We start from the raw sequence: 114,565 nt of genomic DNA, 5'->3' as shown, positions 1-114,565 counted from the left end.
AAAAAGAAAAAGGCGATGCCCACGCCTGACAGCGCCTGCATCGCCCTACGCCCCTCGCCCCCGAAAAGGCCCAGCGGCTTTATCCCGCTTTATGCATCAAACAACGATCGTTTGCGCCTCACCGTCCGCACGGGCTTCGATACGGCCGATCTCGACGGCCTTCTCTCCGGCAGCCTGCAACGAAGCCAGCGCCTTTTCCGCATTCTCGCGCGCCACGATGACGACCATGCCGATGCCACAGTTGAACACGCGGTGCATTTCGCCCTCGGCCACATTGCCTTCACTCTGCAGCCACTGGAACAGTTTCGGCCGCTGCCACTTCGACTGGTCGATAACGGCCTTCACGTTTTCGGGCAGCACGCGCGGCACGTTTTCAGTCAGGCCACCGCCGGTGATGTGGGCCATGCCCTTGACCGGCATCTCCTTCATCAGCGCCAGCATCGGCTTCACGTAGATGCGGGTCGGCGCCATGATGGCATCGGCCAGCGTCCGGTCACCATCGAAAGGCGCATCAAGATCGGGGTTCGCGCGCGCAATGATCTTGCGCACCAGCGAATAGCCATTGGAGTGCGCGCCGGAAGAAGGCAGGCCGAGCACCACGTCGCCCGGCATGATGTCCCGACCGGTAATCATGCCCGACTTCTCGACGACACCGACGGCGAAACCCGCCAGATCGTATTCGCCTTCCGGATACATCCCCGGCATTTCCGCCGTTTCGCCGCCGATCAGCGCGCAACCGGCGTATTCGCAGCCCTTGGCCACGCCCTTGATGACATCGGCGGCCGTGTCAACGTTGAGCTTGCCGCAAGCAAAATAATCAAGGAAAAACAGCGGCTCGGCGCCCTGCACGAGCACGTCGTTGACACTCATGGCCACGAGATCGATGCCGACCGTATCGTGGCGCTTGAGTTCAAAAGCCAGCTTGAGCTTGGTGCCAACGCCATCGGTTCCCGAGACCAGCACCGGCTCACGGTAACGCTTTGGCACCTCGAAAAGCGCGCCAAACCCGCCCAGACCACCCAGCACGCCTTCGCGCAAGGTCTTTTTGGCAAACGGCTTGATGCGCTCGACCAGTTCGTCACCGGCATCGATATCGACACCGGAGTCACGGTAGGAAAGTGATTGCTGCGATTGCTGAGTCATGTTTAATCGTCCAAAACAAGGCTTGAGGAAGCGCGAAGGTGATAAAATCCGCCGCTTCTTTTCGAAAAGCCGGAATTTTATCCGAAATAGACGCCCCGCGCGCTGCCTGCACGACCAAGTGCGGTGCCCTGCAACCACTCCATGCGCCAACTGATCCTCGAACTCCAGCCCGAAACTCCGCCGGGCCTTGATAACTTCGTCGCTGGAAGCAACGGCGAGGTGCTGACCGGCATCGCCGCCTGGCTCGAACCGGGCAACCGCGAACCCTCGCTGTTCCTGTGGGGCGAAAGCGGCGCCGGCAAAACACACCTCCTGCGGGCCAGCGGCGGACTCTACTGTGATGGTGCCGCCGACCCGGACCTATCCTTTCTCGGCGAAAATCCGGAGGAAACCTGTCCCCTGCACGCCATCGACAACGTCGAGGCACTCAGTCCAGCGGGCCAGATTGCCCTGTTCAACCTTTTCAACCGTCAGCGCGCTACGGGCAAACGCCTGCTGACGGCAGCCAGCCGTCCACCACAACAGCTCGTCCTGCGCGAGGATTTGCGGACGCGACTTGGCTCCGGCCTCATTTACCGGCTGCAGCCGCTGACCGACGCCGAGAAGATCGATGCGCTCATGGCGCAGGCGACTGCCCGCGGCCTGCGTCTGCCGCAGGAGGCGCTCGACTACCTGCTGCTGCGCGCACCGCGCGACATGCGCAGTCTGTCGGCGCTGATCGCGGCGCTCGACCGCTACTCGCTGGAACACAAGCGCGCGATCACCCTGCCCTTGCTGCGCGAAGTCCTGCACGGCCCCGACCTCAACCCGACACCTTGATCAATCACTGCAATGACCGCCATGAATCTTGCCCTTTTCGATCTCGACAACACTTTGCTCACAGGCGACAGCGACTTTGAATGGGCGCAGTTCCTGATCGCGAAAGGCGTCCTCGACCCCGAAGTCCACGCGGCGGAAAACGAGCGCTTCTACGCGCAATACAAGGAAGGCACGCTCGACATCCATGAGTTCCTGGATTTCCAGTTGCAGCCACTGGCCCGCCACCCGCGCACGCTCCTCGACACCTGGCACCGCGAGTTCATGGATACGCGCATCCAGCCGATCATCGGCACGGCAGCGCGGGATCTGGTAAACAAGCACCTCGCCAACGGCGACCTGTGCGCCATCGTCACGGCCACGAACAGCTTCGTCACCGGGCCGATTTGCCGCGAGTTCAACATTCCGCATCTGATCGCGACGGTCCCGGCGCAGGAGAGAGGTGAATTCACCGGCAAGCCACGCGGCATGCCGTCGTTCCGCGAAGGGAAAATCACCCGCGTCGAAGACTGGCTCGAAGCAATGGGCTTGTGCTGGGCCAACTTCGAGCGCAGCTGGTTCTACAGCGACTCGTTCAACGATCTGCCGTTACTGTCGATGGTCACCGATCCGGTTGCCGTAGACCCCGACCACCGCCTCGACGCCCATGCCCGCGCTTCCAGCTGGCCGGTGCTCAGCCTGCGCAAATAGCCAGCGCAAATAGCCAGCGCTTCTAAAACTTTAAAAAGAACACGATGATCCGAAAATTCATCAGTCGCGTCCTTGGACGCAAGACAACCAGTCTCGCCGGCACCCCGGCCGTGATCGGCGTCAAGACGCACGGCATCCGGCGCGAAGCCATCAGCGCCGGATGCCGCCGCACCGTCGAAACCCTGCAGCAACATGGCTATCAGGCCTTCATTGTCGGCGGCGCCGTGCGCGATCTGCTGGCTGGCATCCCGCCCAAGGATTTCGATGTCGCCACCAACGCCACTCCGGAGCAAGTACGCCAAAGCTTCCGCCGCTCACGCATCATCGGCCGCCGCTTCCAGATCGTGCATGTCATGGCCGGGCCGGAAACCATCGAAGTCACCACCTTCCGCGGCCACCATGGCGACCAAGACAACCATAAGGCGCAGACCGACGCCCAAGGCCGCGTGCTGCGCGACAACGTCTTCGGTAGCCAGCAGGAAGATGCCGCGCGGCGTGATTTCACGGTCAACGCGCTGTATTTCGACCCGACCAGCGAAACAATCATCGACTACCACCATGGCGTCGCCGACCTCAAGCAGAAAACGCTGCGCATGATCGGTGAGCCGAAAACCCGTTACCGCGAAGACCCGGTGCGCATGCTGCGTGCCGTGCGGCTGGCGGCAAAACTCGATCTGGTCATCGACCCGGCGACCCGCCGCCCGATCCGCGAGCTCGCCGACCTGATCGAAAACGTGCCTCCGTCGCGGCTGTTCGATGAAATGCTCAAACTGCTCACCTCCGGCTACGCCGTCAAATGCGTGCAGCAATTGCGCGAGGAAGGACTGCACCACGGCCTGCTGCCGCTACTGGATGTCATCTTCGAACAACCGCTCGGCGAACGGTTCGTCATGCTGGCGCTGGAAAATACCGACAAGCGGGTGCGCCAAGGCAAACGGATCTCGTCCGGCTTCCTGTTCGCAACATTGCTCTGGCACGAGGTTCTGACCAAGTGGGAAGCAATCAAAGCGGGCGGCGAACGGCCGATCCCGGCACTCTTCCAGGCGATGGACAGCGTCCTCGACGTGCAAGCCGAGAAGCTCGCCATTACGCGCCGCATCGCCACCGACATCAAGGACATCTGGGCGTTGCAACCCCGTTTCGAACAGCGCTCCGGCAAACGCCCCTACAGCGTGCTTGAACACCTGCGCTACCGTGCCGGTTACGATTTCCTCTTGCTGCGCGCCGCTTCCGGCGAAGTGGATGAGACACTCGCGCAGTGGTGGACCGATTTTGCCAACGCCGACGGCGAGGCCCGCGCCGCGATGCTGCTGCCGCAAAAACCGGATGAGAAAAAGAAACGGCGGCGGCGCAAGCGCAAAAGCAACGGGGCGACTAGCGACAGCGCCAGTCACGAGACCGCTTGAACCGCTGTAAAGCCTGAGCTCGCATGCCCATCGCCTTCATTGCCCTTGGCGCCAATCTCGACGACCCGACGGCCCAGGTTCGCACCGCATTCGAAGCGCTCGCGCAACTGCCCGGGACGCGCCTGCTGCGCACCTCTTCGCTCTACCGAACGGCACCGGTCGGCATCGACGGCCAACCCGACTTCATCAATGCCGTCGCTGCCATCGACACGCCGCTTCCCGCAGCGGCGCTGCTGACCGCGCTGCTCGATATCGAGCAGCATTTCGGCCGACGCCGCGACTATCATTTCGCACCGCGCACGCTCGACCTCGACCTGCTGCTCTATGGTGACGAAGTCATCGACCTTCCCGGCCTGCAGGTCCCCCATCCGCGCCTGCATCTGCGCGCCTTTGTCCTGGCGCCGCTGACCGAAATCGCCCCGGACTGCCTTATTCCGGGCCGGGGAACCGTCGCCGCCTGGTTGCCTGCCGTGAGGACGCAACGCATCGAGCGACTCGACAACCCGGCGCCGGATGCCGAAAGGCAAACCGCGTGAACATCCTTGGCCTCCCGGTCATCTGGCAGACCGTTCTGCTGCTGGCCGCCTCCAACGTTTTCATGACCTTTGCCTGGTACTCGCACCTGCGCAACCTGAGCAGCCGCGCCTGGTGGATCGCCGCCCTGTTTTCGTGGGGCATCGCACTCTTCGAATACCTCTTGCAGGTGCCAGCCAACCGCATCGGGCACACCGAACTGTCTCTTGCCCAACTCAAAATACTGCAGGAGGTGATCACGCTCGCCGTGTTCGTCCCGTTCGTCGTCTTCTACATGCAGCAGCCGCTCAAGCTTGACTATCTCTGGGCGGCACTGTGTATTCTTGGCGCCGTTTATTTCGTATTCCGGTCATGAAAAAAAGCCCTCTCGAATCCGCCCGGCACATCGTCATCGAAGGCCCGATCGGCGTCGGCAAGACGAGCCTCGCCCGCCGTCTCGCCGCACACCTGCATGCCGACACGCTGCTCGAACAGCCCGAACTCAACCCGTTCCTGCCGCGCTTCTATCAGGACCAAAAGCGCTACGCACTCCAGACGCAGTTGAGCTTCCTCTTCCAGCGCATCGAACAGTTGCGCGACCTGCCGGCACTTGACGCCTATCCTTGCCCGCTAGTCAGCGATTACCTGCTCGAAAAAGACCCGCTTTTCGCCGGCCTGACACTGGGGGAGGACGAGCACAAGCTCTATCGGCAAATTTACGACCTGATGTCACCCCAAGTGGCGATGGTGCCCGACCTCGTAATTTATCTGCAGGCAAGTCCGGAAACGCTGGTTTCCCGCGTCCGCAAACGCGGCGTCGACATGGAGCGGCGCATCAGCGACGACTATCTGATCCTGCTTGGCGAGGGTTACACCCGCTTCTTCCATGCCTACGACGCCGCGCCTGTCATGGTGGTCAATTCAGAACATCTCAATTTCGTCGACAGCGACGATGATTTCCAGTTACTCGTCCAGCGCATCGAAGCCATGCGCGGGCATCGCGAATATTTCAACAGGGGAGGCTGACCCGTGTCTGCACACGCACCCGCAAGACGTCTGACCAACACCGATATGGCCAAAATGCGCGCCAGCAACGACAAGATCACGATGCTGACCTGCTACGACGCTAGCTTTGCCCGCGCCTGCGAATGCGCCGGCGTGGACACTTTGCTGATCGGTGACTCGCTTGGCATGACCGTCCAAGGGCACGATTCGACGCTGCCGGTCACCCTCGACGACATGGCCTACCACACCGCCTCCGTCGTGCGCGGCAGCCAACGGCCGCTGATCATTACCGATTTGCCTTTCGGCAGCTTCCAAGCGAGTCCGCAACAAGCCTTCCACAGCGCCGTCCGGCTGATGGCTGCCGGCGCGCAGATGGTCAAGCTCGAAGGCGGCATCGACATGGCCGAAACCACGCAATTCCTTGTCCGCCGGGGCATTCCGGTCTGCGCCCACGTCGGCCTGACGCCGCAATCGGTGCACCAACTCGGCGGCTACCGCATCCAGGGAAAGGACGAAACCGGCGCCGCGCAAGTCCTGGCCGACGCCCTCGCCCAGCAGGAAGCCGGCGCCTCGATGATCGTTCTTGAAGCCATCCCGGCCGCGCTCGCCGCGGAAGTGACGCAGCAACTCCATATCCCGACCATCGGCATCGGCGCTGGCAAGGACTGCTCCGGCCAGGTGCTGGTCCTGCACGACATGCTCAATGTCAGCGACAGCAAAAAGCCGCGCTTTGTCCGCAACTTCATGGACGGTCAAACCTCGATCGGCGGCGCGCTCGCTGCCTACGTTGCCGCGGTCAAGGATGGCAGCTTCCCGGCCCCGGAACATTGTTACTGACCTCGAAAAACATTTTCACGAACGCCATGCAAATTTACTCTTCCATCCCCGAATTGCGCGCCGCCCTCAAAAACCGCGGCCGCATCGTTTTCGTTCCGACGATGGGCAATCTGCACGCCGGTCACATCTCCCTGATGAAAGAAGCGCGCGCCCATGGCGACACCGTTGTCGCCAGCATTTTCGTAAATCCGCTGCAATTCGGGCCGAGCGAGGATTTCAACAGCTATCCGCGCACGTTTGATGCCGACTGCCAGAAGCTTGAGGCCGCCGGCGTCGATATCCTGTTTGCCCCGACAGTGAAGGATCTTTACCCGGAGCCGCAGGAATACGTGGTCGATCCGCCGGCCATCCAGAATCTCCTTGAAGGCGAATTCCGCCCCGGCCATTTCCAAGGCGTGGCCACGGTCGTCCTCAAACTGTTCAACATTGTCCAGCCGGCCGTCGCCCTCTTCGGCAAAAAGGATTACCAGCAGTTGATGGTGTTGCGCAACATGACTCGCCAACTCGCCCTGCCAATCGAAATCGTCGGCGGCGAAACCGTGCGCGCGGAGGACGGCCTCGCCTTGTCCTCACGCAACGGCTACCTCAGCCCGGACGAACGCGCCGAGGCTCCGCGCCTGCACCGCGTCCTGACCCGAATCCGCGACGCCGTGCTGCAAGGCGAACGTGATTTTGCCAAACTTGAAAAAGAGGCGGCCGCCGAACTGGACAGCCATGGCTGGCAGACCGATTACGTCGCCATCCGCCAGCAGGCAGACCTGCAGCCGCCGCAATCGGCGGACATTCCACTGGTCATCCTGGCGGCCAGCCGCCTCGGCAAACCACGCCTGATCGACAACCTCGAAATCTAGGAAGACCTGACGCAGAGACAGGGCGCGTACTTAGGCGCCCTGCAAATCAGCCAGCGGCCAGCGTGGACGGACGGCGAAAGATCCAGCCGGTTTGATCGACAAGCCGGCCTGGAAACGCAACGCGCCGGCCAGCGCGATCATGGCGCCGTTGTCCGTGCAAAATTCGAACTCCGGGTAAAAGACCTCGACCCCTGCCTTGGCGGCCTTAGCATCCAATTGTCTGCGCAATTCGCGATTGGCACCGACCCCGCCGGCAACTACAAGCTGCCGAAATCCCGTCGCCTTGACCGCGCGCATCGACTTTTTGACCAGCACCTCGACGATTGCATCCTGAAAGGCACGCGCCACATCGGCGCGCTGTTGGTCGTCCAGCCCCCCCAATTCCTGCACCTTGACCAACACCGCCGTCTTCAGCCCGCTGAAACTGAAATTAAGATCACCGGAATTCAGCATCGGTCGCGGCAGGCTGACCACGCCCGGGCGCCCGCGCTCGGCCAATTCAGACAGCGCCGCCCCACCGGGATACGGCAGCCCAAGCAACTTGGCCGTTTTATCGAACGCCTCACCGGCCGCATCATCGAGAGTCTCACCCAGCAATTCGTAGCGACCGATCCCGGAAACACGCATTAGCTGGCTGTGCCCACCCGAAACAAGGAGCGCCACAAAGGGGATGACGGGCGGCCGAGCGGAAAGCAACGGCGACAGAAGATGCCCCTCAAGGTGATGCAAGGGGACGACCGGTAGGCCCAGCGAGGCAGCCAAGCCCTCGGCAAAGGCAGAACCGACAAGCAACGCACCGGCAAGCCCGGGCCCCTGCGTGTAGGCAATCGCATCAACGTCCGCAAGGCTTTTCCCGCTCTCGGCAAGCACTTTGCGCAGCAGCGGCACCGTTCGCCGGACGTGGTCGCGCGAGGCCAACTCGGGCACAACGCCACCGTAGGCTTGGTGCATCTGCACTTGCGAATACAAGGCGTGCGAGAGCAACCTTCCCGCCGGATTGCCAGCGACAGCTCCGGTTTCGTAAAGGGCGACGCCGGTTTCGTCGCAAGAGGATTCGATTCCAAGGATCAGCATGGGCAGCATTTTACCGCACCCAGACAAGCCTCCGGAGGCCTTTTGCCATGAAGCGAGTAACTGCATCGTCGATCTCTTCCGATTTTTTTCAACAAACTAATTTGGACAAACTCAACGAGGTTTGTTTATAATCCTCGGCTTGGTTGTAATCCGTCGAATTTTGAAATCAGGATCAAATTAATGCCAGCTATCCGTCTGAAGGAAAACGAGCCGTTCGAAGTTGCCATTCGCCGTTTCAAGCGCACCGTTGAAAAAACCGGTCTTCTGACCGAACTGCGTGCCCGCGAGTTCTACGAAAAACCCACCGCAGAGCGCAAGCGCAAGCTTGCCGCCGCCGTCAAGCGCCATCACAAGCGCATGCGCAGCCAAACGCTGCCGCCCAAGCTCTACTAATACGAGGTCGCGGATTACCACGCAGCCGCCTGTCAGCAGATAGGCGGCTTTTTGCACTTGTAACCCCTCGTTACACAACACTTCTCAACAGGATCTGCGCGATGAACCTGAAAGAACGCATCAACGACGACATGAAAGCCGCCATGCGCGCCAGAGAAAGCGCAAAACTGGCTGCCATTCGCTTGCTACTTGCCGCCATCAAGCAAAAGGAAGTTGACGAACAGATCTCGCTCGATGACGCAGCCGTCACCGCCGTCATCGACAAGATGCTCAAACAGCGACGAGACTCCATTACGCAATACCAGAACGCCGGGCGACAGGACTTGGCCGACGCGGAAAAATTTGAAGCCGACCTATTAACCAGCTACATGCCGGCCGGGCTGTCGCCGGAAGAGATCGCGCTTGCCGTTGCTGCCGCCGTCACGGAAACCGGAGCAACAGGCGCTGGCGACATGGGCAAGGTGATGGCCATCGTCAAGCCACGACTGGCTGGACGCGCCGACATGAGCGAGGTCTCGAAACTCGTCAAAGCCGCACTCGCCGGCTGAGGAAGCGCCACGCTCGCGAATTCCGAGAAGCAGACGGCAGGTCAATGATTCCCGAATCCTTCATTCAGGAACTGCTGCACAGAATCGACATCGTCGAACTGATCGACAGCTACGTTCCACTCAAGAAGGCCGGAGCAAACTTCGCCGCCTGCTGCCCTTTTCACAACGAAAAAACCCCCTCATTCACGGTCAGCCCCGCCAAACAGTTCTATCACTGCTTCGGCTGCGGCGCCCACGGCACAGCCATCGGTTTCCTGATGGAATATTCAGGACTCGGCTTTATTGACGCGATAAAAGAACTCTCCAGCCGCGCCGGTTTGCCGATGCCGGAAGAGAATACCAACGCCCCGCAGGGGCAATATCGAACAACAACGCTCACCGACGCCATGGCGCGCGCCGCCAAGTACTACTACGAGCAACTCAAGCGCTCTGAAAAAGCCATCAACTATCTAAAGCAACGTGGCGTCAGCGGAGAAATCGCGCAGAAATTCGGCATCGGCTACGCCCCTGACGGCTGGCAGAACCTTGGCGCGGCCTTCGACGACTACACCGCGAGCGAACTGCAAAGCACCGGACTGGTGATCAAAAACGAAAACAGCCGCCTATACGACCGCTTTCGCGACCGCATCATGTTTCCAATCGCCAGCCAAAAGGGCGAGATCATTGCATTTGGCGGCCGCGTCCTGGGGAACGGCGAACCGAAATACCTCAACTCCCCGGAAACTCCCCTATTCGAAAAAGGGAAGGAGATTTTCGGACTGCCGCAAGCTCGCTTAGCGCTTCGCGAAAAGAACACCGCAATCGTCGTTGAAGGCTACATGGACGTTGTCGCCTTGGCCCAACACGGCATCGGCAACGCCGTCGCAACGCTCGGAACCGCAACAACCGCAACGCACGTGCAAAAACTGCTGCGCCAAGTCGACCAAATCGTCTATTGCTTCGACGGCGACACGGCAGGTCGCAAAGCGGCATGGCGGGCACTGGAAAACAGCCTGGACTCCCTGCCGGAAAAAAAGAGCATCGGTTTCGCCTTCCTTCCCGAAGGCGAAGACCCGGACAGCTATGTAAGAAACCATGGCAGCGAAGCGTTTGAACGCCTGATCAAACAAGCCACGCCTCTCTCCGAATTTTTGCTCCGGGAACTGGCATCACGATGCGACATGACCAGCGCCGAGGGACGCGCCAAACTCGTTTCCGACGCCAAGCCACTGCTTGGCCGCTTGCAAACACCTTTACTGCGACTACAACTCGTCAAACGCCTCGCCGAGGCCAGTGGCTTCGACCAACGCGAAGTCGAGCGGCTGTGCGACCTGCAGCCGATCACCCGCCCCGCATTGGCCAGAGCGCCACGCCAGGCCCCATCGCTGCTACGCCCGCTGCTCCGCCTGCTTCTGCAAAAGCCGGAACTGGCCAGACAACTCCCGCTGGAGGCTTTACCCACCAACTCCGCCGAGGCACAAGCAATCTCCACCCTGTGCCGCGCAATCATTCAAAACCCGCTCCCTTCCGCTGGGTACCCAGCACTCCTCGAAAAACTGCGCGGATCACCGGAAGAAGGCACGCTACGAGAAGCAGCCGCTGAACTAATGCAAAACCCGTTTGCCGAAGACGACGTCGACAGCGAGTTTGCCGGGGCAATCGAGCGCCTGACCGAAGCAGAAAAAAGAAGGGCGTTCGCCGCCCTTCAGCAAAAAGTCTCCAAGCTCGGAGTCTCCGGCTTAAGCAGCGAAGAAAAGCAGGCTTATCTTCAAGCCATCGCAACTCGACCGAGTCAAGACAGAAGCGCGTAAGTTGTGATAATATTTCAGGTTTTTCCAGTATAACCCTAACCGGGAAATGGTCATGGCAAGGGAAAAGGCAACCACCACAAGCAAGTCGGCCAAGGCAAAAGCCTCGGACATTCTGGCCCAAATCGGCAACCAGCCGAATCTCGCCGACGAGGAGATGCGCAAGACGCAACTCAAGACGCTGATCAAACTGGGCAAGGAGCGTGGTTTTTTAACCTACGCTGAAGTTAACGACCATCTGCCGGATGATGTCGTCGACGCTGAACAGATCGAAAGCATCATCAGCACCTTCAACGACATGGGCATTCAGGTCTACGACGAGGCGCCGGACGCCGAGACCTTGCTGATGTCCGACAACGCTCCGGCAGCCGCCGAAGACGATACCGACGTCGAAGAGCAAGCCGAACAGGCGCTCTCGAATGTCGATTCGGAATTCGGCCGCACCACGGATCCGGTGCGCATGTACATGCGCGAAATGGGATCGGTGGAACTGCTTACCCGCGAAGGCGAAATCGAGATTGCCAAGCGCATCGAAGACGGCCTCAAGCACATGATCCAGGCCATCTCCGCCTGTCCGACCACCATTGCCGAAATCGTCGACTGTGCCGACAAGATCGAACGCGATGAAATGCGCATCGACGAGCTGATCGACGGCTTGATCGACCCCAACGCCGAAGAAGTTTTGGAAGAAGTCGCCCTCCCTGAGGACGACGTAAGCGACGAGGAAGGCGATGAAGACGGCGAAGGCGGTGGCGAAGGTGCGGCAGCCGCTGCGTCGCTCCAAAAGCTGAAGGAAGAAGGCCTGGCCCGGCTTGCCATGATCAAGTCGCATTACACCAAGGCACATGCGGTGCTCATCAAGAAAGGCTCGCAGGACAAAACGTACCTGAAGCACCAGGAGAAAATCTCCGAAGAGATGATGGGCATCCGCTTCACCTCGAAGACCATCGAGCGCCTGTGCGATACGGTGCGCCACATGGTCGAGGAAGCACGGGCTTGCGAACGCAAAATCCAGCGCATTTGCGTCGACACCGTCCGCATGCCGCGCCCGCATTTCATCAAGGTTTTCCCGGGCAACGAACTCAACCTCGACTGGGTCGACGGAGAACTCGAAGCTTCAACAAGCAAACCTTACGCCTCTGTTCTTTCCCGCAACGCGCCGAACATCAAGGAAGAACAGAAAAAGCTGCTGGCCCTGCAAGACCGCATCGGAATTCCGCTCAAGGAATTGAAAGATATCAACAAACAGATGTCGACTGGCGAAGCCAAGGCCAGACGCGCCAAGCGCGAAATGACCGAAGCCAACCTCCGGCTCGTCATCTCGATCGCCAAAAAATATACCAATCGCGGCCTGCAGTTCCTTGATCTGATCCAGGAAGGCAATATCGGCCTGATGAAGGCCGTCGACAAGTTCGAGTATCGCCGTGGCTACAAGTTCTCCACCTATGCCACGTGGTGGATTCGGCAGGCGATTACCCGTTCCATCGCCGACCAGGCCCGCACCATCCGTATCCCGGTGCACATGATCGAAACGATCAACAAGATGAACCGCATCTCCCGGCAGATTCTCCAGGAAACCGGTGTGGAAGCCGACCCGGCAACGCTGGCCAAGAAGATGGACATGCCGGAGGAAAAAATCCGCAAGATCCTCAAGATCAGCAAAGAACCGATCTCGATGGAAACCCCCATCGGCGACGACGACGACTCGCATCTTGGCGACTTCATCGAAGATTCGGCAACGCTGGCTCCGACCGACGCGGCCCTCTTCTCCAGCCTGCGCCATATCACCAAAGACGTGCTGGATACACTGACGCCCCGCGAAGCCAAGGTCCTGCGGATGCGATTCGGTATCGAAATGAACACCGACCACACGCTGGAAGAAGTCGGCAAGCAATTTGACGTAACCCGCGAACGCATCCGCCAGATCGAGGCCAAGGCTCTACGCAAGTTGCGCCATCCGTCCCGTTCAGACAAACTACGTAGCTTCCTCGACAGCGGGAACAATTAACTCTATTCAAGGGCCTGTAGCTCAGTTGGTCAGAGCAGAGGACTCATAATCCTTTGGTCCAGGGTTCAAGTCCCTGCGGGCCCACCAAAACCTAACGGGTTAGCCGACACTGTCGCTAGCCCGTTTTTTTTGCTATACGTTTAGCCTTTACAAATACAGCCCCCCCATCCATCATCTAACCGACATACTTCCGCTTGGTCGCTTCGCATCACCTACTACACTTGCCTGTGCCAACAAAATCACAATGCTAGCCAACCCGCAACAATCCCCCCTTAGCGGCCTTGCTCGTGCGCTCGTTCAAGCCGGACGCCTCCGGGAGGCGGAAGCGGAAGCCTTGCTCGCACAAGCCGACGCGGCAAAAACATCATTCATCGAACAGCTTGTCAGCTCCAAAAAATCGACGGCCAGCGAAGTGGCCCGCTTTGCCGCCGACACTTTTGGGCACCCACTGCTTGACTTGGGCGCCTTTGACGAAGCCCACATACAGAAATCGGCGATTGACCGCAAACTCATCTCAGCACACCGCGTCATTCCGCTCCACAAGCGCGGCAACCGGATTTCAGTCGCGATAGCGGACCCGACGAATCTGCGCGCTTTAGATGAAATCCGTTTCCAGACGGGAATGGCTGTCGATCCGGTGATCGTCGACGAAACTCTGCTTTCTCCATTAGTCGCCAAGCTATCGGAATCCGCCGAAGAAACACTCAAGAACCTCGCCAGCGAGGACATCAGCCTCGATTTCACCGATGAAGAGGCGACCGAAAAAACAGACGATGCCTCCGCCCCCAACCTTGACGTCGACGATGCACCGGTCGTCAAGTTCATCCAAAAAATGTTGCTCGACGCGATCAATGACGGCGCGTCAGACATCCATTTCGAGCCGTATGAGAAGAACTACCGGATACGCTTTCGGGTAGACGGGATATTGCGCGAAATCGCCTCGCCGCCTCTCGTCATCAAGGAAAAGATCGCCTCCCGCATCAAGGTCATTTCCCGCCTGAATATCGCCGAGAAACGCGTCCCACAAGATGGGCGAATGCGGTTGGTACTCTCAAAAAGCCGATCGATCGATTTCCGGGTCAGCACCCTGCCAACGATGTATGGCGAGAAAATCGTACTGCGCATTCTCGACCCAAGCAGCGCGACTCTCGGCATTGATGCGCTCGGTTACGAACCCGAACAAAAAGCCGTTCTGCTCGACGCCATCCAGCGCCCTTACGGAATGATTCTGGTAACCGGGCCGACTGGCTCGGGAAAAACCGTCTCGCTCTATACCTGCCTGAACATCCTCAACAAACCGGGCATCAACATCTCCACGGCCGAGGATCCCGCCGAAATTCCACTGCCCGGCATTAATCAAGTCAATGTCGATGACAGACAAGGATTAACGTTCCCGGTGGCTCTGAAAGCCTTCCTGCGCCAAGATCCGGACATCATCATGGTGGGCGAAATTCGCGACCTGGAAACCGCTGAAATCGCCATCAAGGCCGCACAGACAGGGCACATGGTTCTGTCCACACTGCACACCAACGATGCCCCGGCGACGCTGACCCGGCTTATGAACATGGGGGTTCCGACCTTCAACATCGCCTCCAGCATTCTGCTCATCACAGCCCAGCGACTCGTTCGCAGGCTGTGCAACTGCAAACGCCCCGTCGACGTTCCTGTCGAGACGCTGCTGAACGCCGGGTTTAGCGAAGAAGAACTCGATGGCAGCTGGACTCTCTACGGGCCAGGGGAATGCGACCGGTGCAAGGGGTCGGGCTACAAGGGGCGCGTCGGTGTATACCAAGTCATGCCGGTGACAGAATCGATCCAGCGCCTCATCATGGGCGATGCCACATCACTGGACATCGCCGAGCAGGCCCGGAAAGAAGGTGTAAATGACCTGCGCCGCTCCGGGCTATTAAAAGTCAAACAAGGGCTGACATCTCTTGATGAAGTACTCGGCAATACCAACTCTTGAGCACTTGAGCACATAAGGGAGCTGTATGGCTACACCGACCAAACCCAGCAAGGCAGGCCGCGAGGCCAAAGAATTCACATATCTCTGGACGGGCAAAAACAAGGCCGGGAAAATTGTGCGAGGGGAACTGCGCGCCACGAGCGAGGCCGTTGTTAACGCGACGTTGCGGCGCCAAGGAGTCCTCGTCACAAAAGTCACCAAACAGTCGTTCAGACGGGGCGGAAAAGTCAGCGAAAAAGATGTCGCCCTGTTTACCCGCCAATTGGCCACCATGATGAAATCTGGCGTGCCACTTCTTCAAACATTCGATATCGTTGGGCGCGGCCACGACAATCCGGCCGTTGGCAAGTTGTTGCTCGACATCAAATCAGACGTCGAGACAGGTAGTTCATTGTCACAGGCGTTTAGAAAACACCCTCTTTACTTCGACCAGTTGTATTGCAACCTGGTCGCTGCAGGCGAACAGGCCGGCATTCTGGAAACGCTACTCGACCGCTTGGCGACTTATAAAGAAAAGATGCTCGCCATCAAGTCGAAAATCAAATCGGCGATGTTCTACCCCACGGCCGTCATCATCGTTGCCTTCATTATTACCGCAGTCATCATGATTTTCGTGATTCCGGCGTTCAAAGAAGTCTTCAAGAGCTTTGGCGCCGACTTGCCAGCCCCCACACTGATGGTCATTGCGATGTCGGACTTTTTCGTGGCGTACTGGTGGTTGATCTTCGGCACGCTGGGCGGCAGCATTTTTGCCTTTTTCTACACTTGGAAACGTTCGGAAAAAATGCAATTTGCGCTCGACCGAGTATTTCTCCGACTTCCCATTTTTGGCGGCATCATTCGCAAGTCGGTCATCGCGCGCTGGACACGGACACTGGCGACAATGTTCGCGGCCGGCGTCCCATTGGTAGAGTCACTTGAATCAGTAGGGGGCGCTGCGGGCAACTATGTGTACAAAGTTGGCACGCGGCAAATCCAGACTGAAGTCAGCACGGGAACCAGTCTTACCTCGGCCATGCAAAACAGCGAACTGTTCCCGAACATGGTCAACCAAATGGTCGCGATCGGAGAGGAATCCGGAGCGCTCGACTCAATGCTCGGCAAAGTTGCCGACTTTTTCGAAGCGGAAGTCGACGACGCGGTTGAAGCGCTCTCCAGCCTGATGGAGCCCCTCATCATGGTCGTCCTTGGCGTATTGATCGGCGGCATGGTCATTGCCATGTATCTGCCAATTTTCAAACTGGGAGCCGTTGTCTGATGAACATGGATTGGCTTGTCTGGCTTAACGACACAACCTCGCTAACCCTTGCCTGCGGCCTATTGGGACTTGTCGTAGGAAGCTTTCTCAATGTCGTCATTCACCGCTTGCCCAAGATGATGGAGCGCGACTGGCGCCTGCAATGCGCCGAGTTGCAAGGGCAGCCCCCACCGGAACTTCCTCCTCTGACACTGGCCACACCACGTTCACGTTGCCCGAACTGTGACCATATGATTACCGCCCTGGAAAATATCCCGCTACTTAGCTGGCTTTTTCTTCGCGGAAAATGCTCAAGCTGCCATGCCCCTATTTCCGCCCGCTACCCGACGGTTGAAGCATTCACTGCCATTCTTTCCGCCTTCGCCGCGTGGCACCTGGGTTCAGGCTGGCAAATCGCTGGCGCGTTGATCCTGATCTGGGCGCTCATTGCCCTCAGTTGCATCGATTTCGACACGCAGCTGCTACCCGACTCGATCACTCTGCCGCTCTTGTGGTCAGGCTTGCTGTTCAACCTCTTTGGCGTATTCACGGATCTGCATTCAGCGGTGGTCGGAGCCATTGCAGGCTACCTATCGCTCTGGTCGGTTTATTGGGCGTTCAAACTGGCCACCGGCAAAGAAGGAATGGGATACGGCGACTTCAAACTACTCAGCGCAATTGGCGCCTGGCTCGGTTGGCAGATATTGCCGGCCACCATCCTCCTTTCTTCCCTGGTTGGCGCCTGCGTTGGGATTGTGCTGATCTTGCTGGCCAAACGCGGCCGCAACGTCCCCATCCCTTTCGGCCCCTACCTTGCCGCCGCGGGCCTGCTCGCGCTGTTCTGGGGCGAGGAAATCACGCGAGGGTATCTCCAGTTGCTCTAATCACTTGAAAACAAGGACTTTGCCCACACCTTGGCAAAGCGCCGAGCGGCCAATACCAAGGCCTTGTTCGGGTATAATCTTTCCTTTGTTGCTGATTGAAGGTACCAACATGCCAATCTACGCTTATCGCTGCGACTCCTGCGGTTTCGAAAAAGATCATTTGCAGAAACTCAATGCCCCGGTGCTGACCACCTGCCCGGAATGTGGCAAAGACGCTTATCAAAAACAGATCACTGCCGCCGGCTTTCAGCTCAAAGGCAATGGCTGGTACGCCACTGACTTCAAAAACAACGGTTCCTCGACAAAGGCCAGCAATCCGCCACCGTGCCAAGGGTGTGCCGGAGCAGATGCGTGCGCGGCCAGTTGATTAAACGCTATTTCATCACCGGACTACTGATCTGGGTTCCCTTGGCGATCACCGCCTGGGTACTCTCATTGATCGCCGGCGTCGCCGATCAGTCATTGCTTCTGCTACCGACGGCAGTTCACCCGCACACCCTCTTGGGGTATGACGTTCCAGGCATCGGTATTTTGCTTACCGTGCTCATCATTCTGGTCACCGGCATCCTCGCTGCAAATTTCATTGGCCAACGGCTGGTAGTCTGGTGGGAAAAACTGCTGGCTCGCATTCCGGTTGTCAATTCGATCTACAACAGCGTCAAACAGGTCTCCGATACGCTGTTTTCCTCTTCCGGGAACGCCTTCCGCAAGGCCTTACTCGTTCAGTACCCGCACGCCGGCTCGTGGACGATCGCCTTCCTGACCGGGACCCCTGGCGGGGATGTGCGCAATCATCTCGACGACGAACACGTCAGCGTCTACGTTCCGACCACTCCGAATCCAACCTCGGGCTTTTTCCTGATTTTCAAAAAAAGCGACGTCATCGAACTCGACATGAACGTCGACGAGGCACTCAAATACATCATCTCGATGGGCGTCGTCGCTCCGCCTGTGCGAAAGAAGCCGGCATCGCTCTCATCTAAAACCCATTGAACCACGACTTTTCAGAACAACTATGCGAACCCATTATTGCGGCCAACTCAACTCCCAAACCATTGACCAGGAAGTAACGCTTTGCGGCTGGGCACACCGCCGGCGCGACCACGGCGGCGTTATCTTTATCGACCTGCGCGACCGCGAAGGATTGGCCCAGATCGTTTGCGACCCAGACCGTCCGGAAATGTTTTCCATCGCCGAATCGGTGCGCAACGAATTCTGCCTCAGAATTACGGGCAAGGTCCGCGCCCGGCCGGCCGGAACAGTTAACCCGAACATGCCCAGCGGCGAGGTCGAAATCCTCTGCCACGAGATCGAAGTGCTCAACCCATCGGTCACGCCGCCGTTCCAGCTCGACGAGGACAACCTTTCGGAAAACGTCCGCCTTCAGCACCGCGTGATCGATCTGCGGCGGCCACAGATGCAAAAGAACCTCATCCTGCGCTACAAGACAGCGCGGGCATTCCGCCGCTACCTCGACGACGCAGGCTTTATCGACATCGAGACGCCGATGCTCACCAAGAGCACGCCAGAAGGCGCACGCGACTACCTCGTGCCATCGCGCGTTCACGCCGGCCAATTCTTCGCCCTGCCCCAGTCGCCGCAGCTCTTCAAGCAATTGCTGATGGTCGCCGGCTTCGACCGCTACTATCAGATCACTAAATGCTTCCGCGACGAGGATTTGCGCGCCGACCGCCAACCGGAGTTCACCCAGGTTGATATCGAAACCTCCTTCCTGAGCGAAACTGAAATCACCGCAATCATGGAAGACTTGATCCGTTACGTGTTCAAGGAAGCGATCGACACCGACCTGCCCAACCCGTTCCCGCGCATGACCTACGCCGAAGCCATGCACCGCTTTGGCTCGGACAAGCCTGATCTGCGCGTAACGCTCGAACTCACTGAAGTCACCGACGCCGTAAAAGACGTTCCCTTCAAGGTTTTCGCGAATGTCGCCAACTCCGAGAACGGCCGCGTAGCAGCGCTCCGCATCCCGGGAGGGGCAAGCCTCACCCGTGGCGAGATCGACGCATACACGCAGTTCGTCGGCATCTACGGCGCCAAGGGGTTGGCTTACATCAAGGTCAACGACGCCACGCAACTCAACGACACCGGCCTGCAATCGCCGATCGTCAAGAACCTGTCGGAAACGGCGCTCAAAGCCATTGTCGAACGCACAGGCGCTCAATCCGGCGACCTCATTTTCTTCGGCGCCGATAAAGCCAAAGTGGTCAATGACGCCCTTGGGGCGCTACGTATCAAGATCGGCCACGAAAAAGGCTTCCTCAACGGCAAAGCGTGGGAGCCGCTCTGGGTCGTGGACTTCCCGATGTTCGACTATGACGAAGACGAAAAGCGCTGGGTCGCCTGCCACCATCCGTTCACCAGCCCGAAAGACGAACACATCCCATTGCTGTCGACCGATCCGGGCAAGTGCCTGGCCAAGGCCTACGACTTGGCGCTCAATGGCTGGGAACTCGGCGGCGGATCGGTGCGTATCCACCGCGCCGATGTCCAGCAACAGGTATTCCAAGCGCTCGGCATCAGCGACGAGGAAGCCAGTATCAAATTTGGCTTCCTGCTCGACGCCCTCAAGTACGGCGCGCCCCCACACGGCGGCCTGGCCTTTGGCCTCGACCGTATCGTGACCATGATGACCGGTGCCGAATCGATCCGCGACGTGATTGCTTTCCCGAAAACGCAACGGGCGCAATGTCTGCTCACCGACGCGCCAAGCATGGTGGATGAAAAGCAACTTCGCGAACTCCATATCCGCCTGCGTCAGAAAATCGAAACCCAGGTCGAAGTTGGCAAAAGCTAACTCCGATGCGACGCCTCGCCGCCGCATTTAAGACCTTAGCAATAGCATGCCGGCTGGCGCTCTTAGTTGCGCTGGCCGGTGTGTTTGGTGTTTGCGGAACGGGATCGGCCCGCGAGACCGGCCCGGTACAAACCATCGGCACCGTCCGGCTTGAGAATCTCCCCACAGAAGCCAGAGATACCCTTTATCTGATTCGACAAGGTGGTCCGTTTCCGTATCCGCACAAGGACGGCAGCATCTTCGGAAACTTCGAACGGCACTTGCCTCCGCAACCTCGGGGCTACTACCGGGAATACACTGTTCCAACACCCGGCCGCCGAGACCGCGGTCCGCGAAGAATCGTCGCCGGCCTTGGCAAAACCGGCAATGCGTCGACATCAGACGATGTATTACTATTCCGGCAATCACTATCGCAGTTTCCGGCGAATCGTCGAGTCCCATAAAAATCCGCGTACTCCGGAGCCTTGACATGCCCAAGCACATCGTACTTCCGAGCCAGGCCGGCATCTTTCGTTTATCACGCGAGGATCTCGCCGCGCTCAAGGAGGCGGCAAACGAACAGGGCTTCGCCTTCTTCGAAGTCGATCTGCAGCGGGCAACCAATGTCCCCGGCTTTATCCGCGCCCTCAAACGCGACCTCGAGTTCCCCGACTGGTTTGGCGGCAATCTCGATGCACTGAACGACTGCCTGACGGACTTCTCCTGGCACCCGGCCTCCGGCTACGTTATCACGCTCAGCGGAAGCGCCACACTGAGCGCGACACCGACCAGCTTTGCCACCCTTAACGCCGTTCTGGCCTGTGCCGTCGACGAATGGCGGGCGCGCAACGTTCCGTTCCTCGTGTTTTATCTGACCGACCCCACCGGAACCGCCAACGGGCAACGCTATCACTAGCCATGAATCCTCTGCCCAAACAATACAAGCGCCCGATTTCCGTTCTAGTCATCATTCACACCCCGGACCTCCAAGTCTTGCTTCTGCAGCGAGCAAAACACCCCGGATTCTGGCAATCGGTCACCGGCAGCCAGGAGGACGAAGAGACACTGCCACAGACAGCCATCCGGGAGGTGCACGAAGAAACCGGTATTGTAGTCGCGCCGGGCCAACTGACCGACTGGCAGATGACCAACACATTCGAAATTTTCCCCGAATGGCGCGACCGCTACGCTCCCGGCGTTACCTGCAATGTCGAACACGTCTTTTCCCTCTTGGTCCCGCAGGTTCGACCCGTAACCCTGGCCGCCGAGGAACATTCGAATTACCGCTGGCTCCCCTGGCAAGAAGGGGCAACGCAATGCTTCTCATGGAGCAATCGCGACGCGATCCTCAGGCTGGCAGAAAAAACTAATGGCCGGTAGTTTCTCGCGTTTTCCGCGCAAGGCAAGCGGGACAATAACAAGCAACCAGATGGCTCTCATCGTTTTGCCCATCAACGCCCCCAAGCAACACGGTCACAGGTAACCTAACCGCATTTTCCATGCACCAGCAAACCATCTGCCCGGCGGTCACGCCGCAAACAAACTCAGCCCCACACGCGGGACAAACACTTGTTTTCACCAACTCCCTTTCTGCCCCACTTCTATTCACGCTGACTCCTCATCGAAACAAATGACCATTAAAACGTCTCGTTGGCATGGCGGCTCCCTTTTGCTTTGCCCAAGCCACGAGTAAAATTTGCTCGTTTGTTAAGGATACCCACAATGACCTCGCCGCAATTTTCCCCGACTCAGATCGCCGACACTTTAGCCGAAGCCCTGCCTTATATCCGACGTTTCCACGGAAAAACCATTGTCGTCAAATTTGGCGGCAACGCGATGATCAACGAGGACCTTAAGCGTTCGTTCGCGCGGGATGTCGTCCAACTCAAACTGGTTGGGATCAATGTTGTCGTCGTCCATGGTGGCGGACCGCAAATCGAAAACCTGCTCGGGCGCGTTGGCATCACGGGGGAATTCATCCAGGGCATGCGTGTCACCGGCGCCGACACCATGGAAATTGTCGAAATGGTACTCGGCGGGCAGGTCAATAAGGATGTCGTCAGCCTGATCAATCAGGCCGGCGGCCGCGCCGTCGGACTGACTGGCAAGGACAGCAACTTGATCCGCGCCAAGAAGTTATTCCTTCAGGACAATGAGCACCCGGACAAACAGATTGACATCGGACTCGTCGGCGACATCGAATACATCGAGCCGGGCTTGATCCGCTACCTTGAGGCAGGCGGCTTCATACCGGTCATTGCGCCGATTGGCGTCGGCGAAAACGGGGAAACCTACAATATCAACGCCGATGTCGTTGCCGGTCGCGTCGCCGAAGTTTTGCAAGCGGAAAAGCTTGTGCTGCTCACCAACACCCCCGGCGTGCTCGACAAGGCGGGCAAACTGGTTACGAATGTCACGCCGAAAGAAATCGAGGAAATGGTCGCCGATGGCACCCTGTACGGCGGCATGCTCCCGAAGATCGGATCGGCGCTTGATGCCGCACGCAACGGCGTCAAGAGCGTGCACATCATTGACGGCCGCGTAGACCATGCGCTGTTGCTGGAGATTCTGACCAATCGTGGCTGCGGCACGATGATCAAGAGCCACTGATCAGAAAGGCGGGAGGTGAAGTTTTACGGTTCACGCAGCGCACTCGGCCCACCTTCCGCCGCTCAAACCACTTCTACCCGCCCCACTCTCCCGGCGGCGGGCAGGCAACCCGCGAAGCGCACTTGGCTTTTCGACCTCGACAACACCCTGCACGACGCCAACGCGCATATTTTCCCGCACATGCACCGGGCGATGATGGCGTACATTTGCCATCATTTGCAGATCGACGAAGCAGAAGCAACCCACCTCCGCCAGCACTATTGGAAACGCTACGGCGCCACCCTGCTCGGACTGATGCGCCATCACGGCACCAACCCGCACCACTTCCTGCACCATACGCATCAGTTTCCCGAACTCGAACGCATCGTGATTGCCGAGCGCGGCCTCAAAGCCATGTTGCACCGGCTGCCGGGCAGAAAAATCATTTTCTCCAACGCCCCGCAAAAATACGTTCGGGACATCCTTCAAATAGTCGGCATTCAGCATTGCTTTGACGCCATCTATTCCGTCGAGCGCATTCGCTTTCGCCCCAAACCCGACCATTTTGGCTTCCTGCGTATTCTGCGTAACGAAAGGCTCCGCCCTTGCGACTGCATCATGGTCGAAGATACGCAGGCCAACCTGAAAACGGCCAAACGGCTCGGGATGAAAACCGTCTGGGTCAGCGCACTTACTCGGCAACCGCCACACGTCGACGTCAAAATATCTTCCATCCTCGAACTCCCCGCCCGACTCGCACAGCTATAAGAAGAGGCGAACAAAGCCCGGTGCTGTCAGCGCTTTACCCATTGAAACGTTATCAAGCAAACTGCTTTAGCCTTTGGTCCCCTCTTTATGCAAGTTCCTCAACGCCTCGCCTTCATTGACGCGCTGAAAGCCGTCGCTTCCCAACTCATCGTCCTGCATCACCTTGCCTTTTATGGTCCGATGTCGGACGTCGCGAACGATCTCGCGCCACAACTGATCGCCTGGCTAAGTCAGCATGCGCGGATTGCCGTTCAGATGTTCCTGGTTATGGGCGGTTTTCTGGCCGCAAAATCAATCGCCCCGGACGGCATCTTGATCACAAAAGCGCCGTTTTCTCTTTTGAAGAAACGCTACTTCAAACTCGTAATCCCTTACGCCGGCGCTTTACTGCTTGGCACCCTGTGCGCGGCGATCGCCCGCAACCTGATGGATCACGATTCGATTCCAACCTCGCCCACAATATGGCAAGTTCTCGGGCACTTAACGTTGCTGCACAGCCTTCTTGAATTCGATTCGCTGTCAGCCGGCGTTTGGTATGTCGCCATTGATTTCCAGTTATTCGCGCTATTGCTCTTGTTGCTCTGGATTCCCCGACTTTGGGTCCGGCAAAACGCAAGGCCAGAATTTCCTTTCGGGATTGCCATGGTCGCCGGCCTCGCCGCTGCCTCGCTCTTCGTTTTCAACCTCGATGAAAACTGGGACAGTTACGGAATTTACTTCTTTGGAGCCTATGGCCTGGGAGCGCTCACCTATTGGGCAACGAGCAGAAAAACGCACTTGGATTGGCTGGTGATTATCACGGCCGTAGCTGTCGCCGCACTTATTTATGATTTCCGCTCCAGAATCGCCGTCGCGCTGGCGACCGCAATTGCGCTCGGCCTTTCACAACGCTGGGGATTTCTGGAGACTCAGCCGCACGGGCGGCTGTTCGCCTATCTGGGAAAAATTTCGTACTCGGTTTTCCTAGCGCACTTTCCGATTCTGCTCGTAATCAACGGGCTTTTTGCTTTTTTTGCCCCAAGCGATCCGTCAGCCAACGCCTTCGGCATCGTCTTTGGCTGGTTTGCAAGCATCGCCGCAGGCGCCATATTTTACCGTTTTATTGAAAGTCAGTCCTCGACGTGGCTGGCGACTGCAAGCGCCTTGTCGTCAAGATTGATCGGGCGCTGTTTCCCGACGCGCAAAGAGCGCAATCAGGCCAGCCACTCGGCAACATCAAGGGCAAAGTAGGTCAGAATGCCATCGGCGCCGGCACGCTTGAAGGCCAGCAGGCTTTCAAGCACGCACGGTTTTTCTTCAAGCCATCCATTCTGGCACGCCGCCTTGAGCATCGCATACTCACCACTGACCTGATAGGCATAGGTCGGCACACGGAATTCGTCCTTCACGCGCCGGACAATATCGAGATAAGGCATGCCCGGCTTGATCATCACCATGTCGGCCCCTTCGGCCAGATCAAGCGCCACCTCGCGCAAAGCCTCATCCGAATTGGCCGGATCCATCTGGTAAGTGTATTTATTGCCTCCACCCAAGCTGCCGGCCGAGCCAACCGCCTCGCGGAACGGCCCGTAGAAGCTCGAAGCATACTTGGCGGAATAGGCCAGAATTCGCGCGTGAATCTGGCCGGAACCGTCGAGTTCGGCCCGAATACGTGCGACACGGCCATCCATCATGTCTGATGGCGCAACCACATCCGCCCCCGCCTGCGCGTGAGTCAACGCCTGTTTCGCCAGTGCTTCCAGCGTTTCATCGTTCAGTACATAACGACAAGGATCATTCTCCGCAATCAGCCCATCCTGTCCGTGACTGGTGTAGGGATCAAGCGCCACGTCGGTAATAACGCCCAGCTCCGGGAATTCCTTCTTCAGCGTAGCCACGACACGCGGCACCAAACCGTCAGGATTCCAGGCTTCTTCGGCGCCTGGCGTTTTGAGCGAAGCATCAATAACGGGGAACAATGCCAGCGCGGGCACGCCCAAAAGCAGCGCCCGCTCCGCCGTTTTCAACAGCAGATCAAGGCTTTTCCGCTCAACGCCGGGCATTGAACTCACCGCTTCAGCGCGATTACGCCCCTCAAGGACAAAAACCGGATAGATCAGATCGTTAGGCGTAAGAACTGACTCACGCATCAAGCGCCTGGAGAAATCATCACGGCGCATGCGACGCATACGCACCGTCGGGAATTTGCCAGAAAAACTCACGATTTCATTCCTCGCATTGAATTCCATTTGTTTTTCGTCTACACAGAACATATGGGAGAGAAAAAACGCATGGAACTAATTTCGCATTCTTAAATCTTAGTGTTTAGATGGCACGCACCGTCTCCCGCTTCATCTCCCTGAGCGGGTGCCTTACGTCACGTAAGGCATTTTGCCCCCGGCCCCTCCCTTCGCCGGGGGTTTTTTCTTCATGTTTTCTTTCCCACTCTTGCACTCCAGCCGATCGCCTTGCGGTTTTTCGGGCGAGCTGCTTTTTCCGTACGCAGACCGGTTGGCGGCGGCACATCGTCGGGAACCTCCATCCCGAGCCAGCCGCCGAGAATCAATTCCGCCTCCCTGACGCCCAAACGGTTGAAACTCGAAAACAGCTGCACCGAACAGTTGCTTCCGAACTGCAACAGCCCGGCCTTTACCTCCCGCACGACTTCTGCCTGCTCCATCCGCGTCAGCTTGTCAGCCTTCGACAAAAGGACGTGAATCGGTTTTCCGCTCGGGGCAAACAATTCAATTAACTGAGCATCGAGATCGGTCAATGGATGGCGGCTATCCATGATCAAAACCAATCCGGCCAACGTCGTTCTATGGCGCAAATAAGGGCCAAGCAGGCTTTCCCATTGCGAGCGAATTTCCTCAGGAGCCTTGGCAAAGCCATAGCCGGGAAGATCGACGAAATACTTTCCCTCGGCGAGGGTAAAGTAATTCAGATGTTGCGTCCGGCCGGGCGTCTTGGAAACAAATGCGAGCCGTGTGTGATCCGCGAGCGTATTGATAGCCGATGATTTCCCAGCGTTCGAGCGCCCGGCAAAGGCAATCTCGCACACCGAATCCATTGGCAAATCCTGAAGATTAGCGACGGTCGTATGAAAGACCGCCTTCCTGAAAAGTGACATCGTGCCCCAAGAAAAATAAATCGGCAGCTGTTTCGTCGCTGCCGTGGAAATTCAAAGACGTTTTATAGAATAACAGGTTTAGCAATCAGCTTGCCGCCATGCTGAACCGCTCTCGAGAACTTCCCCGATAGCAAACGGTCAAATACCGGGCAGTCATCATGCTCACCGGCGCAGCTGCAATTGCCACGTAGCGAACAAACAACGAAGCGCACGGAGGTTTCATGAAAACACTCAGACAGCTTATCGAGAGCAAGAACAAATTACCCGTTGCCGTTTCCCCTCTCGAATCGGTGCATCGTGCGCTTGAAGTCTTGGCCATGCATGATATTGGCGCCGTTCTTGTCCTTGATGGCGAACGCCTTGTCGGCATTTTCTCTGAACGCGATTACGCGCGAAAGGTCATTCTGCAGGGCAAATCGTCAAAGCAGACGACAGTCGCAGAAGTCATGACCGAGAGGGTCATTTACGTTCCCGCGAACGCCACAATCGAGGAATGCATGGCGATCATGACAGAAAAACGCATCCGCCATTTGCCCGTCATAGACGATAGCGGGAATCTACTTGGGGTTGTTTCGATCGGTGACGTCGTTAAGGAAACGATCAGCCAACAGCAATTCATCATCGGAGAGCTTGAACGCTATATAACCGGCTAAACGTCATCAATCAAAAGAAGGAGGAGCGCATGCCCCTCCATTTTTTCGACCGGACTTGGCGCAATCAGTAGCTCAGCAGACTTTCATCCCATTTGTCGTGCTTCTCAAAGCCCAGGAGATTGGCGGTCGTCGCCGCCAGATTTGACAATCCGGCGTCGGCGACGGCCTTTAGCCCAAGCCTGCCGCCACTGACGTTATCGTAGAGAATCAGAGGAACAGGATTGAGGGTATGCGCCGTTTTTGCCTTGAATGCACCATCCGCACTCAAGGCCGGCTGGCCGGTCTTTTTGTCGAGTTCGAACATTTCGTCGGCGTTGCCGTGGTCAGCCGTAATCAGGGCCACCCCGCCCATTTCGTCGATAACCGGCAACAGGCGGGATAGCGCCAGATCAACCGCCTCGACGGACATTGTCGCCGCCCGGAAATTACCGGTATGGCCAACCATGTCGCCATTCGCAAAATTGCAGCGCAGCGCTCGATAAGCGCCGCTCCTGAGCGCCGCGATCATCGCATCGGCAATTTCCGCGGATTTCATCCAGGGGCGCTGCTCGAACGGAACGACATCGCTCGGCACTTCTACATAGGTTTCGCCCTCGAACTTGCCAGAGCGGTTGCCGTTCCAGAAGTAGGTGACGTGGCCGAATTTCTGGGTCTCGGAGCACGCAAACTGCGTAAGCCCCGACTTTGAGAACCATTCGCCCGACGTATCCTGAATCGCCGGCGGTGCTACGAGAAAACGCTTGGGAAGCTTCAAATCACCATCGTATTGCAGCATCCCGGCGTAGGTGACTTTCGGCACGCGCACACGATCGAACTTGTCGAAATCGGCGTCTTCAAAGGCGCGGGTGATTTCGATTGCGCGATCGCCACGGAAGTTGAAGAAAACGACCGAATCGCCGTCGCCAATGGTGCCGACGGGCTGACCGTCCCTGGCAATAACGAAGGGGGGAAGATCCTGATCGATGGTGCCGGGAAAACGGACACGCAAATCCTTAACCGCCGCTGACGCGCTCGGGTACTGATCCCCCTCACCGAGCACATGAATGTGCCACCCTTTCTCGACCATGCGCCAATTGGCCTCATAGCGATCCATCGTAATCGCCATGCGCCCGCCCCCCGAGGCAATCTGTGCATCGAAGCCGCCCGAACTGATCTCGGCAAGGAAAGCCTCAAATGGTTCCAGATACTCCAACGCGCTTGTTTCAGGAACATCGCGACCGTCGAGCAACGCGTGAATACGCACGCACCGGATCCCGTCTTCCTTGGCGCGCACGACCATCGCTTTCAGGTGGTCAATGTGGCTATGCACGTTACCGTCGGAAAAAAGACCGATGAAATGCACGGTTCCCGACGTTGCCCCCGCAATGATCTGCTGCCATGCGTCGCGCTGCCAGATGGCTCCACTCGCGATCGCCGCAGCGACCAAGGCCGCGCCTTGGCTATAGACTTGGCCGGCACCGATGGCATTGTGACCCACTTCCGAATTGCCCATGTCGTCATTGGAAGGCATCCCCACCGCCGTGCCGTGGGCGCGCAGGGTCATGTTGGGATAATTGGCGAAAAGCCGATCAAGCGTGGGCTTCCGGGCCGCCGCGATGGCACTTCCCACGTCAGATTTGGCAATCCCGTAGCCATCGATGATAACCGTCACCACCGGCCCCTGGATACCGGCAAAGGAACTCATTTTTTTCAACATAACTTTCCCCTTTTCTAACGTCGGAACGTTGCTCGCGCAGACTTCGCCCGTTTTATCTATCGCAACCGCTGTTTCGGATCAAAACGAATGATCGAGCGCCCGTCTGCCGCGACTTTCGATGGAGATTTCCATGCATGACCATACACAACCTCGAACGTTGCAGGATAGCACCCACCAACATCAAATTTCTTGTAAGTCTCGCATGCCGCCGACCACTCATGACGCCCCATCAACCCCCGACGCCGCCCGGCCATCGCACAAGCGGCGCCGTTAGCCCGCAAGTCACGAAACAGATCATCCAGCGACGGATAGGTCATCGTCAGCGTTTCGACATCCATTACCGGGTCGGAAAAACCACATTCAATAAGCATATCTCCATAATCGTGCATATCGACGAACCGCTGGGTGTGCTCATAACCGTCGCCAAAACAGGCGCGCAGTTCCTTGAGGGTATCCGGGCCGAGCGTTGAGAACATGAGCAATCCGCCAACATCGAGCACCCGGTGCATTTCCCGGAAGGCAAGCAGGGGATCGTCAAGCCAATGCAGCATCTGATTCGACCAGACGAGTCCAGCGGCATTCGACCGAATCGGCAACGCATCAACATTGGCCGCCAACAGGGATGCCGACTTGGCCGAGCCAAGAAACGGCAACAACCAGCGTAGCCATGTACGTTGCTTCAAGCCCGCCCGAAGCATGGATTCGCTGATGTCGATTCCGACGAGTTGCGCTTTGGGGTAACGCTCACCGAGGGCCGTCAGACCGCTACCAGTGCCGCAACCGAGATCGACGACACGGCCCGGCTCAAGCTTCACGTAGTCGAGACGTTCGAGCATCCGCCGAGCGATCTCCCGTTGCAGAATGGCGACCTCATCATAGCCAGCCGCCGCTCGTGCAAAATTGCGCCCCACTTGGCGCTGATCAATAAACGGCGCCACCGCGCTCTTCATGAAGCTCTAGTAGAAAACAAAAATGCTCAGATGGCGCGCAAACCAAGTTTCTCGAACAGAAGCTGGTCGGAATTGATGTCCAAATTGCTCGCCGTCAATAACTTGTCGCAATAAAAAATCGAATTCGCCCCGGCAAAGAAGCACATCGCCTGCATTTCCTGCGACATCGCTTCACGCCCGGCCGACAGGCGAACGAAACTCTTCGGCATGGTAATCCGTGCGGCCGCGATAGTACGCACGAATTCAAAGCTGTCGACCTTCTCGCTGGTCGCCAATGGCGTTCCCGGCATCGCCACCAGATTGTTGATCGGTACCGATTCGGGCGGGGGGTTAAGGTTTGCCAACTGGGCAATCATCGCTGCCCGGTTACGTCGCGACTCACCAAGACCAAGGATGCCACCAGAACACACCTTGAGTCCCACCTCACGCACCTGGGCGATCGTATCGATACGATCCGAATGCTTGTGCGAGGTAATCACTTTGTCGTAAAACTCGGCGTCGGTATCGAGGTTGTGGTTGTAGTAATCGAGTCCGGCGTCCTTGAGCCTCTGCGCCTGCCCTTCCTTGAGCATACCCAGCGTCACGCAGGTTTCCATCCCGAGCGCCTTCACTTCGCGGATCATCTGCGTCACCACTTCCAGCTCTTTTTCTTTCGGCCCCCGCCAGGCCGCCCCCATGCAAAAGCGCGTTGCCCCCTTGGCCTTGGCTTCCTTGGCTGCCGCTACAACATCCTCCACCTGCATGAGCGCCTCGCGCTCGGTATCCGTTTTGTAACGCGCGGATTGCGAGCAATAGCTACAATCCTCGGGACAGCCGCCGGTCTTGATGGAAAGCAGCGCCGAACGTTGCACCTCGTTCGGATCAAAATTCTCCCGATGCACTTGCTGGGCTCGATATAACAGATCCATAAGAGGCATCTGGTAAAGTGCTTCAACCTGGGAGACCGTCCATTTCGCGGACTGAGAAGCGGAAGATGCAGCGGTAGCCGCCGAAGATGCGACTGGAGAGACTGTATTCATGGGTGCAACCTACTGGAAACGGGGAAAATGCAAGACACAGAAGGAAAAACCAGAGAGCCGACTCAACGACGGGGGCGTCCGGGGAATGTGCATTCTAACTCAAAACAAAGGCTTGCTATCCGCGCCAGGATTGGCGCGCTTGTTCAACGCCCTCGCTCCTCAAAGCTGCCTTCTTTGCGCATCGACCAGCCGCCACGCCCCCGTTTGCGAAGCATGCACCGCAGATCTGCCCAAACACGAACTCCCGGCATGCCCGCGCTGCGCCCAGCCAACACCTGCAGGTGAATTGTGCGGGCAGTGCCTCGCGCACCCGCCACACTATGACTCAACGCGAGCTGCTTTTCTCTATGATTTCCCGTTAGACAAACTCGTGCAAGCGTTGAAATACGCACATCGCCTGGCGATTGCCGACTACCTTGGGCAGCAAATGGCATGTACGGCCGATGGAATTTGCGCCGATCTCATTATCCCGTTACCGCTGCATCTGATACGCCTGCGTGAGCGTGGATTCAATCAAGCACTGGAACTCGCCCGTCCGATTAGTCGCTCCCATAACCTGCAAATCGATACGACCAGTTGCGTCCGCCTACGTCACACCGCTGCACAAGCCACACTGCCTTGGCGAGACCGGAAAGAAAATATTCGAAACGCGTTTTATTGTTCGACGGATCTAACCGGAAAACGAATATTGCTTGTCGATGACGTCATGACTACGGGCAGCTCACTTAACGAGTGTGCGCGCACCCTAAAACTGCACGGCGCATCTGCCGTAACCGTACTGGTTGCTGCGCGCGCCCTGGCGAAACGCTGATTGAGGCATGCAGACTGGCTTCAGTCAGGATTTTTGGAATCGATGAAGATTGTCACCGGGCCGCTATTGACCAGATGGACATCCATGTCGGCCCCAAATACGTCAGTCTGAACTTGAATATCCAATTCACGATCAAGCTCCCCGACAAAACGAGCAATCCGGCTCTGATCACCTCCACAATCTGGCCAGAGATTTCCACACGGGCCATTGCGACCCGCTGAACCAGTGCTCTCATAGAAAACCGCTTTGGAGCAACCTGAAAGACAACCCCGAGTAAATGCTTTTACAGCAATGAAAACTCATAGGACGCGATCAAACCCCTTCTCCACGCCTTATCTGCGCGTGCGTCGCCGCCTTGCGCGCGGCAAAAGCATGCTCCATCCACCGTCTGATCCGGTTCGCATCCCCTACCCGCGTCTCCTTGCCTGCCGAGTCGAGCAACACGATCACGACTGGCTTTTCAGCGACGCGCGCCTGCATCACTAGGCATTTCCCAGCCTCTTGTATGTACCCCGTTTTTGAGACCCCGACATCCCACGCTGCGCTCTTTACCAAGGGATTGGTATTCCGGTATGCCATTTGACGTCCACTAACCTCGACAAAAGCTTCCGGCGTCGTCGAAAATTCCCTGATCAACGGGTAGCGCTGCGCAGCCGCCACCATTCGAGCCAAATCACGGGCTGTAGATACGTTATTTTTAGTCAGCCCGGTCGGATCTTCAAAATGCGTATCCCTCATCCCCAACTCCCGCGCCTTCGCATTCATCGCACCAAGAAATGCCGGCAACCCTCCGGGGTAGTGGCGGGCCAGCGCATGGGCAGCCCGATTTTCAGAGGACATCAAAGCTAGCAGCAGCGCCGTTTCACGGCCAATCACGGTCCCAACGGGCAACCTGGAACGGCTTCCGCGCAGATAGTCGACATCGTTTTCCGATATGGTGATTGGAGCTTGCAAATTCGGCGCACTATCAAGCACCACCATCGCCGTCATTAGTTTGGTAATTGACGCAATCGGCACCACGGCGCCGGCATTTTTCTGATACAGAGCTTCGCCCGCCCCCTGATCGAACACAAAGGCAAAACCCGACTGCACTGATAATTTTTGCTCGGCGCCGGGACCACTTCTGGCATTGGTCGCCGCGGTCCGTTTCTGTCGTTTTGCTTTCCCCGACGCAGCTACGCTACGCTTACTAACTTGCCCGGCTTTCGCCACCGTCTTTTTTTTTGCCGTAGAGGTCTTCTGCTTGCCTTTTGCCACACCCTTTTTGGGCGCATCTTTAGCAGCAAGAACCTTTTTATTCGACTCTGCGCCAGAGGAGGTATCGACCGGCAAGAAGAAGACGCCTAACGCCAACACAATCGGCACAACAACATTCAGCAAGCTTCTCTTCATTGCCACCTCCTAACGACAGCTTATTGCGCAAAACACAAAAGTCTACCACCCAAAAACACCAAATCAACAAATGCCGCGAGAGCAAAAACCAAGGGCTACGCATTTAACATATCGGTCCGTGCATAAATTCGGTGATTTTATTATGCTAAAATTACACCGTAAGCCTACCGAATACAAAAGAGCCCTGCTCTTTTCATATCGGCAGTTCACAGTCAAATTGCTTTTATCGCCCTCCTGACAAACCAGTTCCAAAACGCCCCAAGAGAGAGTGTATTGCTATGAGAGAAACCTTTTCCATCAATGCCCCTGACTACGTCAAGCATGAAGGTCTAAAGCAGTGGGTAGCACAAATCGCCACCTTGACCTCGCCTGATCGTATCGTTTGGCTTGATGGCTCACAAGAGGAATACGACAGTCTCTGCAACGAACTCGTTGAAGCCGGAACCTTTATCAAGCTAAAAAAACGCAAGAATTCTTTTGCAGCGTTTTCAGACCCTTCAGATGTCGCCCGCGTAGAGGACCGGACTTTTATCTGCTCTGAAAAACAGGAAGATGCCGGCCCGACAAACAACTGGGAAAACCCGCAAGTAATGCGGGCAACCCTGAAGCGTTTGTTCGAGGGATGCATGAAAGGGAGAACGATGTATGTAATCCCTTTCTCAATGGGCCCAATTGGCTCGCCGATTGCGCAAATTGGCGTTGAAATCACTGACAGCGCCTACGTTGCCGTTAACATGCGCATCATGACCCGGATGGGCAGAGATGCGGCCCTTGAACTTGGCACAAACGGCAGCTTCGTCCCCTGCATACACTCGCTTGGCGCGCCAAAGGAGCCTGGCGCAAAAGACACAACCCGCTGGCCATGCAACCCGACGACAAAGTACATCGTTCACTTCCCAGAAACACGTGAAATCTGGTCCTACGGGTCAGGTTACGGTGGCAATGCACTTCTCGGAAAAAAATGTCTGGCATTGCGCATTGCATCCAGCATGGCCCGCGAGCAGGGCTGGCTTGCGGAACACATGCTCATCCTTGGCGTCGAATCTCCAGAAGGAAAAAAACACTACGTCGCCGCCGCATTCCCGTCAGCATGTGGCAAAACAAATTTCGCCATGTTGATCCCCCCGAAAGGGCTCAACGGCTGGAAGATCACCACCGTCGGGGATGACATAGCCTGGATCAAGCCTAGAGTAGACAAAGACGGGAAAACCCGCTTCTTTGCAATCAATCCCGAATCCGGTTTTTTTGGCGTTGCCCCAGGCACCAACGAGAAGACCAACTTCAATGCCATGGCCTCGCTTTCCGAAAACACAATTTTCACAAACGTCGCCCTCACCGACGACGGCGACGTGTGGTGGGAAGGCATGGCCCCCGCCCCGCAACACCTCATTGACTGGCAGGGCAACGACTGGACCCCAGAAATCGGCAAAGCCAAGGGTACAAAAGCAGCTCACCCGAACTCGCGCTTCACCTCGCCAGCTTCTCAATGCCCGAGCATTGACGGCAACTGGGAAAACCCCGAAGGCGTTCCGATTTCGGCGTTCATCTTCGGGGGGCGTCGTGCATCCACCATCCCCCTCGTTTGCCAAACCTTCAACTGGGATTTCGGCGTTTTTTCAGCCGCCACACTCGGCTCTGAAACGACGGCCGCCGCCTTCGGCGCCCAAGGTGTTGTGCGTCGCGACCCGTTCGCCATGCTCCCATTTTGCGGTTACAACATGGCGGACTATTACAGCCATTGGCTTGACATGAAAAATGCCGTTGCTGATATCCCCCCCATTTTCCTGGTCAACTGGTTCAGAACCAATGAACAAGGTGAATTCGCTTGGCCAGGCTTCGGCGACAACGCCCGCATCCTGAAGTGGATCATTGGTCGCTGCGAAGGAACCGCTCAAGCAGCAGAAACCACTCTTGGATGGATGCCCAGCTTCGAGGACATAGACTGGACGGACACAGATTTTTCCGAAAGGGAATTTGAGGACGTAACAAAAATAAATAGAGACGCGTGGATCAGCGAATTGAACGGAAGCAAGGAATGGTTCGAGAAATTCGGCGACAAGACGCCAGAAAAACTTGAACTGATCCGCGAGTACCTGTTTAGAAGTTTTACGTAAGAGTCTGCTCCCGCTGAAATCAAGCATTCAGCGGGATGCTTTGCGAAGGCTGCACGACTGGTGGGAGCTACTAAAACAATGACACCACCTCTTAGTCGTGCAGACTAGCTGAGTTTTCCAGCCCAAGCACTGATGACAATGGTCATCATAAACTACCCGCCCCGAAAATTCCGACAATTACCCTGCTCAACCGCCATCCGCATCAAAATAGTTCTCGCCTCAATAAAACATACCCCGAGGCACTAAAGAATGAAAATGGCATGGCCTGAGAGAATTCAAAAATCGAGCGATAGCGCTATGGCCGACGTCGATCTGCGTACCCTTCAGCGCTGGCAGGCGACCGATAGGCTGCTCGGCGGCGGCCACCGACCACGCATACCGCCGGCCTGGTGCTGAGACATGACGTATCTGCCGGCCAGAATCCAGGGCCGATGGTTTCACCTCCACCTCATCCTCGACCTGTATAGCCGCGAAATTGTCGGCGGGGAGGTGCATGACTGCGATCACGCCGATCGTGCGGCGCATCTGCTGCGCCGCACCGCGTTGGACAAAGGCCATTGTCCGCACTGAACAGCAAGCCCGTCTTGCATGGTGACTACGGCTTGACGCTCCAAGCCACGACAGTGCTGGCGATGCTGAACTGGTTGGGCGTCACCCCCCATATTTTCGACCCCGGGCTAGCGATGACAACGCTTACGCGGAATCGCTGTTTCGCACCGCCCAATACCGTCGCAAGTTTCCGGCCAAAGGCTTTGCCGAACTCGACTACGCTCGCGCCTGGGCGCACAGCTTCGTACATTGGTACAACGTCGAGCATCGTCAACGCGCATTCGGAAGACAAGCTTCTTCAGCAGTTGGCTGCATGAACGAGGCAACAACTACCTTGACGCGCACCGGGTATCAAACCAACGAAGAATAGGGATCTGCGCATCCAAACCACGCAGTCGAAGATAAGTCGCCCGACACTGCAAAACGATTTTGTTGGAAATTCTCGCTCGCGACTTTTATCAGCAAGCTGTCGAACTACACGTACGCACGACCGTGCTTCACCGCTTTCCCCATCTCGACACCAGAGCCCAGTGCCATAGTGCGCGGAAACACACTTGCCCGGAGCCACGAAAACTCAGCCTCGCGCGAGTCATGCAACAGCGCAGATCATCTACAAACGCTGGCCGCTCATTTTCCGGTCACGCCAAACTGCCGCCAGCCTCGATGAGGTAATGACTTACCGCGCCCAACGACCTTCTCCGTCCGGCCTGTCATCACCCGAAGCGCGCATCACCTACCTTACAGCCAAATTGTCCGAAACTATCTTTGGTGTAATAAAAACAAGCAGTTCAGTCTTATTATCAACCCACTCGGTTGATTTAAATAACCAGCCAAGATACGGAAGATCGCCAAGTAACGGAACCCGGTAGGTCGAGGTACTCTTCTCTTGCGTATAGATACCTCCAATAACAACAGTACCACCATTCTCGACAAGAACTTCTGTCTTGACATGCTTGGTATCAATGGCCAATCCAGAACCGGTAGATAGAGACGTATTGGGCGTATCTTTATTAATATCAAGCGACATCGTAACCTTGCCATCAGGAGTAATTTGCGGCTTCACTTTCAGAGAAAGATTGGCTTTTTTATATGCAATGCTCGTCGCACCAGAACTTGTTGCTTGTTGATATGGAATTTCCACGCCCTGCTCAATAATGGCTTCGACCTGATTTGTGGTCATAATACGTGGATTTGATATCACTTTCCCGCGGCCATCAGCCTCCAAAGCAGAAATTTCAATATCCAGATATCTAGACATTTTTCCATCAAAGAGGGTCAGTGCGTAGCTAGCAGCTGAGGTCCCAGAAATTGACGATGCAGGCAAATTGACACTTCCCAACCCCCCTGTTGTCTGGGTAGAGTTAATCCACCCCAACTCTGTTTCCTTCGTGTATGTGCTCGATATCTCTCCGGTATTCGAGTCTTTAGTCGTTGTTTTTGTAAGAGCTCCCGTCCCTAAACGTACCCCGAGGTTTTTGGAGAATGAATCACCGGCTTCAACGATTCGCGCCTCTATCAGAACCTGCCTAACAGGAATATCGATCTTGGCTATCATTGCCCGAACATCATCAAGCCGGCTCGGGGTATCTTGGACAAAAAGCATATTTGACCGTTCGTCCAACAAGGCACTGCCGCGTTTCGACAAAAGTGTCTGCTTCGAGTCCGACAGCAACTTCTTTACATCCGCACCCTTTATGTAATTCATCAGGAAGCTTTCGGTATGCAAAGGCTCCAGATCTCCGATTTGCGCCTTTGACTCGAACTCCAGCTTTTCCTTAGTGGCAATTTCCTCTCGCGGCGCAATCAAAATCACGTTGCCGTTTTTCCTCATATCGAGGCCTTTCTGCTGGAGGATGATATCCAGCGCCTGATCCCACGGCACATCTTTAAGAATAAGAGTAATCGCTCCGCCAACAGAATCGCTGACCACGATATTCATCCCGGTAAATTCGCCAATCACCTGTAGCAAACGCCGAACCTCCACATTTTGGAAGTTCAACGATAATTTCTCCCCCTGATATCCACCACGTGTTCCCTGGACCAATTTATTCGGGTTTTCAATAACCGGTTTAATCTCAATGACAAAAAGGTTATCTGTCTGATAGGCATTGTGCTCCCACAATCCACGCGGCGAGATGGTCATGCGCGCATTGACACCTTGCTGGACAGTACTGACCGAAACCACCGGCGTTGAGAAATCCGTCACGTCGAGTTTTTTTCTCAGCACCTCAGGAACACCGACCTTGAGAAAATCGACCAATAGATTCTGGCCTTGCTGGCGAATATCAATCCCGGCGTTTGGATCACTAAGTTCCACCGTAATTCTCGCCTCCCCATCTTTCCCGCGCCGGAACGAGATATCTCGGACATTCACTGCGTTCGATTGGATTGCGGAAGGCTGCGAGAAATGCTCTAAGCGAGAAGGAAACTCACCCGCGTTACTAGAAGCCGTGAGGGCGAGCAATAGATTCTTTCCATCAATCGTCTGCTCATAAAGCATTCCCCGATTTAAATTAAGCACAACGCGGGTACGATCTTCAGCTTGCACCACATTAACACTCTTCAACTCCGCCTCATTAAAAGACTGGGAATTTTTTCCGAGACCATTAACAGTATCCGCAAAATCCAAAACAATCCTGGCTGGGTTGGCAACACTAAACGAAGGGGGTAACGCGGTTAGCGGCTGCTTAAAAGACAATTTGACGTTGAGCACACCACCTTGTTGCACCACCGCAATTGCTTCAATTGCGTTTTGTCGCTCTTGGGCGTCAATTGGAAAAGCAGCTACGACAAAAAAAGAGCCCACCAGGCCAATCAAATACCGTGCGATTTTGTTCATTTTTTTACCTCCTGCTCCTGAAGCAGCAATTTGCTTTCCCTTTCAACCCAATCCCCCGCCGCATCCTGAACGAGTTCCTTCAAAGCAACCTCAGTCTCCGAAATTCTTGTCACGACACCGAAATTTTGCCCCATGTAATTACCCACCCTCACATGATGAAGTACTCCGTCCGCTTGAATAATTGCATACGACAACTTGTTTCTCGACATCACCCCAACATATCTCAATGATTCGAGCGGATATGACTCAAGCGGCTCTCGCGGTCGATCCAGATCGGGCTGAACACCGCCAGCCGACCCTTTTTTTCTTTCCAAACTTATTTTTGAAGAGCTGAACGGCTCAAGCAGATTTGCGACATCGTAAGGACTCGGCTCATAAACTTTAACCTGCGGCAGAGGCGGGATCTTTCCTTTTATTCCTTTGGATACCTCGTTCATCCATTGCCGCAAATCCTCGTGTTCATTTCCGGCAGAACACGCAACCAAGACAAGAGGCGTCAATAGAAGCGCAATTTTTCTCATTTCTTACCCTTTGACGCCTTGGCGGCCTTTTCGGCCCGCTTTCTAGCCGCGACCTCCTCTTCGTCAAGGTAACGGAATGTCTTTGCTACCGCATCCAAGACGAGAGAGCCATCCTTAGCCTGCTGATTAGGTGCTATAGAAACATTATTCATCGTAACTATTCGCGACAAAGCGCCAATATCCGCAGCAAACGCACCGAAATCATGATAGCCACCCGATAGGCGGACATTTATCGGTAGTTCAGCATAAAACTCCTTAATGGTTTCCTGACCTGGCTTAAATAGCTCAAACTGCAACCCCCTACCCATTCCAGATTGATTTATTTCAACCAGCAAAGACTCGACCTCCGCCTTGTTTGGCAATTGTTTGAGCAAGGCGCCAAAAGAACGGTCTATTTCAGCAAGTTGCTGCGTATACAAATCGAGATTGACCGCTTGCGTTTTTTTAGCAACGAACTCTTCTCTCAATTTGACTTCTTCCTGCTCACGCGCGCCAAGTTCACTCAGCTGATCACTCCAAACGAACCACCAGCCCGCCAACAATACCAGGATCAATACAAATACGAGCGCGGCAAACCGCGGGATGGCAGGCCAAGCCCCGACATCTTTCGCATTTAACCCCTGAAATTCATCAAGAATGGATTTAATGTCAAAGCTGACTTTTTCCGCCCCGCTCACTTTGCCCCTCCTTCTTCCTTGACCTCTCCTTTAAGGAACAAAGTCATGTTGAATTCGTTCGACCGGCGCTTCTCAACGGAAACCGCTTTGATTTCGACCAGCTCAGGCCTTTCCAGCCATTCTGACGCTTCAATATTCCGCATCAACGTCGAAACCCGGGCGTTCGATTGGGCATAGCCGCTCAACGAAACTTTACGGCCATCCTGCTTCATCGAACGAAGATAGACGCCTTCCGGCATTTGCTTAGCCATTTCGCTTAACAACCGAACCGCTTCGGCACGATCCTGCTGAAGAGATTCGATGATCTGTTTGCGAGCCAGCAGAGCCTGTGTTTGCTCCTTGAGGCGTTTGATCTGGTCAATTTCCTTATCGAGTAGCGCTATTTCCTTTTTAAGAAACTGGTTTTTCGACTCTTGAGCCGAGATATAGCCGCCAATCACAGAAAACCCAAGGAATACGACGAGCACACCAAGCACCACAACCATTCCAAGCAGCGAATAAAACTGCTGCCGCCTGGCTTTGCGCTTTTCCTCGCGATGCGGGAGAAGATTGATGCGTATCATTCGTCGAACCTCCGCAACGCAAGACCACACGCCACCATCAACGAAGACGAGTCCATGAGGAGGTTTCTTGCACGAACACGTTCGGAAAGCGCCATCTCGGCAAACGGATTCGCAATAACCGTATCAACTTGGGTACGTAAAGCCACGGCCTCGTCAGCCCCCGGCAGAACCGCACACCCGCCCGCCAACACAATGTGATCAACCTCGCTGAACTGAGTCGATGTAAAGAAAAACTGCAATGCTCGCGAGACCTCGAGCGCCATGTTCTCGACAAAAGGCTTTAGCAACTCGCTCTCATAATTTTCCGGCAAATTATTTCGGCGCTTCTCAAGTTCCGCCTCTTCAAATGACATACCAAACAACCGTGCGACATCCTGGGTTAGTTGATTTCCGCCAAAGGCTTGCTCTCTACTGTAAAGCTGCTGCCCATCCTTCAGGACAGTCAGCCCCATAGCATTTGCACCGACATCGATCAGGGCGACAATTTTCCCCTTCGCCCCACCGGGCAACTGGCGCTCTACCAACGAAAAGGCAGACAGCGCAGCGAAAGATTCGACATCGACAACAACAGCCTTCAAACCGGCAGACTCGACCACGGCAACGCGGTCCTCGACTTTTTCTTTGCGCGATGCCGCGATCAGGACTTCACTTTCATCAGGCGATGAAGGTGCCGGGCCAATTACCTGAAAGTCAAGATTCACCTCATCCAGCGGGAATGGAATGTACTGATTCGCCTCGGATTCGACCAATACTTCAATTTCATCTTCTCGCTGCCCCGTCGCCACGATTATTTTCTTGGTGATCACATGCGAGGCAGGCAACGCGACGGCCACACTCCGAGTGGCCGTCGCCATTTTCTTCCAAGCACGACGCACCGTCTCAGCGGTAGCCTCAAGGCTGGCAATATTCCCGTCCGACACCGAGTCTCGGGGCAACACTTCAATCGCATATCGCTCAACGCGATAGCCATTTCTTGCATCACCCGCCAATTCGACCATTTTCACCGCCGAACTACTGATATCGAGGCCGATCAGTGAACGGGCTTTAGGATTAAGAAACGCAAGATCAAGCTGCAAAACGCCACCCCCGGAAAAACCCTTAATAAATTGATACTTAGCGTATGTTTTAAAATTCTTTTCCCAGATGCTAGCAACAACCATTCATCATGTAAAGCCAGCAACTCTTGCGAACGGGGCTCTCGCCATCACCATCCCATCGACGAGAAACGTGCTCCACAATAACAGATACATCGAACCGCCGACTAGGGGATCAGTCGCAGCAACATCCTTGTTGCCAGCAACACCAAGAAGATTGCAAAGATGCGTTTCAATACGACAACGGGCAACTTGTGGGTGCACTTCGCCCCTGCAGGCGCCATTAACATGCTGCAAGGAACCATCCAAGCCAAGGCCGGCAGGTAAACAAACCCGAGGCACCACTCGGGCAGCCCCGAGCGCGCCCACCCATTTGCCACATATCCCAGAGTGCTGCCCAAGGCGATTGGGAAGCCGACCGCTGCGGACGTTCCGATCGCCTTTTGCATTTTGACATTACAAAACGTCAAGAAAGGAACCGTCAGCACTCCGCCACCAATAGCCACGAGCGCTGAAATGCAACCGATCGCTCCCCCAACGGCAACAACAGCGATCCGCCCCGGCAATTGCCTATTGGGTTTCGGCTTCAAATTGAACACCATTTGCACAGCAGCAAACAATACAAAGCACGCAAAGATAACGGCGAGCGGTTCGGCAGGAACAGCCGACGCAAGAGATGCGCCAAACACAGTCCCCAAGAGAATTCCGGGCGAAATCTGCGCAACAATCTTCCAAATGACCGCGCCATGCTGATGATGACTTCTCAGGCTAGAAAGAGACGTAAACAAAATTGTCGCGGCAGATGTCCCGAGGGCTAGATGCAAAACGTCACCAGAAGGAAAACTGCTCTGGGAAGCAAAAATCATCGCCAACACGGGAACCATGACCAGCCCACCGCCAATGCCCAGCATGCCTGCGGACAGACCGGTAAACAGCCCAAGGGCAACATATGCAAACAACCAATTCATCATCGACCAGAAGCATCAAACACGAACATATCGCCCCCAAAAAATAGGCTTTTCGACGGGCCAAAAAAAGCCCGACGCGCGGGTCGGGCTTCATACAAGGAGCAACTAGGCGCTCGCCATCAGGCCGGCAAAACGGACAGCACCGCGTCAACAACCTTGGTGTCGGTAACACCAAGATATTCGAACACCTGGCTCGCTGGCGCACTCTCGCCAAAGCGATCGATCCCGACGACAGCCCCATCCAGGCCTACGTATTGGCGCCAGAATCCCGTCACACCAGCCTCCACCGCAACTCGCGGAACACCCCGAGGCAATACGGAATCCCGATATTCCTTATCTTGCCGATCAAAGGCAAAACACGATGGCATCGAGACAACACGTACACCAATCCCTTTTTGCGCCAGCATCTCTTGTGCCGAGATGGCCAGAGCAACCTCGGAGCCAGTGGCAACAATCACCGCCTGCAACTCGCCGACAGCCTCCTTCAAAACGTAGCCGCCACGACGAATAGCATCGATCTGCCCGGCACTACGTCCCTGGTGCGGCAGATTCTGCCGGGAGAGAATAAGCGCGGTCGGGGAGCAAGTGTGCTCAATGGCGCATTGCCATGCAACGAAAGTTTCAACGCTATCGCAAGGCCGCCAAACGTCCAGATTGGGAACCATGCGTAGCGTTGCCGTCTGTTCGATCGGTTGGTGAGTCGGCCCATCCTCGCCCACCCCAACAGAATCATGAGTAAACACATAGATCGGATTAATGCGCATCAGCGCGGCCATCCTTATGGCATTTCTTGCATATTCCGAGAACATCAAGAAAGTACCGCCATAAGGTCTGAACCCGCCGTGCAAGGCCAAACCATTCATGATGGCCGCCATGCCAAACTCGCGCACGCCATAATGGATATAGTTACCGCCCTCCCCCATTGCCTCCGGTCGAATGGCGCGACATCCCTTCCACTGAGTCAAGTTGGAAGGCGCCAAATCGGCCGAGCCTCCGACAAATTCCGGCACAAACGGGACCAAGGCCTGGATGGCATTTTGCGACGATTTGCGCGTTGCCACCGCTTCGCCTTTGGCCGCAACTTCCTGCAGAGCAGCTCCAGCGCCCTCCACATAGGCCGGATGCAACTCACCCTTCATCCGTCGCTCGAATTCGCTCGCCAACTCCGGATAGGAGCGCTGATACTCCGCAAACAACTTTTCCCATTCAGCCTGCGCGCGGGCGCCTACTTCACGCCCATCCCAAGCGATACGCACCGCTTCGGGAACTTCAAACGCCGACCCGGCGATACCCAGTGCCGCACGGGTAGCCGCCACCTCATCCTTACCGAGCGGAGCGCCATGCACATCGTGAGTACCGGCCTTGTTTGGCGAACCGTTCCCGATGACTGTCTTGCAGCAAATCAGCGTCGGCTTTTCATTCTGCGACTTCGCCGCCTGAATGGCCCGATCAACGGCATCCGCGTTGTGCCCATCCACCTCCCGAATGACATTCCAGCCATACGCCTCGAAACGCTTGGGCGTATCGTCGGTAAACCAGCCCTCGACATGTCCGTCAATGGAAATGCCATTATCGTCATAGAACGCGATCAGCTTTGACAACTTCCAGGTTCCCGCAAGCGAGCAAGCCTCGTGCGAAATCCCTTCCATCATGCAGCCGTCGCCGAGGAAAACATAACTGTAGTGATCGACGATCGGGAACTGCTCGCGATTAAATTCGGCCGACAGCAATTTTTCCGCCAACGCAAACCCTACTGCGTTGCTGATGCCTTGCCCGAGCGGCCCCGTTGTCGTTTCGACGCCGGGAGTATGGCCATATTCCGGATGTCCCGGTGTCTTGCTGTGCAGTTGACGGAAGCGCTTTAGCTCATCCAGCGGCAAGTCGTAGCCCGTCAGGTGCAGGAGGGCATAAAGCAGCATCGAGCCATGCCCATTCGAAAGGACGAAACGATCCCGATTCACCCACTTGGGATCCGCCGGATTGTGCCGAAGATGCCGCCCCCACAGCGCCACCGCAATTTCCGCCATTCCCATGGGAGCACCGGGGTGCCCTGAATTAGCGGCTTGAACGCCATCCATAGCCAACACGCGAATCGCGTTCGCGAGCGCAACATCTGAAACCATTAACAACTCCTTATCCACCCAAACTGACGCCAAAGCGCAACAACCGGCACGCCAAGCAGAAACACCTTCACGCGCGACAAAAACGCCTATTTTACAAGCACTTCATGCGATTCGTCCGCAAGTTTTTCCATACCACCTCGTGCGGATACGGCGCCCGGAGGACGCGTCCGCAGGAAAGACGGGGGAACCCTTCTTGGAGAAGGCTGCGCAACAAATCCTCATAACTGAAACGCCAACCAGAGAATCAAGCCTTCCGCTATCTCTCGCCACAAACTCGGTACCACCGGGTGATAGGGTTTCGATTCGCGGAGACGGGCACCGACCCACGATGCAAAGCCCCGCACAGCCTCGTTATCGTAAAAAGCGATCATCATCTCGTAATTCAGGAACAGGCTCCGCCCATCCAGATTCGCCGATCCGGCGAGCGCCAACTCATCGTCAATCACAACGGCTTTGGCGTGAATCATGGCCGGATGCAACCAAACGCGCGCGCCCGCCGAAACGAGATCCCGCAGAGAACGATGACGTGCAACGTCCGCAAGTCGATGATTGGAACGCGCCGGCAATACCAAATCAACGACGACGCCGCGTCTGGCGGCAAGCGTCATCGCGGTAAGCAGCGACGGCTCGGGAACAAAATAAGGCGTCACGGCAAGAATGCGCCGTTGCGAGGTAAAACATGCGGAGACCAGCAAAGTGAAAATCGTATCGTCCACACGGTCAGGGCCGCTATCAACCACCTGCGCTCCCCTTTCAGCCAGACAACCGACACCCGCGCCGAGGAGCGGACTTTGCGGCAAAGGCGCTGCTTGCTCGGTGGCGAACGCCCAATCCTTGTCAAATAATGACCGGGCTTGATCAACGATCGCGCCTTCAACGTCAAAGGTGAGGTCGACCCAGGGCGTCCCCGACAGAATCGATCGCAAGGAACTGCCAGCCTCGAAATACTCGGCGGAAAGATTGCGGCCACCACACCACAGGCACGCGCCGTCGGCGATCACCATCTTGCGGTGATTGCGCAAATTGGTTCGCCCGCGCTTCGGCGATCTGAACGGCGGTACGAAGCGCACGACCTCGACGCCAGCGGCCTGCAGCCCTTTGATGTCCGGCAAACGGCTCAAGTAGATGCCGACACCGTCGATGAGGAGCCTGACCTTGACCCCCGCCCTGGCTCGCTGTTTCAGTCTTTCCGCGATATCCCCGCCCACGGCATCGCGCCCCAGAATGAAGGTCGACACCTCAAGCGTCCTTGTTGCCTGGCTGATCATTCGACACAAGGATTCCAGCGCTTGCGCCCCGTCGCCATGAATCGATAGCTTCCCGTAGGCAACGGGTTGCGGCAAGCCCATGGCCATGCCGAGTTGCTGTGAGCGAAGTGCTGTTGCCAGCAGTGGCCGACTTGGCAAGGCAAGCTGCGGCGCGTGCCTCTCGACGGGCAGCGCGGCCAGCTTGCGGCTGCCGAACGCCAGGTAGAGCGGCAAGACGATGTAGGGAAGCAGCAGGATGCCGAGCACCCAGGCGATCGCGGCCGAGGGATGTCGTCGCTGTTGCAGCGTGTGGGACGCAACAACATAGACCGACAGACCGATCACCACCAGAAGGAGGTCAAGGATCTCCCAGTATTCTTTGACAAAACCGACCAGCTGACCGAGCAATTCACCCATCGCCAAGCTCCCGGCTACGCCTTCCCATTGATAATAAAGGCCCCAGCGCCACAAAGAGCCGGCGCTGCCTCCGCCTTATTCCACCGTCACGGATTTCGCCAGATTGCGCGGCTTGTCCACATCCGTTCCGCGCACCAACGCCACGTGATAGGCGAGCAACTGCAGGGGAATGACGTGCAACAGCGCGGAGAGCTGACCATAGTGCTCGGGCAGAAGCAGCACGTGCACGCCCTCCGAATCGGTCATCTCGCTGTCGGCATCGGCGAACACATAGAGTTCGCCACCGCGCGCCCGGACTTCCTGCAGGTTGGACTTCAGCTTCTCCAACAGCGCATCGTTCGGCGCGACGGCAATGACCGGCATGTCCTTGTCGACCAGGGCCAACGGCCCATGCTTCAGCTCGCCAGCCGGATACGCTTCGGCATGGATATAGGAAATTTCCTTCAGCTTGAGGGCGCCTTCCAGTGCGATCGGATAATGCCGGCCGCGCCCGAGGAACAGCGCATCCTGCTTCATCGCAAAGCGCTCCGACCACGCCCGAATCTGCGGTTCGAGTTCCAGCACTTTCGACACGGCCACCGGCAAGTGACGCAGCGCTTGCAGTTCAGCGGCTTCAACCTCGGGCGCAAGTCGCCCGCGCAATTTGGCGAAGATCAGGGTCAGCAGATAAAGCGAGGCCAGTTGCGTGGTGAAGGCCTTGGTTGACGCAACGCCGATTTCGGGGCCGGCCCGGGTAATGAAGCGCAGCGCGTTTTCCCTGACCAGAGAAGACTCCGGAACGTTGCAGATACACAGCGTTTTCGTCATGCCCAGTGCTTTTGCATGCTGCAACGCCGCCAGGGTATCCGCCGTCTCGCCGGATTGCGAGAGCGTCACGACCAACGTATTGCTATCGGGCACGGAGTCGCGGTAGCGGTACTCGCTCGCCACCTCGACGCTGCATGGAATGCCGGCGATCGCTTCAAGCCAGTAGCGAGCCACCAGACCAGCGTGGAAGCTGGTACCGCATGCGACGATCAGGACCTGCCGCACATCTTTCAGGACTTCTTCCGTGTTCGCACCGAACAGACCCGGCTGAATACTCCGCGCCGTGCCGAGCATTTCGAGCGTATTGGCCAGCGCCACCGGCTGCTCGAAGATTTCCTTCTGCATGTAATGCCGGTACGGCCCCAATTCCACGGCATCGGCCGAGAGGTGACTTTCCGTTTCGTCCCGAACGACCGGCGTGCCATCGACTCGGGTGATGCGATAGCTATCCCGCGTCAATTCAGCACAATCGCCGTTTTCAAGGTACACGATGCGCCGCGTCACCTGCAGCAGCGCCGACGCGTCCGACGCAGCGTAGTTGCCCTGATCCGAAAGTCCCAGCAGCAACGGTGAGCCTTCGCGCGCGACGATGACGCGATCCGGGTCGGTCTCGCGCAGTACGGCCAGCGCATAGGCGCCTTGCAATTGGGTGATCGCGGCACGCGTCGCTGCGAAAAGATCGGGGGTCTTTTTGAGCTCCGCGGCCACGAGATGCGCAACGACCTCGGTATCCGTATCCGACGTGAATTCGTAGCCTTCCTGCTTCAGTCGGGCGCGCAGCGCTTCATGATTCTCGATGATGCCGTTATGCACGACGGCCAGCCCGCCCGACACGTGGGGGTGCGCATTGCGCTCACACGGCACGCCATGCGTCGCCCAGCGCGTATGCGCAATGCCGGCCGAACCAGCCGCTCCGGAAGCGGACACCTGCGCCTCCAGCTCGGCCACCCGTCCAACAGCGCGAAGACGCTGCAGACCGTTTGGCGTCACCAAGGCCAGTCCCGCCGAATCGTATCCGCGATATTCCAGCCGGCGCAGACCTTCGAGAAGAACAGAAACGATATTTCGATCAGCGACTGCCGCAACGATTCCACACATGGTCAAAATCCATTGAGTTCAAGAAAAAGAAAGCTGGGGGCGACATAAGCCCCGTCACTTCCACTCTCACTTTTCAGCTTTTTTTACGGGACGCTTCCAGCCCGCAAGAGAAACCTGCTTGGCGCGCGATATCGTCAGCGTGTTCGGAGGCGCATCCTTGGTCAGCGTCGTTCCGGCGCCGAGCGTTGCACCGCGGCCGACTGTGACCGGCGCGACAAGCTGGGTATCGGAGCCGATGAAGGCGTCGTCTTCGATGACCGTCTGGAACTTGTTGACGCCATCGTAGTTGCACGTAATCGTCCCCGCGCCGACATTGACGCGGCTGCCAATAATCGCATCGCCGATATAGGCCAGATGATTGGCTTTGGAATGAGCGGCAATGCGGCTTTTCTTGATTTCGACAAAATTGCCGATGTGCACGCCTTCGGCCAGCTCGGTCCCGGGACGCAGGCGGGCAAACGGTCCGATCACGCCATCCGGCCCGACCACGGCATCCTCGATATGGGTGAATGCCGCCAGTCGCGTACCGGCTCCGATCCGCGCATTCTTGAGAACGCAATTCGGTCCGACCTCGACGGCCTCATCGAGCAGCACGCTGCCTTCGAAGACACAGTTAACATCAATGAACACATCCCGCCCACAGGCCAGCTGGCCGCGAACGTCGATTCGCGCCGGATCGGCAAGGCGCACCCCTTGTTCCATCAAACGTTCCGCCGTGCACCGCTGCGCAATCCGTTCAAGTTCTGCGAGTTGCATCTTGCTATTGACGCCAAGAACTTCCCATTCATGCTGTGGGTGTGAAGTGCGAACCGGCAGTCCTGCAACAACCGCCATGCCGACGATATCGGTCAGATAGTATTCGTTCTGCGCGTTCGTATTCGACAACCGGCCCAGCCATTCGCTAAGACAAGACGTGGGCATCGCCATAATCCCGGTATTGACCTCGCGGATGCGCCGCTCATCCTCGCTCGCATCCTTCTGCTCAACGATGCGGACCACACTCCCGGCGACATCGCGCACGATACGGCCATAACCGGTAGGGTCGGCCAGCTCGACGGTCAGGATCGCCAAGCCATGCTGGGCGACCAGCACAAGACGCCGCAGCGTCTCGGCCTGGATAAGCGGCACATCGCCATACAGGACGAGCGTCGTCCCATCGCCTGTCAAATGGGGCAGCGCCTGTTGCACGGCGTGCCCCGTACCCAGTTGCGGAGATTGCAGCGCCCAGGAGAGGTCCGCCGCATCGAACGCCGATCGCACGGCATCGCCGCCGTGCCCGTAGACGACACAGAGTTTCTGCGGCTGCAGACTGCGCGCCGTGTCGATCACATGCGCCACCAGCGCTTTTCCAGCCAGCGGGTGCAGCACCTTGGGCAAATTCGAGTGCATGCGCTTGCCCTGACCGGCGGCGAGAATAACGATATTCATTCGATCTTCCTGTCGTCTCACTGTGAGGTTCAATTCTAAACAAAAACCCCGTTATGGCTGACCACAACGGGGTTTTTCGTACACGGTGACGCCAAAGATCAGCGCGGCAGCGTACTTTCCCCCATCAGAAAGGCGTCAACTTCCCGGGCACACTGACGGCCTTCGCGAATGGCCCAGACAACCAGCGACTGCCCACGGCGTACGTCGCCCGCCGCAAACACCTTGCTTACGTTCGTGGCATAGCACCCCTCACCATCGGTCGTCGCCTGCGCATTACCGCGCCCGTCCTTCTCGACCCCAAAAGCATCGAGCAAACCGCCCACCGGATTGACGAACCCCATGGCCAGGAAGACGAGATCAGCCGGCACGATTTTCTCGCTCCCCGGAATCTCTGCCATTTTTCCGTCAACCCACTCAAGGTCCACCGTCTTCAACGCCGTGAGCACGCCCTTCTCGCCGATGAACTCCTTGGTCGCCACAGAAAAAATGCGCTTTGTATCGCCCTCAAGGTGCGACGATGAAGTGCGCAACTTGTTCGGCCAGTAGGGCCAGGTTGCCGCTTTATCTTCCTGCTCGGGAGGCTGTGGCAACAACTCGAACTGCGTAACCGACGCCGCACCGTGACGGTAGCTGGTTCCCACACAGTCCGAGCCGGTATCGCCGCCCCCGATCACGATCACGTGCTTGCCCTTGGCGCTGATCGGATTGGCGGGGCCGCCCGCCACCTCCTTGTTCTGGGGAATCAAAAACTCCAGCGCCGCATAAACGCCCTTCAGTTCGCGCCCCGGGACAGACAAATCCCTCGGCACTTCGGAACCGGCCGCCAGAATTACGGCGTCAAATTCACTCTGAATCTGCTCGGACGAAATGAACGTCGTAGCGTCGTTGACGATCCCGGCGGGAACATTTTCGCAGCCGACGATCACCTGCGTGCGGAAGCGAACGCCCTCGGCCTCCATCTGTTTGACGCGCCGCTCGATGACCGACTTCTCCAACTTGAAGTCGGGGATGCCGTACGCCAGCAAGCCGCCGATCCGGTCGTTCTTTTCAAAAACCGTCACGTCGTGACCGGCACGGGCCAACTGCTGTGCCGCGGCCAAGCCAGCCGGGCCGGAACCGACAACGGCAACCTTCTTGCCAGTTTTGGCCTGCGGAGGCTGCGGTGCAATCCACCCCATCTCCCACCCCTTGTCGACGATGGCGTGCTCGATCGACTTGATACCAACAGGCTCGCTGTTGATATTCAGCGTACAGGCGGCCTCGCAAGGGGCCGGGCAGATCCGGCCGGTGAAGTCAGGGAAATTGTTGGTCGAGTGCAACACCTCAAGCGCCTGCTCCCACTTGCCGCGATAAACGAGATCGTTCCAGTCCGGAATGATGTTATTGACGGGGCAACCGTTGTTGCAGAACGGAATCCCGCAATCCATGCAACGCGCCCCTTGAATGCCCGCCTGTGCATCATTCAGGGTAAAAACAAACTCGCGGTAGTGCTTGATGCGTGCCGTTACGGGCTCATAGCCCTCCGCGACACGCTGATACTCCATGAAGCCGGTCGGCTTTCCCATTACGCTGCCTCCAATTTCTTTTGCGCGGCGATTTCATCGAGCGCGCGACGATACTCGTGCGGCATGACCTTCACAAAACGTTCACGGCTAGTCGCCCATGTTTCCAGAATGCGTTTCGCCTGCTGGCTGCCGGTAAATTGGGCATGCCGTTCAACCAGGCCCTTCAGCAACGCCTCGTCGGACATGGTCAGGTGGCGCACATCAACGCGCCCATGGCTTTCAAGGTCGTCGCCCGCTTCGCTTCCCTTCCGCGCAGCGAGCTCCTCCGCAACCGGCTCCAGCGCCACCTGTGCCATGTTGCAACGCGACTCGAAGGTGCCTTCCTCGTCGAACACGTAGGCAATTCCACCCGACATACCGGCCGCGAAATTGCGCCCTGTCATGCCGAGCACGACGACCGTGCCGCCGGTCATGTATTCGCAACCATGATCCCCGACCCCTTCGACAACGGTGGCTGCCCCCGAGTTACGGACGGCGAAACGCTCACCGGCCACACCGGCGAAGAAGGCTTCACCCTCGATCGCACCGTACAGCACCGTGTTGCCAACGATGATGTTGGCAGCCGTACTGCCTTTGAAATCCGGGTGCGGACGGACGATGATGCGCCCACCCGAGAGCCCCTTGCCAACGTAATCGTTGCCCTCACCCTGCAAATCCATCGTCACCCCGCGGGCAAGCAGGGCGCCAAAGCTTTGCCCTGCAGTTCCCTTGAAGGAGATATGGATGGTGTCGTCAGGCAAGCCGGCATGACCGTATTTCTCGGCAACACGCCCCGAAAGCATGGTGCCGACAGTGCGGTTCGCGTTACGGATCGGCAGCTCGATCCTGACCGCCTTGCCGCTCTCCAGAGCCGGTTTGGCCAGTTCAACAAGCTTGTTGTCGAGCGCCTTTTCGAGACCATGATCCTGCGTCTGACAATGCAACACAGGCTCGCCCGCGGGGATCGCCGGCCCGTGGAAAATACGGCTGAAATCGAGGCCGTGCGCCTTCCAGTGCTCAATGCCCTTCTTCATGTCGAGCAAATCGGCACGGCCGATCAGGTCGTCGAACTTGCGGATACCGATCTGTGCCATCAGCTCACGCAATTCTTCGGCGACGAAGAAGAAGTAGTTGATCACGTGTTCCGGCTGACCGGCGAACTTGCGCCGCAGCGAGGGATCCTGCGTCGCCACGCCAACCGGACAGGTATTGAGGTGGCACTTGCGCATCATGATGCAGCCTTCAACGACGAGCGGCGCCGTTGCAAAGCCGAATTCGTCCGCGCCGAGCAGCGCCCCAATCAGAACATCGCGGCCCGTCTTCATCTGACCATCGGCCTGCACGCGCACGCGTCCGCGCAGCTTGTTCAGAACCAGCGTCTGCTGCGTTTCGGCCAATCCCAATTCCCACGGCGAGCCGGCATACTTGATCGAGGAGAGCGGACTCGCCCCCGTCCCGCCGTCATGGCCGGCGATCACCACATGATCCGCCTTGGCCTTGGCAACACCGGCGGCAACGGTACCAACGCCAACTTCGGAAACGAGCTTGACGCTGATCGACGACTTCGGATTCACGTTCTTGAGGTCATGAATCAGCTGCGCCAGATCCTCGATTGAGTAGATATCGTGATGCGGCGGTGGCGAAATCAGGCCGACCCCCGGAACCGAATGACGAAGGAAACCGATGTATTCCGTCACCTTGTGGCCCGGAAGCTGGCCACCTTCGCCCGGTTTCGCCCCCTGGGCCATCTTGATCTGGATCTGATCTGCATTGACCAGATATTCCGCCGTCACGCCGAAACGGGCCGAGGCCACCTGCTTGATGGCCGAACGAAGGCTATCGCCCTCCTTGAGCGCAAAATCGTGCTCGATGCGCCCGGCACCAACGATCTCGGAAACCAGCTGCCCGGCCTTGACCGGCTTGAAGCGGGCCGGATCTTCGCCGCCCTCGCCCGTGTTCGACTTGCCGCCGATGCGATTCATCGCAATCGCCAGGGTACTGTGCGCTTCCGTCGAGATGGAACCGAGCGACATCGCACCGGTGGCGAAGCGCTTGACGATCTCTTTGGCCGACTCGACCTCCTCCAGCGGCACAGCAGGACCGGCCGCCTTGATTTCAAAAAGACCGCGCAACGTCTTGTGGACCTTGGACTGATCGTTAATCAGGCGCGCGTATTCCTTATACGTCTCATACTTGCCCGAACGCGTCGAGTGCTGGAGCTTGGCGATCGCATCGGGTGTCCACATGTGCTCTTCGCCACGTGCGCGATAAGCGTATTCGCCGCCTGCGTCGAGCATCGACGACAACACCGGATCGCTGCCGAATGCCTGCTTGTGCAAGCGGATGGCTTCTTCCATCACTTCGAAGACGCCAATCCCTTCGATCTGGGAGGAGGTTCCGGTGAAATACTTGTCGACTATCTTCTTCTGAAGACCGATCGCCTCGAAGATTTGGGCGCCCGTATAGGACATGTAGGTCGAAATGCCCATTTTTGACATTACCTTGAGCAGTCCCTTGCCGATCGCCTTGACGAAATGCTTGGCGGCCTTTTCGCGCTCGTCGTCGCTATCGCCGGCCATCGCCTGGATCGTTTCCAGCGCCAGATACGGATGCACCGCCTCGGCACCATACCCGGCCAGAACGGCAAAATGATGCGTTTCCCGTACTGCACCGGTTTCCACGACCAGACCGGCACGCGTTCTCAAACCTTGTGTCACCAGATGCTGGTGCACCGCCGACGTCGCAAGCAACGCGGGAATGGCGACATGATCCTTGTCCATCTTGCGGTCGGAGACAATCAGCAGCCCGCAACCGCGCTGCACTGCATCCTCTGCCTCGGCACACAGCGATGCAAGACGGGCCTCGACGCCCTCCTTACCCCAGGCAAGCGGATAGCAGATATCCAGCTCGGCCGAATGGAACTTGTCATCCGTGTAGGACGAAATATTGCGCAACTTGACCATGTCCGCCGCCGAAAGCACAGGCTGCGAGACTTCAAGCCGGTAGGGCGGATTGATTTCGTTGATGCCGAGCAGGTTCGGCTTGGGACCGATAAAGGACACCAGCGACATCACCAATTGCTCGCGGATCGGATCGATCGGCGGATTGGTGACCTGTGCGAACAACTGCCGGAAATAGCTGAACAGCGTTTTGTTCTTGCTCGACAACACTGCCATCGGCGAATCGTTGCCCATCGAGCCGACCGCTTCTTCGCCCGTCCTGGACATCGGTTCGAGAATGAACTTGATGTCTTCTTGCGTGTAGCCAAACGCCTGTTGGCGATCGAGCAGGGAAGCCGCAAACTTCGCTTCTCCGGAAGTCGCGGGAGCCGTCAGGCTGTCCAGCTTGATATTGATGCGCGAGAGCCACTCCTGGTAAGGCTTCTGGCGCGCCAGCGTTTCCTTGAGCTCCAGATCGTCGATGATGCGCCCCTGGTCGAGATCGATCAGGAACATCTTGCCGGGCTGCAAACGCCACTTCTTGACGATTCGCTCGTCAGGAATCGGGAGGACACCGGATTCCGAAGACATGACGACCAGATCGTCATCGGTCACCAGATAGCGGGCCGGCCGCAGACCGTTACGGTCCAGCGTTGCGCCGATCTGGCGGCCATCGGTAAACGCCACTGCCGCCGGGCCGTCCCACGGCTCCATCATGGCCGCGTGATATTCGTAGAAAGCGCGGCGCTTCTCGTCCATCATGGTGTGCGATTCCCACGCTTCCGGAATCAGCATCATCATGGCATGCGCCAGCGAGAAACCGCCCATCACGAGCAATTCGAGCGCGTTGTCAAACGATGCCGAATCGGACTGATTGGGGTAAATCAACGGCCAGATCTTGTCGAGATCGGCCCCGAGAAGCGGTGACCAGGTTCCCTTTTCGCGCGCCCGCATCCAATTGTAGTTACCGCGCAACGTATTGATTTCCCCGTTATGCGCAATCATGCGGAACGGATGGGCCAGCGGCCATGTCGGGAAGGTATTGGTCGAGAAACGCTGGTGAACCAGCGCCAGCGCCGACACGCAACGCGGATCCATGAGATCGCGATAGTACTCGCCAACCTGATCGGCGAGGAGCAACCCCTTGTAGACGACCGTTCGTGCCGATACTGACGGTTGATAAAACTCTTTGCTGTGCTTGAGACCCAAGGCCATTACGGCGTTGGCGGCGCGGCGGCGGATTACGTAGAGCTTGCGCTCCAACTGATCGGTCACCATCACATCGGCACCACGACCGATGAAGATTTGACGGATTACCGGTTCGCGCTGACGCACGGCCGGCGACATGGGCATTTCACGATTCACCGGGACGTCACGCCACCCGAGAACGACTTGCCCCTCCAGGCGAACGGCCCGCTCGATTTCTTCCTGGCAAGCCAGACGCGAAGCGTGTTCCTTCGGCAGAAAGACCATACCGACACCATAATCACCAGCACGCGGCAGAACCACTCCCTGCTTGGCCATTTCCTCACGGAAATAAGCATCCGGGATCTGGATCAGAATCCCGGCGCCGTCCCCCATCAGGGGATCCGCCCCCACCGCGCCGCGGTGATCCAGATTCTTGAGGATCTGCAACCCTTGCTGGACAATGGTGTGGCTTTTTTGGCCTTTTATGTGTGCTACAAAACCGACGCCACAGGCATCGTGCTCGTTGGCAGGGTCGTACAACCCTTGCCGCTCAGGTACAGCCGAATCCATCACACTTAGTCCTCACAAAACAATCATATGGCACAGAGCACAAACCGCCCGAGACAAAAAAAGCACACAATGCTGGTTCTTAAACCAACAGGGCGACCTAAAAGTATATCGTGAAAACCTGTTCGATCAAACACCAAACACACAGAAGCATCGAACACCGGCTCCACCACCCGGGCCTCCTGACGCCACCTGCTTGAACGCCGATTCGGTCACAGCGCTTTGCGGTAGAATCGCGCCTTTAGTCAGCAGGAACCCCGCCGTGGATGGCATCACCATCGCCCTGTCGAAGGGCCGAATTTTCGAAGAAACGCTGCCGCTGCTCGCCGCAGCCGGCATCGAACCTCTGGAAAACCCGGAGACATCGCGCAAGCTGATCATCCCGACCAACAGAGACGATGTACGGGTGGTCATCGTGCGCGCCACCGACGCCCCGACTTACGTTCAGTACGGCGCCGCCGATATCGGCGTTGCGGGCAAGGACGTATTGATCGAACACGGCAGCGAAGGACTCTACCAACCGCTCGACCTGAAAATCGCCAAATGCCGGATGATGGTCGCCACCCCGGCCGGCTTCGATTACACCAACGCCGTGCGTCAGGGCGCGCGCCTGAAAGTGGCAACAAAATACATCAAGATTGCCCGCGAACACTTCGCCAGCAAGGGCGTCCACGTCGACCTGATCAAGCTTTACGGCTCGATGGAACTCGCCCCGCTGGCCGGACTGGCCGATGCCATCGTCGACCTCGTTTCCACCGGCGGCACGCTCAAGGCGAACAACCTCGTCGCCGTCGAACACATTATCGACATTTCCTCGCGCCTGATCGTCAACCAGGCCGCACTCAAGCTCAAGCGCGAAACACTCGTCCCCATCATGGATGCAATTTCAAAGGCAGTAGGATCGTGATTACCATCAAGCGTTTTTCCAGCACCGACACTGACTTCAAGGCAAAACTCGACGCACTTCTGGCTTTCGAAGGCGCGCAGGACGAATCAATCGACCGGACGGTGGCCGACATTCTGGCCGACGTCAAGAAACGGGGCGACGAAGCCGTCATCGAATACACCAACCGCTTCGACCGCCTGACCGCCAAGTCGATGTCCGAACTCGAACTGTCGCACGAAGAGCTGCAGCAAGCGCTCGCCAGCCTGCCCGCCGACCAGCGCGCGGCACTCGAACTCGCCGCCCAGCGCGTACGCGTCTATCACGAGCGCCAGCCGCTGCAGGGGTGGCAATACGAGGAGCAAAGCGACGACCTCAAGGGCACGATGCTCGGCCAGAAAATCACGCCACTCGACCGCGTCGGCCTCTATGTCCCGGGCGGCAAGGCGGCCTATCCGTCATCGGTGCTGATGAACGCCATTCCGGCCAAGGTCGCAGGCGTCAAGGAACTGATCATGGTCGTGCCGACGCCGAACGGCGAACGCAACGCCCTCGTGCTGGCCGCCGCCGCACTGTCGGGCGTCGATCGCGTCTTCTGCATCGGCGGCGCACAAGCCGTTGGGGCACTGGCTTACGGCACGCAGACCGTGCCACAAGTCGACAAGATTGTCGGCCCGGGCAACGCCTACGTCGCCGCCGCCAAGCGTCGCGTCTTCGGCGTCGTCGGCATCGACATGGTGGCGGGCCCGTCGGAAATCCTCGTTGTCTGCGACGGCAAAACCGATCCGGACTGGGTGGCGATGGACCTCTTCTCGCAAGCCGAACACGACGAACTCGCCCAGTCGATCCTCGTCTGCCCGGATGCCGCCTACATCGACCGCGTTTATGCCTCGATCGAAAAACTGCTGCCGACCATGCCGCGCCAGGAAATCATCCGCACCGCCCTGCAGGACCGCGGCGCCCTGATTACCGTACGTGATCTCGACGAAGCCTGCGCCATCGCCAACCGGATCGCCCCGGAACACCTGGAGCTGTCGATCGCGGACGCCGATCAATGGGTCGATAAAATCACCAACGCGGGCGCCATCTTCATCGGCCCGTACACATCGGAATCGCTCGGCGATTACTGCGCCGGCCCGAACCACGTCCTGCCAACCTCCGGCAGTGCACGCTTCTCGTCACCGCTCGGGGTTTACGACTTCCAGAAACGCAGCAGCCTGATTCGCGTGTCGCAAACCGGCGCCAAGACGCTCGGCCGCGTCGCCTCAATACTGGCGCAGGGCGAAGGACTGCCGGCGCACGCCAAATCCGCCGACTATCGCGTCGAGTCCTGATCGGCACAGTCCAAAGCAAACGGGAGGCATCGCCTCCCGTTTTTCGTTGTCCACACGCAACCGGCAATCAGGCCAGGATTTCCTTCAGCGCGTCAATCAACGCCTGACACTCGGCATCCGTGCCAATCGTAATACGCAGGTGTTGTTCAATGCGCGGCAAACGGAAGTGGCGAACGATGACTTTTCGTTCGCGCAACGAGGCGGCAAGCTGCGCCGCGTCGCGCTGCGGATGGCGAACAAAAATGAAATTCGCCCCCGAAGGCAGCACCTCGAAACCCAGCTCTTCGAGCTGCGCAACCAACGCGCCACGGCTTTTGATGACGGCTTGGCGCGTCGTTTCGAAATAAGCCGCGTCCTCGATCGCGGCTGTCGCGCCCGCCAAGGCAATTCGGTCAATCGGATACGAATTAAAACTGTTCTTGACCCGTTCGAGCGCCTCGATCAGCACCTTGTCGCCCAAGGCATAGCCGACGCGCAGGCCGGCCAGCGAATGCGACTTGGACAAGGTGCGAATCACGAGCAGGTTGGGATAACGATTGATCAGGGCAATCGCCGTTTCGCCGCCGAAATCGACATACGCCTCGTCGATAACGACAACCGACGCCGGATGCATCGCCACCAGCCGCTCGATCTCGACCAACGACAGCAGATGCCCGGTCGGCGCATTCGGATTGGCGATGATGATGCCACCATTGTCGCGGGCGTAATCATCGACGCGCACTTCAAAGCGTTCACCGAGCGGAATCGTCGCATGCTCGACTTCATACAGGCCGCAATACACCGGGTAAAAGCTGTAGCTGATATCGGGCAACAGAATCGGCTTCTCATGCTTGAGCAGCGCCATGAACGTGTGAGCCAACACTTCGTCCGAGCCGTTGCCGACAAAAACCTGGGCCGGCGCGATGTTGAAGGCGGAAAAATGACGGGCAATCGCCGCTTTCAGCCCATCAGCATTCGGGTCCGGATAAAGACGCAAGGTCGCGCCGTCCTTGCCGAGTTCAGCCTGCATGGCGGCCACGGCGCGCGGCGACGGCGGATACGGGTTTTCGTTGGTATTGAGTTTGACGAGGTTGGTAATCTTGGGTTGTTCGCCCGGCACGTAAGGGGTCAGGCGATGAACAAGCGGGCTCCAGAATTGGCTCATGAACGGCTCTCAGGGTCGAATGCAGCGGAAGCTCGAAATGGTATCATGCGCGCTTATTGCTTTGACCCGGCGGGCGATTGCCAGCCTCCGGCGCCAACGCGCCGAAGCACATCAATCTTTTCGTGAACGCCACTCTGCGACAGGAACCTCATGCGGCAGGCCGAAATCAACCGAAACACCCTCGAAACGCGGATCACCGTGCGCCTCAATCTCGACGGCAGCGGCAAGAGCCGGTTTGCGACCGGCGTCCCCTTTCTCGACCACATGCTCGACCAGATCGCCCGCCACGGGATGATCGATCTCGAAGTTGAGGCGGCAGGCGACCTGCATATCGACGCGCACCACACAGTCGAGGATATCGGCATCAGCTTTGGCCAGGCGCTGGCGAAAGCTCTCGGCGACAAACAGGGTTTGCGCCGTTACGGCCACGCCTATGTCCCACTCGACGAAGCCTTGTCACGCGTCGTCATCGACCTGTCGGGCCGCCCCGGCCTCGAATTTCACGTCGATTTCAGTCGTGCCACGATCGGCGCCTTCGACGTCGATCTGGTACGCGAATTCTTTCAGGGCCTCGTCAATCACGGCCTGATGACCGTACACATCGACAACCTGCGCGGCATCAACGCGCACCACCAGGCCGAAACAGTCTTCAAGGCCTTCGGCCGCGCCCTGCGCATGGCCGTCGAAGCCGATCCGCGCGCCGCTGGCTCGATTCCATCCACCAAGGGTTCGCTCTGATGTCCTCCACCGCTGGAAAAATCGCCGTCATCGACTACGGCATGGGTAATTTGCGCTCGGTCTGGCAGGCGCTCGTGCACGTCGCCAACGGCAAGGAGATCGTCGTTACCGCCGATCCAGCTGAAGTCGCCGCCGCCGAACGCGTCGTTTTCCCCGGCCAGGGCGCCATGCCCGACTGCATGCGCGAACTCGACGCGCGCGGCCTGCGCGCCGCCGTTCTCGAAGCGGCCAAGAGCAAACCCTTTCTTGGCATCTGCATCGGGCTGCAAATGCTTTTCGAACACAGCGAAGAAGGCGACGTCCCCGGCCTTGGCGTCTTTGCCGGGCGCGTGCGCCGCTTCCCGGCCGACAAGATGCATTCGCCACAGGGCGACAAGCTCAAGGTGCCGCACATGGGCTGGAACGAAGTCCGCCAGATCCGCCCGCACGCTTTATGGCAGGGCATCGAAGACGGCGCCCGTTTCTACTTCGTGCATAGCTACTTTGTCGATCCAGTCGACCGTGACACGATTGCCGGCACCACCGACTACGGCCTCCCCTTTACCAGTGCGGTAGCGCGGGATAATATTTTCGCCATCCAGTGCCACCCCGAGAAAAGCGCTCACGCCGGCCTCGCTTTGCTGGCCAATTTCATTCAGTGGCAGCCGTAAGGCAGTCATGCACCGATCCCGGATAGACCTCTTTCCGATTTCCTTTCTTCACTTTTCCAGTTCTAAAAAATGCTGATCATCCCCGCGATTGACCTGAAGGACGGCCAATGTGTCCGTCTCAAACAGGGCCTCATGGACGAAGCCACGGTCTTTTCCAACTCGCCCGGCGAGCAAGCCGCCCATTGGCTAGCGCAAGGCGCTCGCCGCCTGCACGTGGTCGACCTGAACGGCGCCTTTGCCGGCAAGCCCAAGAACGAAAGCGCCATCAAGGAAATCGTCCGCGCCGTCGGCAAGGACATTCCCGTGCAGTTGGGTGGCGGCATCCGCGACCTCGACACAATCGAACGCTGCCTCGACGACGGCGTCAGCTACGTCATCATCGGCACGGCCGCCGTCAAAAACCCCGGCTTCCTGCACGATGCGTGCAGCGCCTTCCCCGGCCAGATCATCGTCGGGCTCGACGCCAAGGACGGCAAGGTCGCGGTCGACGGCTGGTCGAAGCTGACCGGCCACGACGTCATCGACCTCGCCAAGAAATGCGAGGATTACGGCGTCGAATCGATCATCTACACCGACATCGGCCGCGACGGCATGTTGAGCGGCATCAACATCGAAGCCACCGTCAAGCTGGCACAAGCCTTGCGCATTCCGGTGATTGCCAGCGGCGGACTGTCGAACATCGAGGACATCCGCAAACTGTGTGCGGTGGAAAGCGAAGGCATTTTCGGCACGATCGCCGGCCGGGCCATCTACGACGGCTCGCTCGATTTCGCCGCCGCTCAGGCCGAAGCCGACAAACTCGGTGCCTAAGCCGCCGCCCCGCAACAGCAGAGACAGGAATCCATTTTGGGACTAGCCAAGCGAATCATCCCCTGCCTCGACGTCACCGCCGGACGGGTCGTCAAGGGTACCAACTTCGTTGACCTGCGCGACGCCGGCGATCCGGTCGAAATCGCCCGCCGCTATGACGCACAGGGCGCCGACGAAGTCACCTTCCTCGACATCACCGCCTCGTCAGACCAGCGCGACATCATCCTGCACATCGTCGAAGCCTGCGCCTCGCAGGTCTTCATCCCGCTCACCGTCGGTGGCGGCGTGCGTACCGTCGCTGACGTGCGCCGTCTGCTCAACGCTGGCGCCGACAAGGTCAGCATGAACACGGCCGCCGTCACCAACCCCGACCTTGTCGCCGAAGCCTCGGCCAAAGTCGGCAACCAGTGCATCGTCGTCGCCATCGACGCCAAACAGGTCGCGCCTGGCCAGTGGGAAGTCTTCACCCACGGCGGTCGCAACCGCACCGGCCTCGCCGTCGTCGACTGGGCGCGCCGGGTGCAGCAACTCGGCGCCGGTGAAATCCTGCTGACCAGCATGGACCGCGACGGCACCAAGAATGGTTTTGACCTGGCGTTGACGCGCGCCGTTTCCGACGCCGTCGATATCCCGGTAATCGCCAGCGGCGGCGTCGGCAACCTGCAACATTTGGCCGATGGCGTCTCGATCGGCGGTGCCGATGCGGTACTCGCCGCCAGCATCTTCCATTTCGGCGAATACACGGTGCGGCAAGCCAAGGAATACATGCACGAACGCGGCATCGAGGTACGCCTGTGAGCGACATGGACTACAGCCTGCCGTGGCTGGATGCACTCAAGTGGGACGAGAACGGGCTCATTCCGGCCATCGCCCAGGAAGCGACAAGCGGCCGCGTCATCATGTTCGCCTGGATGAACCGCGAATCGCTGCAGGAAACGGTCGCCACCGGCACCGCGGTGTACTGGTCGCGCTCGCGCCAGCGCCTCTGGCACAAGGGCGAAGAATCCGGCCACGTGCAAAAAGTCCGCTCGCTGCGCGCCGACTGCGACGGCGACGTGCTGCTACTGCTCGTTGACCAAATCGGCGGCATTGCCTGCCACACCGGGCGGGAAAGTTGTTTCTTCCTTGAACTTCAGGGAGATCGCTGGGTTCCAACTGACCCGACGTTGAAAGACCCAAAGGACATTTACGCGAAATGAGCGACCAAGACATTCTGCACCGCCTCGCTGAAACACTGGCAACACGCCGGCACGCCGATCCGGAAACCTCCTACACGGCCAAGCTCTTTGCCAAGGGACCGGATTCGATCCTGAAAAAGATCGGCGAGGAATGTGCCGAACTGATCATGGCCGCCAAGGATGGCAAGCGGCTGAACATCGTTTATGAATCAACCGATGTCCTCTACCACATGATGGTCTTGCTCGCTTTTTACGGCATCGGCATTGACGACGTGCTGCAGGAACTGCGCCGGCGCGAAGGCGTTTCCGGCATCGAAGAAAAGAATTCACGGACAAAGTAAGCAATGGACGCGCTCATGGACAATTGCCTGTTTTGCAAGATCGCGCGTGGCGACATTCCGTCGCGCAAAGCCTACGAAGACGAGCTCGTGCTCGCCTTTCACGACATCAACCCGGCCCGGCCAATGCACCTTCTGGTCATCCCGAAGCGTCACATCACCTCGCTGCAAACGGTCAGCCAGGACGATGAAGCTGTCTTGGGCCGGATGCTGTCGGTCGCCAACCAGCTGGCCGAAGAAAACGGCAGTCCGGACGGATTCCGTGTCATCATCAACAACGGCCGCGTTGGCGGTCAGGAAGTCCCGCACCTGCACGCGCACGTGGTGGGCGGCCCAGACCCGGTCGGACCGATGCTCAAACGCAACTAGGAGGTAAATCATGGGAAGTCTCAGCATCTGGCACTGGCTGGTTGTCCTGCTCATCGTCATGCTCGTCTTCGGCACGAAGAAACTGCGCAACATCGGCGAAGACCTGGGCGGCGCGGTCAAGGGCTTCAAGGAAGGCATGCGGGAAGGATCGAGCGAGGCCACCAAACCGACCGACCCGGCGCAACAGATCTCCGATGGACAGACCATCGAAGGCGAGGTCAAGGAAAAAACCAAGTCTTAAAAAGACACCTCAAAAGCCCCCCAAGGCGCCTGGCGCCGGCACGTGAAAACCCATCCCGGCCGGCCCTGGCCTCCCGCTTCAGGATACCTTCCGCCCCATGTTTGACATCGCATTTTCCGAGCTGATCGTTATCGGCATCGTGGCCATCGTGGTCATCGGTCCGGAGCGTCTGCCGAAAGTGGCTCGCACGGCCGGCCACCTGCTGGGGCGCCTGCAGCGCTACGTGCATGATGTCAAAACCGATATCAGCCGTGAAATGCAGCTCGATGAACTGAAAAAAATGCAGGCGCAGGTTCAGGAATCGGCTCGTCAGCTCGAGCACAGCATCAATGCCGAAGTCACTCAGGCGCAGGCGGGGCTTGAGCAATCCATCGGCGGCACAGCCTCCGCCACTTCAACGGAAACCGCGAAAAGCGACCCCGCTCTTCGCGCCAAGGAATGAATAGCGCATGGATCAAGCGCCCGAAGAATCCTTCCTGACCCATCTCATCGAACTGCGCAACCGCCTGATCCGGGCGCTGCTGGCGATCGGCCTCGTGTTCATCTGCCTGTTCCCCTGGGCACGCGATCTCTACGCGCTGCTTGCCGAACCGCTCCTGCACTCGCTACCGCAAGGCGGGCAAATGATCGCCACCGACGTCATCGGCGTTTTCATGGTGCCGATGAAAGTCGCCTTGATGGTCGCCTTTCTGATCACCCTGCCTTACGTGCTCTATCAAGCCTGGGCCTTTATCGCCCCCGGCCTTTACGCCCACGAGAAGCGCTTGGCGCTGCCGCTCCTGACCGCCAGCGTCCTGCTCTTTTTCATCGGCATGTCGTTCGCCTACTTCGTTGTTTTCCCGACCATTTTCGGCTTCATGGCGAAAGTCGCCCCCGAAGGAGTGGCCTGGATGACCGACATCGAGAAATATCTGTCGTTCGTGCTGAGCACCTTCCTGGCCTTTGGTGCAACCTTCGAAGTCCCCGTCATCGTCATCGTGCTGGTCCGGATGGGTTTTGTCGAACTGGCCACGCTCAAGGAATGGCGCTCCTACGTCATCGTCGGCGCCTTCGTCATCGCCGCCATCTTCACCCCGCCCGATGTCGTGTCGCAATTGTTGCTCGCCATTCCGCTGTGCCTGCTCTATGAACTGGGCCTGCTGCTGGCGCGCTTTGTCGGCCAGCCGAATACCGAGTCGCGGCGGGGCTAACGGGGCTCACTCAATCCCGCGCACGCCCGACCTTCAGCGTGTAGCGTTCAGATCCGGCAACAATTCTTCACCGAGGTCGCGCAAACGCATCCACTCAAAAAACGGGCCAGGGTCGGTCTTGCGGCCGGGCGCGATGGTGGAATGCCCGGCCACCGCCTCGAACGGGTAGCGCGTCCGCAACGCCCGCAACAACTCGCCCAAACGCCCGTACTGGGCGTCCTCGAACGGCAGGTCGTCGCAACCTTCCAGTTCAATCCCGATGGAAAAATCGTTGCAACGCTCACGCCCCCGCCAGGAAGAAACGCCCGCATGCCAGGCGCGCTGGTCAGCCGACACGAACTGGATCAGCTCGCCATCGCGGCGGATCAGGAAATGCGCGGAAACACGCAGCGTATGAATTCCGGCGAAATAAGGATGGGCGGCCGGATCAAGCATGTTGGTGAACAAGCGCGCGATATCGTCGCTGCCGAATTGCGAGGGCGGCAGGCTAATGGCGTGCACGACGACCAGCGACACCTTTTCGCCCGCCGGCCGTGCGTCGGAATTGGGCGACGGCACATGGCGTACGGGGCAACCCGGCGCCAGCGATTGCAGCCAGCCATCCCGCCAATCGTCGGTCGGCACGCGTTGTCCGGACACGGTCTCGATCTGGTTCATTCTGCGCCGTCCTCGATACCAAGACGTTCGATGCGATAGCGCAGCGAGCGGAAGGTGACGCCAAGCAGCCGGGCCGCCGCCGTGCGGTTGAAGCCGGTTTTAGCCAGCGCATCGAGAATCGCCTGCTTTTCGACGCGGTTGACGAGGTCATCGAGCGTTTCGCCAGCACGTCCCTCGACGCTGCCAACACCGTCGACGCCAGTGCCGGCAGCCAGTTGCAGATCGTCCGGCGTCACGATGTCGTTCGAACACAGCGCCGTGGCCCGTTCGAGAATGTTTTCCAGTTCACGGACATTGCCCGGATACGCATAGCGGCTCAGCGCCTGCATCGCCTCCGCGCTCAAGACCGGCGGACATCCGCCGCAAATGCGCTGCAAAACAGCCTCGACCAATAGCGGAATATCCTCCTGCCGTTCGCGCAAAGCCGGCATCTTCAGTTCGATCACGTTCAGGCGGTAGTACAGATCCTGCCGAAAGGTTCCGGCGTCGACGCAATCGGCCAGCTTGCGGTGCGTCGCCGACAGGATGCGCACATCGACCGGCTCCTCGGTGGCATAGCCGACCTTGCGCACCTTCTTTTCCTGAATCGCGCGCAACAGTTTGACCTGCATCGCCAGCGGCAGATCGGCCACCTCGTCGAGGAACAGGGTGCCGCCATGCGCGGCCTGGAAGAAGCCATCGCGGTCACCGTCAGCCCCGGTGAAAGCGCCCTTGCGATAGCCGAAGAACTCGCTCTCCATCAGGTTTTCGGGAATCGCACCGCAGTTAACCGGCACGAAAGGCGCCGCATGCCGGGCGCTCTGCCCATGGATCAGGCGCGCCGCCATTTCCTTGCCGCTGCCCGACTCACCAGAGATGTAGACCGGCGCCTGACTGCGCGCCAGCTTGGCGATCATATCCCGCACGGACTCAATGGCCGGTGACACGCCGATCAGCTGCGCGGACAGCCCTTGGCCTGGCGCGGCCGACACTTCTCCGCTTTTCTGGGCAGGCGGCAGGCTGATCGCCGACTTGATCAGCGTGCGCAACTGATCGAGTGCGACCGGCTTGGCCAGGTAATCAAACGCCCCGGCCTTGAGCGCGGCGACGGCATTGTCGGCGCTGCCGAAAGCGGTGATGACGGCGACCGGCGTCTCTGGATAGCGTTCGCCGATCAGGCGCACGATTTCCAGCCCCTCGCCGTCGGGCAAGCGCATGTCGGTCAGGCACAGGCTGTAGCGCTCACGCTCCAGAAACCCTTTGGCTTCGCCAACGCTACCGGCGCAATCAGCCGACAGCCCCATGCGGACAAGCGTCAGATCAACCAGCTCGCGGATGTCCGCCTCGTCATCGACCACCAGCACTCTCGGCAATTCGCCCGAGCGGCGTTCAGACCTGCTCACTGCCACGCATCACTCCTTCCTGAAATGCAGAATTCCGCCCCGGCCTGACTGTCCAGAAGTTCCAGCCGGGCATTGTTGGCCTCGCACAACTCACGGGCGATATACAGCCCGAGCCCCGTTCCCTTGCTGTGCGTCGTGAAAAACGGTTCGAACACCTGCTCGCGACTCGCCGCATCGACACCGGGACCATCGTCGGCCACATGCAGTTCGACGCGCCCGTCCTCGCCGGAGTCGCGCACCCGCAGCTGAACGCTGCCAGGCTCGCGCCGCGAATAGCGGAAGGCATTGCCAACCAGATTCCACAACACCTGATGCAGATGCGAACGGTCGAAGAACAACTCGCTCCGGCCCGAAAAATCGACCTGCACGACGCCGAGCGCCGCTCCTTCCTTGAGCGAAAACTCTTCGACGAACGAAGGCAGCATCTGTCGCAGGTTGATGCGCTCCGGGTGGACCCGGTCTCGTCGCCCGAGCTCAAGGACGTCGCCGACGATGCGTTCGACGCGTTGTGCGTTATCGAGCACGATGCGCAGCAAACGTTCGCTCACCGGCGCGCCGTCCGCCGGCAATTCCTCCTGCAACAACTCGCCCGCGTGCCGGATGGCCGACAGCGGATTGCGGATTTCGTGGGCAATGCTCGCCGTCAGCCTTCCCAGCGCCGCCAGTTTCAGTTGACGCGCCTGCTCCTGCACCCGGCCCATGTCTTCGAGAAAAACGAGCACATCGCGGCGCGAGCTCTCGGTCGGCACAAAACGTGCCCGCAAAAGCATGCCGCGCGCTGGTGCGCGCACCAGCATCGGCTCGGCGGACGGTCGCTGGCACCAGGCGGCAAAGCCCTGCGCCAACTCGGTCGAATAATCGGCCAGCAGACGCCCGGACGGGTCCCCCAGTCCGAGCAGTTGCCCGGCGCGCGGGTTGCGCTGCCGTATCCGGCCATGCCGGTCGATGACGAGCACGCCATCCTGCATTTCCTCGATGATGCGCTGGCCGACCTGCATCTGATTCTTCAGATCGCGCCCCCGCCGGCGCGCCAGTTCCTCGTTGGCGATCACCCGGCTGGCCAGCAGGCGGGCCGAAATGGCCACTGCGAAAAAACCGATCGAATACAGTCCGGCCTGCAGGAAATCGCCCACCTCGGCGTCCGCGCTTAGCGCCCGCACCGACTGCTCGGCCAGCACCGAAAGCGTCGCCACGGCCGCGTAGAAGACAACGAGCCGCCCCTGCCCAACCAGCCCGGCGCACGCCAGCGACACCAGCAACAGCGTTCCCATCCCGCTCCGCAGCCCGCCACCGGAGTGGATCAGGAGCGTAAACACCAGCACGTCGACGGCCACCAGCAAGCCAAGCTGCACGTTGAAACGATGCCGGTAGAAATGCACCGCGAGCAGGGCACCCAGCGTCGCCAACTGGTAAAACGCCGCCACGGGCAACGGTAGAAGCCCGCGCTGGGCACTGAAGATCGACAGGGAAGATGGCTCGAACAGCGCCGAGGCAAAAAGCAGCAGCGCGATGCACAAACGGTAAATCGTGAAATAGCGCAGCGACTTCCAATGCGCTTCGGAAACACGCGGCGACACGCTCACCGGCGAGACCGTCAGCGGCTCAATCACGCGTGCTCCTGGCCGCCTGATCACGATGCGCCGCCGAGCAATAACGGCGGCCATTGACGAGCAGACTTTCGCTGACCGGCACATTGACGCCGCACACCTCGCAGCGAACCATCCGCTCCGGCGGACGCGGCGCCGGATGCATGGCCCGCCCGCGCAGGCGAACCTTGCGCAGCCCCCAGACGACAAAAACGATAATAGCGAGCAGCAACAGGTATTTCATGATCGGTGATCGGCATGGCGCAGGAAGGGAGGAGGATAGCAGAAGCGCAAGGGGCCAGCGATTGCCGAGGCCTCGATGGCCGGAGATAGAATGGCGCCTTGCCGGCGCAATCGCCGCAGGAGAGGGAACGAGCACCATGAAACCGAGCGAATCCATCCATTTCATCGCCGGCCCGGCCGGCCGCATCGAGACGATCATCGAAGCCCCGGAAGCGCCGTGCGGAATCGCGCTCATCGCCCACCCGCACCCGCTCTTCGGCGGCACCCACACCAACAAGGTCGTGCACACGCTGGCCAGAACGTTCACCCGCCTCAACTACATCGCCCTGCGCCCGAACTTTCGCGGCGTGGGCGCAAGCGAAGGAACGCATGACGACGGCCGCGGCGAGACCGACGACCTGCTCGCCGTCCTCGACGAGGCGCGGCACAGCTTCGGCGAACTGCCGGTCGTGCTCGCCGGTTTCTCGTTCGGCGCCTACGTGCAAACGCGCGTCGCCGAAGCGCTCGCTGCCGCAGGCGAACCGGCGCAACGCCTCGTCCTCGTTGGCACCGCCGCTGGCTACATTGAAGGCGCGCGCAACTATGTGACACGCGCCGTCGCCAGCGACACGCTCATCATCCACGGCTCGGCCGACGAAACTGTGCCGCTCGCCAACGTCCTCGCCTGGGCGGAGCCGCTCGAACTGCCGGTCGTCGTCATTCCCGGCGCCGACCACTTTTTCCACCGTCGCCTGCACCTCCTGCGCGACATCATCCTGCGCACCTGGCACGACCACGCCGTTTAATGTGGCCGGCTTGACCCGAAGCGGGTCGGCATGGAGAATGCACGCTCCATTCGGTTTGACGTAACGGAACACGGTGCGAATCCGTGGCGGGCCCGCCGCTGTATCCGGGGACGAATGCTGCAAGGTCGCAAGACCAGCCACTGACGGGGACTACCCCGCCGGGAAGGTGCGGCGATTCGGCTGATCCGGTAGCCAGAAGACGTGTCGAACCGAAGCGGAGCTCAGGCAAGGGCTCCGGCTGAAGGCATACAGCCGTGTGCTTTCAGCCGGAGCCCTTTTGTATTTTTATTTCCCGAGGAGTGGAACATGTCGCAAACCGTTCAAACCCAAACCAATCCGGCCGCCCAATCAACGGCACCGGCCGCTGCCCCGACCATCGCCATCCGCAAGAGCTGCAACCCGGACGGCATCGGTCTCTCGCACTACGTGCTGATGGACAAGAAAGCGGCCAAGTAAATGACCGTCGCTGAACTTGACCGGGCCGCTGCGGCTGGCCCGCTGCTTCCCGTGGACATCGGCCACGAAGCCTACGCGGCGGTTACCGACCCGAACACCGCCTTCTGGGCGCTCGTCGACAAGACGCGCATCGCCGAATCGACCGCCGCCGGCTCGCCGCTAGCCGAGAGCTTCCGCGAAAAAGCCGACAGCTTCGCCCGCGAACTGCACGCCCTGCGCTTCGCGCTGACGCCGTCCGGCGTCTATCTCAACCCGACCGAGCGCTGCAACCTCAACTGCACCTACTGCTACCTGCCGGGCCAACAGCGCAGCGAGGGGCAGCACATGTCGGAAAGCAAGCTGATCGAGTCGCTCGGCAAGCTGCGCGAGTACTTCCGTTCGGTCATGCCGGAAGGCCGCCAAGAACGTAAACCCCGCGCCATCTTCCACGGCGCCGAGCCGCTGATGAACAAGCGCGCCGTCTTCGCCGCCATCGAGGAATTCGGCAACGACTTCGCCTTCGGCGTGCAGACCAACGGCACGCTGCTCGACGACGAGGCCGTCGACTTCCTGACTTCGCGCAACGTCAGCATCGGCCTCTCGCTCGACGGCCCGGTCGCCGGCATCACCGATGCCACGCGCCGGACCTGGGGCGGCAAGAGCGTGCACGACAAGGTACTCACGGCGATGGACAAGCTCAAGGGCTATGGCTCGTGGAGCGTGATCACCACGTGCACCACCGAGAACCTGCCGTACCTGACACAGATGGTCGAATTGTTCCATGCGCACGAAGTGCCGACCTGCATGCTCAACACGCTGCGCTGCACGCTGCCCGGCGCACGCACCGTCAAGCCGGCCGATGGCGACATGGCGCAAGCCTTCTTCGCCGCGCTCGACCGCTCGCACGAGTTGTACAAGCAGACCGGGCGCAAGCTGCTGGTCGCCAACTTCGCCAACATCCTGCTCGCCATCCTGGCGCCGACGGCGCGCCGGCTGATGTGCGACATCTCGCCGTGCGGCGGCGGCCGCGCCTTCTTCGCGCTGGCCGCTGACGGTAGCCTCTATCCGTGCAGCGAGTTCATCGGCCTGCCGCGCTTCAACGGCGGCAATCTGCTGGATGCCGGCGGCGTCGAGACCGCGCTCAAGTCCGACGCTTTCCGCATCGTCACCGCGCGCAACGTCGACCAGTTCGCGCCGTGCAACGACTGCACCATCCGCCACTTCTGCGGCTCGCCCTGCCCGGCCGAGGCGCACGAGATGAACGGCGGCATGGACAAGATCGGCGCCTTCTGCGAGTTCTACAAGGAACAGGTCAATTACGCCCTGCGCCTGATCGCCGACGGCAAGGCCAACGACTATCTGTGGGACGGCTGGGACGAAGGCACCGACACGACCTTCCTTATGCAGTAAAACCGGCGGCCGCAAGAAACGAAACGGGGCGGTGACCGATGGTCTCCGCCCCGTTGTCCGTTCACCCGCACGGCAAACCAGCCGTCAGCCGTCCTCCGGCACCATATCGATCGCACCGCACGGGCATTCCGCGGCACACAGACCGCAACCCTTGCAGTAGTCGTAATTGATCTCGAAACGCTGGCCCGGGCCGAGTTTGATCACGGCGTTGTCGGGACAGACGCCGTAGCAGTTGTCGCACTCGAAGCAGTTGCCGCAGGACAGACAGCGCCGCGCCTCGAACAAGGCGTTCGTTTCGTCCAGCCCGCCCTGCACTTCCTCGAAGGTCGACTGGCGGCGAATGATGTCGAGCACCGGCCGCACGGTCTGCGGCGCGTCCGAGTAGTACCAGGTATTGAGCCGCTCGAAAGTGGCCAGCGGATGTTTGGGCGGCGCCACATAGGTCGTGCCGCGCAGCCAGGCGTCGATATGGCGCGCCGCCTTCTTGCCGTGCCCGACGCCAACGGTGATGTTGCGGTCGGTCGGTACCATGTCGCCACCGGCAAAGACGCCGGGGTGGCCGGTCATCATCTGGCCATCGACCTTGACCACGCCATCGACGAATTCCAGCCCCGGCACGCCGTCGAGCAGGCCCAGATCGACGTCCTGCCCGAGCGCCAACACGACGGAATCGGCTTCGAGCGTTTCGAATTCGCCGGTCGGCTGCGGGAAGCCCGACTCATCGAGCACCATTTTCTCGACCGTGATCGACGATTCGCCGGCCTGCCGGATCGTCGACAGCCATTTGATCATCACGCCTTCCTGCAACGCCTCTTCGACCTCCAGATCGTGCGCCGGCATCTTGTCGCGGGTGCGGCGGTAAACGATGATCGGCTCAGCACCCATTCTCCGGGCGGTCCGCGCCACGTCGATCGCCGTATTACCGCCGCCATAAACCACAACGCGCCGGCCGAGCAGCGGCTTTTCCTCACCCTCCATGCTGCGCAACACGGAGACGGCATCGAGGATTCGCGCTACGGTCCCGGCCGGGATGCTCGCCCGCTTGCCGATATGCGCGCCGACCGCGAGAAAAGCCGCGTCGAACCGGCCGTCCTGCATCGTCGCCAGCAGGTTGCCGACCTTGCTGTTCAGCACCACCTCGACGCCCATGTCGATCACCCGCCTCATTTCCGCGTCGAGCACGTCGCGCGGTAGCCGATACTTGGGAATGCCGAAGCGCATCATGCCGCCGAGCAACGGCCCCGCCTCATGGACGGTGACGCGATGCCCGGAACGGCGCAGGTGGTACGCCGCCGACATGCCGGCCGGCCCGGCACCGACGATCAGCACATGCTTGCCGGTTTCCGTTTCCGGTTTGGCGAACTGCCAGCCGCGCCGGATCGCTTCGTCGCCGAGAAAACGTTCGACGGCGTTGATGCCGACCGCCTCATCGAGCCGCCCCCGGTTGCAGGCGGTTTCGCAGGAGTGATAACAAACCCGGCCCATGATCGCCGGGAAGGGATTGTCGCGGGTCAGGTGCCGCCAGGCGGCCTCGTAGTCGCCGGATTCGGCATGGTACAACCAACCCTGAATGTCCTCGCCGGCCGGGCACGCGTTGTTGCACGGCGGCAGACGGTCGACATAAACCGGCCGCTCGGTGCGCCACGACCCGGTGCGATTGGCCAGCGACGAGCCGGGATCGAGAGTGATTGCAAAAGGCTTGTCCATCGCCATACCTCCGTTACAGCGCCTCTTCGTCAAGCAGGCGGTATTTGCGGATATTCCGGTTGGCCAGCGCCTGTAGACGGGCGATCGCGGCCACGTCCGGCTTCGGGCCGAAGAGGTGGGCGAATCGCTTCTGCGGCCGCAAATATTCCTCGACCGGCAAGACGTGGCGGATTTTTGACGAACCGGTCAGCTCACCGGATTCGGCCTCGAACACCGGAAAAACGCCGGTTTCCTTGGCCAGCCGGGCGATCCGGAGGGTGTCCTTGGATGCCGCACCCCAGCCGAGTGGACACGGCACGAGAATGTGCAGGTAGCGCGCGCCGCGGAACGTCATCGCCTTCCTGACCTTGTATTCGAGGTCGCGCAGGTCGGCGACGGTCGCCGTCGCCACATACGGAATGTCATGCGCCATCGCAATCGCCGGCACGAACTTGCCCTGACCGAAGGCATGGCCCGGCGTCGGGCCGACGGCCTCGGTCGTCGCCGTCCGCGCTGCCGGCGGAGTCGCCGAGCTGCGCTGGACGCCGGTATTCATGTAGCCGCCGTTGTCGTAGCAGATGTAGAACACGTCGTCGTTGCGCTCGAACATGCCGGAAAGGCAGCCAAAGCCGATATCGGTCGTCCCGCCATCGCCGCCCTGCGCCACCACGCGCACGTCGCCGAGCAGGCCCTTCAGGCGCTTGACCTTCAGCGCGGCGGCCACGCCGGTCGCCACCGCCGGCGCGTTGCCGAACAGCGAGTGAATCCACGGAATCTGCCACGACGTTTCCGGATACGGCGTCGAGAAGACTTCGAGGCAGCCGGTGGCATTGACGACCACCATCCGGTTGCCGGTCGCCTCCATCGCCGCATCGATCGCGTAACGCGCGCCGAGCGCCTCGCCGCACCCCTGACAGGCGCGATGGCCGGAATTGAGCGAATTGCGCCGCGACGTTGCCGCCTGGACGCTCCGCTGTTCGGGCGCCAGCAGGCGGTTGCCGACCGTGAAGGTGCCGGTCTGGTAGAACTTGACGGGTTGAAAGCTCATGATTTCTTCCCTTCATTTCGTGCCATCGTGCCATGCACGTCGCGCAGGATGCTCTCGGCGGCCGGCCCCGAGCGCCGTGTCTGACGCTCGCGCGCCAGCTGTTTGGCGACGAGCGTGCGGTCGAGGTCGAGGAAAGTCAGCTGCACCAGTTCGTCGCGCACCGCCATTTCCAGCAGCCCACGCAACGACTTCTTGGTGATCGGCCGCCCGCCCAGTCCGGCAATGACCGAATAGATTTCGCCGCCGTTCTTCCCGAGCGCCATCTGCACGTCGGCGGCAAGGACGCCACCGCTGCCGAGCGCGAAGTATTTCTCCAGCACGACCAGCCGCCGCACCGATTGGAGGGCGGCGCGCACGGCGGCGGAGGGAAACGGCCGGAACGAGACGACACCGAGGACGCCGATGTTCACACCGGCATCGCGCAGCTCATCGACCGTATCCTTGAGCGTACCGAGCACCGAGCCCATGGCGATGACGACCGTTTCGGCATCGTCCAGCCGGTAGCCGCGCACCAATCCGCCCGAGTCGCGGCCAAACGCCGCCCGAAACTCGGCGGCGACCGCGGGCATCAGTTCCAGCGCCTGCCGCTGTTTCTCATGGGCGAGATAGCGCACTTCGGTGAAGGCTTCCGGCCCGACCATGGTGCCGATCGTCACCGGCTCGCCCGGATCAAGCACCTGGCGCGGCGCGTAAGGCGGCAGGAAGGCATCGACCATCTCCTGCGTCGGCAGGTCGACGCGCTCGTAAGCATGCGTCAGGATGAAGCCGTCCATGCACACCATGACCGGCAGGCTCAATTCTTCGGCGATCCGGAACGCCTGGATGTGCAGATCGGCGGCTTCCTGATTGGTCTCCGCGAAAAGCTGCAGCCAGCCGCTGTCGCGCTGCGAGACGGCATCCGAATGGTCGTTCCAGATATTGATCGGCGCGCCGATGGCGCGGTTGGCCACCGTCATCACGATCGGCAGACCGAGGCCAGACGCGTTATAGACTGCCTCGACCATGAACAGCAACCCTTGCGACGCCGTCGCCGTATAGCTTCTCGCGCCTGCCGCCGACGCACCGATGGCCACGCTCATGGCAGCGAACTCCGATTCAACGTTGATGAATTCGCACGGCGCAATCGCTCCCGCCTTCACCATCTCGCCGAGCCCCTCGACGATGTGCGTCTGCGGCGAAATCGGATAGGCGCAGATCACATCCGGGCGGCACAGGGCGACCGCTTCGGCGACGGCGCGCGAACCTTCGATCTGCTTAAGCATGGGCCACCTCCTGCCGCTCGGTCTCAATGGCGGCACGCACGAGGGCATACGCCGCCGTCGCCGCCGCCACGTTCCCCTGCGCCACCTTGCCGGAGAACTTGTCGTTGATGGCCTTGCACACCGATTCCAGCCGGATCACTCCAGACAGGGCCGCAAAACCGCCGAGCAGCGGCACGTTCGGCAACGGCCGTCCGACGTGCTTCAGCCCCAGATCGGTCGCCGCCAGCGTGCATAGGCGGCCGGCTGGCCAGTCGCGCAGGGCATCGCCCAAGCCGAGTTCGGCAAACGTGTTTCTGGTATTGATCAGGACGAAACCGCCTTTTTTCAGGCCGGCAAAGACATCCACCTGATGCAGCAGGGTCGGATCCTGGATGATCAGCGCGTCCGGCGCCATGATCGGCTCGCGCGAGCGGATTTCCCGTTCGGCCAGCCGGCAGAAGGCAACAACCGGCGCCCCGGTCCGTTCGGAACCAAAACTCGGGAAGGCCTGCGCATAGAAACCATCCTCGAAGGCGGCGATCGACAGCATTTCGGCCGCCGTCACCACGCCTTGCCCGCCCCGGCCATGAATGCGAACTTCGAACATGAGCCCTCCCTTCGACAATCCCGGCCATCGCTTGTTTGGCATCATCCCGCACGGCGGGAATCATTCTGGTGCTGTGCTGGCCTCTTTCACCATACTCAACCACGGCCGGGGATTCAAATAACGGGCAAAGAAAAGCCCGGCCACCCTTGCGGGCGCCGGGCGCTCGGAAAACTCGCAGAATCGGACGATCAGACGACTTCGAGGTGGCCGATGCCGGAATTGAGGTCGCGATCCTTCGAATCCTTTCCATGCAGCTTGATCTGCAGACGCAGATCGTTGATCGAGTCGGCGTTGCGCAACGCGTCCTCGTAGCTGATGCGTCCTGCTTCGTAGAGATCGAACAGCGCCTGGTCGAAGGTCTGCATGCCAAGTTCGCGCGAACGCTTCATTACTTCCTTGATCTCGTGCACTTCGCCCTTGAAGATGAGGTCGGAAATAAGCGGCGAATTGAGCATGATTTCCACCGCCGCCACGCGCCCCTTGCCGTCTTTCTTCGGCAACAGGCGCTGCGACACCATCGCGCGCAGGTTGAGCGACAGATCCATCAGCAACTGCTGACGACGTTCTTCTGGGAAAAAATTGATGATGCGGTCGATGGCCTGGTTGGTGCTGTTGGCGTGCAACGTGGCGAGACACAAGTGACCGGTCTCGGCGAAGGCCACGGCGTAATCCATCGTTTCCCGGTCGCGGACTTCACCCATCAGGATCACGTCGGGCGCCTGACGTAGCGTGTTCTTCAGCGCCGCTTCCCAGGAATCGGTATCGACGCCAATCTCGCGCTGGGTGACGATGCAGCCCTTGTGCTCATGCACAAACTCGATCGGATCCTCGACGGTAATGATGTGCCCCTGGCTGTTGGTATTGCGCTGATCGACGAGCGCCGCCAGAGAAGTGGTTTTCCCGGTCCCGGTACCGCCGACAAAAATAACGAGGCCGCGCTTGGTCATCGCGATGTCTTTCAACACCGTCGGCAGGCCAAGCTCGTCGAGCGTCGGGATGCTCATGTTGATCGTCCGGCAGACGACGGCCACCCGCCCTTGCTGCACGAGCGCATTGACGCGGAAACGCCCGATCCCGGACGGCGAAATGGCGAAGTTGCACTCCTTGGTCTTTTCGAACTCGGCCGCCTGCCGGTCGTTCATGATCGAGCGCGCCAGATCGGCCGTATGCGCTGCCGTCAGCACCTGGCTGGAGACCGGCGTCACCCGGCCATCGACCTTGATGGCCGGCGGGAAGTTGGCGGTGATGAAAAGGTCGGAACCGTTCTTCTGCGTCATCAGGCGCAGGAGGTCTTGCATGAATTTGAGAGCCTGATCGCGTTCCATGATTGCCTTTCTGCTTGCGGATTAGAGACCGGGGAAGGAATCCTTGTTGGCCGCCTTGGTGCGTGCTTCGGCGGCCGAGACGACGTTGCGACGCACCAGGTCGATCAGGTTCTGATCGAGCGTCTGCATGCCGAGCTGGGCACCGGTCTGGATCGCGGAATACATCTGCGCGACCTTGTTCTCGCGGATCAGGTTGCGGATCGCCGGCGTGCCGATCATGATTTCGTGCGCCGCCGTCCGGCCGGCGCCATCCTTCGTTTTCAGCAGCGTTTGCGAAATGACGGCGCGCAGCGATTCGGAGAGCATCGAGCGCACCATTTCCTTCTCGGCAGAGGGGAAAACGTCCACCACCCGGTCGATGGTTTTTGCCGCACTCGACGTATGCAGGGTACCGAACACGAGGTGGCCGGTTTCGGCCGCCGTCAGCGCCAGGCGAATCGTCTCCAGGTCGCGCATTTCGCCGACCAGAATCACGTCTGGATCCTCGCGCAGCGCCGAGCGCAAGGCGTTGGAAAATGACAGCGTATGCGGCCCGACCTCGCGCTGGTTGATCAGGCACTTTTTCGATTCATGCACGAATTCGATCGGATCCTCGACAGTCAGGATGTGTGCATGTTCGTTTTCGTTGACGTGGTTGACCATCGCCGCCAGCGTCGTCGATTTACCCGAGCCGGTCGGCCCGGTGACCAGCACGATGCCACGCGGATACTCGGCGATGTCCTTGAAAACTTTCGGGCAATTGAGCTCTTCGAGCGTCAGCACCTTCGACGGAATCGTCCGGAAAACCGCGCCGGCCCCGCGGTTCTGGATGAAGGCATTGACCCGGAAGCGCGCCAGATTCGGAATCTCGAACGAAAAGTCGCACTCCAGATGCTCTTCGTAGTGCTTGCGCTGGGCGTCATTCATGATGTCGTACACCATTGAATGCACGTCCTTGTGCTCCATCGGCGGCAGATTGATTCGACGCACGTCACCATGCACGCGGATCATCGGCGGCAGACCCGACGACAAATGCAGGTCGGACGCCTTGTTCTTGACGCTGAACGCCAGCAGTTCGGTGATATCCATGAAGCCTTCCTCAATGGGGCAATGGCGCCCGGTGGTATACTTCGCCCCTTCTGGGCAGCGACCGATTATGACAACAATTTCCGAGAACCTGCAAGCCGTCAGGACGCGTATCGAAGCGGCCGCTCTGACCCGCGGGAGACGCCCCGGCGACATTGCGCTGCTCGCCGTCAGCAAGACCTGGCCAGCGACCGCCGTGCGCGAAGCCGCCGCAGCCGGTCAAACGGCTTTCGGCGAGAACTACGTTCAGGAAGGACTCGCCAAGATCGCCGAACTGCGTTCACTCGGCCTGCAATGGCATTTCATCGGGCCGCTGCAAAGCAACAAGACACGGGATGTCGCCGAAGCGTTTGACTGGGTGCATGCGGTCGATCGCCTCAAGATCGCCGAGCGGCTCTCGGCACAACGCCCAGAAGAACGCCCCCCCCTGCAGATTTGCCTGCAGGTCAACATCAGCGGCGAAGACAGCAAGAGCGGATTGTCGCCAGACGCCGTTGCAACGCTGGCACACGAGGTCGCCCTACTGCCTCGGCTGCAACTGCGCGGCCTGATGGCGATACCGGAACCGGTCGCGGATTTTGAGCAACAACGCCAGGCGTTTCGCGCCCTGCGCGAACTCCAGGAAAACCTTATCAAGGACGGCTTGCCGCTCGATACGCTCTCGATGGGCATGTCGGACGATCTGGAAGCCGCCATTGCCGAAGGCGCCACCATCGTGCGCGTCGGCAGTGCAATTTTTGGCGAAAGAGGGAAAGCATGAGAATCACCTTTCTTGGCGGCGGCAACATGACCACCGCACTCATCGGCGGCCTGCTCAACCACGGCTCGCAACCGGCCTCGATCTCGGTCATCGAAATCAGCGCCGAAAAACGCGCGCTGCTGGAGAAGAATTACGGCATCAACGTCTTCGACGGCGCTGACGCTGCCGCACTCGCGTGCGACGCGATCGTGCTGGCCGTCAAGCCGCAACAGATGCGCGAAGCCTGTCAGTCGCTGCAACGCCACTTGCGCGACCAACTCGTCATCAGCATCGCCGCCGGTCTGCGCCTGACCGACTTGTCGCGCTGGCTGGGCGGCCACGAGAAACTGGTGCGCACCATGCCGAACACGCCGTCGCTCATCAGCGCCGGCATGACCGGCCTGTTTGCCCCTCCTTCCGTATCGGAAGCCGAGCGGCTGGGGGCGGAACGCATCATGCAGGCGGTCGGACGGACGGTCTGGGTGAATGAGGAGGCCCAGATCAATGCCGTGACGGCCATTTCCGGCAGCGGCCCGGCCTACGTTTTCCTGTTCATCGAGGCCTTGCAGGAAGCCGCCGCCGAACTCGGCCTGAGCCCGAAGCAAGCGCGACAGCTTTCCATCGAAACCTTCCTCGGCGCGGCAAAACTGGCCGCCCAATCGGACGAACCGGCCAGCGTCCTGCGCGAGCGCGTGACGTCGAAGGGCGGCACCACCGAAGCGGCACTGTCGAAAATGGCCGAAGCCGGCGTCAAGGAAGGCATCGTTGCCGGCGCACTGGCCGCCTGCGCGCGCGGCGCCGAACTCGGCGAACTGTTGGGCAAGGACTGAACATGGGCCTGTTGCTGCTGCAGGCCGGCCTGCTGATCCTCAAGTCAGTCGCCGGCTTCCTGTCGATTTTGTTGCTGCTGCGCTTCTACATGCAGGCGTTTCGGGTGTCTTTCAGCAATCAGGTCGGCACCTTCGTCCTGCAATTGACGAGTTGGCTGGTGGTCCCGCTGCGCAAGGTGATTCCCGCTGTCTTCGGATTCGACTCAGCCAGCCTGGTCGCCACTTATCTCCTGCAGGTCATCGTGCTGACCGCCGAAATTTCGCTGCATGCCGGACTGAGCGTTCTTTCACCGGAAAACACCGCCTTGCTGATTCTTTTGCGCAGCCTGGTGGCGTTGCTGCGCTTGAGCGTCTACCTGCTGATTGGCTTGCTGATCCTGCAAGCCGTTCTCTCGTGGGTCAATCCGCACGCCCCGATCGGACGCCCGATCAGCCAGATCACGCAGCCCTTCCTGCGACCGATCCAGCGCGTTCTGCCGCCCATCGCCAATATCGACCTGTCGCCGCTGATCGCCATCCTGATTGCCCAGATTCTGCTGATCTTCCTGCAGTAAAAAAGCAACGACCGGCCCGAGCGGGCCGGGCCGGTCTTCCGTCTTCGTCAAGCCGCGTCAAAGACCACTCGACCGCCGACCAGCGTCGTCCGCACGCGGCCGGTCATCTCGTAGCCCATGAACGGCGTGTTCTTGCACTGGCTGCGCAACGCCGTCGGCACGACGCGCCACGGCTCGGCCGGGTCGAAGACACACACATCAGCTGGACGACCGACAGCCAGCTCACCGGCCTCAATGCCGAGAATCACCGCCGGATCGCAGCTGATCCGGGCCAACGCCGTTGCCAGCGGCACGTCCTCTTCCTCCGCCCATTTCAACGTCAGCGGCAGCAACAACTCAAGGCCGATCGCGCCAGGCTTCGCCTCGCCGAACGGCAGTTGCTTGCCGTCCTCATCGACCGGTGTGTGATCCGAGCAGATCGCCGCAACGCCCTCGGCCGCCGCCTTGCGCAGGGCATCACGATCGCGCCCCGAACGCAGCGGCGGGTCGAAACAGGCATGGGTATCAAAGTAGCCGATGTCATTGTCGGTCAGATGCAGGTGATTGATCGACACGTCGCACGTCACCTTGATGCCGCGCTGCTGCGCCTCGCGCACCAGTTCGATGCCGGCGGCCGACGAGAGACGCGACAGATGCAGACGCACGCCGGTTTCCTGCGCCAGCTGCAGGGCCGTGGAAATGGCCACGGTTTCGGCACACACGGGAATACCCGACAAGCCAAGGCGCGAGGCGACCTCGCCGTCGTGCGCGACGCCATCGCGCGCCAGATAGTGATCCTGCGGATTGAGGCGAATCGGGTAATCGAACGTCGCCGCATACTGCATGGCGCGCAACAGCACCTGCGTATCGAACACCGGCTGCTTGGCCTGCGAGAAGGCAATGCAGCCGGCCCGCGACAAGTGGTTCATCTCCGACAGTTTTTCGCCGGCCAGTTGCATGGTCAGCGCGCCGACCGGGTAAACCCGGGCCAGGCCGAGCGATTCGGCACGACGGACAAGGCGCTCGACGAGGCCCGGCTCATCGAGCGGCGGCTTGGTGTCAGGCGGACAGGAAAGCGCGGTGACGCCCCCGGCCACCGCCGCCGACAGTTCGGTTTCCAGGCCTGGCAGGCGCGAGGAGTCGATCAGGCCAGGGCAAACGACGAGGCCGCTGGCGTCGATGGTCTGCTCAGCCGTGAATCCGGCCGGCGCCTCCCCGATACCGGCGACACGACCGGCGGAAATAAATACGTCGGCCAGCGCATCGAAGCCGCTCTTCGGGTCGATCACGCGCCCGTTCTTGATCTGGATGTTTTGCTCGTGCATGACTCAGTTCCCCGCCAAAATGCTCATGACCGCCATACGGACGGCAATGCCGAAGGTGACCTGCGACAGGATGACTGCCTGCGGGCCGTCGGCCACTTCGGAGTGGATTTCTACGCCGCGGTTCATCGGCCCCGGGTGCATCACGATCGCATCCGGCTTGGCCAGCGCCAGCACCTCCGGCGTCAGCCCGTAGCACTTGAAGTACTCGCCGGCCGAGGGCAACAGGGCGCCGTTCATGCGCTCGTTCTGCAAACGCAGCATGATCACAACGTCACAGCCTTTAAGCCCCTCGCGCATATCGTGAAAAACGCGCACGCCCATGCGCTCGATCGCCGTCGGCAACAGCGTTTGCGGGCCGATGGCGCGAATTTCGGCCGCTCCCAGCGTACCCAGCGCCTGAATGTCGGAGCGGGCGACGCGCGAATGCAGGATGTCGCCGACGACCGCCACGGTCAGGTTCGAGAAATCCTTCTTGAAGTGCCGGATCGTGTACATGTCGAGCAGACCCTGCGTCGGGTGCGCGTGGCGCCCGTCGCCGGCATTGACGACGTGCACGTCGTCGCGTCCGGTGCGATGCAGATGCTCGGCGATCAGGTACGGCGCGCCGGACGAAGCGTGACGCACGACAAACATGTCGGCATGCATCGAGACGAGGTTATCGACCGTATCGAGCAATGTTTCGCCCTTGGAGGTCGATGAACGTTGCACGTCGAGGTTGATGACGTCGGCCGACAGACGCTTGGCGGCGATCTCGAACGTCGTGCGCGTGCGCGTCGAATTCTCGAAGAACACGTTGAACACGCTCTTGCCGCGCAGCAGCGGCACCTTCTTCACGTCGCGGTCGGAGACCTCGAGAAAACTCGAGGCCGTGTCGAGGATGTGGGTCAGCACCTCACGCGGCAGCCCGTCAATCGACAGCAGGTGATTGAGTTCGCCGTTGGCGTTGAGTTGGGGATTACGCATGGTTTGCACGCCTCCATTGCAGCTGTCCGCTGGCGGACGTTTCGAGAACAAGCTCTTCCTTCTTGTCCAGGTCGACCTGCCACGGGCAGAATTCGGCACTAATCGGCAATTCCCGCCCGCCACGATCGGCGAGCACGGCCAGTTTCACACTCGCCGGACGGCCGTAGTCGAACAATTCGTTGATCGCCGCGCGCGTCGTGCGACCGGTATAGAGCACGTCATCGACGAGAATCAGGGGGCGGCCATCGACGTCGAACGGAATCGATGTCGGTCTGATCTGCGGGTGCAACCCCTTTTCGCCGAAATCGTCGCGATAAAAGGAAACATCGATCATCCCGATTTCTTCGGGAAGGCCGAGCAACTGGCAAAGGCGGCGAGCGATCCAGACGCCACCGCTGTGAATGCCGACGAGCCTGGTTTCCGGCAGCAAATGCGGGCGTATCAATTCGGCCAGCGCGGCACACTGGGCCTCGGCATCGGGAAGGGTATTAAGTGACATGATGGTCGCGATCCGTTCTGTCTTAAGAAAAACGTTCAAAAAAACCTTGCAGGATGATCTGGGCGGCAAGCGCGTCAAGATGCTCCTTGGCGCTTTTGGCGGTATGCCCGGTTTCGCGCAGACGCTCTTCCGCTTCCGCCGAGCTCAGGCGTTCGTCGGCATATTCGACGGGCAGGCCGAAGCGGCCGCGCAACTGGTTGGCAAAACGCGTGCAGCGGGCGGTCATTTCATGCGGTGTTCCGTCAAGCGCCACCGGCCGACCAACGACGAGGCAGACCGGCTTCCATTCGTCGATCAAGGCACCGATTCTGGAGAAGCGTTCGGCGTTGGCTTCGCTGCGGATCGTCGTCAGCGCGTGCGCCTGGCAAAGCGCCCATTCGCCGACCGCGACGCCGATGCGTTTGACGCCAAAATCAAAGGCGAGGACGGTTCCCTGCCGCACGGGATCCATTTCAGGCATGCCCGGCCATACCGGCGAGATTGGCAAAGTCGACACCCAGCAACTCCATGGCCGACGGCAGCCTTTCGGCATAAGGCAGATCGAAAATGATCCGCGGGTCGGCCGGCGCCGTCAGCCAGGCGTTTTGGCTGATTTCCTGTTCGAGTTGCCCGGCGCCCCAGCCGGAATAACCGAGGGTCAGCACAATTTCGTTGGGGCCACCGTGGCTGGCAACGGCCTGGAGCACATCGCGCGATGTCGTCAGCCCGATTTCATCAGTGACGGCAAGCGTTGATTGCCACTCGCCGATCGGACGATGCAGGACAAAGCCGCGATCCGTTTGCACTGGTCCGCCGAAAAACACCGGCCGGCTGGCCAGTTCGGTGCGCTCCAGGTGCACATCGATTTTCTCGAACAGGGCCGCAAAGTTCATTTCGATTGGACGGTTGATGATAACGCCAAGCGCCCCCTGCTCATTATGCTCGGCCACATAGACCAGGGATTTTGCGAAATAGGGATCGCTCATTGCCGGCATGGCAATGAGAAAATGGTCGGTCAGGTTGATACTGGGCATGGTGAGTGTATTTTAATCGCGACCGCAATCGATACAAAGGAAAAACCGTGCTTTCTTCCGTTCTCGTCTGGTTCCGGAGAGACCTTCGGGATGATGACAACACCGCCCTCGACGAAGCGCTGCGCCGCGCGCAACGCGTCCATTGCATGTTCATTTTCGACCGGGAGATTCTCGATGCCTTGCCAGACCCGGCCGACCGGCGCGTCGAATTCATCCGCGAATCGCTGGTTGAGCTCGATTCGTCCCTGCGTGCACGCGGCGGCAGCCTGATCGTTTTGCATGATTTCGCCGCTGACGCCATTCCCCGCCTGGCCTGCGAACTTGGCGTTGCCGCCGTGTTTACCAATCGCGACTATGAACCTGCGGCAAAGAAACGTGACGCCGCCGTTGAAGAACGGCTGCGCTCATCCGGGATCGCCTTCGAGGCCTTCAAGGACCAGGCGGTTTTCGATGGGCTCGAAATCCTGACGCAGTCCGGCCGGCCGCATACCATCTTCACTCCGTACAAGAAAGCCTGGCTGAAACGCCTCGCCGAAGAAGAACTTCCCGCTCGAACCATCGCTGGCTCGGGCCGGCTTGCCGGCGCTCCGCAAGCGACCGGCATTCCGACGCTTGCGACAATAGGCTTTACCGCGACCAACCTCGCCGAACTCGGCATTACCCCCGGCATGTCCGGCGCCACGCAGCTCGTCGAAGACTTCCGCTCGCGCATTCATCGCTACCATCAGCAACGGGATTTCCCCGGCATCAAGGGCGTTTCCTATCTCTCTGCCCATCTCCGTTTCGGCACCATTTCGATTCGCCGGCTCATCTCCCTTGCGCTCGAAGTTGGGGCGCTGCGCGGGGAGGAAGGCCCGGCCACGTGGCTTTCCGAACTGATCTGGCGCGACTTCTATTTCATGATTCTCGACCACTTTCCGCACGTCACGGAGCATGCGTTCAAACCCGAATTCGACGCACTTGCATGGGAATGCGGTACGCCGGCCGATGCCCTGTTTGCGGCCTGGTGCAACGGCGAAACGGGTTATCCATTGGTCGACGCGGCCATGAAACAGCTCAACCGGACGGGCTACATGCACAACCGGCTGCGCATGGTGACCGCCTCGTTTTTGACGAAGGATCTCGGTATCGACTGGCGACGCGGGGAAGCCTGCTTCGCTGCGCATCTGACCGATTTCGACCTGTCGGCCAACAACGGCGGCTGGCAATGGGCGGCCTCGACGGGATGCGATGCCCAGCCCTACTTCAGGATTTTCAACCCGGTGACGCAGTCACAGCGCTTCGACCCGCAGGGACGTTTCATCCGACGCTATCTGCCGGAACTCGCGCATGTCCCGGACAAATTCATCCACGCGCCTTGGCTGATGAGTAGCGCCGAGCAAGCAGCCTGCGGCGTCTGTATCGGGCGCGACTTCCCCGAGCCCATCGTCGCGCATGACGAGGCCCGCAAGCGGGCCTTGCAACGCTACTCGACCGTCAAGCGTTTACCAGCGCAGGAGTCGCCTCGCGGCTGACATAACCGGCGACGAGCTTGAGCAACTCTTCTTCCTGATACGGCTTGCCGAGATAGTGATTGACGCCGAGTTCGAAGGCGTAGGAGCGGTGTTTGTCTGCGGTGCGCGACGTGATCATGATGATCGGGATGTCCTTCAACCGCTCGTCGGCACGCACGTTGCGCGTCAGGTCGAATCCGTCCATGCGCGGCATCTCGATATCGACCAGCATGACGTCGGGCACCGTATCGAGCAAGCACTCCAGGGCCTCGACGCCATCCTTCGCGGTGATGACCTGATACCCCTCCCGCGCCAGCAGACGGCCAGTGACTTTGCGCACGGTCAGCGAATCGTCGACGACCATCACGGTCGGTAGCGAAGAGACCTCTGCCGATTCCATTTCGGCCACGGATTCTTGCGACGCTGGCTGGGCTACAGAAACGGCTGCCTCGACCGGTTGCGGCCGGCTGCTGAGCGCCACGGGATTGAGGATCAGCACGACCTCGCCGTTCCCGAGCACAGTGGCACCGTCAATGCCGACGACACGCGCCAGCTGCGGGCCGATGTTCTTGACGACGACTTCCTCGTTGCCGAGCAATTCGTCGACGAGCACCGAAATCCGACGCACACCGCTGCGCAGGAGGAGCGTCCAGTACTGGCGGCGCGGCTCCGGTTGCGCGTGTTTGTCACCGAGCAGGTGCGGCAGATAACTAAACGGATAATGGTGCCCGAGCCACTCGGCCGACCCGGCCTCGCGAATACGGCTGAGCGCCGTTTCCTTGAGGTCGAGCACCTGTTCGATCATCGTCGAAGGAATCGCATAGCAGCGCCCACCCGCCTGTACGAGCAGGGCTTTCGTCACGGCCAGCGTTAGCGGGATATAAAGATTGAATGTCGCTCCCGTACCGGCAACCGAGTCGATCTCGATCCGTCCGCCGAGCCGGGCAATTTCGGTCTTGACGACATCCATGCCGATGCCGCGCCCGGCAATCTGCGAGATTTCGGCGGCCGTCGAGAAACCGGGCGCGAAGATCAATTCCGCCAGACGCTCCGGCGTTGCCGTTTCATCGGGCGAAAGCAATCCAACCTCAAGCGCATGCGCCCGGATTCGCTCGAAATCCAGGCCGCCACCATCGTCCGCCAACGCCAGAAGGATTTCATTGCCCTCCTGTTTGAGCGTCAACGTAATGTCGCCGATCTCCGGCTTGCCACGCAAAAGCCGCGCCTCACGATCCTCAAGTCCGTGCGCTACGGCATTGCGCAACATGTGCTCCAGCGGCGCAACGATCGTGTCCAGCACGCTACGGTCGAGCTCCACGTTGCCGCCGGCAATTTCCAGGTTGGCGCGCTTGCCCAACTCTTTGGAGGCCTGCCTGACCACCCGGTACAGCCGGTCGGCCAGACTGGCAAACGGCAGCATGCGCACACCCATGAGTCCTTGTTGCAACTCACGGTTCAAACGAGCCTGCGCAACGATCGCGGCATTGGCGTCATCGAGGTTCTTGAGCAGCCCCTGCTGGACGGTCGCCACGTCGTTGACCGACTCGGCCATCATCCGGGTCAATTCCTGGAAGCGGGTAAACCGGTCGAACTCCAGCGGATCAAAGCCGGCATGCAACTCTTCGGTCTGCGCGGTGCGCGACTGCATCTGCGTTTCGGCCTGAATCTCGATTTCCCGCAACTGACGGCGCAGGCGAATGACGTTTTCCGTCAAATCGAGCAGCGAGTCTTTCAGGCTCCGCATCTCGCCTTCAATACGGGAACGGGCAATCGCCAACTCACCGGCGTCATTGACCAATCGGTCGATGAGGTCGGCGCGGACACGCAGGGTGGCATGTTGTGCAGATGCATCGCTTTCCGGTTCCGCAGCAGCGAATCTTGAGCGGTCGGCGCGCCGCTCGACGAGCACCGGCGCGGTCGCCGGCAACGACTGCGCGGCCCCCCCCCCGACAGCAGTGACGGCCGGCTCGACGGGAACCGGGGAGGCACCTTCGGAAGTGACCGTGATCCCCGCCGCTGCCACGGACTCCGCGCCAACGCTTTCGCCACGCTGCAAGCGGTCGATGATGTGCAGCACGGCATCAAAGGCATTCTCAATCGCTTCGAGAACGTCCTCCGAGACATACCCGTCACGCGCGGCCTGTTCAACGCGCGTTTCCATGGCATGCGTAATCTCACCCAGATTCATGGCCCCGGCCATCCGCGCACTGCCTTTGAGCGTGTGCAGCAAACGCGCCAGGGTTCGTACCGCCTCGCTGCTATCCGGGGCGTTACGCAACACGCCGAGTTGGGTGGAAATTCCGTGCTCGAGATCGCGCGCCTCTTCAAGAAAGATCGGCAGCAACTGTTCATCGATTTCATCGAGCATCGTCGGCAAGGATGCGATGAACGTTTCGGCCTTCGCCCCGCCGCTATCGGACTCGTCCGCGGCCGGGAGTTCTTCGTCAGCCCCCCCGGCGGGCTCAGTCTCACGTACCTCCGCTTCGGCGAGCGCAAGTTGTTCAGGTGACTGGGCCGGCACTTTCCCGCTCACCGGATAAACTGCTTCCAACGACTCGATAACGCCAAAAGGCGCTTCCACATCTCGTTGCGCCGGCACGGCAGACAGCATCAGGTCGAGTTCGCCGATCGCCTGGCGAATGACGCCCAAGGCCTCAAGACTGCTTTTTTGTTCGGAATGATCGCGCCGCAGGAGGGCATGCTCAAGCGCCAATCCCAAACGGTTGATCGACGAAAGGCCGACGGTGCCGGAAATTCCGGCCAGCGTATGCGCCGCCCGGTACATATCATGCGGCGTCGCGAGGCTCTCGTCGGACTCGAGAACGCGAAGCTCGCGACGCAACGTTTCCAGATGCCCGGCGGCCTCTTCCGAAAATATCTCGTACAAAACCGGCGAAATGGTTATCCGCTGCTGAGGCTTGTAGACGTCATCAAGCACGGGAGCAGGTGACTTGTTCGTATCCTTGACGGCACTCGACTCGTCGGTCGCAACCTCTTCACCCATGGCGGGCAAAGACGAAACATCGGCCATCTGGCCACCCGCTGCCGCCAGATCCAGTTCAGCAATCTCAGAACCGGTCTCCGGCAAGGCAGATTCCGGCGCGAAATCGGCCGGAGGCATCTTGGCCGTCTCCGGTCGCTGCTCGGCGGATTCCGGCGCCGGTTCGCGACCGATACCACCGCTACGCAGGGCTTCGGTCAAAGCCACCAGCCGCGACGGATCGGGAGCGCTCCCGGCGTGGCCATCGAGAAATTCCACCCAGTCGGCAAACAGCTGATGCGCGACGCCGAGCATGTCGAGCAAGGGCGCCTCGACCGCCTGCTCCTGTCGCAACCACTGGTTAAGCGTCTGCTCGACCGCCCATGCCACTTCGCCGACATCCTTCAGACCGACCATCCGGCCGCTGCCTTTGAGCGTGTGGAAAGAACGACGGATCGTCGTGAGCACTTCGGCGTCGTGCGGCCGCGTTCCGAGGACGCGCAGATTCTCGTCGATCGTGGCCAGAACTTCCTTCGCCTCCTCAAGGAAGATTTCCAGAAGTTCGGCGTCGATATCCTCGGAACTCGATTGCGCAATCTTGATCGTCTCGGCCGACGGCGCGGGCGCCTCATCCGCGACAGGCTTCAGTGTTTCCATCGCCTGATCGATCTGGTCCAACGCCTGTTCGCCGGAATCCAGTACCGACAGGATGGCCTTGGCCTGCTCGCCGAGCGCTGCATCCGCCACGAGATCGGCCCCGCTCTTGAGCGCCCGCACGGTGTGCTTCAATTCTTCCCGCAACGCCGCGTCATCCTGCTGATCCTTCAACGCGCCCAGCAAGGCATGAGCTTCGACTTTCTGACGCGCGACCTCCTGCTCGACGGTCATCGCGGTTTCATCGTCCGATTCTTCGGGCCCGACGGCGGGGGGCGTCTGCATTTGGCGGACAAAACTCTCGTAATCGACAGCCCCGTACTGCATCGAGTCGATAAAGAAGCCAAGCATCGACAACTGGTTTGCCACGCGCTCGAAATCGGCCTCCGCCGGCACATACTCGGCCTCCGCGAAGCGTTTGATCTCCGCCTGGCTCTCCCGCAGCACGGCCACCGCGCCATCGTGGCGCATCATCGAGAGCGCGCCGACAACCTGGTTGAGCAGCGCATTCAGCCCATCGAGCTCCGTGCGTTTTTCCGGATCGCGGAAGAAATTGTCGAGCACCTGTTCGATCTGGGCGAGATTGCTCTGCATTTCTTTCGCCACTTGACCGAGCAAGAGCTTTTCCTGCGCCTGCCGGGACATTTCGTCGAGCAGCGCAATCTCCGCCCCCGGCGCTGGCGGATTGCCCGCCATGCACGCATGTATTCGGGCAACCGTCACATCGACCTGATGCGCAAAATCAGCGCCAAGCCGTTGATAATTTTCCCGCGCATTCTGTGCCAGAAGAATGGCCGTCGCCACCTCCATGCTCAACGCGTCGGAATGGCGCGCAATGTCCGCTTCAAGCCAGTTGGCAACGGCAACGATCGCCTGTGCCAAACGTCGGAAATCCGTTTGTCCGAGCTGATCCACGGTCGCGGCCAACAGATCGACTTCCGCCTTGAATGAATGCAGCGCCTGCAACGTGCCTGCACAAAACTTCCCCCACGTCTCCTCGGAGGACGAAATCAGTTCGCCCAATTTCCGCAGCAACGGTTCGTCGGACGACGGGGCAGAAGACTCCTCGACAGGAATCAAAGCCTGCAGACCGAAGGTATTTCTGACGCATTCAACGTCGTCGTTATGGCTATCGGCAATCGCAACGAGATACAAGGCGTCCCGCGTCATTCGCTCCGCGACATTCACGGTGCCTTCGATCAAACGCCGGATCTGCAAATCGATACGGGAGCACAATTGCCGGGCATCCACTTCATCCGCCAAGGCGCCTTCGGCCAAAGCAGCGAGGAATGCCGCCGCGACGAACCAGAATGTGCGCAACGGCGCGGTTTCCTGCAATTCTTCAATCGCTCGCACGGCCTCGTGCATCTCGCCGACACCGCTGCGATCGCCTGACGACCGCAGCCACGAGAGCAAGCCGCGCTGGAAACGGGCGCGCTCTTGGCGCAGCACGCGTTGCCGCTCTTCGGGAGGCATCGCGCTCACCACCGGCTTACGGGGGAGGCGCACCGACAGATCCGGGAAGAACAGATCGCCAACAGACGCACGCTCCAGACCGCGCACCTTCTGAACTTCGAGATACAGCGCGGAAAGCCGCAACGGCTGATTGGGCTGCCCGGCGACCAGGCCGTCAAGATAAAGCCCGATTGCCGTCAGACAACGCCGGACCAAGGCAACGACAGGCTCGCTGGCGGCGACCTTGTCGAGTTCGAGCTCTTCCAGCAGCGACTCGACGGCAACCGCAAATTCCGTAACGCCGTCGAGACCGACGATCCGCAGCGCCCCCACCACCTGGTGCAGATGGGTGCGACAGAAACGGAGTTGTGCCGTGTCGTTGCCGCCGCCCAAACTGGCGGCATACTGCTGAAGCGATTGATCCGCTCGCGCCAGGGCTTGGCCAATTTCCCCTTTGATCCAGGTCAGCGGACCCACATCGAATTCCGTCGCGGCATTCATCTAAGGCAATATCTCCGAATACTTGGTCTGGCGAGAATCAGGCTACCTTGAAGCCAGCCACCGACCCCTTCAGCTCGGTCGCCAGACTGGCAAGTTCTCCAACGGCCGTCGCCGTCTTCTGCGTACCCGCCGTTGTCTGCTCCGTAACATGAAGGATGTCCTGCATCAGGCTGGCCACGCTCGTCGCCGAATCGGCCTGCTGGCGCGTGGCACTGGAAATGCTCTCGATCAGCTCGGCGAGGTTCTGTGAAACCATCCCGATCTCGGCCAGCGCCTGGCCCGCCGCATCGGAGAGCTTCGCCCCCTCGACCACACCCCGTGTTGACTCTTCCATCGCCGACACGGCGCCCTGGGTATCCGTCTGAATGGTCTTCACGATCGCCGCAATCTGCTTCGTCGCCTCGCCGGAACGTTCGGCGAGACGCTGCACTTCTTCCGCAACGACCGAGAAGCCACGCCCGGCATCGCCAGCAGAGGCGGCTTGAATGGCGGCATTGAGCGCCAGCACGTTCGTCTGTTCGGTAATGTCGGAAATCAGCTCCACGATTTCACCGATTTCCTGCGACGACTCGCCGAGGCGCTTGATCCGCTTCGAGGTTTCCTGAATCTGTTCGCGAATCCCGTCCATACCCTTGATCGAATCCTGCACGGCTTGAGCACCTTTTCCTGCCGCCTGCAGCGACTGACGGGCAACCTGGGCCGACTGGTCGGCCTCATCCGAAACCTTGGTCATCGAACTGGCCATCGACAGGACCGAATGACCCGCCTCCTGAATCTCTTCTGACTGCCGCTTGGCGGCCAGCAGGAGTTCCGCCGACGTTTGCTGCGCAATTTCCGTTGCCGAAGTCACCCGGCTCGCCGCATCGTTGATCCGGCCGACCAGAACCCGCAGCTCTTCGACGGTGTAGTTGATCGAGTCGGCGATGGCGCCGGTAATATCTTCGGAAACAGTCGCCAAAACGGTCAGGTCACCGTCGGCAAGGTCGCCAAGCTCGTTCATGAGGCGCAGAATGGCGTCCTGATTCTGCCGGTTGATCGCCTCACTCTCCTGCCGGCTTTTCTCGGCCAGCTCGGCCTGGCGACGGGTGTCGTCAAGATAGATTTTCGCCATCAGCGCGAGAACGGCGAGCGCCGCCGCGACAAGTACGATCAGCGAAATGACATAGGCCGCCTGCTCGGCGACGTTGCGCTGGTAAGCCCCCGCCAGAACGTCGGCGGCCTCCAGCAACGCTTCGTTTTCCACGAAAATCCGCGCCCCGGCCTGCTTGGCGAAGACCAGCTCCTGCATGCTGCCCAATATCTCGGCAACCGCGCTCTGGTATCCCTTGTAGGCCTCATCAAGCTCTACCAGAATCGGTTTGGATTCGGCATCGCTCCCCTTGAGAAAGGATTCGAGCAGCTCGGAAAACAGCTTCGTGTCCCGCCCCAGCTGGAAAGCAACTTCAGGACTGATCGAGTCGGCAAGCCGCAACATGCCGGCGTTTTTCGCGATCCGCTGGGTCAACATCACCAACTGGTTCGCTGCGGCAACTTCACGCACGCTGGAATTGCCCTGCATCTTTTGCGCCGCCAGCGCTTCGGCGAGTTCAAGCAACTGATCGCTGTTCTCGCTGATCGCAAAGGCGCGGACACCGAACAGGACCAGCGTCTTTTCCAGCGAAAGCAACTGATTGGCGTTCTTTTCCGTCGAAGCCCAAGCCTTGGTCAGCACTTGCAACTGGGGCGCCGCGCCATCCGGTGAGGGGGGAACGTTCACCCCGAAGAGCTCGCCGCCGTTCGTCAATTTTCCGAGGTTGGACGCAAATTTGTCGCGCGAATCACGCAATTGCCGAAAAGCGAACGGGTCACCCTGCATCGCCAGGTTGGACGCCTTGGCCAACCGCTGGGAAAGCATTCGCATTTCGCCTGCCGTTGCCACGTAGGCCGTGTTGAATGTCGATTCACGGTTGTCCCGATAGACCAACGCACCGATGATCAGCATCAGCAACAGCAGGCCGCCGCCAAGGATCTGCAGTTTCTTCGTGATCGGGTAGCGGCGCAACACGCCAAGTTCGAAAAGCGGTTTTTTCTTTTCCAGCCCGCCCCAGTTGTCATCGACGACAGTTGGAGCGGGAACATCCTGTTTCTGTACATCTTTACTACGAGACAAAAACTTCGGAAATCTTAGGTTCAGGGCCATACAACTTCTCCGATTACGCCGTTGCTTGGGCAAGGATCGTCAAGTGCAGTTGATAAAGAAAACAGAGCTGATTACGCCGCAATGTCCATGAATTTTTCGTCCGCCAGCAGATCCCGGACACTGAGCATTTTCCAGAGACGCCCATCTTTGTCCCGGTACACCCGGCTGGCCCAGACCGGCGCCTCCGGATCGGCGACGACCGCCGACAGGTCATCCACGTTCCGCAGACCAAGCATCCGATTAACCATCAGAGCGGCATTATTCCCGAAACGCGCCCCGATCAGCAGCAGGCGGGAAGTGGGGTTTTGGGGGGTTGGCTCCTTCCCCTGAAACGCCGAAAAATCGACAACCGAGTAAAGGTTGCCGCGAATATTCGTCACCCCGAGAAACCAGGATCGCGTCAGCGGAACGCTGAACAGCGTCGTCAAGGGAACCACTTCTCCCGAATCGGAAAGATTCAGCAACCAGAAATCAGCGCCAGACTGGATGCCCAGCAAACCAGAGGAAGAGCGATCGCCGGCACCCGCCAGTTTCGCGGCCAGGTGTGCCTGAAACTCGCGCAAGCTCGATTTATTGGAGGCCATACGGTTATGTTGAGCGGCAGAAATCAGAGCGCGGCAATTTTCGCCAGCAGCTCGTCGCCATTGACTGGCTTGATGATGTAATCCAGCGCGCCTTGCCGCAAGCCCCAAATCTTGTCGGTTTCCTGGCCTTTCGTCGTGCAGACGATGACCGGGATGTGCTTGGTGGCTTCATCGCGCGTCAGCGTACGTGTCGCCTGGTAACCGTTGAGGCCCGGCATGACGACGTCCATCAGGACAAGGTCCGGCAATTCGGCTTTGGCCTTGCCGATACCTTCTTCGCCATTCTCGGCGGTAATGACTTGATAGCCGTTTTGCGTCAACAACTGGACCAGAACATGACGTTCGGTTGGCGAATCGTCGACAACAAGGATCTTCTTGACTGGCATGCATGCACTCCCAATGTTTTGAAAAACCCGCGCCAAGCATCAGGCCTGCGGCAACGCGTGGGTTGCCACGGTCTGCAACAGACTATCTTTGGTAAAGGGTTTGGTTAGATATTGATCCGACCCGACCATGCGCCCCCTGGCTCGATCAAACAGGCCATCCTTGGAAGACAGCATGATCAGCGGCGTATTTCGGAATCGTGGATTTTTCTTGATTAATGCACAGGTCTGATACCCGTCCAGCCGGGGCATCATGATGTCGCAAAAAATTATGTCCGGCTGGTGATCAGCAATCTTCGCCAATGCGTCAAAACCATCTTCTGCCAGGACAACCTGACACCCGGCCTGCACGAGAAAAATCTCGGCGCTGCGCCGGATCGTATTACTGTCATCGATGACCATCACCTTGATGCCGTTCAGATTTGTTGCTTCGGCCAATTTTCACCTCCGGAATGCCCTTTTTCAGGGGGTCTTCTTGTTTGGTGCTTTCGGGCATTATGCAACAATTATGGCCTGTGGTCAGCTCCAAACGAGGAATTGCCACATCAGGGAAAACTTTGGTTTTCGGGTAAAATCAGCCGGACGAAATTCGCTTTAACGCTGGCCGAAAGCGGCCGCTCCACCTCCTTGCCGGACGGTCCAACATGTCCGGTCACTGCATCGATCTCGCCTCATGAACATCCTCCCAAGCGCAACCTGCCGCCCTGCCGTCCTCGCATTCGCCGCCAGCGACCCCACCGGCGGCGCTGGCATCCAGGCCGACATCATGACTCTTTCGGCGCTCGGCTGCCACGCGCTTTCCACCATCACCGCGCTGACCACTCAGGACACGATCGGTGTCAGCGGCGTCCGCCCCGTTCCACCCGACTGGGTCGAAAATCAGGCCCGTACGGTACTGGCAGACATACCGGTGAGCGCATTCAAGATCGGACTCATCGGCAGTGCCGACAACGTCGCCGCGATAGCCCGCATCCTCGCCGATTATCCCGCCGTCCCCGTGGTGCTCGACCCCGTGCTCGCCTCCGGCCGCGGCGATGCGCTGGCCAACGTGGAACTGATCGCCGCCCTCCGCGAACAACTCTTGCCGCTGACCACCATCCTTACGCCAAACTCGCTGGAAGCACGTCGCCTGGCCGCATCGGCGGAAAGCACGAGCACAAGCAAGGCAACGCTTGCCGCATGCGCCGACCGCCTGACCGGCCTTGGCGCCCGCTATATCCTGTTAACCGGCACCCACGAAGAGACGGCCGACGTCGTCAACACGCTTTACGACCAAAGCGGCCCGGTGCACCAAAACCGTTGCCAGCGACTCGCGGGCAGCTACCACGGTTCCGGATGCACCATCGCCTCGGCCATTGCCGCCGGCCTGGCCCATGGAAAAAACGTCATTGAGGCCGTTGCGGCCGCCGAAGATTACACATGGCAAACGCTGGCGAATGCCTTCCACCCGGGGCGGGGCCAGTACATTCCCGACCGCTTTTTCCGCCAACGTTTGCGTTAAAAACACCTTGAACACATGAACCAACACAACCTACGCGGTCTCTACGCCATCACCCCCGACACACTGGATGACGAGCACCTGCTGATCCGTGCCGAAGCCGCATTGCGCGGCGGTGCAAGAATCCTGCAGTTCCGCGACAAGCACCGTCCCGTCGGTGACCGGCCGGGAATCGCACGCGCCCTGCAAACGCTCTGCCGCCGCTTCGACACCCTCTTCATCATCAACGACGATCTGCCCCTCGCCCTCGCGCTCGGCGCCGACGGCGTCCACCTTGGCAGCGACGATGGCGACCTGATAGCCGCACGGCAGGCGTTGGGCCCGGAACGAATCCTCGGCGCTTCGTGCTATGCGAACTTCGAGCTGGCTCGCCAAGCCGTTGCCGCCGGGGCGGACTATGTCGCTTTCGGCGCCGTTTTCGGCTCACCGACAAAACCACACGCGCCACGCGCACCGCTTGCCTTGTTCGAACGTGGCCAGCGCGAGCTTTCCGTACCGTCCTGCGCCATCGGCGGCATCACGCTCGAAAACGCTCCCGCCGTTATCGCCGCCGGCGCCGACATGCTCGCCGTCATCACCGATCTGTTCGATGCACCGGACATTGAGGCGCGCGCCGGCGCCTATCAATCGCTTTTTGAAGGAGAACCGGCTTGACCAACCGCAGCCAGCAACTTTTCGAACGCGCCCAGCGCCACATTCCGGGCGGCGTCAATTCGCCGGTCCGCGCCTTCCGCTCGGTCGGCGGCTCGCCCTGCTTTTTCGCCAGCGGCAACGGGGCGCGCGTTACCGACGTCGACGGCAACTCCTACGTCGATTACGTCGGCTCATGGGGGCCGCTGATTCTTGGCCACGCCCATCCGGCGGTCGTAGCCGCCGTACAGGAAGCCGCGGCCAAAGGGCTGTCGTTCGGCGCGCCAACCGAAATGGAGGTCGAAATAGCCGACCTGCTGTGCGACCTCCTGCCGTCGCTCGACATGGTGCGCCTCGTCAGCTCCGGCACCGAGGCGACGATGAGTGCCATCCGGCTGGCACGCGGCTTCACCGGCCGCGATCTGCTGATCAAATTCGAAGGCTGCTATCACGGCCACAGCGACAGCCTGCTCGTCAAGGCCGGCTCCGGCATGCTGACCTTCGGCAACCCGAGTTCGGGCGGCGTTCCGGCCGATCTCGCGCAACACACGCTGGTTCTCGACTACAACAATAGCGCACAACTCGAACAGGCCTTCGCCGAGCATGGCTCGCGGATCGCTGCCGTCATCGTCGAGCCGGTCGTCGGCAACATGAATCTCGTCGCCCCCGCCGCGGGCTTCCTGCAGACCATGCGCACTCTGTGCACCCGGCACGGCAGCGTGCTGATATTCGACGAGGTGATGACCGGATTTCGCGTCGGGCTGGGCTGTGCGCAGGGGCTTTACGGCATCACGCCGGACCTGACGACGCTCGGCAAGGTCATCGGCGGCGGCATGCCGGTCGGCGCCTTCGGTGGCCGGCGGGAAATCATGGAAAAAATCGCGCCGCTCGGCCCCGTTTATCAGGCGGGTACGCTGTCCGGCAACCCGGTCGCCGTCGCCGCCGGACTGGCGACGCTCAAACTGATCCAGGCACCCGACTTTTACGCGCAACTAGAGCAAAAGACCAAGTCGCTCTGCGACGGGCTGGCCAGCGCGGCTGAGAAATCGGGCGTCGCGTTTTCAGCCCAATCCATCGGCGGCATGTTCGGGCTGTACTTCCGCCGGCAGTGCCCGCAGAACTTCGCGGAAGTCATGGAGTGCGACACGGCGGCGTTCAATCGTTTCTTCCACGCCATGCTCGACGCCGGCCATTATTTCGCGCCGTCGGCCTTCGAGGCGGGGTTCGTGTCGGCGGCACACAACAAGGCCGACATCGCCACCACCGTCAGCGCCGCGGAAGAGATTTTCAGAACCTGGTAAGCGAAATCCGAAGGCTGGCAGCGACCGGAAACTTAGCGCAGCCAGCCCTTCTTTTGGAAGAACCAGAACGGCACGGCCACCGAAACCAGCATCAGTCCGAGCGAGAACGGATAGCCGTAGTCCCAGTGAATTTCCGGGAACCAGCCCTGAAAGTTCATCCCATAGACGCTGGCAATCAGCGTCGGCGGCAGCATGGCGACCGAGGCCACCGAGAAGATCTTGATGATTTTGTTCTGGTTGATGTTGATGAAACCGACCGTCGCATCCATCAGGAAGTTGATCTTCCCGAACAGGAACGAGGTATGGCCGTCGAGCGACTCGATGTCGCGCAGAATCTGCCGCGCATCCTCCAACTGATCGCTGTTGAGAAACTTGCCGCGCACGAGGAATGAAACAGCGCGGCGCGTGTCATGCACGTTACGCCGGATACGCCCGTTCAAATCTTCTTCGCGGGCGATGTCGGCCAGAATCTTCGCCGCCTCGGTGTCGGTCACCACATTGCCCAGCACGTGCTTGCTTACATCCTCCAGCGCGGCGTAGACATCCTCGAGCGCATCGGCGGAGTACTCGGCGTCGGCGGCGTAGAGGTCCAGCAACACGTCCTTGCCGTCCGTCACATAGCCCGGTTGCGTGCGCGCGCGCAGACGCTGCAGGCGGAAGATCGGCAACTCCTCGGTTCGTACCGAAAACAGGATGTCGCGGTGCAGAATCAGCGCCACCGCCACGTTGCGCGACTCCTCCTTGGTATCGAGCAGGAAGTCCGAGTGCAGGTGAATCTCGCCGTTGTCCTCGATGTAGAAACGCGCACTGGCCTCAAGGTCGGTCAGATTGCTCGGGTTCGGTAACTGGACGTCGAAGAAGCGGCCGACCCAAGCGCGAATCTCTGGCGTCGGCGCCACCAGATCGACCCAGATCGGTTTCAGGCACTTGAGGTCGGACGGCGTATTGACGGCGATCTGGCTCAGGCGTCCGTTGCGCAGTTCGAACGCCGTGATGGTTGTCTTTTCGTTGCGATAGTGACTGTCGCCGATCAGATCCTGACGCACCTCGTCGGAGAGGATTTCGAGGATGGATTCCCCGCGCTCCTCGCGCACCTCGTACCAGACGAGCAAGCGGTCCTCCGGCTCCAGTGCCTCGATGATACTGGCAATCTCCGCGAGGGGGACCCGTTCGAGCAAGGTGCGCAATTCGGCCAGATGCTGCTTGTGCAACACACCTTCGACGAGATCGTGACGCGGCATGTCCTGACGATGCACGAGATCCTCGACCAGCTGGTGCTTGGCGAGCAACTCCTTCACGTTTTCGAGGTTACTGGGGGTATTTTTTTCTTCATTCATCGGGTGCGCCTCCCCTGTGCTGCGGTGCGTCGAACAGGCGCGGATTCTAGCACGCAGGCTCGATTCGCCTGTACGAAAACTGTCGTCTGCCGTCTGCCGAGAGGCTCCCGGAATAAATTCATGGAATCCGGGCAGACGGCATCCGCGCCAGCACAACCGCCGTTTTCCGCACCAGCCCCGGCGCATTGCGGTGACGGTCATAAAAACGCGGACTCGGCACCATCGCAGCCAGCCGAGCGGCCTGCTCGGGCGACAACTGCGCGGCGCCAATCCCGTAATGATGCCGCGCCGCCGCCTCGGCGCCAAAGACGCCATTCCCCCACTCGATCGCGTTCAGATACACCTCGAAAATGCGCCGCTTGCTCCACGTGGCTTCGATCATCAACGTGATCACGGCCTCCTGCGCCTTGCGCCACGGCGTTTTCGCCGGCGACAGGAAGAGATTCTTGGCGAGTTGCTGGGAAATGGTCGAACCACCGGCGACGACTTTCCCGCGCCGCTGATTCTTTTCAATGGCTCTCTGGATGCCGTCCCAGTCAAAGCCTTCGTGATGCACGAAGGTGCCATCCTCGGAGACGATCAGCGCCCGCTTCAGATGAACCGACACCCGACCGTAGTCCACCCACTGCTTTCTCAACCTGGCTTTCGGATCCTTCGCCTGCAGTTCGGCCAGACGAATTTCCATGAAGCGCGTCATGCCCGGATTAACCCATGTCCAGAGCAACACCCAGCCGAACAGCCAGAGCTGGTAGAGGACAATCAGCCCAAGCAGGGCGAGAACGCAGCGCTTGGCCCAGCGAAAAAGCCACACCATGAATCACGGAGCCCGGGTAGTCTCAAGGGCATTACTGGCGGTGAAATTCCATTTACGCGTGATCGCGATCACATCGACGTCACGACGGACATCCGGCGAGAAGGCCGCATAGGGCGCGGCCATGCGCACGATTCGCTTAGCCGCATCATCGAGCACTTTGTGCCCGGAAGACCTGTCGATCTCCACACTCTCCACGCTGCCGTCGCTCTTGATGCGCACCGTCAGCGTCAGACTGCCGGAGAGCTTACCGCGCGCGGCCTCCGGATAATTGAGCGTGCCAACGCGTTCGACTTTCTGCCGCCACTCTTCCATGTAGCGGGCAAAACGGTATTCTTCGGTCCGCGTGCCGAGGTTCTTCACCCGCGGCCGCTTGTTGTACTCCTCCGTCTGGCGGGCGATCTCCCCTTCCAGGCGCGCCATTTCCAGCGCGCTGCTCATCAGGTCACGACCACTCGGCGCGGGGGTCGGATCGGGCTTGGCCTCGCCGTCGCGACGCGGTCCGATCAAGCGTTTTCCTTGCGCTTGCTCGAGCAAATGCTGCTGCCGCGCTTCAAGTTGCTGGACGCGCTTTTGCGCCTGCTCAAGCTCGCTGCCGCTCTGTTGCTTCGCCGATGGCGGCAAGGGGGTTTTTGCACGCCGCTCCTGATCGGTCGTGCCGCCACCGTCGAGGTTGGCCTGCGCCAGCGCCTGCGCTTTCGTCGGCTTGCGCGCCGACTTGCTGTTGACCAGGATGATGTCGAGCGCCTGATCGCGGAAGGCGCGCGACGCGTCGGGATACTGGAAGTGCAGCGACAGCAGCACGCCATGCAACACCACCGACACGCCAACGGCCAGATGCATCGCCGGCTGTTCCGACAGCCAGCGCAAGAACGCCGTCACCGGCGCCGCCAATGTCCGCCCCCCCCCGCCCACTTAGCCAACCTCCATCGTATCCTCTTCAGCCAACTCCGCATCACTGGCCGGCGCCTCCGGTTCGGCCAGCGTTTCGAGATAACGGCTGCCGAGCTCAAGCGTCAGGAAATCCGTGCTTTCCAGGCTCAAGCGGACACGCTGCCCCGGCTTCAGCTCCGGTATCGAGGGGACACGCTGCAACAGCGGCAGGTGATCGAACTTGACGAGATTCTCGCGGCGAATCGTGGCATCGATCGTCTGCAAGCCCTCCTGCCCCAGCCAGCGCAGACACCAGTAGCGTTCCATGTGGCGCTGGAAGGTGGCATAAGCGCCGTAAGTCAGTTCGAAGTCGCGCATGGCGGCGAACAGCAGATCGGATTTCGGCTTGAACGGTGCCGCCTCGCCACGCAGGCAGGCGATGAGCTGCCATTGGTTGATCAGGTCGACGTAGCGCCGCAACGGCGAAGACGACCACGCGTACTGCGCGACGCCGAGCCCTTCATGCGGCAGCGGCGAGGTCGTCATGCGCACCTTGCCGCCGACCTGGGCGCGATAGACGGCGGGAATCCCCTTCTCGGCCAGCAGGCCGCCCCAGGTGCTGTTGGCCACGATCATCAACTCGGAGACGAGCTTGTCGAGCGGGCTGCCGCGCTTGCGTTCGCTGATCTCGACGCGGCACTGCTCCGGGTCGGCCAGATCGCCGTCGATCGCGAAGTTGTAGTCGTTGACGCCCTGCATCGCCGACGGTTTGCCGCGCCGGCCTTCGCAGGCGTTGGCCAGTTGCCAGAGCGTCTTCAGCTCGTCGCGGAAAGGGAACTCCGGAAGAACATCGGCCAGCGTCTGCTCGTTGAAGACGGGCTCGATGTCGTGGTGGCGCAGATTCGCCGCGATCGGCACGATCTCGACGCGCGATTCGTGCGCGGTGATCTCGAATTCGGGCGTCACCGTCAGGTAGAGCGAAACGGCGGGGCAATCGCGCCCTTCCGCCAAGGTGAAATTGGCCACTGCCGCATCCGGCAGCATCGTGATCTTGTTGCCCGGCATATACACCGTCGACAAGCGCGCCCGGGCGATCTCGTCGAATTCCGACCCCGGCGCGATGCCGAGGCCCGGCGCCGCGATGTGGATGCCGACGCGCCAGCCGATGCCGGGCAAGGCTTGCAGCGAAAAGGCATCATCGATTTCGGTCGTCGCCGCATCGTCGATGGAAAACGCCCGCACGTCGGCGCGCGGCAAGCCGCTTGGCGCCTCGGGCAGTGCGACGTCGGGAAAGGCGACGCCGCGCGGGAACTGTTCGCGCAGGAAGCGTTGCAGGTGGTAATCGTACGGCGAAGGGATGGCGCCGCATTTTTCCAGCAGATGCGCCGCCGACAGGCCGGTTTCGGCACACGCCGCCTCCAGTGCCTTCGTTTCCGGACGATTGCGGTCCGGCGCGTAAAGCAGCTGGTCGAGCAGCGGCTTGAACTCGGACGGCATCGCAAACGTCTTGAGCTCGCCGACCATGCGCTCGATGGCTAGCGCTTGCTGACGCTTCTTTTCAAGACCGGCCAGAGCGGCTGCGAGAATGTCGGGAGGCGCCTTGCGGAAGCGCCCTTTGCCTTTGCGATGAAAATAGACGGGCGCTGCTTGCAGGGCCAGCAGGAGCGCAGTCGCTTCGACCGCTGACGCTTTTTGTCCGGCGCCTCCGAAATAGTCGTCGGCAAGATCAGAAAAAAGAAATTCGTCATCGCCCGCACACTCCCAGAGAAATTCGGCCTCGATCCCGTTCGCCAGCGTCTCGGCCTGACTCAACAGCTCGCCCGGCGACGGCTCCTTGAAACGCAGGAGAACCGTCGACGACTTGATCTTGGTACGTTTGCCGGACGCCATTTCGACCTGCAACGACGCGTCGTTGTCAGCCATGACGTTGGCCGTTTTGAAAGCACCCTCTTCTTCGAAAAGCACATGCATCTAAAAATCACATCCCACAAAATTCGAGCACTTGCGGCACGTACTCGGGAAAACTGAGAAAAAGGTGTTCGCCACCCTGGACGACGATCTGACGCGAGCCGGCATAGCGCGCCACGGCATCGCGATAGTCGACAATCTGATCGCCGGTTTCGAGCAGGACAAGGTAGCGCTCCGGCGTAATCGTCGCCACATCGAGACGCTTGAGCTGCTCGATGTGTTCATACGTAAACTCGAAATTTTCGCGCGTGTGCAGGTTGATCTGCGTCCCGACCCAATTGGTCAGCAACGACGGCGCCTTGACCGCCGGATTGATCAGCACGGCCTTGAGATTGTATTTCTCGGCCAGATAGGTCGCGTAGTAGCCGCCCAGCGAACTGCCGACGAGCGCCACATCGCCCTTGAGACGCTTGATGATGATCTCGGCGTGGGCAATCGCCTCAAACGGCACATAGGAAAGCGCCGGACAAAAATAGTGCCCGTCCCGCCCACGCGCCCGCAGGGTTTCAGCCAGCAGGATCGACTTCCACGAAGCGGGCGAAGAGCGGAACCCGTGCAGGTAAAGAATATTGGCGCTCATCCATGACTCCAGGCCACCAGATCGAGTTGCCAGGTCGCCAGGACGATAAAGCCGAAGGCCAGGCGATACCAGGCAAACAGACTGAAATCGTGCGAGCTGACATAGCGCAGCAGCCAGCGCACACAGAGAAAAGCCGAAACGAACGAAGCCACGAAACCGACCACCCACAGACCGAGATCATCGGCATTGAGCAGCGCGCGCTCCTTGTACAGGCTGTAGATCGTCGCTGCAAACAGCGTCGGAATCGCGAGAAAAAAGGAAAACTCGGTCGCCGCACGGCGAGAGAGGCCGAAGAACAAGCCGCCGATGATCGTCGCCCCGGAGCGTGACGTCCCCGGGATCAGCGCCAGAGCTTGCGCAAACCCAAGCTTGAGCGCGTCGAGCGGCGACATTTCATCGACCGAATTGAGCCGTACCGTATGCTCGCGCCGCTCCGCCCACAGGATCAGGAAGGCGCCAACGATGAACGCCAGCGCCACCGGCACCGGCTTGAACAAATAGGCCTCGATCACTTTCTTGAACAACAACCCGAGAATCGCCAGCGGCATGAAGGCAATCGCCAGATTCAGGGCGAAGCGGTTGGCGCTGCGCTCTCGCCCCAGCCCGCACAGAACACTGACGACGCGCTGCCGGTATTCCCAGACAACCGCCATGATGGCGCCGGACTGGATGACGATGGTGAACAACTTGCCGCGGTCATCGTTGAAGTCGAGCAGATCGCCGGCCAGGATCAGGTGACCGGTCGAAGAAATCGGCAGAAACTCGGTCAGACCTTCGACGACGCCGAGTAGCAGCGCCTTGAGCAGAAGCAAGGTATCCACGACAACCATCTGAAAAGAAAAGGCGGACATTCTAACAGCCGATCAGGGGCTGACCTGCGCGAAGTTCTGGCCGGTCGCCGCCAGCACACCGCGCCAGGCCGGACTGGTCAGCTCCAGCCGCTTCACATGCTGCGCCAGCAACTCGACCGGCACATGCGTAAACAGCCCGTGCTGCTGGCCGATGACGAGACCGGTCTTGCCGGCCATCGCCGCGTGCACCGCGTTGCGTGCGTAAAAGTCACACAGGATGGCATCCTCGGCATTGGCCGGCACGCTGCGGATCATGTAGCTCGGATCGAAGTAGCGCAGCGTGATCGGAATTTGCTCTGCCTTGAAGTAGCCCTCGATGCGCTCGCGCAGGAACAGGCCGATATCCTTCAGCTTGAGATTGCCCGACGCGTCGTATTCCGGCGCACAGCCGTCCATCAGATGCTGCCCGGCGCCTTCCGCAACCAGCACGACCGCGTGCGCCCGCCGCTGCACGCGCGCCTTGAGCGCGGCAAGAAAACCGTTTTCCCCGTCGAGCGCGAACGGCACCTCGGGCACCAGCGTGAAGTTCACGTCCTGACTGGCAATCGTCGCTCCAGCGGCGATGAACCCGGCGTTCCGCCCCATGATCTTGACCAGCGAAATGCCGTTGTGGACGCTGTGCGCCTCGGTATGCGCGCAATCGATCGCCCGCGCCGCTTCTTCGACCGCCGTCAGATAGCCGAATGTCCGCGAGACGAAGGGCACGTCGTTATCGATGGTTTTCGGAATGCCGACAACGGCCAGCGCATGGCCGCGCGCCCGGGCTTCCTGCATCAGCGCCGCGCCGCCGCGCTGAGTGCCGTCGCCGCCGACGACGAACAGGATATCGACCCGGCGCCGGATCAGGTTATCGACGGCCGCCCCGATGTCGACCGGCCCGCGCGACGTATTGAGCGCCGTGCCGCCTTCCTTGTGGATATCCTCGACGAACTCGGGGGTCAAGCTGACCGGTTCGCCGCCAAGCACGGGATCGAGCCCGCGGTAGCCGTTCATGAAGCCGAGAATCTCGCGCACACCGTAGCCGTGGTGAAGCTCAAGCACCAGCGAGCGCAAGACGTTGTTCAGCCCGGGACACAAACCGCCACAGGTGACGACACCGGCACGCGTCTTGGGAGGATCGAAAAACAGCCGTGCGCGCGGACCGGCAAGCTCGAACGCCAGTGCATCTTCGGATGGGGCGTCCGGATCGACGATGACCCAGTACGGCACGCGCGCCTTGTCGCTGACGTAAAAATCGCGCGGAGAGGAAAAAAGCGGTTCGCCAAGACAGGAAACTTCCATGCGCCGACCCTCGAATGCCAACAGCCTAGAAAGGACAAGAAAGGAGTATCCCCGACCAGCCAGACGGGGTCAAACAGCGACTCGCAGAATAACCCGCTTGAACGGTAGAATGCCCGCCCATGAAAAAGCCAACACATGCCGCACGCGCGGCCCTGACTCTGACGCTGCTCGCCCTGAGCCTGAACACGCAGGCGGACTGGGTCGAAATCGAGCGCTTCGACGACAACACCATCGTTTACGCCGATGCCACAACCGTCACCCGCGAAGCCGACACGGCGCAACTGCTGCACCTCGTCCGCTGGGGCGCACCGCAATCCGACCCGGGCATCCCGACCTACCTGTCGACGGTTGTCCGCACCGCCTACGACTGCACCGACAAGCTGGAAAAATATCTCGCTTCCACAGCCTACACCGGCGCCATGGGCGACGGCGCAAAGGTCATCGTGGACGATGAAGAGGCACGAATCTGGTACACGATTTCCGCAGCATCAATGGAGGAGAAGCTCTGGAAACTCGCCTGCGGAGTGAATTAATAGGGCAGTCAACAAAAAAAGCGAACCACCAAGACACAAAGACACCAAGAGAGCACCAAGCTAACACCCTGTTTTCTTGGCGAATCTTTGTGCTCTTGGTGCCTTGGTGGTGAAGCATTTATCCACACTCTTAACACAACTGACTATCAGGCTGCTTCAGCGCCTGACAACGAACCTGATTCCATCATCAACTCCGTTGTCATCACGACTTACGCCATCAGCCGATCTTGAACGTCAACGACTCCGCGCCGGAGTTCAGCGCCACGCTGATCGGCATCTGCTGCGCGGCGGCGCCCCACAACTGGCGCGGCCCCGGCGACGAAAACAGGTCGTCCGCCGACCACGCCTCGCGCCGCGCCATGAAGAACTGCATGGCCGGCGAATCCATCTTGACGAGAGCCTTCTCGATCACGAACTCGTCCTGCCCGTGACGGCGTTCGATATTGAGCAGGCCGGTCAGCGGGATGGCGAGCGGTTGCCCGCCAGCGTCGAGCTTGTTGACCGCCGCCATGTAGCCGGTACGGCCATCGAGGATCAACGCCCCCGCCGTCAGGCCGAGGTTGTAGGTGTAAGCGGCGTCGAACAGCGTCGGCGCGCCGCAACGGCCTTCGTAGCCGAAGAAATGGCAGTGCGCACCGAACGGCACCTTCGCGTCGAGCTGGCCGACGCGCACCTTGACCATGTCGGCCAGCATGCGCTCGGTCGGAATCAGCGACACCTGCAGGTTGCCGTGCGAATCGCGGTCGGCGAGCAGCATCTTGACCACGTGATCAGGCAGCGAGGCGAACAGCGCCGCATTGGCCGCCGTCAGGCGCGCCGCGACAAAGCCGATGCGCTCGTCGGCCGACGAGGCCGCGAAGGCGTCCGCATGGTGCGCCAACACGTCGTTCAGCTCGGCGATGAGGGCATTCATTTCGGGGATGAATTCGATCAGCCCTTCCGGAACGAGCACGACACCGTGCGTCACGCCCTTGGCGGCGCGCTCGATGACGCTGCGCGCGATCTGATCGACGATCGACGCCAGCGATTGTTTCTTCTCGGCCACTTCCTCGGAAATCAGCGTCACCGCCGGCCGCGTCTGCAGCGCGGCTTCGAGCGTCACGTGCGAGGCGGAACGCCCCATCAGCTTGATGAAGTGCCAGTATTTCAGCGACGAACGGGTGTCCTGAAGGATGTTGCCGATCATCTCGGCGTAGATTTTGGTCGCCGTGTCGAAACCGAACGAGATCGGCAACAGATCACCGACCTGCAGATCGCCGTCGATGGTTTTCGGCACGCCGATCACCTGCACGCCCGAGCCGTCGGCCTTGACGCCGGAGAACAGGTATTCGGCCAGCACCGCCGCATTGGTGTTCGAATCGTCACCGCCGACGATCACGATGGCGTCGAGGTTGTGCTTGATGCACGTTTCCTTGACCTGCTGGAACTGCTCCGGCGTCTTGATCTTGGTACGGTCGGTGCCGAGGAAGTCAAAACCGCCGGTATTGGCGATGCCATCGACGTCGGCCCCGGTAATCTCAAACAGGTTGCCCTTGATCAGCCCCTTGGGGCCGGGCTTGACGCCGAACAGCGTGTTGCCCTGGCCGAGGATGCGTTTCAGGCCGCACACCACATTGTGCCCACCAGCCGCCGGCCCGCCCGAGAACAGCACCGCCACGCGCTTGCCCTGCGACACGTTCGGATTGGCACCGGCCGCCGCCAGCACGGCATTACCGGAGGCTTGCACCGACTTCGGGAAACTTTTCGCCACGCTGTCGCTGTCCTTGGTGCGCAACACGCGCTCGCCCGGCGCGAATGAAATCGCCCGTAACGTCGCGCCATCACCGAAGGCGGGGCAGACGGGGAGCGGCAACTGGCGCACGGCCTCCTCGAAGATCGAGTGGCGCGATTCCATTTTCTGCAACAGTCCGGTCAATGTGCTCATGGCTCTGTTTCCTGTTTGTCCTGTTTGAATTGAGGGGGATCGGCATCTTCACCCGCATGCCGGAATCAAAGGCGCGATTTTACCCCAGTGCCGCCCGCCGTTCCGCGACTTCACCAGAGACGGAGACTTCCCGCTTGTTCGCCGCCAGCGAGCCGGGCGGTTTATGATCATGCATCGCACAACGTGCTCTCGGGGGCAGGCAAATGAAGATACTGGTGACCGGCGCGGCGGGGTTCATTGGCATGCACGTCGCCCGCCTGCTGCTCGAACGCGGCGACGAGGTCGTTGGCCTCGACAACCTGAATGACTATTACGACCCGGCGCTCAAGCAGGCGCGGCTCGATTGCCTCGCCCCGTTCGCCAACTTCCGCTTTGTGCGCCAGGATATCGCCGACGCCACCGCCCTTGGCGAACTCTTTGCCCGAGAGAGCTTCCAGCGCGTCGTGCATCTGGCCGCCCAGGCCGGCGTCCGTTACTCGCTGACCCATCCGCAGGCCTACATCCAGAGCAATCTGGTCGGCTTCGCCAACGTGCTTGAAAGTTGCTGCCGGCACGCCGTCGAACACCTCGTCTATGCCAGCAGTTCGAGCGTCTATGGCGCCAACACCCGGATGCCGTTCTCGGTGCACGACGAGGTCAATCACCCGGTCAGCCTGTATGCCGCAACCAAGAAATCGAACGAGCTGATGGCCCACAGCTACAGCCACCTGTACGGCTTGCCCACGACCGGCCTGCGCTACTTCACAGTGTATGGCCCCTGGGGACGTCCCGACATGTCGCCCTGGCTGTTTACCAGCGCCATCCTCGACGGGCGCCCGATCGACGTGTTCAACCACGGCAAGATGCAGCGCGATTTCACCTACATCGACGACATCGCTACCGGCACGGTGCGCGTCGTCGACCGGATCGCGGCGCCGAATCCGGCGTTCGACAGCGACACCCCCGATCCCGGCAGCAGCCGCGCACCCTATCGCGTCTACAACATCGGCAACCATCAGCCGGTGGAATTGCTGACCTTCATCCAGACAATCGAAAACGCGCTCGGCAGGGTCGCCCTGAAGAATTTCCTGCCGATGCAAGCGGGCGACGTCCTGGCCACCTGTGCCGACATCGACGATCTGCGCCGCGACACCGGCTTTACGCCGACGACGACATTGGTCGACGGCATTGCCCGCTGGGCGGATTGGTTCCGGCAATATTCCGCCAAGCAAAAAACTTCCTGATCCTTTGCCATTTCCGCGCGCTGTGTAAAATCGGAGGCCCTCGCACCTCATCCGCCCATGCCCGACCAAACGCAAAACACCATCGAAGTCGCACCGCCCGCCAAAGAACGCCAGCATCACGCAGCGCAACGCGGCACCTGGCGCAAGGCGCTGGCCCTCGCCGCCATCGGAGCGGCGCTGGTGGTCGCATTGCGCCTCACCCCACTGGCCGATCTCGTGCACGACCGAGAGGCTCTGGTCACCTTGTTCCAGACGAGCGACCGGTGGGCCGGCGTTTATTTCATCGCGTTCAGCACCTTGCTGATCATGATCGGCACGCCGCGCCTCGTCTTTTTCGGCTTCGGCGGTTTCGCCTTCGGTTTTTGGGCAGGCTTGTTCTGGTCGCTGTGCGGCAGCCTGCTCGGATCGTTCATCACTTTCCGGGTAGCCCGCTGGGGAGGACGGGAATGGCTGCGCACGCGTTTTGGCCACTATCGGCTATTCACGCGGATCGTCGAGGCGCAACCGGGCATCGTTTCCGTGGCGCTCATCCGCGTGCTCCCGGTCAGCAACATCATCCTCAATATCGGCATGGCCTTGAGCCGGGTCGGCAATGGCAATTTTCTAGCCGGTTCGCTGATCGGTTTCCTGCCGCAGGGCATTCTCGGCGCACTGATCGGCAGCGGCCTTGCCGAAGAATCGGCCTGGACCGGGCTTGCTCCGCTCGGCCTCGTGGCACTGGTGCTGCTCACCCGCCTGCCGCGCCTGGCCGAATTGGCGCTCAATCGCGCCAAGCCGCACGACAGGCCGCGAGAAATTCCTTGACGAGGCAAGCGCCAATCCAGCGGCGCACCGTGCAATAATCGCCGGCTTCGCCATTGCCGGTTCAAATAACCATGAGCGAGCGTCAACAGCAAAGCCCCCTGCTGGACATCCATCTGCTGCAGCTTTTCGAATTGCTGTACACCACGCAAAGCGTTTCCCGCGCCGCCGAACAACTCGGAATGGCGCAGCCGACCGTCAGCATCTGGCTGGGGAAATTGCGGCGCAAATTCAATGATCCGCTGTTCGTCAGAACCGCGTCGGGCATGCAGCCGACGCGGGGCGCCGAGGAAATGATCGTCACCGTGCGCGCCACGCTCGATTCCCTCCGCCACCTGTCCAACTGGGAGTCGCGTTTCGATCCGACCACCAGCGAGCGACGTTTCCGTATCTGCATGACTGATGCCAGCCGCGCCACCTTGCTGCCGCGCCTGCTGGCGCACATCCGTTCAGAAGCGCCGCGCATCCGTCTTGGCACCGAACGCATCGACGGCCACACGACGCGCCTGCTGGAAAGCGGCGAGGCCGATCTCGCGCTGGGGCTCGTCCCCGACGTCGGCCCGACCCTCTACCAGCAAAGCCTGTTCACTCAGGACTGGGTCTGCCTGGCCAACCGGCAGCACCCGCGGATCGACAACGAATTATCGCTGGCCGCCTACCAGCAGGAGGAGCACATCAGTATCATCGCCGGAACGGGCTATCGTTTGCTCGACGGCGCGCTCGAACGGCTCAACATCCGGCGCCGGGTTCAGCTCGAACTTCCCGGTTTCCTCGGCGTCGGCTCGATTGTGTCGACTACCGACCTGATCGTCACCCTGCCGCGCCAGATCGGGGAGACGATGGCCAGGGCCGCCGGCCTCAAGGTACTGGCCTGCCCCTTCCCGATCCCGACCTTCACCGTAAAGCAACACTGGCACCCACGCTTCCACCACGACGCCGGCAACCGCTGGCTGCGCGGCGTCTGTTCGGCGCTGTTCCTGAACAGCTGACCGGGCGCCAAAACAGCAATTACCGCGCCCGGCTGTCGAGCCAGACACCCAACCCCTGCGCATTGAGTTCCAGATCGACGGCGAGCAACGCGCGGAGCTGCTCGTCAGAAAGATCTGTTCCATGCGCCCGAATCGCATTGATCAGCAGGCGAGCCAAGCCTTCCTTGATCCGCGAATGCCGGCCCGGGTCCGCCTCGGCTTCCTGAAGCGCAACGGCCACCTGCGCATCAATGAGCCGATGCAACTCGGCCGCCTTGGCGGCCACCTCGCGCACTTGGCCGAAATGCGTCAGATAAACCGCGTCCGGCTGATAGCTCATGACGAGATCGATCGACGCATGCATGGCCGCCGGGTCGAATTGAACGGGCGTCGTCGTCGGAAAAACAAACTGTTTTCCTTCCCAATCAAGCTCGCGCAGACAGATGCCGAACGTGTCGCCGGTGAAAACATGGCCGGTTTGGGTATCAACCACGCAGATATGGTGCTTGGCGTGCCCCGGTGTATCGAGGCAGACCAGCTTGCGGCCAGCCAGGTCCAGTTCCAGCTGGTGCGTCGCCTCGACGACCCGGTCCGCAGGCACCGGAAGGATTTCACCGTACAGCTTACGCACCTCGTCCGCCCCATAAACGGCAGACGCGCCTTCAATCAACTTGCCCGGATCGATCATATGCCGGGCTCCGCGCGGATGCACCACCAGACGGGCGTTCGGGAACGCCGCCATCATCGCGCCCGCGCCGCCGGCGTGGTCGAGGTGGACATGCGTCAGGATGACGAATTCGACATTCTCCCTAGCCAACCCCAACTCACCGAGCGCACCAAGCACAAGCGGCACTGAATGCGACGTCCCGGCATCAACCAGAGCTACCCGCCCCTTCTCCACGACGAGATGGATCGCCGCCATCCCCGCGCGCAGATACTCGGCATCAACCGCAAAAATCCCTTGTCCGTATCGAATCATTCGTCATCACCCGAAAAATGCTGTCTTTGAGGCGGCAAGCCTCAAACGACCATAAAAAAACCGGCAGAACGCATATTCTGCCGGTTTTTTTCAGCACGGGCCTGACGCCCGTCGTTTAGTGACTCGATGAAAGAGACTCAGCCTTTCTTCGCTTCCTGCACGGCGGCAACGGCGGCGCGCAGGCCGAGCAGGTAGCTTTCGACACCAAAGCCGCAGATCTGGCCCTTGGCCAGCTGGCCGAACACCGAGTAGTGGCGGAATTCTTCGCGGGCATGCACGTTCGACATGTGCACTTCGATGATCGGGGCGGTGTGGATGGCCAGCGCATCGCGGATGCCGTAGCTGTAGTGCGTCCAGGCGCCGGCGTTGATGATGATCGCGTCGATCCCGTCGAGATACGCCTGATGGATGCGCGCGGCCATTTCGCCTTCGCAGTTGGTCTGGTAGCACTCGACTTCGGCGCCGAGCTCCTTGCCGAGCGCCTGAACGCTTGCGTCGATATCGGCCAGCGTAGCCGTGCCGTAGTGCTTCGGATCGCGTTTGCCGAACATGTTGAGGTTGATGCCGTGCAGCGTAAGAATTTTCATGGACCCACTCCGTTGATCTAACAAGACTATCGGACCTTGCTGGTGCAACCAGCCCCCGGCAAGGTGACTGTTTTCTGATGAACTCGCACTCTAACGGCCAGCAATAGTGTCTGTCCATGCGGCACCCGGGATAATTCCCATCGCCGAATACGAATAATGGCCAATGTCTCGGCGCTCGGCCGGCGGAGCATGGGGAAGAACGACGGCTATTTCTTTTCGCTGCCCGGCGGCTCAACGCCCTTCGCCGGCACAGCCTTTTTCGCCCGCGGCCGGACCGGCGCCTTGACGCGCTGCATGCGCAGCAGGCGGTGGCGGATTTCGTCCGAATCCATCCACAGGTCGCTGCCCTTGAGAATCCGGTTGATCTCGCCCTCGCTCAGGAACGGCATGCAGATGCGCGCCATGACTTTCTCGAACCAGCTGCTGATGGCCAGCACCTCGGCTTGCTGCTCGTTGCCCTTGCCGGAAAAATAGCCGGAATAGATATGGAACATGAGCTGGCAGTTGTCATGCACGATGAGCTTGTCGCCGCAGAGGAAGATCAGCGCCGCCATCGAGTAGGCGCGCGCTTCGAGGATCGTCACTACCTGGGCTTGCGAGGCGACGATGTTGTTGATGATCTGCAAGCCGGTATTGAAATCGCCGCCCGACGAATTGAGGTGCAGATAGACGAGGTCGGTATCGGTCGCCGTCCGCAGGGTATAGAACAACTCGGTGTAGTACTGCGGTTCGAGAATGTCGCCACACAGGTAATAAGACACCTGCCGGATCGGCGACTGCTGCTCGTAACGAACGAGTCCGCGGAAAACGACCGTTTCGGCAACCGCCTCTTCGTCGGCCTCGTGGCCGCGATGGCCGCCGCGGCCATGGTCGGATCGATACAGCATGAGAACCCCTTTCAAGCCCACCAGGACTTCACAGGCACGCAAACAAAGCCCCCTTCAGCCAACCGCCCCCTCCTGAACCCTCGCACTCAGGCTAGCCTTCGCAACCGGGCAGTGCAAGCCTTTGCACGATGCCGTCGGCAAGAGTGTCCACACATCCGCTGATCAAGCTATATTGCGGCTCTTTGACTACTTGCTCCCCGCAACGGAAACGCCGCATGAAACGAAATTTCGCCCCGTGGCTGTCGCTGAGAACAAAAATCCCCTTTGCCGCGCTCAGCGTCTTCCTTGTCGGCATCTGGTCACTCTCGCTTTTCGGCATCCAGATGTTGCGCGAGGACACCGAACAGCTTCTGGGCGACCAACAGTTCTCCACGGTTTCCGTCGTTGCCGCGCAGATCGACGCTGAACTCGAAAACCGGCTCAAATCCTTGCAGACCGTCGCCGACGGTGCGGCCTTGGCGTGGAAAACCCACGGCGAGGCGGGGATGCAATCGCTCATCGAAAACCGCACCGTCACGCAGATGATGTTCAACGGCGGCCTTGTCGTGCATGACATCAACGGCGTCGCCATCGCCGACGTTCCGCTGTCGGCCGGACGGATCGGCGTCAATTACCTCGACAGCGAACCGGTCGCCATCGCGATCAAGGAGGGCCGGCCGGCCATCGGCAAACCGGTGATCGGGCGCAAGCTCAAGGCGCCGATCATCGGCCTGGCCGTCCCGATCAAGGATCAGCAAGGGCAGGTCATCGGGGCGCTGTCCGGCGCCATCCAGCTGGGCTTGCCCAATTTCCTGGATCGGCTCACGGCCAGCCATTACGGCAAAACCGGCGGCTACCTGATTGTCGCGCCCCAGCACCGGCTGGTTGTCACGGCAACCGACAAACACAACATCATGAACAAGATGCCGGAACCGGGCGCTTTCCCGGCCATCGATCGCTTCAGTGCCGGTCACGAGGGATCCGTCGTCTTTACCAATCCGTTTGGGGTGGAAGTGCTGGCCTCGGCCAAGCGCATCCCGATCGCCGGCTGGTTCGCCGTGGCCACGCTGCCGACCAGCGAAGCCTTCGCGCCGATTGAAGAGATGCAGCGACGCATCCTGATCGCCACGACGCTGCTCACGCTCCTGTCGGCCTTGCTCATCTGGTGGCTGCTGCGGCGGCAGCTCGCGCCGGTGCTCGACACGGCCAGCCAGCTCGCCGCCATGGCGGAGAATGAGCAGCCGCTGCGCCCGCTGCCAGTCGTTCGCCAGGACGAAATCGGCCAGCTCATCGGCGGCTTCAACCGCCTGATCCAGACGCTGGAACAGCGGGAATTGCTGCTCAAGCAGATTCTCGACACGTCGAGCGTCGGCATTTTCCTCGTCGACACCGGCGGCCGCATCACGCAGGCCAATCAGCGCATGGCCGAAATGTTCGGCTATCCGCTCGACAC

General features: G+C 59.8%; 108 protein-coding genes, 1 tRNA gene, 1 pseudogene and 1 riboswitch (1 of these 111 running past the window's edge). Of the genes and pseudogenes, 56 read left to right on the top strand and 54 right to left on the bottom strand.

What is annotated here, in order from left to right:
• Positions 1–96 precede the first annotated feature (96 nt).
• Complete coding sequence (gene purM, locus GH659_RS05010) at positions 97–1,143, bottom strand: phosphoribosylformylglycinamidine cyclo-ligase (protein ID WP_153109713.1); 1,047 nt, start codon at positions 1,141–1,143, stop codon at positions 97–99.
• A gap of 141 nt (positions 1,144–1,284) precedes the next feature.
• Between purM and hda the strand changes: the two genes are divergently transcribed.
• From hda to panC, 8 genes are read left to right on the top strand one after another with little or no spacing between them, the layout of a single operon-like run.
• On the top strand, positions 1,285–1,962 hold the full coding sequence (gene hda / locus GH659_RS05005) for a DnaA regulatory inactivator Hda (RefSeq protein ID WP_153109711.1): 678 nt from the start codon (positions 1,285–1,287) through the stop codon (positions 1,960–1,962).
• A gap of 21 nt (positions 1,963–1,983) precedes the next feature.
• Positions 1,984–2,649 (top strand): histidinol-phosphatase, encoded by a 666-nt coding sequence (locus GH659_RS05000; protein WP_153109709.1) that lies wholly within the window; start codon positions 1,984–1,986, stop codon positions 2,647–2,649.
• A gap of 44 nt (positions 2,650–2,693) precedes the next feature.
• Positions 2,694–4,055 (top strand): polynucleotide adenylyltransferase PcnB, encoded by a 1,362-nt coding sequence (gene pcnB, locus GH659_RS04995; RefSeq protein ID WP_153109707.1) that lies wholly within the window; start codon positions 2,694–2,696, stop codon positions 4,053–4,055.
• 23 nt (positions 4,056–4,078) lie between these two features.
• Positions 4,079–4,591 (top strand): 2-amino-4-hydroxy-6-hydroxymethyldihydropteridine diphosphokinase, encoded by a 513-nt coding sequence (folK, locus tag GH659_RS04990; RefSeq protein ID WP_153109705.1) that lies wholly within the window; start codon positions 4,079–4,081, stop codon positions 4,589–4,591.
• Positions 4,588–4,944, top strand: coding sequence for a DMT family protein (locus GH659_RS04985; protein WP_153109703.1), 357 nt, complete (start codon positions 4,588–4,590; stop codon positions 4,942–4,944). Before folK ends, GH659_RS04985 begins: the two co-directional genes overlap by 4 nt.
• A complete protein-coding gene (locus GH659_RS04980) occupies positions 4,941–5,594 on the top strand; it encodes a deoxynucleoside kinase (RefSeq protein ID WP_153109701.1) in 654 nt (217 codons plus the stop codon). The genes GH659_RS04985 and GH659_RS04980 overlap by 4 nt, the downstream gene beginning before the upstream one ends.
• 3 nt (positions 5,595–5,597) lie before the next feature.
• A complete protein-coding gene (panB, locus tag GH659_RS04975; protein WP_153109699.1) occupies positions 5,598–6,410 on the top strand; it encodes a 3-methyl-2-oxobutanoate hydroxymethyltransferase in 813 nt (270 codons plus the stop codon).
• A gap of 26 nt (positions 6,411–6,436) precedes the next feature.
• Positions 6,437–7,261 carry a pantoate--beta-alanine ligase gene (panC, locus tag GH659_RS04970; RefSeq protein WP_153109696.1) on the top strand — a complete coding sequence of 275 codons (825 nt, stop codon included), beginning with the start codon at positions 6,437–6,439 and terminating at the stop codon, positions 7,259–7,261.
• A 30-nt stretch (positions 7,262–7,291) separates the two neighbouring features.
• Here panC and tsaD read toward each other — a convergent pair whose 3' ends face one another.
• Positions 7,292–8,335 carry a tRNA (adenosine(37)-N6)-threonylcarbamoyltransferase complex transferase subunit TsaD gene (gene tsaD, locus GH659_RS04965; RefSeq protein WP_153109775.1) on the bottom strand — a complete coding sequence of 348 codons (1,044 nt, stop codon included), beginning with the start codon at positions 8,333–8,335 and terminating at the stop codon, positions 7,292–7,294.
• A 180-nt stretch (positions 8,336–8,515) separates the two neighbouring features.
• Between tsaD and rpsU the strand changes: the two genes are divergently transcribed.
• The 14 genes from rpsU to nudB all read left to right on the top strand — a co-directional run bounded on the left by rpsU (position 8,516) and on the right by nudB (position 21,335).
• Positions 8,516–8,728: a 30S ribosomal protein S21 gene (gene rpsU, locus GH659_RS04960; RefSeq protein ID WP_153109694.1), complete on the top strand. Its 213-nt coding sequence runs from the start codon at positions 8,516–8,518 to the stop codon at positions 8,726–8,728.
• 101 nt (positions 8,729–8,829) lie between these two features.
• Positions 8,830–9,276 carry a GatB/YqeY domain-containing protein gene (locus GH659_RS04955; RefSeq protein ID WP_153109691.1) on the top strand — a complete coding sequence of 149 codons (447 nt, stop codon included), beginning with the start codon at positions 8,830–8,832 and terminating at the stop codon, positions 9,274–9,276.
• A 44-nt stretch (positions 9,277–9,320) separates the two neighbouring features.
• On the top strand, positions 9,321–11,066 hold the full coding sequence (gene dnaG, locus GH659_RS04950; protein WP_153109689.1) for a DNA primase: 1,746 nt from the start codon (positions 9,321–9,323) through the stop codon (positions 11,064–11,066).
• A 52-nt stretch (positions 11,067–11,118) separates the two neighbouring features.
• Entirely contained in the window at positions 11,119–13,071 is a 1,953-nt protein-coding gene (gene rpoD / locus GH659_RS04945; RefSeq protein ID WP_153109687.1) for an RNA polymerase sigma factor RpoD, read from the top strand.
• 10 nt (positions 13,072–13,081) lie between these two features.
• A tRNA-Ile gene (locus GH659_RS04940) sits at positions 13,082–13,158 on the top strand.
• 157 nt (positions 13,159–13,315) lie between these two features.
• Positions 13,316–15,037, top strand: coding sequence for a type IV-A pilus assembly ATPase PilB (gene pilB, locus GH659_RS04935; RefSeq protein ID WP_153109685.1), 1,722 nt, complete (start codon positions 13,316–13,318; stop codon positions 15,035–15,037).
• A 25-nt stretch (positions 15,038–15,062) separates the two neighbouring features.
• Positions 15,063–16,295, top strand: a complete 1,233-nt coding sequence (locus tag GH659_RS04930; RefSeq protein WP_153109683.1) for a type II secretion system F family protein — start codon at positions 15,063–15,065, stop codon at positions 16,293–16,295.
• A gap of 5 nt (positions 16,296–16,300) precedes the next feature.
• Positions 16,301–17,158 (top strand): prepilin peptidase, encoded by an 858-nt coding sequence (locus tag GH659_RS04925; protein ID WP_153109773.1) that lies wholly within the window; start codon positions 16,301–16,303, stop codon positions 17,156–17,158.
• Between the two features lie 109 nt (positions 17,159–17,267).
• Positions 17,268–17,525 (top strand): FmdB family zinc ribbon protein, encoded by a 258-nt coding sequence (locus GH659_RS04920; protein WP_153109769.1) that lies wholly within the window; start codon positions 17,268–17,270, stop codon positions 17,523–17,525.
• Complete coding sequence (locus GH659_RS04915; protein WP_153109771.1) at positions 17,525–18,151, top strand: DUF502 domain-containing protein; 627 nt, start codon at positions 17,525–17,527, stop codon at positions 18,149–18,151. Before GH659_RS04920 ends, GH659_RS04915 begins: the two co-directional genes overlap by 1 nt.
• Before the next feature lie 22 nt (positions 18,152–18,173).
• Positions 18,174–19,976: an aspartate--tRNA ligase gene (gene aspS, locus GH659_RS04910; protein WP_153109681.1), complete on the top strand. Its 1,803-nt coding sequence runs from the start codon at positions 18,174–18,176 to the stop codon at positions 19,974–19,976.
• Between the two features lie 5 nt (positions 19,977–19,981).
• Complete coding sequence (locus tag GH659_RS04905) at positions 19,982–20,419, top strand: guanyl-specific ribonuclease (protein WP_343030088.1); 438 nt, start codon at positions 19,982–19,984, stop codon at positions 20,417–20,419.
• Positions 20,420–20,445: 26 nt separating this feature from the next.
• Entirely contained in the window at positions 20,446–20,871 is a 426-nt protein-coding gene (locus GH659_RS04900) for a barstar family protein (RefSeq protein ID WP_153109679.1), read from the top strand.
• 2 nt (positions 20,872–20,873) lie between these two features.
• On the top strand, positions 20,874–21,335 hold the full coding sequence (gene nudB / locus GH659_RS04895; RefSeq protein WP_211364104.1) for a dihydroneopterin triphosphate diphosphatase: 462 nt from the start codon (positions 20,874–20,876) through the stop codon (positions 21,333–21,335).
• On the opposite strand, the gene GH659_RS04890 is transcribed toward nudB, so the two are convergent.
• Complete coding sequence (locus tag GH659_RS04890; protein ID WP_281349709.1) at positions 21,322–21,534, bottom strand: cysteine-rich CWC family protein; 213 nt, start codon at positions 21,532–21,534, stop codon at positions 21,322–21,324. The genes nudB and GH659_RS04890 overlap by 14 nt on opposite strands.
• A gap of 143 nt (positions 21,535–21,677) precedes the next feature.
• Between GH659_RS04890 and argB the strand changes: the two genes are divergently transcribed.
• The 3 genes from argB (at position 21,678) to GH659_RS04875 (ending at position 24,542) form a co-directional block, all read left to right on the top strand.
• Positions 21,678–22,565, top strand: a complete 888-nt coding sequence (argB, locus tag GH659_RS04885) for an acetylglutamate kinase (protein ID WP_153109677.1) — start codon at positions 21,678–21,680, stop codon at positions 22,563–22,565.
• Between the two features lie 15 nt (positions 22,566–22,580).
• Positions 22,581–23,312 (top strand): pyrimidine 5'-nucleotidase, encoded by a 732-nt coding sequence (locus GH659_RS04880; RefSeq protein WP_153109675.1) that lies wholly within the window; start codon positions 22,581–22,583, stop codon positions 23,310–23,312.
• Positions 23,313–23,399: 87 nt separating this feature from the next.
• Positions 23,400–24,542, top strand: coding sequence for an acyltransferase family protein (locus tag GH659_RS04875; RefSeq protein ID WP_153109673.1), 1,143 nt, complete (start codon positions 23,400–23,402; stop codon positions 24,540–24,542).
• On the opposite strand, the gene hemB is transcribed toward GH659_RS04875, so the two are convergent.
• Positions 24,506–25,471, bottom strand: a complete 966-nt coding sequence (hemB, locus tag GH659_RS04870; protein WP_425499979.1) for a porphobilinogen synthase — start codon at positions 25,469–25,471, stop codon at positions 24,506–24,508. The two genes, GH659_RS04875 and hemB, sit on opposite strands and share 37 nt — an antisense overlap.
• Before the next feature lie 248 nt (positions 25,472–25,719).
• A complete protein-coding gene (gene yihA, locus GH659_RS04865) occupies positions 25,720–26,421 on the bottom strand; it encodes a ribosome biogenesis GTP-binding protein YihA/YsxC (RefSeq protein ID WP_153109671.1) in 702 nt (233 codons plus the stop codon).
• A gap of 221 nt (positions 26,422–26,642) precedes the next feature.
• On the opposite strand from yihA, the gene GH659_RS04860 reads away from it, so the two are divergent.
• Positions 26,643–27,074, top strand: a complete 432-nt coding sequence (locus GH659_RS04860) for a CBS domain-containing protein (RefSeq protein ID WP_153109669.1) — start codon at positions 26,643–26,645, stop codon at positions 27,072–27,074.
• 64 nt (positions 27,075–27,138) lie between these two features.
• On the opposite strand, the gene gpmI is transcribed toward GH659_RS04860, so the two are convergent.
• From gpmI to bioB, 3 genes are read right to left on the bottom strand one after another with little or no spacing between them, the layout of a single operon-like run.
• The gene (gene gpmI, locus GH659_RS04855) at positions 27,139–28,770 is read right to left on the bottom strand and encodes a 2,3-bisphosphoglycerate-independent phosphoglycerate mutase (protein WP_153109667.1); all 1,632 of its coding nucleotides are present in this window, start codon (positions 28,768–28,770) and stop codon (positions 27,139–27,141) included.
• Between the two features lie 56 nt (positions 28,771–28,826).
• The gene (gene bioC, locus GH659_RS04850; RefSeq protein ID WP_153109665.1) at positions 28,827–29,720 is read right to left on the bottom strand and encodes a malonyl-ACP O-methyltransferase BioC; all 894 of its coding nucleotides are present in this window, start codon (positions 29,718–29,720) and stop codon (positions 28,827–28,829) included.
• A 26-nt stretch (positions 29,721–29,746) separates the two neighbouring features.
• Positions 29,747–30,739: a biotin synthase BioB gene (gene bioB, locus GH659_RS04845; RefSeq protein ID WP_153109663.1), complete on the bottom strand. Its 993-nt coding sequence runs from the start codon at positions 30,737–30,739 to the stop codon at positions 29,747–29,749.
• Here bioB and GH659_RS04840 point away from each other — a divergent pair.
• Positions 30,738–31,550 carry a ComFC family protein gene (locus GH659_RS04840; protein ID WP_246167707.1) on the top strand — a complete coding sequence of 271 codons (813 nt, stop codon included), beginning with the start codon at positions 30,738–30,740 and terminating at the stop codon, positions 31,548–31,550. The two genes, bioB and GH659_RS04840, sit on opposite strands and share 2 nt — an antisense overlap.
• Before the next feature lie 20 nt (positions 31,551–31,570).
• On the opposite strand, the gene GH659_RS15020 is transcribed toward GH659_RS04840, so the two are convergent.
• Both GH659_RS15020 and pbpG read right to left on the bottom strand, forming a co-directional pair.
• Positions 31,571–31,708, bottom strand: coding sequence for a D-aminoacyl-tRNA deacylase (locus GH659_RS15020; RefSeq protein ID WP_281349710.1), 138 nt, complete (start codon positions 31,706–31,708; stop codon positions 31,571–31,573).
• Positions 31,709–31,862: 154 nt separating this feature from the next.
• Complete coding sequence (pbpG, locus tag GH659_RS04830) at positions 31,863–32,942, bottom strand: D-alanyl-D-alanine endopeptidase (RefSeq protein ID WP_153109661.1); 1,080 nt, start codon at positions 32,940–32,942, stop codon at positions 31,863–31,865.
• A 278-nt stretch (positions 32,943–33,220) separates the two neighbouring features.
• Between pbpG and GH659_RS04825 the strand changes: the two genes are divergently transcribed.
• Positions 33,221–35,056, top strand: coding sequence for a phosphoenolpyruvate carboxykinase (GTP) (locus tag GH659_RS04825; RefSeq protein WP_153109659.1), 1,836 nt, complete (start codon positions 33,221–33,223; stop codon positions 35,054–35,056).
• 396 nt (positions 35,057–35,452) lie between these two features.
• Positions 35,453–35,876 (top strand): annotated as a pseudogene (locus GH659_RS15015) (integrase core domain-containing protein); the annotation flags it as partial.
• A 462-nt stretch (positions 35,877–36,338) separates the two neighbouring features.
• On the opposite strand, the gene GH659_RS04810 reads toward GH659_RS15015, so the two are convergent.
• The 12 genes from GH659_RS04810 to GH659_RS04755 all read right to left on the bottom strand — a co-directional run bounded on the left by GH659_RS04810 (position 36,339) and on the right by GH659_RS04755 (position 55,628).
• Positions 36,339–38,444 carry a type IV pilus secretin PilQ gene (locus GH659_RS04810; protein WP_153109655.1) on the bottom strand — a complete coding sequence of 702 codons (2,106 nt, stop codon included), beginning with the start codon at positions 38,442–38,444 and terminating at the stop codon, positions 36,339–36,341.
• Positions 38,441–38,965: a pilus assembly protein PilP gene (locus GH659_RS04805; protein ID WP_153109653.1), complete on the bottom strand. Its 525-nt coding sequence runs from the start codon at positions 38,963–38,965 to the stop codon at positions 38,441–38,443. The genes GH659_RS04810 and GH659_RS04805 overlap by 4 nt, the downstream gene beginning before the upstream one ends.
• Entirely contained in the window at positions 38,962–39,642 is a 681-nt protein-coding gene (locus GH659_RS04800; RefSeq protein WP_153109651.1) for a type IV pilus inner membrane component PilO, read from the bottom strand. The genes GH659_RS04805 and GH659_RS04800 overlap by 4 nt, the downstream gene beginning before the upstream one ends.
• Positions 39,639–40,205, bottom strand: coding sequence for a PilN domain-containing protein (locus GH659_RS04795; protein WP_153109649.1), 567 nt, complete (start codon positions 40,203–40,205; stop codon positions 39,639–39,641). The genes GH659_RS04800 and GH659_RS04795 overlap by 4 nt, the downstream gene beginning before the upstream one ends.
• Positions 40,202–41,365, bottom strand: coding sequence for a pilus assembly protein PilM (locus GH659_RS04790; RefSeq protein WP_211364103.1), 1,164 nt, complete (start codon positions 41,363–41,365; stop codon positions 40,202–40,204). The genes GH659_RS04795 and GH659_RS04790 overlap by 4 nt, the downstream gene beginning before the upstream one ends.
• Positions 41,366–41,466: 101 nt before the next feature.
• Complete coding sequence (locus tag GH659_RS04785; RefSeq protein ID WP_211364102.1) at positions 41,467–42,270, bottom strand: sulfite exporter TauE/SafE family protein; 804 nt, start codon at positions 42,268–42,270, stop codon at positions 41,467–41,469.
• 116 nt (positions 42,271–42,386) lie between these two features.
• Positions 42,387–44,390: a transketolase gene (tkt, locus tag GH659_RS04780; RefSeq protein ID WP_153109647.1), complete on the bottom strand. Its 2,004-nt coding sequence runs from the start codon at positions 44,388–44,390 to the stop codon at positions 42,387–42,389.
• A gap of 218 nt (positions 44,391–44,608) precedes the next feature.
• The gene (locus tag GH659_RS04775) at positions 44,609–46,054 is read right to left on the bottom strand and encodes a phospholipase D-like domain-containing protein (protein WP_153109645.1); all 1,446 of its coding nucleotides are present in this window, start codon (positions 46,052–46,054) and stop codon (positions 44,609–44,611) included.
• Between the two features lie 75 nt (positions 46,055–46,129).
• Complete coding sequence (glmS, locus tag GH659_RS04770; RefSeq protein ID WP_153109642.1) at positions 46,130–47,959, bottom strand: glutamine--fructose-6-phosphate transaminase (isomerizing); 1,830 nt, start codon at positions 47,957–47,959, stop codon at positions 46,130–46,132.
• A 66-nt stretch (positions 47,960–48,025) separates the two neighbouring features.
• Positions 48,026–49,387, bottom strand: coding sequence for a bifunctional UDP-N-acetylglucosamine diphosphorylase/glucosamine-1-phosphate N-acetyltransferase GlmU (glmU, locus tag GH659_RS04765; protein WP_153109640.1), 1,362 nt, complete (start codon positions 49,385–49,387; stop codon positions 48,026–48,028).
• 98 nt (positions 49,388–49,485) lie between these two features.
• The gene (locus GH659_RS04760; RefSeq protein WP_153109638.1) at positions 49,486–50,952 is read right to left on the bottom strand and encodes a glutamate synthase subunit beta; all 1,467 of its coding nucleotides are present in this window, start codon (positions 50,950–50,952) and stop codon (positions 49,486–49,488) included.
• Complete coding sequence (locus GH659_RS04755) at positions 50,952–55,628, bottom strand: glutamate synthase-related protein (RefSeq protein WP_153109636.1); 4,677 nt, start codon at positions 55,626–55,628, stop codon at positions 50,952–50,954. The genes GH659_RS04760 and GH659_RS04755 overlap by 1 nt, the downstream gene beginning before the upstream one ends.
• Before the next feature lie 259 nt (positions 55,629–55,887).
• Here GH659_RS04755 and hisG point away from each other — a divergent pair, with 259 nt between their 5' ends.
• Both hisG and hisD read left to right on the top strand, forming a co-directional pair.
• Positions 55,888–56,532, top strand: coding sequence for an ATP phosphoribosyltransferase (gene hisG, locus GH659_RS04750; protein WP_153109635.1), 645 nt, complete (start codon positions 55,888–55,890; stop codon positions 56,530–56,532).
• The gene (hisD, locus tag GH659_RS04745) at positions 56,529–57,842 is read left to right on the top strand and encodes a histidinol dehydrogenase (RefSeq protein ID WP_211364101.1); all 1,314 of its coding nucleotides are present in this window, start codon (positions 56,529–56,531) and stop codon (positions 57,840–57,842) included. The genes hisG and hisD overlap by 4 nt, the downstream gene beginning before the upstream one ends.
• A gap of 67 nt (positions 57,843–57,909) precedes the next feature.
• Here the strand turns inward: hisD and hisC are convergent, their stop codons facing one another.
• Positions 57,910–58,986, bottom strand: coding sequence for a histidinol-phosphate transaminase (hisC, locus tag GH659_RS04740; protein WP_153109633.1), 1,077 nt, complete (start codon positions 58,984–58,986; stop codon positions 57,910–57,912).
• Positions 58,987–59,136: 150 nt separating this feature from the next.
• Between hisC and hisB the strand changes: the two genes are divergently transcribed.
• The 10 genes from hisB to tatC all read left to right on the top strand — a co-directional run bounded on the left by hisB (position 59,137) and on the right by tatC (position 64,500).
• Positions 59,137–59,724: an imidazoleglycerol-phosphate dehydratase HisB gene (gene hisB, locus GH659_RS04735; RefSeq protein ID WP_153109631.1), complete on the top strand. Its 588-nt coding sequence runs from the start codon at positions 59,137–59,139 to the stop codon at positions 59,722–59,724.
• A complete protein-coding gene (gene hisH / locus GH659_RS04730) occupies positions 59,724–60,374 on the top strand; it encodes an imidazole glycerol phosphate synthase subunit HisH (protein ID WP_153109629.1) in 651 nt (216 codons plus the stop codon). Before hisB ends, hisH begins: the two co-directional genes overlap by 1 nt.
• Before the next feature lie 69 nt (positions 60,375–60,443).
• The gene (gene hisA / locus GH659_RS04725; protein WP_153109627.1) at positions 60,444–61,184 is read left to right on the top strand and encodes a 1-(5-phosphoribosyl)-5-[(5-phosphoribosylamino)methylideneamino]imidazole-4-carboxamide isomerase; all 741 of its coding nucleotides are present in this window, start codon (positions 60,444–60,446) and stop codon (positions 61,182–61,184) included.
• Positions 61,185–61,220: 36 nt separating this feature from the next.
• The gene (gene hisF / locus GH659_RS04720; protein WP_153109625.1) at positions 61,221–61,982 is read left to right on the top strand and encodes an imidazole glycerol phosphate synthase subunit HisF; all 762 of its coding nucleotides are present in this window, start codon (positions 61,221–61,223) and stop codon (positions 61,980–61,982) included.
• A 5-nt stretch (positions 61,983–61,987) separates the two neighbouring features.
• The gene (hisI, locus tag GH659_RS04715) at positions 61,988–62,383 is read left to right on the top strand and encodes a phosphoribosyl-AMP cyclohydrolase (protein WP_153109752.1); all 396 of its coding nucleotides are present in this window, start codon (positions 61,988–61,990) and stop codon (positions 62,381–62,383) included.
• On the top strand, positions 62,380–62,703 hold the full coding sequence (locus tag GH659_RS04710) for a phosphoribosyl-ATP diphosphatase (protein WP_153109623.1): 324 nt from the start codon (positions 62,380–62,382) through the stop codon (positions 62,701–62,703). Before hisI ends, GH659_RS04710 begins: the two co-directional genes overlap by 4 nt.
• 15 nt (positions 62,704–62,718) lie before the next feature.
• Positions 62,719–63,069: a histidine triad nucleotide-binding protein gene (locus tag GH659_RS04705; protein WP_153109750.1), complete on the top strand. Its 351-nt coding sequence runs from the start codon at positions 62,719–62,721 to the stop codon at positions 63,067–63,069.
• Between the two features lie 10 nt (positions 63,070–63,079).
• Positions 63,080–63,310, top strand: a complete 231-nt coding sequence (gene tatA / locus GH659_RS04700; RefSeq protein ID WP_153109621.1) for a Sec-independent protein translocase subunit TatA — start codon at positions 63,080–63,082, stop codon at positions 63,308–63,310.
• A gap of 97 nt (positions 63,311–63,407) precedes the next feature.
• On the top strand, positions 63,408–63,752 hold the full coding sequence (gene tatB / locus GH659_RS04695; protein WP_153109619.1) for a Sec-independent protein translocase protein TatB: 345 nt from the start codon (positions 63,408–63,410) through the stop codon (positions 63,750–63,752).
• Between the two features lie 7 nt (positions 63,753–63,759).
• Complete coding sequence (gene tatC / locus GH659_RS04690; protein ID WP_153109616.1) at positions 63,760–64,500, top strand: twin-arginine translocase subunit TatC; 741 nt, start codon at positions 63,760–63,762, stop codon at positions 64,498–64,500.
• Between the two features lie 33 nt (positions 64,501–64,533).
• Here tatC and ampD read toward each other — a convergent pair whose 3' ends face one another.
• From ampD to GH659_RS04670, 4 genes are read right to left on the bottom strand one after another with little or no spacing between them, the layout of a single operon-like run.
• Positions 64,534–65,094 carry a 1,6-anhydro-N-acetylmuramyl-L-alanine amidase AmpD gene (gene ampD / locus GH659_RS04685; protein ID WP_425499978.1) on the bottom strand — a complete coding sequence of 187 codons (561 nt, stop codon included), beginning with the start codon at positions 65,092–65,094 and terminating at the stop codon, positions 64,534–64,536.
• A 59-nt stretch (positions 65,095–65,153) separates the two neighbouring features.
• Complete coding sequence (locus tag GH659_RS04680; RefSeq protein ID WP_153109612.1) at positions 65,154–66,545, bottom strand: sigma-54-dependent transcriptional regulator; 1,392 nt, start codon at positions 66,543–66,545, stop codon at positions 65,154–65,156.
• Positions 66,536–68,149 (bottom strand): sensor histidine kinase, encoded by a 1,614-nt coding sequence (locus GH659_RS04675; RefSeq protein ID WP_246167704.1) that lies wholly within the window; start codon positions 68,147–68,149, stop codon positions 66,536–66,538. The genes GH659_RS04680 and GH659_RS04675 overlap by 10 nt, the downstream gene beginning before the upstream one ends.
• Positions 68,142–68,369, bottom strand: coding sequence for a PP0621 family protein (locus GH659_RS04670; protein WP_153109610.1), 228 nt, complete (start codon positions 68,367–68,369; stop codon positions 68,142–68,144). Before GH659_RS04670 ends, GH659_RS04675 begins: the two co-directional genes overlap by 8 nt.
• A gap of 136 nt (positions 68,370–68,505) precedes the next feature.
• Here GH659_RS04670 and GH659_RS04665 point away from each other — a divergent pair, with 136 nt between their 5' ends.
• The 3 genes from GH659_RS04665 to cbpB all read left to right on the top strand — a co-directional run bounded on the left by GH659_RS04665 (position 68,506) and on the right by cbpB (position 70,998).
• Positions 68,506–69,153, top strand: a complete 648-nt coding sequence (locus GH659_RS04665) for an alpha/beta hydrolase (RefSeq protein WP_153109608.1) — start codon at positions 68,506–68,508, stop codon at positions 69,151–69,153.
• A 9-nt stretch (positions 69,154–69,162) separates the two neighbouring features.
• Positions 69,163–69,376, top strand: a riboswitch (cobalamin riboswitch).
• 83 nt (positions 69,377–69,459) lie between these two features.
• Positions 69,460–69,609, top strand: coding sequence for a modified peptide precursor CbpA (gene cbpA, locus GH659_RS04660; RefSeq protein ID WP_153109606.1), 150 nt, complete (start codon positions 69,460–69,462; stop codon positions 69,607–69,609).
• On the top strand, positions 69,610–70,998 hold the full coding sequence (cbpB, locus tag GH659_RS04655; protein WP_153109604.1) for a peptide-modifying radical SAM enzyme CbpB: 1,389 nt from the start codon (positions 69,610–69,612) through the stop codon (positions 70,996–70,998).
• Positions 70,999–71,082: 84 nt separating this feature from the next.
• On the opposite strand, the gene GH659_RS04650 is transcribed toward cbpB, so the two are convergent.
• The 6 genes from GH659_RS04650 to GH659_RS04625 form a co-directional block, all read right to left on the bottom strand.
• Complete coding sequence (locus tag GH659_RS04650) at positions 71,083–72,705, bottom strand: NAD(P)-binding protein (RefSeq protein WP_153109601.1); 1,623 nt, start codon at positions 72,703–72,705, stop codon at positions 71,083–71,085.
• A 13-nt stretch (positions 72,706–72,718) separates the two neighbouring features.
• Positions 72,719–73,732, bottom strand: a complete 1,014-nt coding sequence (locus tag GH659_RS04645) for a thiamine pyrophosphate-dependent enzyme (RefSeq protein ID WP_153109600.1) — start codon at positions 73,730–73,732, stop codon at positions 72,719–72,721.
• A complete protein-coding gene (gene porA, locus GH659_RS04640) occupies positions 73,729–74,994 on the bottom strand; it encodes a pyruvate ferredoxin oxidoreductase (protein WP_153109599.1) in 1,266 nt (421 codons plus the stop codon). The genes GH659_RS04645 and porA overlap by 4 nt, the downstream gene beginning before the upstream one ends.
• Positions 74,987–75,580 (bottom strand): 2-oxoacid:acceptor oxidoreductase family protein, encoded by a 594-nt coding sequence (locus GH659_RS04635; protein ID WP_153109597.1) that lies wholly within the window; start codon positions 75,578–75,580, stop codon positions 74,987–74,989. The genes porA and GH659_RS04635 overlap by 8 nt, the downstream gene beginning before the upstream one ends.
• 188 nt (positions 75,581–75,768) lie before the next feature.
• The gene (locus tag GH659_RS04630) at positions 75,769–76,905 is read right to left on the bottom strand and encodes a PilT/PilU family type 4a pilus ATPase (RefSeq protein WP_153109595.1); all 1,137 of its coding nucleotides are present in this window, start codon (positions 76,903–76,905) and stop codon (positions 75,769–75,771) included.
• Between the two features lie 21 nt (positions 76,906–76,926).
• Positions 76,927–77,973: a type IV pilus twitching motility protein PilT gene (locus GH659_RS04625; protein WP_153109593.1), complete on the bottom strand. Its 1,047-nt coding sequence runs from the start codon at positions 77,971–77,973 to the stop codon at positions 76,927–76,929.
• A 67-nt stretch (positions 77,974–78,040) separates the two neighbouring features.
• Between GH659_RS04625 and GH659_RS04620 the strand changes: the two genes are divergently transcribed.
• The 3 genes from GH659_RS04620 to GH659_RS04610 are packed head-to-tail and all read left to right on the top strand — an operon-like array spanning position 78,041 to position 80,093.
• Positions 78,041–78,730 carry a YggS family pyridoxal phosphate-dependent enzyme gene (locus tag GH659_RS04620; protein ID WP_153109591.1) on the top strand — a complete coding sequence of 230 codons (690 nt, stop codon included), beginning with the start codon at positions 78,041–78,043 and terminating at the stop codon, positions 78,728–78,730.
• Entirely contained in the window at positions 78,727–79,539 is an 813-nt protein-coding gene (gene proC, locus GH659_RS04615) for a pyrroline-5-carboxylate reductase (RefSeq protein ID WP_153109590.1), read from the top strand. Before GH659_RS04620 ends, proC begins: the two co-directional genes overlap by 4 nt.
• A 2-nt stretch (positions 79,540–79,541) precedes the next feature.
• Positions 79,542–80,093 carry a YggT family protein gene (locus GH659_RS04610; RefSeq protein ID WP_153109588.1) on the top strand — a complete coding sequence of 184 codons (552 nt, stop codon included), beginning with the start codon at positions 79,542–79,544 and terminating at the stop codon, positions 80,091–80,093.
• 47 nt (positions 80,094–80,140) lie between these two features.
• Here the strand turns inward: GH659_RS04610 and GH659_RS04605 are convergent, their stop codons facing one another.
• Genes GH659_RS04605 through GH659_RS04585 form a run of 5 tightly spaced genes read right to left on the bottom strand, consistent with a single transcriptional unit; the run spans position 80,141 to position 83,872 of the window.
• Positions 80,141–81,397 (bottom strand): dihydroorotase, encoded by a 1,257-nt coding sequence (locus GH659_RS04605; RefSeq protein WP_153109587.1) that lies wholly within the window; start codon positions 81,395–81,397, stop codon positions 80,141–80,143.
• A gap of 3 nt (positions 81,398–81,400) precedes the next feature.
• Complete coding sequence (locus GH659_RS04600; protein WP_153109586.1) at positions 81,401–82,360, bottom strand: aspartate carbamoyltransferase catalytic subunit; 960 nt, start codon at positions 82,358–82,360, stop codon at positions 81,401–81,403.
• Positions 82,353–82,859 (bottom strand): bifunctional pyr operon transcriptional regulator/uracil phosphoribosyltransferase PyrR, encoded by a 507-nt coding sequence (pyrR, locus tag GH659_RS04595; protein WP_153109585.1) that lies wholly within the window; start codon positions 82,857–82,859, stop codon positions 82,353–82,355. The genes GH659_RS04600 and pyrR overlap by 8 nt, the downstream gene beginning before the upstream one ends.
• Before the next feature lie 22 nt (positions 82,860–82,881).
• Positions 82,882–83,319 carry a Holliday junction resolvase RuvX gene (gene ruvX, locus GH659_RS04590; RefSeq protein WP_153109584.1) on the bottom strand — a complete coding sequence of 146 codons (438 nt, stop codon included), beginning with the start codon at positions 83,317–83,319 and terminating at the stop codon, positions 82,882–82,884.
• Entirely contained in the window at positions 83,312–83,872 is a 561-nt protein-coding gene (locus GH659_RS04585; protein WP_153109583.1) for a YqgE/AlgH family protein, read from the bottom strand. Before GH659_RS04585 ends, ruvX begins: the two co-directional genes overlap by 8 nt.
• 47 nt (positions 83,873–83,919) lie before the next feature.
• On the opposite strand from GH659_RS04585, the gene GH659_RS04580 reads away from it, so the two are divergent.
• Complete coding sequence (locus GH659_RS04580; protein WP_153109582.1) at positions 83,920–85,386, top strand: cryptochrome/photolyase family protein; 1,467 nt, start codon at positions 83,920–83,922, stop codon at positions 85,384–85,386.
• On the opposite strand, the gene GH659_RS04575 is transcribed toward GH659_RS04580, so the two are convergent.
• The 5 genes from GH659_RS04575 to GH659_RS04555 all read right to left on the bottom strand — a co-directional run bounded on the left by GH659_RS04575 (position 85,349) and on the right by GH659_RS04555 (position 94,503).
• Positions 85,349–90,955, bottom strand: coding sequence for a hybrid sensor histidine kinase/response regulator (locus GH659_RS04575; protein ID WP_153109581.1), 5,607 nt, complete (start codon positions 90,953–90,955; stop codon positions 85,349–85,351). The two genes, GH659_RS04580 and GH659_RS04575, sit on opposite strands and share 38 nt — an antisense overlap.
• 37 nt (positions 90,956–90,992) lie before the next feature.
• Entirely contained in the window at positions 90,993–93,134 is a 2,142-nt protein-coding gene (locus GH659_RS04570) for a methyl-accepting chemotaxis protein (protein WP_153109580.1), read from the bottom strand.
• Positions 93,135–93,205: 71 nt separating this feature from the next.
• Complete coding sequence (locus tag GH659_RS04565; protein ID WP_153109579.1) at positions 93,206–93,718, bottom strand: chemotaxis protein CheW; 513 nt, start codon at positions 93,716–93,718, stop codon at positions 93,206–93,208.
• Positions 93,719–93,741: 23 nt separating this feature from the next.
• Positions 93,742–94,104, bottom strand: coding sequence for a response regulator transcription factor (locus GH659_RS04560; protein ID WP_153109578.1), 363 nt, complete (start codon positions 94,102–94,104; stop codon positions 93,742–93,744).
• 39 nt (positions 94,105–94,143) lie between these two features.
• Positions 94,144–94,503 (bottom strand): response regulator, encoded by a 360-nt coding sequence (locus GH659_RS04555; RefSeq protein WP_153109746.1) that lies wholly within the window; start codon positions 94,501–94,503, stop codon positions 94,144–94,146.
• A gap of 271 nt (positions 94,504–94,774) precedes the next feature.
• Between GH659_RS04555 and thiD the strand changes: the two genes are divergently transcribed.
• The 3 genes from thiD to hemL are packed head-to-tail and all read left to right on the top strand — an operon-like array spanning position 94,775 to position 97,530.
• On the top strand, positions 94,775–95,602 hold the full coding sequence (thiD, locus tag GH659_RS04550; protein WP_153109577.1) for a bifunctional hydroxymethylpyrimidine kinase/phosphomethylpyrimidine kinase: 828 nt from the start codon (positions 94,775–94,777) through the stop codon (positions 95,600–95,602).
• A gap of 15 nt (positions 95,603–95,617) precedes the next feature.
• Positions 95,618–96,253, top strand: a complete 636-nt coding sequence (thiE, locus tag GH659_RS04545; RefSeq protein ID WP_153109576.1) for a thiamine phosphate synthase — start codon at positions 95,618–95,620, stop codon at positions 96,251–96,253.
• Positions 96,250–97,530, top strand: a complete 1,281-nt coding sequence (hemL, locus tag GH659_RS04540; protein WP_153109575.1) for a glutamate-1-semialdehyde 2,1-aminomutase — start codon at positions 96,250–96,252, stop codon at positions 97,528–97,530. Before thiE ends, hemL begins: the two co-directional genes overlap by 4 nt.
• A gap of 32 nt (positions 97,531–97,562) precedes the next feature.
• On the opposite strand, the gene corA is transcribed toward hemL, so the two are convergent.
• From corA to GH659_RS04505, 7 genes are all read right to left on the bottom strand, one after another.
• A complete protein-coding gene (gene corA / locus GH659_RS04535) occupies positions 97,563–98,867 on the bottom strand; it encodes a magnesium/cobalt transporter CorA (protein ID WP_153109574.1) in 1,305 nt (434 codons plus the stop codon).
• Between the two features lie 118 nt (positions 98,868–98,985).
• Positions 98,986–99,681: a monofunctional biosynthetic peptidoglycan transglycosylase gene (mtgA, locus tag GH659_RS04530; protein WP_153109573.1), complete on the bottom strand. Its 696-nt coding sequence runs from the start codon at positions 99,679–99,681 to the stop codon at positions 98,986–98,988.
• A 3-nt stretch (positions 99,682–99,684) separates the two neighbouring features.
• Positions 99,685–100,593, bottom strand: coding sequence for an energy transducer TonB (locus GH659_RS04525; protein ID WP_246167702.1), 909 nt, complete (start codon positions 100,591–100,593; stop codon positions 99,685–99,687).
• Entirely contained in the window at positions 100,594–102,522 is a 1,929-nt protein-coding gene (locus GH659_RS04520) for a ribonuclease catalytic domain-containing protein (RefSeq protein WP_153109572.1), read from the bottom strand.
• 7 nt (positions 102,523–102,529) lie between these two features.
• Positions 102,530–103,099, bottom strand: a complete 570-nt coding sequence (locus GH659_RS04515; protein ID WP_153109571.1) for a YqiA/YcfP family alpha/beta fold hydrolase — start codon at positions 103,097–103,099, stop codon at positions 102,530–102,532.
• Positions 103,096–103,920, bottom strand: coding sequence for an undecaprenyl-diphosphate phosphatase (locus tag GH659_RS04510; RefSeq protein WP_153109570.1), 825 nt, complete (start codon positions 103,918–103,920; stop codon positions 103,096–103,098). Before GH659_RS04510 ends, GH659_RS04515 begins: the two co-directional genes overlap by 4 nt.
• Before the next feature lie 42 nt (positions 103,921–103,962).
• Entirely contained in the window at positions 103,963–105,231 is a 1,269-nt protein-coding gene (locus GH659_RS04505; RefSeq protein WP_153109569.1) for an ATP-dependent 6-phosphofructokinase, read from the bottom strand.
• Positions 105,232–105,350: 119 nt separating this feature from the next.
• On the opposite strand from GH659_RS04505, the gene GH659_RS04500 reads away from it, so the two are divergent.
• Complete coding sequence (locus GH659_RS04500) at positions 105,351–105,764, top strand: surface-adhesin E family protein (RefSeq protein ID WP_153109568.1); 414 nt, start codon at positions 105,351–105,353, stop codon at positions 105,762–105,764.
• A gap of 217 nt (positions 105,765–105,981) precedes the next feature.
• On the opposite strand, the gene GH659_RS04495 is transcribed toward GH659_RS04500, so the two are convergent.
• Positions 105,982–107,688 carry a diphosphate--fructose-6-phosphate 1-phosphotransferase gene (locus tag GH659_RS04495; RefSeq protein WP_153109567.1) on the bottom strand — a complete coding sequence of 569 codons (1,707 nt, stop codon included), beginning with the start codon at positions 107,686–107,688 and terminating at the stop codon, positions 105,982–105,984.
• A 203-nt stretch (positions 107,689–107,891) separates the two neighbouring features.
• Here GH659_RS04495 and GH659_RS04490 point away from each other — a divergent pair, with 203 nt between their 5' ends.
• The 3 genes from GH659_RS04490 (at position 107,892) to GH659_RS04480 (ending at position 110,701) form a co-directional block, all read left to right on the top strand.
• Positions 107,892–108,911 (top strand): NAD-dependent epimerase, encoded by a 1,020-nt coding sequence (locus GH659_RS04490; protein ID WP_153109566.1) that lies wholly within the window; start codon positions 107,892–107,894, stop codon positions 108,909–108,911.
• 57 nt (positions 108,912–108,968) lie between these two features.
• A complete protein-coding gene (locus tag GH659_RS04485; protein WP_153109565.1) occupies positions 108,969–109,715 on the top strand; it encodes a TVP38/TMEM64 family protein in 747 nt (248 codons plus the stop codon).
• 71 nt (positions 109,716–109,786) lie between these two features.
• On the top strand, positions 109,787–110,701 hold the full coding sequence (locus GH659_RS04480; RefSeq protein ID WP_153109564.1) for a LysR family transcriptional regulator: 915 nt from the start codon (positions 109,787–109,789) through the stop codon (positions 110,699–110,701).
• 19 nt (positions 110,702–110,720) lie between these two features.
• On the opposite strand, the gene GH659_RS04475 is transcribed toward GH659_RS04480, so the two are convergent.
• The 3 genes from GH659_RS04475 to GH659_RS04465 form a co-directional block, all read right to left on the bottom strand.
• Positions 110,721–111,659, bottom strand: a complete 939-nt coding sequence (locus tag GH659_RS04475; RefSeq protein ID WP_153109563.1) for an MBL fold metallo-hydrolase — start codon at positions 111,657–111,659, stop codon at positions 110,721–110,723.
• A 137-nt stretch (positions 111,660–111,796) separates the two neighbouring features.
• Positions 111,797–112,246: a type II 3-dehydroquinate dehydratase gene (aroQ, locus tag GH659_RS04470; RefSeq protein WP_153109562.1), complete on the bottom strand. Its 450-nt coding sequence runs from the start codon at positions 112,244–112,246 to the stop codon at positions 111,797–111,799.
• Positions 112,247–112,452: 206 nt separating this feature from the next.
• On the bottom strand, positions 112,453–113,133 hold the full coding sequence (locus tag GH659_RS04465; protein ID WP_153109561.1) for a Clp protease ClpP: 681 nt from the start codon (positions 113,131–113,133) through the stop codon (positions 112,453–112,455).
• A 215-nt stretch (positions 113,134–113,348) separates the two neighbouring features.
• Here GH659_RS04465 and GH659_RS04460 point away from each other — a divergent pair, with 215 nt between their 5' ends.
• A protein-coding gene (locus GH659_RS04460; protein ID WP_153109560.1) for an EAL domain-containing protein crosses the window boundary here: on the top strand, positions 113,349–114,565 show its 5' end (the start). Its footprint extends 2,308 nt past the window's final position; the window shows 1,217 of its 3,525 coding nt (coding positions 1–1,217); the start codon lies at positions 113,349–113,351; its stop codon lies off the right edge, out of view.

The sequence above is a fragment of the Propionivibrio limicola genome (genome assembly GCF_009469695.1).
Classification (GTDB): domain Bacteria; phylum Pseudomonadota; class Gammaproteobacteria; order Burkholderiales; family Rhodocyclaceae; genus Propionivibrio; species Propionivibrio limicola.
This window is presented reverse-complemented; position numbering and strand designations above follow the sequence as displayed.

What these genes read in the sequence shown, in the direction of transcription:
- purM (WP_153109713.1), bottom strand. Translation starts at nt 1,143, where the DNA reads ATGACTCAGCAATCGCAGCAATCACTTTCCTACCGTGACTCCGGTGTC.
- hda (WP_153109711.1), top strand. Translation starts at nt 1,285, where the DNA reads ATGCGCCAACTGATCCTCGAACTCCAGCCCGAAACTCCGCCGGGCCTT.
- GH659_RS05000 (WP_153109709.1), top strand. Translation starts at nt 1,984, where the DNA reads ATGAATCTTGCCCTTTTCGATCTCGACAACACTTTGCTCACAGGCGAC.
- pcnB (WP_153109707.1), top strand. Translation starts at nt 2,694, where the DNA reads ATGATCCGAAAATTCATCAGTCGCGTCCTTGGACGCAAGACAACCAGT.
- folK (WP_153109705.1), top strand. Translation starts at nt 4,079, where the DNA reads ATGCCCATCGCCTTCATTGCCCTTGGCGCCAATCTCGACGACCCGACG.
- GH659_RS04980 (WP_153109701.1), top strand. Translation starts at nt 4,941, where the DNA reads ATGAAAAAAAGCCCTCTCGAATCCGCCCGGCACATCGTCATCGAAGGC.
- panC (WP_153109696.1), top strand. Translation starts at nt 6,437, where the DNA reads ATGCAAATTTACTCTTCCATCCCCGAATTGCGCGCCGCCCTCAAAAAC.
- tsaD (WP_153109775.1), bottom strand. Translation starts at nt 8,335, where the DNA reads ATGCTGATCCTTGGAATCGAATCCTCTTGCGACGAAACCGGCGTCGCC.
- rpsU (WP_153109694.1), top strand. Translation starts at nt 8,516, where the DNA reads ATGCCAGCTATCCGTCTGAAGGAAAACGAGCCGTTCGAAGTTGCCATT.
- GH659_RS04955 (WP_153109691.1), top strand. Translation starts at nt 8,830, where the DNA reads ATGAACCTGAAAGAACGCATCAACGACGACATGAAAGCCGCCATGCGC.
- dnaG (WP_153109689.1), top strand. Translation starts at nt 9,321, where the DNA reads ATGATTCCCGAATCCTTCATTCAGGAACTGCTGCACAGAATCGACATC.
- rpoD (WP_153109687.1), top strand. Translation starts at nt 11,119, where the DNA reads ATGGCAAGGGAAAAGGCAACCACCACAAGCAAGTCGGCCAAGGCAAAA.
- pilB (WP_153109685.1), top strand. Translation starts at nt 13,316, where the DNA reads ATGCTAGCCAACCCGCAACAATCCCCCCTTAGCGGCCTTGCTCGTGCG.
- GH659_RS04930 (WP_153109683.1), top strand. Translation starts at nt 15,063, where the DNA reads ATGGCTACACCGACCAAACCCAGCAAGGCAGGCCGCGAGGCCAAAGAA.
- GH659_RS04925 (WP_153109773.1), top strand. Translation starts at nt 16,301, where the DNA reads ATGGATTGGCTTGTCTGGCTTAACGACACAACCTCGCTAACCCTTGCC.
- GH659_RS04920 (WP_153109769.1), top strand. Translation starts at nt 17,268, where the DNA reads ATGCCAATCTACGCTTATCGCTGCGACTCCTGCGGTTTCGAAAAAGAT.
- aspS (WP_153109681.1), top strand. Translation starts at nt 18,174, where the DNA reads ATGCGAACCCATTATTGCGGCCAACTCAACTCCCAAACCATTGACCAG.
- GH659_RS04905 (WP_343030088.1), top strand. Translation starts at nt 19,982, where the DNA reads ATGCGACGCCTCGCCGCCGCATTTAAGACCTTAGCAATAGCATGCCGG.
- GH659_RS04900 (WP_153109679.1), top strand. Translation starts at nt 20,446, where the DNA reads ATGCCCAAGCACATCGTACTTCCGAGCCAGGCCGGCATCTTTCGTTTA.
- nudB (WP_211364104.1), top strand. Translation starts at nt 20,874, where the DNA reads ATGAATCCTCTGCCCAAACAATACAAGCGCCCGATTTCCGTTCTAGTC.
- argB (WP_153109677.1), top strand. Translation starts at nt 21,678, where the DNA reads ATGACCTCGCCGCAATTTTCCCCGACTCAGATCGCCGACACTTTAGCC.
- GH659_RS04875 (WP_153109673.1), top strand. Translation starts at nt 23,400, where the DNA reads ATGCAAGTTCCTCAACGCCTCGCCTTCATTGACGCGCTGAAAGCCGTC.
- hemB (WP_425499979.1), bottom strand. Translation starts at nt 25,471, where the DNA reads ATGCGCCGTGATGATTTCTCCAGGCGCTTGATGCGTGAGTCAGTTCTT.
- yihA (WP_153109671.1), bottom strand. Translation starts at nt 26,421, where the DNA reads ATGTCACTTTTCAGGAAGGCGGTCTTTCATACGACCGTCGCTAATCTT.
- GH659_RS04860 (WP_153109669.1), top strand. Translation starts at nt 26,643, where the DNA reads ATGAAAACACTCAGACAGCTTATCGAGAGCAAGAACAAATTACCCGTT.
- gpmI (WP_153109667.1), bottom strand. Translation starts at nt 28,770, where the DNA reads ATGTTGAAAAAAATGAGTTCCTTTGCCGGTATCCAGGGGCCGGTGGTG.
- bioC (WP_153109665.1), bottom strand. Translation starts at nt 29,720, where the DNA reads ATGAAGAGCGCGGTGGCGCCGTTTATTGATCAGCGCCAAGTGGGGCGC.
- GH659_RS04840 (WP_246167707.1), top strand. Translation starts at nt 30,738, where the DNA reads ATGGGTGCAACCTACTGGAAACGGGGAAAATGCAAGACACAGAAGGAA.
- bioB (WP_153109663.1), bottom strand. Translation starts at nt 30,739, where the DNA reads ATGAATACAGTCTCTCCAGTCGCATCTTCGGCGGCTACCGCTGCATCT.
- pbpG (WP_153109661.1), bottom strand. Translation starts at nt 32,942, where the DNA reads ATGAAGAGAAGCTTGCTGAATGTTGTTGTGCCGATTGTGTTGGCGTTA.
- GH659_RS04825 (WP_153109659.1), top strand. Translation starts at nt 33,221, where the DNA reads ATGAGAGAAACCTTTTCCATCAATGCCCCTGACTACGTCAAGCATGAA.
- GH659_RS04810 (WP_153109655.1), bottom strand. Translation starts at nt 38,444, where the DNA reads ATGAACAAAATCGCACGGTATTTGATTGGCCTGGTGGGCTCTTTTTTT.
- GH659_RS04805 (WP_153109653.1), bottom strand. Translation starts at nt 38,965, where the DNA reads ATGAGAAAAATTGCGCTTCTATTGACGCCTCTTGTCTTGGTTGCGTGT.
- GH659_RS04795 (WP_153109649.1), bottom strand. Translation starts at nt 40,205, where the DNA reads ATGATACGCATCAATCTTCTCCCGCATCGCGAGGAAAAGCGCAAAGCC.
- GH659_RS04790 (WP_211364103.1), bottom strand. Translation starts at nt 41,365, where the DNA reads ATGGTTGTTGCTAGCATCTGGGAAAAGAATTTTAAAACATACGCTAAG.
- GH659_RS04785 (WP_211364102.1), bottom strand. Translation starts at nt 42,270, where the DNA reads ATGATGAATTGGTTGTTTGCATATGTTGCCCTTGGGCTGTTTACCGGT.
- tkt (WP_153109647.1), bottom strand. Translation starts at nt 44,390, where the DNA reads ATGGTTTCAGATGTTGCGCTCGCGAACGCGATTCGCGTGTTGGCTATG.
- GH659_RS04775 (WP_153109645.1), bottom strand. Translation starts at nt 46,054, where the DNA reads ATGGGTGAATTGCTCGGTCAGCTGGTCGGTTTTGTCAAAGAATACTGG.
- glmS (WP_153109642.1), bottom strand. Translation starts at nt 47,959, where the DNA reads ATGTGTGGAATCGTTGCGGCAGTCGCTGATCGAAATATCGTTTCTGTT.
- glmU (WP_153109640.1), bottom strand. Translation starts at nt 49,387, where the DNA reads ATGAATATCGTTATTCTCGCCGCCGGTCAGGGCAAGCGCATGCACTCG.
- GH659_RS04760 (WP_153109638.1), bottom strand. Translation starts at nt 50,952, where the DNA reads ATGGGAAAGCCGACCGGCTTCATGGAGTATCAGCGTGTCGCGGAGGGC.
- GH659_RS04755 (WP_153109636.1), bottom strand. Translation starts at nt 55,628, where the DNA reads ATGGATTCGGCTGTACCTGAGCGGCAAGGGTTGTACGACCCTGCCAAC.
- hisC (WP_153109633.1), bottom strand. Translation starts at nt 58,986, where the DNA reads ATGAGCCAATTCTGGAGCCCGCTTGTTCATCGCCTGACCCCTTACGTG.
- hisB (WP_153109631.1), top strand. Translation starts at nt 59,137, where the DNA reads ATGCGGCAGGCCGAAATCAACCGAAACACCCTCGAAACGCGGATCACC.
- hisH (WP_153109629.1), top strand. Translation starts at nt 59,724, where the DNA reads ATGTCCTCCACCGCTGGAAAAATCGCCGTCATCGACTACGGCATGGGT.
- hisA (WP_153109627.1), top strand. Translation starts at nt 60,444, where the DNA reads ATGCTGATCATCCCCGCGATTGACCTGAAGGACGGCCAATGTGTCCGT.
- hisI (WP_153109752.1), top strand. Translation starts at nt 61,988, where the DNA reads ATGGACTACAGCCTGCCGTGGCTGGATGCACTCAAGTGGGACGAGAAC.
- GH659_RS04710 (WP_153109623.1), top strand. Translation starts at nt 62,380, where the DNA reads ATGAGCGACCAAGACATTCTGCACCGCCTCGCTGAAACACTGGCAACA.
- GH659_RS04705 (WP_153109750.1), top strand. Translation starts at nt 62,719, where the DNA reads ATGGACAATTGCCTGTTTTGCAAGATCGCGCGTGGCGACATTCCGTCG.
- tatA (WP_153109621.1), top strand. Translation starts at nt 63,080, where the DNA reads ATGGGAAGTCTCAGCATCTGGCACTGGCTGGTTGTCCTGCTCATCGTC.
- tatB (WP_153109619.1), top strand. Translation starts at nt 63,408, where the DNA reads ATGTTTGACATCGCATTTTCCGAGCTGATCGTTATCGGCATCGTGGCC.
- tatC (WP_153109616.1), top strand. Translation starts at nt 63,760, where the DNA reads ATGGATCAAGCGCCCGAAGAATCCTTCCTGACCCATCTCATCGAACTG.
- GH659_RS04670 (WP_153109610.1), bottom strand. Translation starts at nt 68,369, where the DNA reads ATGAAATACCTGTTGCTGCTCGCTATTATCGTTTTTGTCGTCTGGGGG.
- GH659_RS04665 (WP_153109608.1), top strand. Translation starts at nt 68,506, where the DNA reads ATGAAACCGAGCGAATCCATCCATTTCATCGCCGGCCCGGCCGGCCGC.
- cbpA (WP_153109606.1), top strand. Translation starts at nt 69,460, where the DNA reads ATGTCGCAAACCGTTCAAACCCAAACCAATCCGGCCGCCCAATCAACG.
- cbpB (WP_153109604.1), top strand. Translation starts at nt 69,610, where the DNA reads ATGACCGTCGCTGAACTTGACCGGGCCGCTGCGGCTGGCCCGCTGCTT.
- GH659_RS04650 (WP_153109601.1), bottom strand. Translation starts at nt 72,705, where the DNA reads ATGGACAAGCCTTTTGCAATCACTCTCGATCCCGGCTCGTCGCTGGCC.
- GH659_RS04645 (WP_153109600.1), bottom strand. Translation starts at nt 73,732, where the DNA reads ATGAGCTTTCAACCCGTCAAGTTCTACCAGACCGGCACCTTCACGGTC.
- porA (WP_153109599.1), bottom strand. Translation starts at nt 74,994, where the DNA reads ATGCTTAAGCAGATCGAAGGTTCGCGCGCCGTCGCCGAAGCGGTCGCC.
- GH659_RS04635 (WP_153109597.1), bottom strand. Translation starts at nt 75,580, where the DNA reads ATGTTCGAAGTTCGCATTCATGGCCGGGGCGGGCAAGGCGTGGTGACG.
- GH659_RS04630 (WP_153109595.1), bottom strand. Translation starts at nt 76,905, where the DNA reads ATGGAACGCGATCAGGCTCTCAAATTCATGCAAGACCTCCTGCGCCTG.
- GH659_RS04625 (WP_153109593.1), bottom strand. Translation starts at nt 77,973, where the DNA reads ATGGATATCACCGAACTGCTGGCGTTCAGCGTCAAGAACAAGGCGTCC.
- GH659_RS04620 (WP_153109591.1), top strand. Translation starts at nt 78,041, where the DNA reads ATGACAACAATTTCCGAGAACCTGCAAGCCGTCAGGACGCGTATCGAA.
- proC (WP_153109590.1), top strand. Translation starts at nt 78,727, where the DNA reads ATGAGAATCACCTTTCTTGGCGGCGGCAACATGACCACCGCACTCATC.
- GH659_RS04610 (WP_153109588.1), top strand. Translation starts at nt 79,542, where the DNA reads ATGGGCCTGTTGCTGCTGCAGGCCGGCCTGCTGATCCTCAAGTCAGTC.
- GH659_RS04605 (WP_153109587.1), bottom strand. Translation starts at nt 81,397, where the DNA reads ATGCACGAGCAAAACATCCAGATCAAGAACGGGCGCGTGATCGACCCG.
- GH659_RS04600 (WP_153109586.1), bottom strand. Translation starts at nt 82,360, where the DNA reads ATGCGTAATCCCCAACTCAACGCCAACGGCGAACTCAATCACCTGCTG.
- pyrR (WP_153109585.1), bottom strand. Translation starts at nt 82,859, where the DNA reads ATGTCACTTAATACCCTTCCCGATGCCGAGGCCCAGTGTGCCGCGCTG.
- ruvX (WP_153109584.1), bottom strand. Translation starts at nt 83,319, where the DNA reads ATGCCTGAAATGGATCCCGTGCGGCAGGGAACCGTCCTCGCCTTTGAT.
- GH659_RS04585 (WP_153109583.1), bottom strand. Translation starts at nt 83,872, where the DNA reads ATGCCCAGTATCAACCTGACCGACCATTTTCTCATTGCCATGCCGGCA.
- GH659_RS04575 (WP_153109581.1), bottom strand. Translation starts at nt 90,955, where the DNA reads ATGAATGCCGCGACGGAATTCGATGTGGGTCCGCTGACCTGGATCAAA.
- GH659_RS04570 (WP_153109580.1), bottom strand. Translation starts at nt 93,134, where the DNA reads ATGGCCCTGAACCTAAGATTTCCGAAGTTTTTGTCTCGTAGTAAAGAT.
- GH659_RS04565 (WP_153109579.1), bottom strand. Translation starts at nt 93,718, where the DNA reads ATGGCCTCCAATAAATCGAGCTTGCGCGAGTTTCAGGCACACCTGGCC.
- GH659_RS04560 (WP_153109578.1), bottom strand. Translation starts at nt 94,104, where the DNA reads ATGCCAGTCAAGAAGATCCTTGTTGTCGACGATTCGCCAACCGAACGT.
- GH659_RS04555 (WP_153109746.1), bottom strand. Translation starts at nt 94,503, where the DNA reads ATGGTCATCGATGACAGTAATACGATCCGGCGCAGCGCCGAGATTTTT.
- thiD (WP_153109577.1), top strand. Translation starts at nt 94,775, where the DNA reads ATGAACATCCTCCCAAGCGCAACCTGCCGCCCTGCCGTCCTCGCATTC.
- thiE (WP_153109576.1), top strand. Translation starts at nt 95,618, where the DNA reads ATGAACCAACACAACCTACGCGGTCTCTACGCCATCACCCCCGACACA.
- corA (WP_153109574.1), bottom strand. Translation starts at nt 98,867, where the DNA reads ATGAATGAAGAAAAAAATACCCCCAGTAACCTCGAAAACGTGAAGGAG.
- mtgA (WP_153109573.1), bottom strand. Translation starts at nt 99,681, where the DNA reads ATGGTGTGGCTTTTTCGCTGGGCCAAGCGCTGCGTTCTCGCCCTGCTT.
- GH659_RS04520 (WP_153109572.1), bottom strand. Translation starts at nt 102,522, where the DNA reads ATGCATGTGCTTTTCGAAGAAGAGGGTGCTTTCAAAACGGCCAACGTC.
- GH659_RS04515 (WP_153109571.1), bottom strand. Translation starts at nt 103,099, where the DNA reads ATGAGCGCCAATATTCTTTACCTGCACGGGTTCCGCTCTTCGCCCGCT.
- GH659_RS04505 (WP_153109569.1), bottom strand. Translation starts at nt 105,231, where the DNA reads ATGGAAGTTTCCTGTCTTGGCGAACCGCTTTTTTCCTCTCCGCGCGAT.
- GH659_RS04500 (WP_153109568.1), top strand. Translation starts at nt 105,351, where the DNA reads ATGAAAAAGCCAACACATGCCGCACGCGCGGCCCTGACTCTGACGCTG.
- GH659_RS04495 (WP_153109567.1), bottom strand. Translation starts at nt 107,688, where the DNA reads ATGAGCACATTGACCGGACTGTTGCAGAAAATGGAATCGCGCCACTCG.
- GH659_RS04490 (WP_153109566.1), top strand. Translation starts at nt 107,892, where the DNA reads ATGAAGATACTGGTGACCGGCGCGGCGGGGTTCATTGGCATGCACGTC.
- GH659_RS04485 (WP_153109565.1), top strand. Translation starts at nt 108,969, where the DNA reads ATGCCCGACCAAACGCAAAACACCATCGAAGTCGCACCGCCCGCCAAA.
- GH659_RS04480 (WP_153109564.1), top strand. Translation starts at nt 109,787, where the DNA reads ATGAGCGAGCGTCAACAGCAAAGCCCCCTGCTGGACATCCATCTGCTG.
- GH659_RS04475 (WP_153109563.1), bottom strand. Translation starts at nt 111,659, where the DNA reads ATGATTCGATACGGACAAGGGATTTTTGCGGTTGATGCCGAGTATCTG.
- aroQ (WP_153109562.1), bottom strand. Translation starts at nt 112,246, where the DNA reads ATGAAAATTCTTACGCTGCACGGCATCAACCTCAACATGTTCGGCAAA.
- GH659_RS04465 (WP_153109561.1), bottom strand. Translation starts at nt 113,133, where the DNA reads ATGCTGTATCGATCCGACCATGGCCGCGGCGGCCATCGCGGCCACGAG.